Raw genomic sequence first — 112,626 nt, 5'->3', positions numbered from 1 at the left:
ATTTCACTCAGTGGGTCCGGGCCGTTAGGCTGGCTGCGACACCGATGAACCCCGTGCGGGAGAGCGTCCTGACACCCAGCCCAGGACCCCTGAAGGAGCAAGCCCTCCCCGCGAACCTCTCAAGGCAAAGGACCGTGCGGGTAGGTGCCCTCTGGAAAGCAGGTCCTCGAGGCCTCGCCGAAGGTGAAAGTCCGGTTAAAAACCGGGTGAAGCTCTCAGGCAACCATGACAGAGGGGGAGGATGCTCTCATCCGACCCCTGTCTGAGGTGCGAACATGTCCCGACCCACACCCCTGCGCGGTGTCCACGAGGCCCTCGGCGCGACGCTGACCGACTTCGCGGGCTGGCTCATGCCGCTGCGCTACGGCAGCGAGTCCGCCGAGCACAACGCGGTCCGCCAGGCGGCGGGCCTGTTCGACCTGTCCCACATGGGGGAGATCTTCGTGACCGGCCCGCAGGCCGCCGAGGCTCTCGACTACGCGCTCGTCGGCCACCTCTCCGCGCTGGAGCCGGGCCGCGCCCGCTACACGATGATCGTGAACGCCGAGGGCGGCGTGCTGGACGACCTGATCGTCTACCGCCTCGCGCCCGAGGAGTTCATGGTCGTCGCCAACGCCTCCAACTACCCCATGGTCGCCGCGCAGCTGACCGAGCGCGCCAAGGCGTTCGACGCGGTCGTGGACGACCGCTCGGACCGGTACGCGCTGATCGCCGTCCAGGGGCCGCGGTCGCAGGAGATCCTCGCCGCGCTCACCGACGCCGACCTCGACGGGCTCAAGTACTACGCGGGCCTGCCCGCCACCGTCGCCGGCCGCCGGGCGCTCATCGCCCGCACCGGCTACACCGGCGAGGACGGCTTCGAGCTGTTCATCGCGGGCGACGACGCCGAGCCGCTGTGGGCCGCGCTCACCGAGGCGGGCGAGCCGTACGGCCTGCGCCCCGCCGGGCTGTCGGCGCGCGACACGCTCCGCCTGGAGGCCGGCATGCCCCTGTACGGCAACGAGCTGTCGGCGGCCCTGACCCCGTTCGACGCCGGCCTGGGCCGTGTGGTGAGGTTTGACAAGCCGGGCGACTTCGTCGGCCGGGCCGCCCTGGAGCCGCTCAAGGACGTCCCGCCGTCCCGCCGCCTGGTGGGCCTGGTCGCGACCGGGCGCCGGGTGCCCCGGCACGGCTACCCGGTGGTGGCCGCGGGCGACGGCGCGGTCGTCGGCGAGGTCACCAGCGGGGCGCCGTCCCAGTCACTGGGTAAGCCCATCGCGATGGCGTATGTGGACACTGGCCTGACCGAAGGTCTGGCGGTGGACATCCGGGGTAGCCACGAGCCGGTCGAGGTCGTCGACCTGCCTTTCTATCGGAGGAAGAAATGACCAGCATTCCTGACGAGCTGCACTACACCAAGGAGCACGAGTGGGTGGCGGGCGTCGATGACGGCCTGACCCTCACCGTGGGCATCACGGCCTACGCGGCCGAGGCGCTCGGCGACGTGGTCTACGTGCAGCTTCCCGAGGTCGGCACGACGGTCGCCGCCGGCGACTCGGTCGGCGAGGTCGAGTCGACCAAGTCCGTGAGCGACGTCTACGCGCCCGTCGGCGGGGAGGTCATCGAGGTCAACGCGGCCGTCGTGGACGACCCGTCGCTGGTCAACGGCGACCCGTACGGTGAGGGCTGGCTGTTCCGCGTGCGCCTGGAGGGCGACGCCGACGACCTGCTCTCCGCCGAGGAGTACGCCGCACTCACCTCCGGCGAGTCCTGATATTTCCCCTCTTGTGCCGTGACCGTGCGGGCCGCCACCCGGCACGCACGGCCACGGCGACCTAAGGACCGGATCAATGGCGATCAGTGTCTTCGACCTCTTCAAGATCGGCATCGGCCCCTCCAGCTCGCACACCGGCGGGCCGATGGCCGCCGCCCACAAATTCGCCCGGGGCCTCGACCACGACGGGCTGCTGGACAAGACCGCCCGGGTCGAGGTGATCCTGTACGGCTCGCTCGGCCTCACCGGCAAGGGCCACGGCAGCGACAAGGCCGTCCTGCTCGGCCTGTCCGGCGAGAAGCCCGAGCTCGTCGACGTCGACAGCGTGGACGGACGGCTGGCCGCCATGAAGGACTCCGGGACCGTCCGCCTGTACGGCTCCCGCGAGATCCCCTTCGTCGTCGGCGACGACCTCGTCTTCGAGCGCAAGAAGTCCCTCCCCGGCCACCCGAACGGCATGCGCTTCACCGCCTTCGACGAATCCGGGGAGATCCTCAGCCAGAGGATCTACTACTCGGTCGGCGGCGGCTTCATCGTGGACGAGAACGCCACCGGCGCCGACCGGATCAAGGCCGACGACACCGCCCTGCCGTACCCCTTCACCACCGCCGCCGAGATGCTCGCCCACTGCCGCGAGACGGGCCTGTCGATCTCCGGGCTGATGCTGGAGAACGAGAAGGCCTTCGGCCGCGCCGAGGCCGAGATCCGCTCCGGGCTGCTGCACCTGTGGCAGGTCATGACCGAGTGCGTGAACCGCGGCATCACCAAGGAGGGCGTGCTGCCCGGCGGGCTGAAGGTGCGCAGGCGCGCCCACCAGCTCCACCGCCAGCTGCAGGCCGAGTCCCCGGAGAAGGACTCCCTGCAGATCGTGGACTGGATCTCGCTGTTCGCCATCGCCGTCAACGAGGAGAACGCCGCCGGCGGCCGGATCGTCACCGCGCCCACCAACGGCGCGGCGGGCATCATCCCGGCCGTGCTCACCTACTACGACCGGTTCGTCCGCAGCGCCGACGACGACGGCGTGGTCCGCTTCCTGCTGACCGCCGGGGCGGTCGGCGTGCTGTTCAAGGAGAACGCCTCCATCTCCGGCGCCGAGGTCGGCTGCCAGGGCGAGGTCGGCTCGGCCTGCTCGATGGCCGCCGCCGGGCTCACCGAGGTGCTGGGCGGCACCCCCGAGCAGGTGGAGAACGCCGCCGAGATCGGCATCGAGCACAACCTGGGGCTGACCTGCGACCCGATCGGCGGCCTGGTGCAGATCCCGTGCATCGAGCGCAACGCGGTGGCCTCGGTCAAGGCCGTCACCGCCGCCCGGATGGCGCTGCGCGGCGACGGCCGCCACTTCGTCTCGCTCGACAAGGCGATCAAGACGATGCGCGACACCGGCCGCGACATGCTGGACAAGTACAAGGAGACCAGCCGCGGCGGCCTGGCCGTCAACGTCATCGAGTGCTGACGCCCTCCCGGCGATTCCACATCACGCCCATATAAAGTCCGCGATCCGTGCAAGGACGTGCGTTCCTGCCGTTATCGTTTATGAGCTGTTCAGGAAGGCCGGGAGGTATCGGTGACGACGGGAGCTCACCCGGTGGGCCGCATCCTCCGCGCGCACTGGCTGTTCATCGCCGCGCTGCTGGCCGGCGGCGCGCTGCGGGCCCTGGCCGTGCTGGGATACCGCCCCGCCCTGTGGTTCTGGGCCGACTCCTTCGCCTACCTGAGCGCCGCCCTCGACGTCCGGCCCCTGGAGTCGCGCCCCTCGGGCTACTCGCTGTTCCTGTGGCTGCTGAGCCCGCTGCAGAGCGTCCAGGCCGTGGTGGTGGTCCAGCACCTGATGGGGCTGGCCGTCGCCGCCTGCGTCTATCTCCTGCTGCGACGCCTGGCCGGCCTGCCGGGATGGGGCGCGACGCTCGCGACCCTCCCCGTCCTGCTGGACGTCCACCAGGTCCAGCTCGAACACCTCGTCATGGCGGACCTGCTCTTCCAGTTCCTCGCCGTGCTGGCGGTGACGCTGCTGCTGTGGCGGCGGCGGCCCGCCGTCCGGCTCGCCCTGCTCGCCGGGCTCCTGCTGGCCGTGGCCACCGTCACCCGGACCATCGGGCTGCCGCTGATCGCCGTGGTGCTGGTCGGCCTGGTGATCCGCCGGGCCGGCTGGAAGGCGGTGGTCGCCACCGCGACGGCGAGCGCGATCGCCCTGGGCGGGTACGCCGTCTGGTTCAAGTCCGAGTTCGGCGCCTACGGGCTCACCCGGGGCAACGCCTTCCTCTGGGCCCGCACGATGACCTTCGCCGACTGCGCGCAGATCCTCCCCACCGGGCCGGAGGCCGCGCTCTGCCCCACCGAGCCGCTGAACCTGCGCCAGCCGCCGCCGGTCTACATCTGGGGCGGCGACTCCCCCTTCAACAAGATCAAAGGTGACTGGGCCGAGCGTGACGCGCTCGCCGGGGACTTCGCCACGCAGGCCGTCATGGCCCAGCCGCTCGACTTCCTCCGGACCGGTCTCACCGACGTGGCCCACATCTTCGACTGGACCCGCCGTGTCTACCCGACCGAGGGCGACCAGAGCGCCTACGTCTTCCCCGACGTCACCGGTTCCCTGCCGGACACCCCCGCCTCCCGCGGCCGCACCGCCGAAGAACTCGTCACCGCCTACCAGGGCGGGCCCGGCGACACCGTCACCGTCGACCCCTACGCGAGCTGGCTGCGCGCCTATCAGGAGAACGGCTTCCTCCGCGGCCCGTTCTTCGGCGTCATCCTCCTCATCGGGCTGATCGGCGTCCTGACCCGGCTGCGCGTCTCCGTCGAAGGCCCCTTCGGCGCCCGCCGCGCCCGTCCCGGGGAGGGCGCCCACCGCGAGCCGCCCTCCCGCGAGGAGCCGCGGGGACCGGGCGGCTGGGCCCTCGGCGGCGCGGCGCTGCTGCCGTGGGCGGCCGCCACCGTGCTCGTCGTGCTGCCGCCGTTCATCGCGGCCTTCGACCACCGCTACGTGGTCCCCGCCGTCCCCCTGGCGTGCCTGGCCGCCGGACTGGCCTTCGGCGTCCGCGAGCTCCGCGGCCCCGGCGAGTCCGCGGAGCCCATGGAGCCCGCGGAGCCCGTGGAGCCCGGCGATCCCCGGGAGGCGGGCCGGGAGACGGAGGAGCCGCGCGGACGGCGGCGGAACGACCCCTGGCCGCCGGAGGAATCCTGGGCCGCGCAGGAGAGCCCGTGGGCGCTCCCGGCCGCGCGGTCCTCAGCGGCGCCGGACGTGCAGGCGGACGAGCGCCCCCAGCGTCTCGTCCCCAAGCGCCCGGCGGACCTTGTGGACGGCGTCCTCGTTTACCCGCGCCACGAGCCCGCCGACGTCGGCCGCGGGCCCGCAGCTCACCGCGATCCGGACCCGGTCGCCTTCCACGGACCTGACCCGGATCCCGCTCAGCCCTTCGACTTCTTTGAGGGCGACCGCGAGCATCGCGGTCCCCGTCCCGCTGCGCCTGCCCCACCGTCCCCAGCCCAGGGAGCGCAGCAGCCACCAGACGGCCACCAGCGTCAGTACTACAAGTACTAGCGCGACCAGCCACCCCGCCCACGGGTCCTCCGCCAGCCGCGCGGGAAGCCCCGGGTCGAGGATCGGCTCCGCGCCCGGCCGGCCGGAGACCTGCTCCTGTCCCCGCAGGAAGCCGTAGAGCCCGGCCCCCGCCAGCACGGTCCCGGTGACGGCCAGGCCGATCCGGTTGCCCAGGTACGGCTTCATCAGCTCACCCGCCCGCGCAGCCGGACCACGACCTCGCCGCCGTACATCGCCCCCACGCCCGCCAGCCGGTCCCCGACCGCCGCGCCCACCTGCCGGAGCAGCTGCCCGGTCCGCTCCTCGTCGGTGATCACGACGACCTCGACCTGCCGCGTCCACAGGCGGACCCGGGCCCGGTCCACCCCGGCCACCGACTCGGCCGCGTCCCGCAGCGTACGGCGGAGCCCCGACCGGGTCAGGCCGATCACCATCAGCGGGTCGCTCGTCTCCAGCGGCACCAGCCGGGCCCGGCCGGGCGTCGCCGCGAGCACCACCAGCAGCACTCCCGCCGCCATCATGAGCAGGGTCACGGCGATCATCACCGGATCCGACCAGCTCAGCGCCCCGATTCCGGAGGCGAGCTTCTGGTACGGCACCAGCCCGAAGGGCGAGCCCGTCAGCAGCCCGACCGTCGTCCCCACCGATGCCGAGAGGGTGACGGAGACCGCCAGGGCCACCGTCACGCCCACCGGTCCCCGATCCGGCCGCAGCAGCCGTACCGACCTGCGACGGATCGCACGCGGGCGCTCTCCCACCGAAGGGCTCGCCGCGCCCGCCAGGCTTCCCTGGAGAGTAGTCATCACCCCGTCAGGTGTAACGACCCCGGTACCCAGGAGTGGGACGCGCCCCGGCCACTTGCCCGACTCCGCACGCCGTACGGCGGAAGAATTTACCGCCGGCCAGTAACATGAATACTACTCACGTTCGGTCGGGCGGGGTTATCCTGCCCCCATGGACGACCGCCAGCGCTACGACCGGGCCACCGCGCACCTGGAACCCCCCTTCGCCGTGCTCGACCTCGCGGCCCTGCGCGCGAACGCCGCCGACATGGCCCGGCGCGCCCACGGCAAGCCCATCCGGGTCGCCAGCAAATCGATCCGCTCCCGGCCGGTCCTGGCCCGCGTCCTCGACATGGACGGCTTCACCGGGATCATGGCCTTCACCCTGCCCGAAGCCCTCTGGCTCGTCTCCACCGGCCTGCGCGACGTCCTCGTGGCCTACCCCACCGCCGACCGCGCCGCCCTCGCCCAGCTGGCCGCCGACCCCCGCGCCGCCCGGGAGATCACGATAACGGTGGACCGTTCCGAGCACCTCGACTTCGTCGAGAGCGCCGTCTCCGGCGTCCGCGACCGCCACGAGATCCGGATCTGCCTCGACATCGACGCCGGATACGTCACCCTCGGCGGCAAATTCCGGGCAGGCGCCCTCCGCTCCCCCATCCGCGAGGCCGACCAGGCCGCCGACCTCGCCGCCGACACCGCCAAACGCCCCGGATTCCGCCTCGTCGGCCTCATGGCCTACGAAGCCCAGATCGCCGGAGTCGGCGACGCCCCGCCGGGCAAGCCCGCCCTCACCCGCGCCATCCGCTGGATGCAGACCCACTCCCGCCGCGAGCTCATCATGCGCAGGGGCCGCATCGTCCAGGCCGTCCGCCAGATCGCCGACCTGGAGTTCGTCAACGGCGGCGGCACCGGCAGCATCGGAAGCACCATCCGCGAGAAAGCCGTCACCGAGGTCGCCGCCGGATCCGGCTTCTTCCACCCCCGCCTCTTCGACTTCTACCGCGGCTTCACCGGCCACCCCGCCGCCCTGTTCGCCCTCCCCGTGGTCCGCCGCCCCGCCACCGGAGTCGTCACCGTCCTCGGCGGCGGCTACGTCGCCTCAGGCTCCCCCGGAACCGACCGCCTCCCCCAGCCCTACCTCCCCTGCGGCCTGCGCTATGCCCCGGACGAAGGCGCGGGCGAGGTCCAGACCCCCCTCATCGGCCAGGCCGCCGAGGACCTGCGCGTCGGCGACCGCGTCTGGTTCCGCCACGCCAAGGCGGGCGAGCTCTGCGAACGCTTCGCCACCCTGCACCTCATCGAGGGCGACAAGGTCGTCGAAGAAGTGCCGACCTACCGCGGCGAGGGCCGCACCTTCCTGTAGGAAGGCACGGCCCCGCGGAAAGCACGACGCCGCGGAAAGGCCTGACCCGGCGGGGGAACACGGCCCCGCGGGGAACACGGCCCCGCACGAAGCGCGGCGCCGTCACCCGCGGCGCCGCCGCCAGAGCATGACCGCCGCCCCCACCACCAGCACCGCGCCCACGCCGATCAGCACCGGCGCCAGGCTCGGCTGCTCGTCCGCCCACAGGTCGTCGGACTCGCCCTCCAGCTTGGCCGGGCGAGGGCTGACCCCCACCACGTCCCCGATCCTCTCCCCCAGGGAGAAGATGAACTCCTTCGCATTCGACTCCGCCCGGGCAACAGTCCGCCGCGCGACGTTCCTGGGACTCACCCTGTCCGCGATGGCGTCAACCGTCCGGGCCAACTCCGCGCGCGAGCGCTCGATCCGCCGCTCCAGCTCCGCGGGATCGGTGTCCGCCATGACTCTCCTCTCGCAACCCTTGACATTGATCAGTCTGTCAGGTCTGACCCCCCTGCGACACTCCGGACAGGCCGTTGACTTTACCTCTCACCGGTAAGTTGGCCACGAACCGTTCCACTAAGGAGAACCATGAAACTCGAGCCGGGCGACGCCGCCCCGGACTTCGCCCTCCCGGCCGCCGACGGCGCCACCGTGTCCCTGGACGCCTACCGGGGCCGGCGGGTCATCCTCTACTTCTACCCCGCCGCCATGACCCCCGGCTGCACCACGCAGGCCTGCGACTTCCGCGACAGCCTCGACTCGCTGGCCGCCGCGGGCGTCGCCGTCCTCGGCGTCTCCAAGGACACCCCCGCCAAGCTCGCGAAGTTCGCCGAGCACGACGCCCTCACCTTCCCGCTGCTGTCCGACCCCGAACTGGAGGTCCACAACGCCTACGGCGTCTACGGCGAGAAGACGATGTACGGGAAGACCACCCTCGGCGTCATCCGCTCCACCTTCGTCATCGACCCCGACGGAAAAATCGAGAAAGCCCTCTACAACGTGAAGGCCACCGGCCACGTCGCCCGGCTCCGCCGCGAGCTGGGAATCGACTAGATATCCCATTTTCGCCATTTATCGCATTTTGCCGATGCCCCAAGAATCGTCGGACCCCTTCCATGGACTTGGGGCATGGCAACAAAGTACAAATACACTCCCGAAATGCTGGCGGAGGCGGCGGCCGGCTCCACCAGCATCACCGGCGTCCTGCGCCGCCTCGGCATCACCGTCGCGGGCGGCAACCACGCGCACATCAGCCGCCAGCTGAAGCGCTTCGAGATCGACACCTCCCACTTCCGAAGGGTCTCACCCAACAAGGGCCGACCATCCCCGGGACGCCTCCGACCGGAACAGGTCCTGATCATGCGACCGGAAGGCAGCTCTCGGCCGAACCCTCGCCAGCTCAGACGGAGCCTGATCGCCGTCGGGATGCCCTACCGCTGCGCGGGCTGTAAGATCGAGGGTGCCTGGCGAGGTCAGCCATTGATTCTTCATGTTGATCACATCGATGGCAACTGGCTGGACAACAGAGAAGAAAACCTGCGCTTTCTCTGCCCTAACTGCCACTCGCAGACGGAGAACTTCGCAGGAAAGACAAGGGGCCGTAGTCCAGAGGCAGAGACACACGGTTTAGGTCCGTGCCAGCGTGGGTTCGACTCCCACCGGCCCTACAAAAGAACAGCAGCCTACTCTGTCAACCTGAAATCGGTGAACGTCGGCATAACCCTCTCACCCCAGGACGCCTTCTTCATCGAAGACTACATTTCATACAGCGGCTCACCGTCCCGCTCCGCGGTAATACGGGAGGCAATTCGACTTCTCAGAGATAGAGAGGTCGAGAAGGAATATGCTGTCGCGTTCACCGAAGCGGAGGAGGACGCCGGCGAGCCGTCCTGAAGGTGACGCGGCCGGTTGCCGGCCGGAGAGGCTCGGAGGTCCGCAGAGGCGCCGTCAGGTCAGCGGCCACGGGTGCGGGCGGGAGGGGACCGCCGGGGCGCGCGGGGCGTCTACTGCGCCGCGCAGCCCGGCGTCGTTGTGATCCGCTGTCACAAACATTCTCCCTTTACTCACCCAGAAGGGCGTTCCCCGTAGTGATGATGCCGTAGGGGGCGTAAGGGCGGCGTAAGCGGTCCGGGATGTGCGACCTGGGTCGTAGACGCGTTTCCCCCTTATGGGGGAAGGGCTCTGATCTGCGGATACGTATGGTGGGGGGTGTGTTCGGCAGATTTCGCGCCTGGGGTCGGCGCCATCCGGGGATCGTGAGCGCGCTGTGGCTGGCGCCGTTCGTGGGGCTCTGCCTGCTCTTCCTGGGGCTGTACGCGTCGATGCCGGGGTTCGCGGGCGGGGCTCCGTTCTGGTGGTACGCGGTGCTGGGCGTGGTGCTGGTGGTGCCGCTGTTCTGGCGTCGGCGGCGGCCCCGGGAGGTGTTCGCGGCGGTCTCGGGCATCAGCTTCGTGCAGTGGTGCCTGGGGGTGGAGCCGACTCCGTTCAACCTTGCGGTGCTGGTGGCGATGTACGCCGTGGCGTCGTTGTGTTCGGTGCGGTGGGCGGTCGCGGCGGGTCTGGCGGCGGAGCTGGGGCTGGCGCTGGCATTCGGGCGGATCACGGAGAATCCGGATTTCGAGACGTGGGCGAGCACGTCGGTGTTCGTGGTGGCGATCTGGATCGCGGGGATCTACGCCAATACCCGTCAGCGCTATCTGGAGGGTCTGGAGGAGCGGGCCGAGCGGGCGGAGCGGGAGCGTGATCAGCAGGCGCGGCTGGCTGCGGCCGAGGAGCGGGCGCGGATCGCGCGGGAGCTGCATGACGTGGTGGCGCACAACGTGAGCGTGATGATCGTTCAGGCGGATGGAGCGGCTTACGCGATCGACGGCGATCCGGAGCAGGCGCGGCAGGCGGTGCGGGCGATCTCGGCGACGGGGCGGCGGGCGCTGGCGGAGATGCGCCGGATGGTGGGGGTGCTGCGGGCCGACGGCGGCGAGACGGAGGACTATGCCCCGCAGCCGGGTCTGGCCGAGCTGGACGATCTGGTGGCGCGGGTTCGGCTGTCGGGGTTGCCGGTGGAGTTCCGGGTGACGGGTGATCCGGTGGAGCTCCCGGAGGGTGAGGAGCTGACGGTGTACCGGATCGTTCAGGAGGCGTTGACCAACACCATCAAGCACGGCGGTCCGGGGAGTGCGGCGTCGGTGGAGCTGGAGTACGGTCCGCGCGAGCTGGTGGTGCGGGTGCGCGACGACGGCCGGGGGGCGGCGGCGCGGCAGAGGCCCGGCGGGCACGGTCTGGTGGGGATGCGGGAGCGGGCGGCGGTCTTCGGCGGGACGGTGCAGGCGGGGCCCCGGCAGGGTGGCGGGTTCGGGGTGGTCGCGCGTCTGCCGGTGGGCGAACCGGGAGCGGATCGTGCGGCGTGATGGGATGGGGGGTGGCGGAGCGGGTGCGGATTCGGCGGGTATGGGCCTGCTGAATTCGGACCGGGTGAGTTCGAGCCAGGCGAGTTCGAGCCAGGCGAGTCTGGACCGGGTGGGTCCGGGTCCGGCGGGCGTGGGCTTCGCGGGTGCGGGTCCGGTCGCCGTGGATGCGGGCGCGGGTGTGATGACGGGCGGGAGTGTGGGCGGCCGGTGATCCGGGTGATGCTGGTCGATGATCAGGAGTTGTTGCGGACGGGGTTCCGCATGGTGCTCGGCGCGCAGCCGGACATCGAGGTCGTGGCGGAGGCCGCCGACGGCCGGGCCGCGGTGGAGGCGGCGGGCTCGGTCGATGTGGACGTCGTGCTGATGGACGTGCGCATGCCGGTCATGGACGGGGTGGAGGCGACGCGGTCGATCTGCGCTCGGGGCGAGCGGCCGAAGGTGCTGATCCTGACGACCTTCGATCTGGACGACTACGCCTTCGCCGCGCTGAAGGCGGGGGCGTCGGGGTTCCTGCTGAAGGACGTGCCTCCGGCGGATCTGGTCAGCGCCATCCGTTCGGTGCACAACGGGGACGCGGTGGTGGCGCCGAGCACGACCCGGCGGTTGCTGGAGCGTTTCTCGGTTCACCTGCCCGCGCAGGGCGGGATGGAGCCGCCGGCGTTGTCCGGGCTGACCGCACGGGAGCGGGAGGTGCTCGTGCTCGTGGCCCGGGGGCTGTCCAACATGGAGATCGCCACCCGGCTGGATCTGGCGGAGGCGACGGTGAAGACGCATCTGGGCCGTGTCCTGGCCAAGCTGGGGTTGCGGGACCGGACGCAGGCGGTCGTGTACGCCTACGAGTCGGGGCTGATCGTCCCGCATTCGCCGGGCTGAGGCCGTCCCGCCGGCCAGGAGGGCCGTTCCGGAGCGCCGGCCGGCGTGATCCGGCAACGGTCATCCCGTTCTGGCGACGGTCGCCTCGGCCTCGACAGCGGTCACTCCGATCCGGGAGCGATCATCCTGTCCGGGAGGGGTCAGGCGGTCGCGCGTCGCGCGTACACCTCGATCTCGATCTTCATCCTGGGGTCGGCGAGGCCGCACACCAGCATCGTGGCGGCCGGGCGCACCTCGCCGAAGCAGCGGCGCAGCGCCGGCCAGCAGGGCTCGAAGTCGGCCCGGTCGGGCAGGAGATACCGGACTCGCACGACGTCGGCGAAGGTGCACCCGGCTTCGGTCAGCGCGCTCCCGATGTTGCGCAGGCACTGCTCGGCCTGTTCCACCACGTCGTCGGAGATCGTCATGGTCGCGTAGTCGAAACCGGTCGTCCCCGACACGTGCACCCAGTCGCCGTCGACGACGGCCCGGGCATAGCCGATCTGCTCCTCGAAGGTCGAGCCGCTGAGGATCGCGCGTCGCTCTGTCATGCGCTGAACGGTAGGTGATCAGCTGTTATACGTCCAATACAGCAATGCTCATGGACTGATATCTCTAGAGGTATGGAGCGCCCCGAACTGCCACTCCCGCAACTGCACGCGTTCGTCGTGCTCGCCGAGGAACTCCACTTCGGCCACGCGGCCGAGCGCCTGGGCGTCGCCCAGCCGCCGCTGAGCCAGCAGATCCGCCGCCTGGAGAGCAAGGTCGGCCATGACCTGTTCCATCGGGGACCGGGGCGGGTCACGCTCACTCCCGCGGGCCGGGAGCTGCTGCCCGCCGCCCGGCGGGCGCTCACGGAGCTGGCCGGCGGCCTGGCGGCGGCGCGGGCCGCGGCCAGCGGGCGGACGGGCCGGATCCGGCTGGGCTTCGCCGCCTCGCTCGCCCTCACGGTCCTTCCGGCCCTGCTGCGCACTTACCGGGAGCGGTTCCCCGGCGTGCGCCTCGACATCCATGAGATGACCACCGCGCCTCAGATCGCCGCCCTGCACGAGAAGACCATCGATGCCGGCCTGTTGCGGGAGCCACCGGCCGACGAGCCCGAGCTGGGCTTCGCGACCGTGCTGACCGAGGGGTTCGTGGCCGTCCTGCCGTCCGCCCATCCTCTGGCGGCCCAGCGTTCCGTCCGCGTCGCGCAGTTGGCCGGCGCGCCCTTCGTACTCCCGCCGCGCGAGGCCGGGCCCCGGCTCCACGACCAGATCACCGCCCTGTGCCAGGCCGCGGGCTTCGTTCCCCTGGTGACGCAGCGCGCGGTGGAGTGGCAGACCGTCTGCGCCCTGGTGGAGGCCGGGCTGGGCGTCTCGCTGGCTCCCGCGAGCATCCGGCGCATCCGGCTCAAGGGCGTCGCCTTCCGCGGGATCGACGCCGGCGCCGCCCGTACGAGGGTCGCCGTCGCCTGGCGGGAGGACGACCGGAATCCTCTGGTGGCGCGGCTGGTGGAGATCATCGGCGGGGGTCCCGGAGCCGGCCCCTGAAACGACGGCCAGGGCCGCCTCCCAGAGCTGCGTCCCGGGGCCGTGCCCCGGGGGCATCGTCCGCCTACGTTCCGAGACCGCCTCCGGCTGCGTCCCGGGACGGGGCCTCGCGTCTTCCGGCGCCGTCGCCGTCCGGTTTCCCGGTCAGGCCATGTGGCCGGAGCTCCAGGCCCAGGCGGCGATGCCGACGCGGTTGGCCGCGCCGGTCTTGCGCTGGATGTTGGCGATGTGCGTCTTCACCGTGCCGGGGCTGATCACCAGTTCGGCGGCGATGTCGGCGTTCGTCCCGCCGCGCGCGACGAGGCGGGCGATCTCCAGTTCGCGGCCGGTGAGCGGTTCGGTGGGGGGCGGGCCGGATTCGGCGGGCATGCCCAGGCTGCGCAGGAGCCGGACGGTGATCTGGGGGCTGATCAGCGTGTCGCCGGCCATGGCGGCGCGGATGGCCTCGATGAGCAGGGTGGGGCCCGATCGTTTCAGCAGGAATCCGCAGGCTCCGTTGCGCAGCGCCGTGTGGACGTACTCGTCGAGGTCGAAGGTGGTCACCACGATGACCCGCGTCTCGGCCGCCAGGAGCCTGGTGACCTCCAGCCCGTCCAGGCGCGGCATGCGGATGTCGGCGAGCACGACGTCGGGACGGAGGTGGCGGGCCTGGTCGACCGCGCTCTGCCCGTCGGCGGCCTCGGCCACGACGGTCATGTCGGGCTGGGAGTCGAGGATGAGCCGGAAGCCGACGCGCACGTCCTCCTGGTCGTCGGCGAGGAGGATCCGGGTGGTCATGGCGTCGTCTCCACGGGCAGGGCGTCGGGTACGGTCACCGCGGGCGGGGCGGCGGTCGTGGCCGCGGGTACGGTCCCTGCACGCGGGGCGGCGGTCGTGGCCGTGGCCGCGGTCTCCCCGGGCAGGACGGCGGTCACGTGCCATCCGTCCCGGGTCGGGCCCGCCGTCAGGGAGCCGCCCAGGACCTCGACCCGCTCGGCCAGGCCGACCAGCCCGAACCCGCCCCGGCCCGATCCGCCGCCGCCGCCGCCGCCGAGAGATCTATCACCGACGGCGCCGCCCCTGCCGGATCCTCCAGCGAGGGAACCGCCGCTGGGGGAACCGCCCCGGCCGGATCCGCCGCTGAGGGAAGCGCCGTCATCCGGTCCGCCTCCGCCCGATCCGTCCTTGTCGGCCGATCCGTACTGTCCGCCGCCGTCGTCGGCGATCCGTACCCGTACGGCCCCGTCCTCCGCGGTGACCGCGACGGCCACGCGGGTCGCCGCCCGGGCGTGCCTGCGCACGTTGGTGAGCGCCTCGGTCACCACGCGGTAGACGGTGGCGGAGGCCTCGCGGGGCAGGTCCAGGCCGGGCACCATGGTGAGGTCGGCCGGTGGCGAGAATTCGCCGACCAGGTTCTCCAGGCTTTCGACGCCGGGCAGGCGGTGGTCGTCACGGTCGTCGTCATGGCGGCCCGGCCGATCGTGGAGCATCTCCACGGTCCTGTCCATGGAGGCCATCGCCCGCTGGCCGGCCTCCTCGATGCGGCGCAGCGCGTCGGCGACCGGGGGCGGCAGCGGGCCGGACACCATGCGGGCGGCCTGCGCCTGGACGAGGATGCCGCTGATGTCGTGGGCGACGTAGTCGTGCAGGTCTCGGGCGACCGCGAGGCGCTGTGCCCGTCTGGCCTCGGCCACCGCCCGGCGCCTGACGCCGTCGAGCGAGCGCAGGTAGAGACCGGTCCCGGCCGCGGCGATCGAGAGGAGGGACCACCCCGCGCACCCTCCGATCATCAGGGACGGCTCACCGGGCCACATGGCGCGCACGAGCATCAGGGGGACCGCCGCGCCGGGCAGTCCCGCCGAGACGACGGCCCGGCGGGCGGGTGCGCGCCGGGCCGCCAGCATGACGAGCACGAGCAGCGGGGGTGTCTCGGCCATCATCCAGAGGCCGGCGTCGGCCTGCCGGCCCAGCAGCGGGTAGGAGGCGGTGACCGCGATCGACGCGGTCCCCGCCGCCTCCGCCGCCCGCGTGACGGGCACTCGCGGTGCGAAGGCGGCGGCGAGCGCGGCCAGAGCGGCCAGCGCCGGCAGAGCCTCGATCACATCCATGATCCTGACTGTAGAGGGAGGGGTCGCGGGGCGGATCCGCCGAACGGCAGATCGGGGACGACGGCGGGCGCGCGGGATCCGCCGAACGGCAGATGGGCCGCGCACCCGTCCCCGGCCCACGCTGGACCCATGGACACGACACCCATGGACACGGCATCCGGGAACGCGACGCCCGGTGGTGCGGCACCCGGGGACACGAGGCCGGGGAACACGACACTCACGGATACGACGGCCGGGAGTCCTACGACGGCCGGGGGTGCGGCGATCACCCGGACGACGGCCCGCTGGCCCCGGTGGGCGGCCTACGCGGCGGGATTCTGGTCGTTCTTGTACGGCGGGCTCGGGCTCTGGTGGGCGCTGGGCGGGCGGGGGTTCCCCTTCGGTGAGGGCGACGTCCCCGACGCCCGGTACGAGTCGCTGCTCGGTTCCGCGACGGCGGCGGGGACCGCGCCCGTCATCGCGGCGCTGGGGGGCGCGGGCGCGGTGCTGGCGCTGGTTCTGGCGAGGGTACGGCTGCGCGGCCCGCTGCGGGTCGTGGCGCTGGCCCTGGCGTGGGCCGCCGCCTTCACCCTGGTCGTGCTCGTCCCCGACCAGCGGGGCCTGGTCGCGCTGGCCTATGCGCCGATCTTCCTCGTCGGGCTGCCCTGGGGCTGGCCCGATGCGGACTACTTCGCGACCGCGCTGCCGTGGCCGGTGCTGAATCTGCTGATCTGCACGGCCGGCGGGGTGCTGTGGGCGGCCGCGGCGCTGGCGTTCCAGCGGCGTACCGGTGACCGCTGCGAGAGCTGCGGCCGTTCGCATGACAGGGCTCCGTCCTGGACGGACCCGGCTTCGGCGGCGCGCTGGGGCGGCCGGGCGGCCTATGTCGCCTTCGTCATCCCGCTCTTCTACGCCGTGGTGCGGTGGGCGTGGGCGCTGGAGATCCCGCTGCTGTTCTCCGCGGAGGAGCTGCGCTGGCTGCACGAGTCGGGGCTGGTCTGGGCCGGGGCGGGGCTGGCGACGCTGGCCGCGCTCGGCGGTGTGCTCACGCTCGGGCTGGCGCAGCGCTGGGGCGAGGTCTGGCCGCGCTGGGTGATCGGGCTGGCCGGCCGGCCGGTGCCCCTCATGTTCCCGGTCGTCTTCGCCTCGGTGGTCACGGTCGCCCTGGCGTCGGCCGGCGCCACCGCCGCGCGCGTCACCGACTGGACGGACCCGGCCGACTGGCTGGCCAGCCCGATGGCGTACTGGCCGCTCTGGGCGATGGCTCTCGGCGCCGCCACCGTCGGCTACTACCTGCGCAGGCGGGACAGGTGCCGCCGGTGCGGGCTGCTCTGACCCGCGGCCGATCCGGTGCGCTTCGGCCGATCCACCCCACTGTCGTCGTGGGGCGGGTCGGCCAAAGGGATGAGGGGGAGCTACCTCGCTGGTCTCACGGTTCCCACGGGACCGGCCCTTCGGGTGAGGAGAAGTCCGTCCACGAGTCCGATGGATCGCGTTTTGCCTGGCAATAGCGTTTTCAGAGTCAGAAGAGCGGATCTGTTCTCGAGGAGAGATCGACGTGACCATCACCGGAGAGGTCGGCGCGTGGAACGCGCGGGGGAACTCGGCGCCCGCCGTGGTCGCCAGGGGGCTGACCAAGGTCTACGGCCAGGGGGACGCGGCCGTGCACGCCCTCCGGGGGGTGGACATCGCCTTCGCCACCGGGGCCTTCACCGCGATCATGGGTCCGTCGGGGTCCGGGAAGTCGACGCTGATGCACTGCCTGGCCGGGCTGGACACGGTCACCGGCGGGCAGGTGCACATCGGCGACGTGGAGTTGACCGGGCTCAACGACAAGCAGCTCACCCTGCTGCGCCGGGAGCGGATCGGCTTCATCTTCCAGGCGTTCAACCTGCTGCCGACGCTGACGGCCGAGCAGAACATCCGGCTCCCGCTGGAGATCTCCGGCCGTCAGGCCGACCAGGTGCTGTTCGACCGGGTCGTGGAGACGGTGGGGCTGCGCGACCGGCTGGCGCACAGGCCGACCGAGCTGTCGGGCGGTCAGCAGCAGCGGGTGGCGGTGGCGCGGGCGCTGATCAGCAAGCCGCAGGTCATCTTCGCCGACGAGCCGACCGGGAACCTGGACTCGCGCAGCGGCGCCGAGGTGCTGTCGTTCCTGCGGACGTCGGTGCGGGAGCTGGGCCAGACGATCGTGATGGTCACCCACGACCCGGTCGCGGCGGCGTACGCGGACCGGGTGGTCTTCCTCCGGGACGGCCTGCTGGTCGACGAGCTGGTGCAGCCGACCCCGCAGTCGGTGCTCGACACCCTGATGAAGCTGGAGGCCTGAGTTGCTGAAGACGACTCTCGCCGGGTTGCGGGCGCACAAGCTGCGCCTGCTGCTCACCTCCCTGGCCATCACGCTGGGGGTGGGCTTCATCGCGGGCACGTTCGTGCTCACCGACACCATCGAGGCGGGCTTCTCCCGGAAGTTCGCCGCCGCGGCGGACAAGATCGACGTCGCGGTGCTGCCCGGGAAGAAGGACGAGCCCATCGTCCCGAGGGACCTGCTGGAGAAGATCCGCGCGGTCGAGGGCGTGGCGGACGCCCAGGGCGTCGTGCGGGGGTCGGCGCCGCTGATCGGCAAGGACGGCAAGGCGGTGGGCGACTACCCGACCGCGGCCGTCTCGATCCCGCGGGGCAGGCTCAACCGGACCGAGATCACCAGCGGTACGGCGCCGGCGAAGCCGGCGGAGGCCGTACTGGACGCCAACACCGCCAAGACGCGCGGGTTCGCGATCGGTGACACCATCACGGTGCTGGACTCCGAGAACGCCAAGCACGAGTTCACCCTGGTCGGGCTGTTCGACGTCGGGATCGACCAGGAGCTGGCCTACTACGGGGCGGTCGGCTTCACCGTCGAGACGGCGACGGAGATGACCGGCGAGAAGGGCTTCCAGGAGATCGACGTGGCCGCCGCCGAGGGCGTGTCGGCCGAGACGCTGCGCGGCTCCGTCGCCGCGGCCGTGGGCTCCGCGGCGGAGGTCAAGACCGGCAAGAGCCACGCCGCGGACCTCGCCAAGGCCAACGGCGCGGACACCAAGATCCTGACGCTGGGCCTGCTGCTGTTCGGCTTCGTCGCGATGTTCGTCGCGGCGCTGGTCATCTACAACACGTTCAACATCCTCGTCGCCCAGCGGACCCGGGAGATGGCGCTGCTGCGCTGCATCGGGGCCACCCGCAAGCAGGTGTTCGGCTCCGTCGTGCTGGAGTCCGCGGTGGTCGGGCTGCTCTCCTCGGTGCTCGGCCTGCTGACCGGACTGGGGCTGGGGGCCGGCGCGCTGGCGCTGCTCGGCCGGACCGGGCTGGAGGTCCCCACCGACGGTGTGGCGCTGGCGCCGCGCACGATCGCCGTCGGCATGGTGCTGGGCGTCGTGGTCACCGTGGTGGCGGCGCTGCTGCCGGCCCGGGCGGCCACCAGGGTCGCGCCGATCGCCGCGCTGCGCTCGCAGGTGGAGGAGCACACCTTCCGGACCGGGGTGCTGCGGATGGTGTTCGCCGGCCTGTTCCTGGCGGCCGGGGCGGGCGTGACGGCCTTCGCGGTGGCCACGGGCCCCGGCGAGGCCTCGCTCTTCATGTCCATGGCCGGCGGCGCCGTCACCTTCCTGGGGGTGCTGATCCTCGGACCGGTGATGGTCAAGCCGCTCAGCGCGGTCGCCGGGTGGGTGCCGCGCAGGCTCTTCGGGGTGCCCGGCAAGCTGGCGGTGGACAACTCCCGCCGCAACCCCAAGCGGTCGGCGACCACGACCGTGGCGCTCACCGTCGGCGTGACGCTGATGACGCTGATCTCGGTGCTCACCTCGACGATGCGCACCACCTACGGCGCCAAGCTCGACGAGCAGTTCCCGGTCGACTACATGGTCCAGGTGCAGGGCGACGAGGGCAGTTTCCCGCGTGCCCTGGCCGAGGACCTGCGGACCCGGCCCGAGCTGGCCTCGGTGGTGGCGCTGCGCCGCACCGACGCGAAGGCCGGCGCCCAGGGGGCCGAGTTCGAGGTCGGCACGTTCACCCCCGCCGCGGGGTTCAGCCCGGAGGCCACGACCGGCTCCTTCGGCGATCTGAAGGCCGGCACGGTGGCCGTCGGCGACGAGGCCGCCAAGGCTCTGGGCGTCAAGGTCGGGGACGCGCTCCCGCTGACGACCACGGAGGGCGGCGAGGTACGGCTCACCGTGGTGGCCCTCTTCCCCCAGGCCAACGCGCTGATCCCCGAGGTGACCGTCCCGCACGGAGATTTCGACCGCTACTTCGGCGCGCTCGACGACGGCGCGATCTTCGCCAACGTCAAGGACGGCGTGGCCGAGGAGAACGCGCGCAAGGCGGTGGAGGCGGCGGCGCAGCCGTACCCGACGGCGATGGTCATCAGCTCCACCGAGCTGCGGGGCGAGTTCGACGAGGCGCTCGACATGATGCTGATGATCATCACGGGCCTGCTCGGCCTGGCGGTCCTCATCTCGCTGCTGGGCATCGCCAACACGCTCTCGCTCTCGGTCCACGAGCGCACCCGCGAGTCGGCCCTGCTGCGGGCGCTGGGGCTGACCCGGCCGCAGCTGCGCCGGATGTTGTCGGTCGAGGCCCTGGTGCTGGGCGTCATCGGCGCCCTGGTCGGGGTGGTGCTCGGCACGGTGTTCGGCTGGGCGGCGACGAACACGATGACCACCGGCGTGATCTTCCAGCTCCCGGTCGTGCAGGTGGTGGCGTTCGTGGCGCTGTCCGGCCTGGCCGGGGTGGTGGCCGCGGTGCTGCCCGCGCGCAGGGCGGCCCGCGCCTCCATCGTCGACTCGCTGGCCACCGGCTGATCCGCACGGGACCGCGACCGGCGGCCGGGGCGCCCCTATCGGGGGCGGCGCCCCGGCCACTGGTCGGCGACGGTCTCGGGGTTGAGGAGGGGGCGGACCGCGACCTCTCCGCTGGCCTTGTCGATCACGATGCACGCGGAGCCGACGGTGTCGGGCAGCGCGGCGGGGTCGTCGGGCTCGAAGTCCCTGGACCAGGCGACGTAGCCCTCCTTGAAGGCGTAGATTCCGACCTCCAGGGCGGAGTCGAGGGGGCGGACGCCGTTGAAGTATTCCTCCGCCACGGCCCTCGCCTGCTCGAGTTTCACAGCCGGCCCCCCTCCCGATCGATGATCACGGCGAAGATCCCGGTCACGGATTCGTACGGCGGCTCGACCGCCATGTGGCCCCGCTGGGCGTCGATCCAGATCACCTCGCCGCCGGAGTTGACGGCGTTCCAGGCGTGACTGCCGCCGCTGGGCCAGCGGGTGACGAGGAGCGCGGCGGAGCCGTGCCCGCCGGCCAGGAGACGCTGGGCGACGAGGGTGTAGGCGTGGCGGCCCTGGCCGATGTGCTGCAGGCGGTGCCCCAGCCAGCGTTCGGCCCGCGCCGGGCCGCCGGTCTCGCCGGTGAGCAGCGGTTTCCCGATCCGGTCGTATTCGGGGTAGCGGGGCGCGGCCGCGGTCGGCGCGCCGTACCAGGTGGCGAGGGTGGCCAGCGCGCAGTCCACGGCGTTGGTCGCGCGGAACGGGTCGTCCGCCACGCCGGACCCGTTGACCAGCCTGATCCACATGCCCCGCGGGTCGGGGAAGCGCCGCGGCGCTCCCCGGTCGTCGACCGGCACGGCTCGCTCGATGTCCGCCTGCGCCTGCGGCTCCGGTCGTGCCAGGCCGCCGGGCATGCCGTACGGCCGGCACCGGTCGAGACCCGGAGGCCGCCACGGCCCCCGCTCGGGTTCCCGGGGCGCGGCCACGACCACCGAGGCCGGAACTTCCAGCTCGAAGTCGCGCCAGCGTTTCCCGTCCGAGGTCACGACCGGGTTGTAGCCCCCCGCAGGCCGAAACCATCGCGTCACACGAATCCCCCCTTGCCCATCCGTGCCGCACCTCGATGGTAGGGCGCTCACCTGCGCGGCGCCGGGAGTTGACCAGATCGGGAAGCTGCTGTCCTCCGGGGGAGGGCGGGGCCGGCCGGGGGCGGCCGGCGTCAGTCGCCGTCTTCGCCGAGATGGCGCAGGACGATCTCGGCGATATCGCCGAGAACCTCGATCTGTTCTCCGCTCAGCAGGTCGATCAGGTGGCGGCGGACGGATTCGACGTGGCCGGGGGCGGCCTCCTCGATGGCGCGCATGCCGTCGTCGGTGAGGACGATGACCGAGCCGCGGGCGTCGGTGGCGCATTCCTCCCGGGTGACGAGGCCGCGTTCCTCCATCCGGCTGATGTGGCGGGACAGGCGGCTCTTGGACCACAACATGCGGTCGGCGAGGGCCTGCAGGCGCCAGCGGCGGTCGGCGCTGGAGCTGAGCGCGGACAGGACGTCGTAGTCGGGGTCCGACAGGCCCGAGTCGCGGCTGAGGTCACGGGCGATCCGGGCGTCCAGGAGCAGGCGCATGCGGCGGTAGCCGAGCCAGGCCCGGAATTCGCGTTCGTCCAGCCATCGCGGGTCGGTCATGGGGACAGCCTAGCTGTTTGTTGACATGTAACCAATCTGGCGGCACACTCTGTTTACACGTCAACGTTTACACGTAAACAACTTTTGGAGGCGCGCCATGCCGCTGCTCAAGGTCATCGTCGCCAGCACCCGGCCCGGCCGGATCGGGCGGAACATCGGCGACTGGTTCACCGGCCACGCCGCCGGGCACGGCGGCTTCGACGTGGAGCTCGCCGACCTGGCCGAGATCGGGCTGCCGTTCCTGGACGAGCCCGAGCACCCGTCCAAGCGCGAGTACGTCCATCAGCACACCAAGGACTGGAGCGCCGCGATCGACCCCGCGGACGCGTTCGTGTTCGTCATGCCGGAGTACAACTACGGGTTCAACGCGCCGCTGAAGAACGCCATCGACTTCCTCTACCACGAGTGGCGCTACAAGCCGGTCGGGTTCGTCAGCTACGGCGGCATGTCCGGCGGCCTGCGCGCCGTCCAGATGATCAAGCAGGTGGTGACCACCCTGCGCATGGTCCCGGCGGGCGAGGCGGTGACCGTCTTCACCCGCCAGAGCGTGGATCCCGACGGCCGGCTGGTCCCCGACGCCGGCCTGACCGCCGCCGCGACCGGGATGCTGGACGAGCTCGGACGGCTCGCCGAGGCGATGTCCGCGATGCGGGCCCGCGCCTGACCGGCCCGGCGATTCGGTGGTTCAGGCGGTCAGGCGGTTCAGGCGGTTCGGCGGTTCAGGCGACGGTGACCTCGACGGTGTGCCAGCCGGTGGCGCCGTCGGGAGCGACCGCGGTGACCTCGGAGGTCTGGGTGTAGCCGGTGGCGTCGGTGGCCCGCACCTGGATGGTGTGCGTGCCCGGGACGGCGTCCCAGTCGTCGAGCACCCACTGGCGCCAGGTGTCGGCCGTGGGGGCCTCCGCGAGTCTGGCCTGCCGCCACTCCCCCCGGTCGACCCGGACCTCGACCGCGTCCACCCCCTTGTGCTGCGCCCAGGCCACACCGGCGATCACCGTACGGCCCGGCCGGAGGCTCGCCCCGGACTTCGGCAGGTCGATGCGCGACTGCGTCTTGATCGGCCCCTTGGCCGCCCACCCCCTGGGCGTCCAGTAGGCCTGGTCCCGGTCGAACCGGGTGACCTTGATCTCCGTCACCCACTTGGTCGCCGAGACGTATCCGTACAGGCCGGGCACGACCTGCCGGGCGGGGAAGCCGTGGTCGACGGGGAGCGCCTCGCCGTTCATCGCGATCGCCAGGAGGGAGTCCCGGCCGTCCATCACGACGTCCAGCGGAGTGCCGCAGGTCCAGCCGTCGGCGGAGACGCTCAGAAGCATGTCGGCGTCCTTGCGGACGCCCGCCTCGCGCAGGACGTCGGACAGGCGGGCGCCGAGCCAGCGGGCGTTGCCGACGTACGGCCCGCCGACCTCGTTGGACACGCAGCACAGGGTGACGTCGGCCTCCACCAGCGGCCGCTTGACCAGGTCGGCGAAGGTCAGCTCGATCGGCCGGTCCACCATGCCGTGGATCCTCAGGGTCCAGTCGCCGGGGTCGACCTGGGGGACGATGAGGGCGGTGTCCACCCGGTAGAAGTCCCGGTTGGGGGTGAAGAACGGCGACAGCCCCTTGATCTTGAGGTCGCTCCCGGCGGGAACCGGCCCGGCCGGGGCCGCGGGCGTCGGCAGCGCCAGCCCGACGCGCGCCGCGTCCACCTCCGCGCCTCCGGACAGCAGCCGCCCCGCCGCACCGGCGACCCCGGCCACGGCCACCCCGCCGAGCAGGCCGGTCAGCAGCCCGCGCCGGTCGAAGGAGCGGAGGTCCTCCCCGGCCCGCATGACCGACGGCCTCAGCACGTGATCCGGCTCTTCCGCTCCGGCGGCGGGCCGGCGCTCCGGTGCTCCGCCGGTGGGCGGGCGGGGGGAATCCGAGCCGGAGGCGAGGGCGCGGCGGGTGAGCCGGGAAAGTGCCACCATGCCGGCGGCGACGCCCGCGAGAACCGGGAGGGTGTCGGCCAGTCCGGCTCCGGGACGGGTCAGCGCGGCCGCGACGCCGATCGCACCGAGGACCGCCAGGCCCGCATGGCCGTACCGGAGATCGCGGGAGGCCAGGATCCCGATCCCGGCGGCGAGGGCGGCGAGGACCACGGAGACGCCCGAGAGCAGGACGATCTTGTCGGCCTCGCCGAAGGTCCGGATGGCCCACTCCTTCAACCAGGAAGGGGACAGATCGACGGCGCTGTCGCCGACCACGAGGACGGGAAAGGCCGAGGCCTTCACCAGACCGGCGACCAGCCATGACACCCCGAGCGCCACCGCCCCCGCGACCAGCCCGACCAGCGCCGCGGCCCACGCGGGCACGCGCCTGTAGCTCTCCATGCCCCAGACGCTACGCCCACCGGGGCGCCGAGGTTCTTACGCGCCGATTACGCCGGCCGGACCCGCTGATCGAACGCGCCGGCCGGCCCCGGGCGCGTTTGTCGGAGCGGACTGATATTGATCATCCGGTCAAGATCCAAGAGATGCGTCATCCGAGATGACATGAGAGGAATCCCGTGAAGTTACTGACTGGGGCAGGACGCCGGATCGGTGCGGCGGTGGCCGCCGCCGTCCTGGCCTCCGGCGCCTTCGCCCCGGGAGCGCAGGCCGCTCCGAAACCGGTCGTCTTCGGTACGGCCGCCGCCTCGCCGAAGACCCACACCGGCGCCTGCCCGACGACAGTGACGCTGTCCACCACGGTGAAGGTCAAGGCGCCGGTGGCGCTGAAGTACGTCTGGACCTTCAGCGACGGGGACAGGACCCGCGTCAAGACCTACCGGGTCGGCGGCAGGGGCCTCAAGACCGTCCGGCTGTCCACGTCGGTCGAGGTGACCGGCGACGCCCGCGGCTGGGGCGCGGTCCGCCTGACCAGCCCGGTGAAGAAGACGTCCGGGAAGGCCGCGTTCGCCGTCACCTGCACCGGCGACGAGGGGATCACGGGCGACACGTGGGACAGCGTGACCACCTCCGCCACGGGCGCCGGCGTCCCGGAGGACCCGGCCGCGCCGCCTCCCACCGGCCAGGACGACAACGATCCGGCGCGGAACCCGGTGCGGAAGGTCGCCATCGCCTTCGAACGGACCACCGCCGTGAAGTGCCCGGTGACCTTCAAGGTCCACGGCTACTTCGAGGGGCTCCCCGCCGGCGCGCAGACCGTCCGGTACCGCCTCGTCGGCGCCCAGGAGTGGAAGACCGTCAACGTTCCGGCCGACCACGGGGACGTCTTCTCCACCGTGCTGGAGACGATCGACTGGGACTGGGAGACGGGCAAGACCTCGGTCCGGGTCGAGATCGACCAGCCGAACCGGCTCACGTCCAACGTCATCTACTACTTCCAGTGCGGCCCGCCGCGCACCGGGACGTCGATCGGCGTCGTCGCCGAGGACATCGTGCGGACCGACATGGGCGGCCCGCTGGCCGAACTGATCGCCGACGCCTATCTGGAAGCGGTCCGGACCGTCTCCGGCGCGCAGGTCGCCCTCGTCAGCAGGAAGTCGATCAGCATGCCCGGCGCGGAGCTGAAGGCGGGCGGGGTCACTTTCTCGCAGGTGTGGGGTGTCCAGTCCAGCGGGGTCGCCGTCGACGTCCGCTCGATGACCGGCGCGCAGCTCAAGCAGCTGCTGGGGCACGCGAATCCGCAGATCGGGGCGTTGACCCCCTCGGCCTCGCTCCGCTACACGGTGACCGGCGGGGTGGTCACCGAGATCACATTGAACGGCGCTCCGGTGTCCGACACCCAGGTGATCAAAGTCGCGGCCACCTACATCCTGATGGGCGGCTGGGAGGGCTTCCCCCAGTGGACGGGGACCACCAGGGTGGCCACCAGCGGACCGGACAACACGGGAGCGCTGGCGGCGTACATCGCCAACCACTCGCCGGTCCCCGCGCCGAAGGGCGATCGCGTCACCATCCGCTGAGCCGTCACCGTCCGATGAGCCCCAGCCGCGCGAACCCGTCGATCGGGCATGACGCCAGGGTGCCTGGTCGGTGAGGCGGTGGCCGGGCGGAACGTGTTCCGCCCGGCCGGGTCAGCCGAGCGCCTCGGCCAGGATCGGGACGAGCGCGCGGAAGGCGCGCCCCCGGTGGCTGACGGCGTCTTTCTCGGCGGGCGTCATCTCGGCGGTCGTCCGGGTCTCGCCCTCCGGGACGAAGATCGGGTCGTAGCCGAAGCCGCCGGTGCCGCGCGGGGCGTCGATGATCACGCCGCGGAGCGCGCCCTCGGCCACCCGCTCCTCCCCCGAGGGCAGGGCCAGCGCCGCCGCGCACGCGAAGTGCGCCCCGCGATGCCCCTCGGGCACGTCGGAGACCTGGGCGAGCAGCAGGTCCAGGTTGGCCTTGTCGTCGCCGTGGGTGCCGGACCAGCGGGCCGAGAAGATGCCCGGCATGCCGTTCAGCGCGTCGACGCACAGCCCGGAGTCGTCGGCGATCGCGGGCAGGCCCGACTCGCGGGCGACCGCGTGCGCCTTCAGCAGGGCGTTCTCGGCGAAGGTCAGACCGGTCTCGGGAACGTCGCCGATCTGCGGGAACTCCTCCAGGCCCACGATCTCCACCGGCACCGCGGCGTCGGCCAGGATGCGGCGGAGCTCGGTGATCTTCCCGCTGTTCCTCGTCGCCAGGACGACCCGGGCGCGCGCCGCACCGCTCCGCTCGCTCACGCGCCCTCCCCCTCCGGCCACGTCCGCGCCGCCGTCGTGCCCACGGCTCGCTCGCTCACGTCAGCGCCTCCTTCTGCAGGCGGGTCAGCTCGGCGCAGCCGGCGATGCCGAGGTCGAGCAGCTGGTCGAGCGCGCCCCGGTTGAACGGCTTGCCCTCGGCGGTGCCCTGGACCTCGACGAACTCGCCGGAGCCGGTCATCACGACGTTCATGTCCGTCTCGGCGGCGACGTCCTCGGTGTAGCAGAGGTCGAGCAGCGGGGTGGAGCCGACCACCCCGACCGACACGGCCGCGACCGAGCCGATCAGGGGGTCGCCCTTGCACATCTTCCGCTCGCGCATCCAGCGGACCGCGTCGACCAGCGCGACGTACGCGCCGGTGATGGCGGCGGTGCGGGTGCCGCCGTCGGCCTGGAGCACGTCGCAGTCGATCAGGACGGAGTTCTCGCCCATGAGCTTGTAGTCGACGCAGGCCCGCAGGGAGCGGCCGATCAGGCGGGAGATCTCGTGCGTCCGGCCGCCGATCTTGCCGCGCACCGACTCGCGGTCGTTACGGGTGTTGGTGGCCCGCGGCAACATGGCGTACTCGGCGGTCACCCAGCCCTGGCCGCTGCCCTTGCGCCAGCGCGGCACGTTGTCCTGCACCGAGGCGGCGCACAGCACCTTGGTGCCGCCGAACTCGATGAGCACCGAACCCTCGGCGTGGGCGAGCCAGCCCCGGGTGATGGTCACCGGGCGGAGTTGATCGGGAGTACGTCCGTCTGCACGAGCCATGGGAATCACCCTAGGTCATACACCGCCCCGCTCCGCGCCAGCTCGACGCGCCCGTCGAAACCGCCCCGGGAGGCCTCTTCGAGGATCCGGTCCTTGTCGTACCAGGGGACGAGATGGGTCAGCACCAGGGTGTCCGCGACCGCCTTGGCGGCGTGCTCGGCGGCCTGCCGGCCGTTCAGGTGCAGGTTGGGCGGGAGGTCCGGATCGTCGAGATAGGAGGCCTCGCACAACATCACGTCGGCTCCGGCCGCCAGCCTGACCAGTTCGGCGGACTCCCCGGTGTCACCGGAGTAGGCCACCGAGCGGTCGCCGTGGGAGATCCGGAACCCGTACGTCTCGACGGGGTGGTTCACCCGGCCGGCGGTCACCGCGAAGGGGCCGATCTCGAAGACGCCGGGCGTGAGCCGTACGAAGTCGAAGGCCGTCTCCAGGCCCGGCTCCTCGGGCATGCCGTAGGCGGCGGCCAGGCGGCGGGAGGCGTCGGCGGGCGCGTAGACCGGGATCTTCCCGAACGGGCCGTCCGGGGAGTAGGTGCGCACCACGTGGTAGGGGCACAGGTCGAGGCAGTGGTCGGCGTGCAGGTGGGACAGGCAGATGGCGTCCACGTCGTAGAGGCCGATGTGCCGCTGGAGCGTGCCCAGGGATCCGCTGCCGAAGTCCATCAGCATGCGGAAGCCCTCGGCCTCCAGCAGGTAGCAGGATGAGGGACTGTCCGGACCGGGGAAGCTTCCCGAGCACCCGATGATCGTTAATTTCACGGCGGCCTCCTGTTCGGTGCGACGCTGCGCGTCGCTATCGGGCGCTGGTGCCCCCGCGCCCTGTTGTACGTATGGCGCTACGCCTCGGCTCGCCCCCTCGCGGCCGAGGCGGGATCACGGGCGCTGCCCGTTGCCCGCGGCGCCTCCCACCGCCACGGGTCCCGCCGGCTCCGCGAGCTCCGCGAGCTCCGCGAGCTCGACCGCCTGGATCTCCGGACCGAGGAACCTCCGGCCCAGCTGGGCGAAGAGGCTGGTCTCCCCGGTGGCGCGGAACCTGTGCCGGGGCGTGCCGGGGGTGGCGGCCAGGCCTCGGTCGTGCAGGATCCGGAAGACGTCCTTGGCGGTCTCGTCCGCGCTGGACACCAGAGTGACGCCGTCTCCGGCCACGTAGGAGATCGCTCCGGCGAGCAGCGGATAGTGGGTGCAGCCCAGGATGAGCGTGTCGCAGCCGTCGCCCAGGATGGGCTCCAGATAGTCGCGGATGACGTCGATGAGCTCGTCGCTCATCGTCTCGCCGCGCTCGACGAACTCCACCAGCCGGGGTGCGGCCACCCCGGTCAGGCAGACGTCGGGCGCGGCGGCGAAGGCGTCCTGGTAGGCCATCGACTCGATGGTGGCCCTGGTCCCGATCACCCCGACCCGGCCGTTGCGGGTGGCCCGCACGGCCCGGCGGGTCGCCGGCTGGATCACCTCCACGACCGGCACGTCGTAGCGTTCCCGAGCGTCGCGGAGCACCGCCGAGCTCGCGCTGTTGCACGCGATCACCAGCATCTTGACGTCGTGCTCGACGAGGTGATCCATCACCTCCAAGGCGTAGGACCGCACCTGCGCGATGGACTTGGGCCCGTACGGCTGCCGCGCGGTGTCGGCCACGTAGAAGATCGATTCGCTGGGATGCTGATCGATGATCGCCCTGGCCACCGTGAGGCCGCCCACACCACTGTCAAAGATTCCGATACTCGCTTGCGACACGGTTCCCAAGGGTAGGCGACCTGGGAAGAACGCTCACGGTAAGAATCCTCACAACTCCTGTTGCGCCGATCACATGCCATGGCGTCACTGTGGTGACGGGGTCCGGACTGCGGTGACGGGGTCCGGACTGCGGTGACGGCCCCCGGCGGGCGGGGGCCGCGGAACTCAGCCCCGGCCGACGCGGGCGAGCTGGCGGGACTGGGCGACGAGCCGGCCGGCGGAGTCCCAGACCTCGACCTCCTCGTCGAACCAGCCGTCGCTGATCATCCGGCCGCTGCCCAGGAGGGTGAGCCAGCCGGGGGCGGGCAGCGCGCGCAGGTGCCAGGTGAGGTCCACGGTCGGGGCCCAGCCGCGGGCTCCGGCGGAGAAGACCACCGGCGGCAGCGCGTCCACCGCCAGGGCCAGGATGTAGGGGTCGGGATCCTGCGGCTCGGCCATCCGGAAGTAGGCGCGGCCCTCGGGACGGCCGCTGGGGTCGCCGGCCAGCCAGCCGATGGTGGGCGGGTCGAACGCCATGTCGATCTGGGCGTTGAACGTCATGTTCGACTCGGGCTTGGGGTCGGGCAGCTTGACGCAGTCCTCGATGGGCGGCATGGCGGCCGACGGCCCGTCCGTCCACTCGGGGGCCACGTCGGCGAGGGTGGCGGTGGTGACGAGGGTCTCGATGAAGGGCTTGTCGCCCTGGATGAGGGTGGCGCGGGTCATCGTCGCGGTGCGACCGGTCTTGATCTGCTCCAGCCGCACCCGGCCCGGTCCCGGCTGGGGCGCGCGCAGGAACTGCGCGCTGGTGGTCACCGGGTGCTCGTGCGGGGAGGCGTCCACGACGGCGCGCAGGATCACGGCCATCAGGTACCCGCCGTTGAGCGGTCCGCCGATCGAGTAGCCGGGGTCAAGGCACACGTCGTAGGTGGTCTCGTCCACCCGGATCGCCTGCGTCGCCTCGTCGAACTTCGTCATCTGCTCCCCACTAGCTCAAGCCGCCCGGCGGCCGGGAGGACTGCGGCGCCGTACGGCCTCCGCGCCCTCCTGCCTGGCCCCGGATCCGGGCATGTCTCCGGAACACCGTACCGAATCTTATTCTAGTAGTTAGACTTTACCCCTCATTACCCTTCCGAGGTGGTATGCGCCACATATCCTCATGAGGGCTAGAAGCAGGGGCGATTCCCCATTAGACGTCCCAAGCGCACAGTTAGTTCGTTGCAAGTCGTTCGCTAGAAACATGCACTAGCTTCTCCTTATCCGCGAAGTCCACATTGTGAGTGAGCATGTCTGCCAACAATCCCCCCGACCAGTTCCCCCCGCCGGGCCCGCAGCCCGACCGGACGATCGCTTACCGTCGGAACGAGGGTGCGCAGCAGCACGACCAGCCGCACACCCAGGCCTACCCCCAGCCGGGGGCCTATCCGTCCCAGGGTGGCGGCTACCCGCAGGGTCAGCCGGGCTACCCCCAGCAGGGCGGACACCAGCAGGCGCAGCAGCCGTACGGCCAGCAGCAGGGCTATGGCCAGCAGGCCCAGCAGCCCTACGGCCAGCAGCAGGCGTACGGCCAGCAGGCGTATGGTCAGCAGTACGGCCAGCAGCAGAACTACGGCCAGCAGGCCCAGCAGCCCTACGGCCAGCAGCAGGCGTACGGCCAGCAGGCCTACAACCAGCAGCCCGGATGGCAGCAGCAGGGCCCCGACTTCCTGGGTTCGGCGCAGCCCGCCGCGCCCCGCCGCAAGGGCGGCAAGGGCTGGGTCATCGCCGTGGTCTCGGCCCTCGTGGTGGCTCTGCTGGGCGGCGGCGGATACTACGCGGTCAACCTGCTGAGCGGTGGCGGCACCCAGCCTGACCAGGTGCTCCCCGGCACCGCCTTCGGCTACGCCCGGATCGACCTCGACCCGGCCGCGAACCAGAAGCTGGCGCTGTACGAGATCGCCAAGAAGTTCACCGTCACCAAGGACTCCTTCACCGGCGACGACCCCCGCAAGTCCTTCTTCGACATGGTCAAGAAGGACAGCCAGGACCTCAGCAAGGTGGACTACGCCGCCGACATCGAGCCGTGGCTCGGCTCCCGCGTCGGCGCGGCCTTCCTCCCGCCGGCCAAGGGCGGCGAGCAGCCCGGCGTCGTCGTGGCCGTCCAGGTCACCGACCAGGAGAAGGCCAAGGCCGGGATCGCCAAGCTGATGGGCGAGGAGAAGTACGGCATCGCGTTCCGCGAGGACTACGCGCTGATCACCCCGACCCAGGCCGAGGCCGACCAGGCCGTCACCGCCGCGCCGCTGTCGGAGAACGCCAACTTCACCGCCGACCAGAGCGACCTCGGCGAGCCCGGCGTCCTGTCCCTCTGGATGGACGCGGGCAAGGTCGCGGAGCTCGTCCCCGACCTGGCCAGCCAGGACCCGGCGACCCTCGCCAAGATCAAGAACGTCCGCGTGGCCGCGGCGCTCCGCTTCGACGGCAACTACGTCGAGATCGCCGGCGTCACCCGTGGCGCGCAGGACCTCGGCATGGGCGACGCCGAGCCCTCCCAGATCGGCAACCTCCCGGCCTCCACCGCCGCGGCGGTCTCCGTCTCCGGACTCGGCGAGGCGATCAGCAAGCAGTGGGCCGAGCTGACGAAGATGGCCGGTCAGGGCGGCGACCAGACCTTCCAGCAGTTCGTCGACCAGGCCCAGCAGAAGTACGGCCTGGCGCTCCCCGCCGACCTGCAGACCCTGCTCGGCACCAACCTCACCCTGGCCCTGGACTCCAACGGCCTCGACGGCAACGCGCCCAAGTTCGGCGCGCGGATCGCCACCGACCCGGCCAAGGCCCAGGAGGTCGTCGGCAAGATCGAGAAGTTCCTCGCCGACAGCGGGACCAGCGTCCCGCAGATCGCCAAGGTGCCCGGTGACGGCGTCCTCGTCCTGGCCAGCGACCAGGGCTACGCCGCCGAGCTCGCCAAGGACGGCAGCCTGGCCGACAACGAGACCTTCCAGCTCGCGATCCCGAACGCCGGCGACGCCAGCTTCGCGGCCTTCGTCGACCTCGACAAGATCGAGAAGTTCTACCTGGAAGGCCTCCAGGGCGACGAGAAGGCCAACCTCCAGGTCCTGCGCGCCGTCGGCATCAGCGGCTCCCAGGACGGCGGCAACGCGGACTTCTCCCTGCGGGTGCTGTTCAACTGACCGACGGGTCCCGGGTCCCGGCTGACCGGCAGGACCCGGAACGACAGAAAGAGGGCGGGCGCCCCGGTGGGGCGCCCGCCCTCTTTCTGTTCGTGCGGGTGTTCTCCGTTCGCACGAGGTTCGCGCGGGTGTTCTCCGTTCGCACGAGGTTCGCGCGGGCGCTCCGTTCACACGGATGGCGCACGGACCGAGTGCACCCGCGGATCCGTTCGCGCGGGTCGCGCCGGATCCGGCGGAGAGGCCGGAGGGGCACGGGCCGGCGCCGGGCCCTCAGGCCCAGAGCTGGCCTTCCAACCGCTCCTCGGCCTCGTCCAGGGTGCCCTCGTAGGCGCCGGTCGACAGGTACTTCCACCCGCCGTCCGCCACCACGAACACGATGTCGGCCCGCTCTCCGGCCTTGACCGCCTTGGCCGCCATGCCGAGAGCGGCGTGCAGCGCGGCCCCGGTGGAGACGCCGGCGAAGATGCCCTCGGCGGCCAGCAGCTCTCTCGTCCTGCGCAGGGCGTCCCCGGAGGAGACGGAGAAGCGCGTGGTCAGCACCTCGGGGTCGTAGAGCTCGGGGATGAACCCCTCGTCCACGTTGCGCAGGCCGTACACCAGCTCGCCGTAGCGCGGCTCGGCCGCGACGATCTTGACGTCGGGGAGCTGCTCGCGCAGGAACCGGCCGACGCCCATCAGGGTGCCGGTGGTGCCGAGGCCGGCCACGAAGTGGGTGACCGTCGGCAGGTCCGCCAGGATCTCCGGGCCGGTCGTCTCGTAGTGCGAGCGCCAGTTGGCCGGGTTGCCGTACTGGTAGAGCATCACCCAGGACGGGTTCTCGGCGGCGAGGCCCTTGGCGACCCGGACGGCCTCGTTGGAACCGCCCGCCGCCGGGGAGGAGATGATCTCGGCTCCCCACATGCGCAGCAGCTGACGGCGCTCCTCGGAGGTGTTCTCCGGCATCACGCAGATCAGCTTGTAACCCTTGAGCTTGGCGGACATCGCCAGCGAGATGCCGGTGTTGCCGCTGGTGGGCTCCAGGATCGTGCAGCCGGGCCGGAGCAGCCCGTCCTTCTCGGCCTGCTCGATCATCCACAGCGCGGGCCGGTCCTTGATCGACCCGGTCGGGTTGCGGTCCTCGAGCTTGGCCCAGACCCGCACGTCCTCCGACGGCGAGAGGCGGGGCAGGCCGACCAGGGGGGTGCGGCCGACCGAGTCGATCAGCGATTCGAAACGCATGGGGAAATGGTCTCCGCGCCCTGTCAGCGGGAGCCGCCGGCCACGGCGGGCAGGACGGTGACGGTGTCGCCGTCGGACAGCGGGGTCTCCAGACCGCCGAGGAAGCGGACGTCCTCGTCGTTCAGGTAGACGTTCACGAAGCGGCGCAGCGCGCCCTGGTCGACCAGCCGGGCCTGCAGGCCCGGGTGGCGGGACTCCAGGTCGCCGATCAGCTCCTGCAGCGTGGCGCCCTGGGCGTCCACGGCCTTCGCGCCGTCGGTGTAGGGGCGCAGGATGGTCGGAATGCGAACCTCGATGGCCATCGCGAGTCAGTCTCCTTGTGTCGTCGGGGGATCGCCCACCGGATCAGAACACCGGGGGCGTGGGGAGGATTCCAGGACCGTCGGTCAGCGACAGTCGTAGACGACGGAGAAGGGAGTGTGCCCGAACAGGAAGTTCTGCACGGGTGCGAGACCGGCCCGCCGGACCCGCGATCCGGGACGCGCGCACGCGACGTCCTCGAAGGTCGGATCGGAGGTCTGCATGGTGGTCAGTTTACCCAACGGGATTCTTGCCTCTCACGGCCGTATCACGTGCCGGACATCACACCGGATCCGTGCCGGACGTCACACCGGCTTGCGCATCGGACGTCACACCGGGGCCCACGCCGGACGTCACACCTGGGTGATCTTGACCTCTTCCTCGGTCACCACCCCGTCGAGGATGCGGTAGGACCGCAGCTCCACGCTCTCCCCCAGCTCCTCGCGCGTGGAGACCAGCACGTAGTGGGCGTTCGGCTCGGAGGCGTAGCTGATGTCGGTGCGCGAGGGATACGCCTCGGTGGAGGTGTGGGAGTGGTAGATGACCACCGGCTCCTCGTCCCGGTCGTCCATCTCGCGCCAGACCCGGAGCTGCTCCTTGGAGTCGAACCGGTAGAAGGTGGGCGACCGCTCGGCGTTCTCCATCGGGACGAACCGGACCGGGGTGTCCGAACCCTCGGGACCCGCGATCACCCCGCACGCCTCGTCCGGGTGGTCGGCCCGGGCATGCGCGATGATCTTGTCAACCAGTTCCTGCGAGATCGTGAGCATGCCTGGAAGCTACCAAAGCGCCTACCAGAGGGCGCGGACCAGGGTGTCCTGGAGATAGGTCAGCCAGTCGTAGGTGACGAACGCCGGATAGCGGGGGTCGTCCTCCGGCATCCCGGCGAGCTCATCGTGGATCTCCTCGGTCACCTCCAGCCGGGTGCCGAGCGCGAGCCGCACGTCGTTCAGGGCCCGCATCCACGCCTGGGCCTGCTCCCGGGTGAGCTCCACCGTGCCGGGCGCGGCGCTGTCGAGCATGGTCCGCGCGTCGGCCCGCTTGCCCTCGCGCAGGGTCGTCTCGGTGTAGCGGCGGAACTCCGCCGACAGCTCGTGGTCCTCGTACGCCGAGGGGAACAGCCGGGCCAGCACCGGGTCGGTGGGCTGCTCGGACGGACCGATGCCGAGGGCGCGCTCCAGCGGGTCGTCGCTGCCCGGGCCCGGTTCGACCAGCTCGAGGATCTGCGAGAGCAGCGACCGCAGGATCGAGACCTCCGCGGCGTCGAAGCGGGCGATCACCCCGCCCTCGCGCCCCGGCTTGAACCCGCTGCTCATCGGCCCCCCACCGGCCCTCGCACGCCGCCCACCGTGTTCCTTCCGCCGTCGCTCCCGCCGCCGGTTCTCCCGGCCGCCGCCGCCGTCTCCCCCGCGGGGTTCACGACTGCTTCTGCACGGTGGCCCACAGGCCGTAGGAGTGCATGATCTGAACGTCGCGCTCCATCTCCTCGCGCGTGCCGCTGGACACCACGGCCCTGCCCTTGTGGTGCACGTCGAGCATCAGCTTCTCGGCCTTCTCCCGGGAGTAGCCGAAGACGGCCTGGAAGACATAGGTGACGTAGGACATGAGGTTGACCGGGTCGTTCCAGACAATGGTCAGCCACGGCAGATCGGGCCGGACGTCCATCGACGGACGCTCGACCTCCATCGGAGCAGTGCTACCCACATCCACCAGTCTGCCCTACGCCGGGCTTAGTCTTCGACTCGTGATGATGACCATGAGCACGGCGTTGCTGACGGATCACTATGAGCTGACGATGGTGCAGGCCGCGCTACGGAGCGGGGCCGCCTCGCGGCGGACGGTGTTCGAGGTGTTCGCCCGGCGGCTTCCCGGCGCCCGGCGGTACGGGGTGGTGGCCGGGACCGGCCGGGTGCTGGACGCCCTGGAGCGCTTCCGGTTCGGCGACGAGGAGATCGCCTTCCTCCGGGACAACCGGGTGGTTGACGAGCCCACCCTGGACTTCCTGGCCTCCTACCGTTTCTCCGGCCGGGTGCGCGGCTATCCCGAGGGCGAGTGCTACTTTCCCGGCTCCCCCATCATGACCGTGGAGGGCACGTTCGCCGAGGCCGTGCTCCTGGAGACGCTGATCCTGTCGATCTTCAACCACGACTGCGCGATCGCCACCGCCGCCTCCAGGATGGTCCACGCCGCCGGTGGGCGGCCGCTCATCGAGATGGGCACCCGGCGCACCCACGAGATGTCTGCGCCGGCCGCCGCCCGCGCCGCCTACCTGGCCGGATTCGCCGCCACCTCGAACCTGATGGCCGGCCGCGCGTACGGCCTGCCCACCGCGGGCACCGCGGCCCACGCGTTCACGCTGCTGCACGACTCGGAGGAGCAGGCGTTCGAGGCCCAGCTCGCCGCGCTGGGCACGGGCACCACGCTCCTGGTGGACACCTACGACGTGGAGCAGGCCGTGCGGACCGCGGTGGAGCTCGCCGGGCCGGAACTGGGCGCGGTCCGGCTCGACTCCGGCGACCTGGGCGAGGCCGCCCACGAGGTGCGCAAGCAGCTCGACGCGCTGGGCGCGCACCGTACCCGCATCCTGGTCACCAGCGACCTCGACGAGCACGCCATCGCGGCGCTGGCCGCCGCCCCCGTGGACGGCTACGGCGTCGGGACCTCCCTGGTCACCGGCTCGGGCTCGCCCACGGCCGCCCTCGTCTACAAGCTCGTCGCCCGCGAGGACGCCTCCGGCGTCATGCGCGCGGTGGCCAAGAAGTCGGTGGGCAAGCCGAGCCGGGGCGGGCGCAAGGACGCCTTCCGCGAGCTCGACGGGACCGGTACGGCGGCCGCCGAGCTGGTCCTCACCTCCGGCGCCGCGCCGGCCGGGGCCCGCCCCCTCCAGGTCGAACTGGTCCGCGACGGCGAGGTCGTGGGGCGGGAGAGCCTCGCCGACGCCCGGGCCCGGCACCGCCGCGCCTTCGCCGAGCTCCCGGCCGTCGCCCACCAGCTCTCCCGGGGCGACGTGGCCCTGCCGACCGTGTTTGACTAGCCTCGTGGTTCCTCAGGGCGGCCCCTGACCGTTCCCGGCACGGGAACCACGGCGGGGAAGGGATTCCCCGCCGGGTGAACCAGGCAGGCCCCGATAGGAGAGCGATGGCAACCGCGCTGATCATCGTCGATGTCCAGAACGACTTCTGCGAGGGCGGCAGCCTCGCGGTGAACGGAGGCGCGGAGGTCGCCGCCGCCGTCTCCCGTCACGTCTCCTCGCACGCGTACGACCACGTCGTGGCCACCCGCGACTACCACGTCGACCCCGGCGACCACTTCGCCGCCGAACCCGACTTCGTGCTCTCCTGGCCCGCGCACTGCGTGGCCGGCACCCCCGGCGCCGACTTCCACCCCGCCTTCGACACCGGCCGCGTCGAAGAGGTGTTCAGCAAGGGCGCCCACTCGGCCGCCTACAGCGGTTTCGAGGGCTTCTCCCCCGACGGCACCGGCCTGGGCGTCTGGCTCGCCGATCGCGGGGTGCACGCGGTGGACGTCGTCGGCATCGCCACCGACCACTGCGTGCGCGCCACCGCCCTCGACGCGGTCGAGAACGGCCTGGCCGTCCGCGTGCCGCTGGAGCTGACGGCCGGCGTCGCCCGCGAGACCACCGAGGCGGCCCTCGCCGAGCTCGACTCCGCGGGGGTCATCCTGACGGGCGCCCCGATCGTCCGCTAGACCCTGTCCGCAGCTCACCCCGATCGTCCGCTAGACCCTGTCCGCAGCTCACCCCGATCGTCCGCTGGATCCTGCCTGCGGATCTCCGCCGCGGAGCGTCGACCGGGTGGCCGCGGCGGACGGGAAGGGTCGCCGGCAGGCCCCTGACCGGGTATCCGATCGGCCACCCGCCGTCAATCAAGCGGCAAACACGGGCACCGCGCACCGCGACCGGAGTATGACGGAGAGTTGACATCCTCATACTCGCGGTGGTGACTTCATGCTCCTGCTCGGCGTCCTGTGGCTGGTCCTGACTCCTGCGTGCCTGTGGTTCCTCGTCCGCGGGCGCGGCCTGCCCCGGGCGGGCGCGCTGCTCACGCTGGCGGGACTGGAGGCGGCCACGATCTGGTTCGACGCGGGAGCCGGGCCCCGGACACCGCTCGCCCAGCCCGCGGCGAGCTCCGCCGGCCCCGCGAGCTCCGCGAGCTCCGCGAGCTCCGTCACGCAGCCCTCCGGGGCGGCCGCCCCCTGCTCCGGCCGGCTACCCGTTCCCGAGCGGGCGAAGCTGGTCGCGCACGAGGACGGGATCCGGGCCGTGGCGCTCTCGTGGACGGCCGCGCCGGACGAGTGCGCGACCGCCACCGTCGTCCTCCGGCACCGGAACCAGCGGATCAAAGTGTGGCTGTCGGAGGGGCCGGGCGGTCACCGATCTCCCGACGCCTTCAGGGTTCCGGTGACCGTGTCGGACGGGGTGGCGTCCGCGCGGGTGCGCCTGGCCCCGCCCCTGCCCGGCGGGACCGGGCTCACCACCGTCGACGGCCGCACCGGCCGCCCCATCGCCCTGCGCTGACCCCTCCCGGCCCGGTCATCGCGAGCGCTGGGTGGCCCAGGCCCGGATCTTGTCGATCCGTTCCTGAACCTGCTCCGCGGTCGCCTGCGCGATGGCGGGGCCGCCGCAGGCGCGGCGGAGCTCGGCGTGGATGACGCCGTGCGGCTGGCCGGTGCGGTGGTTCCACGCGCCGACCAGGCCGTTGAGCTCCCGGCGGAGGCCGGCGATCTGCTCGTGCGGGGCGAGCTGGGACTCCTTGGGCTCGGACGCCTTGCGCTTGGCCTTGAGCTGCTCGGACTGACGCTTGCTCAGCAGGGTGCGGACCTGGTCGGGCTCCAGCAGGCCGGGCAGGCCGAGGAAGTCCTCCTCCTCCGGCGAGCCGGGCTCGGCCGCGGCGCCGAACTCGCCGCCGTCGAACAGCACCCGGTCGAAGGTGGCGACCGCCTCCAGGGTCTCGAACGGCAGCTCGTCGCCGACGACGTCCGGGTTGTCCTTCTTCCGGTTGGCGTCCTCGACGAGGAAGTCGTCGAGCCCCTCCTCGGGCAGCTTGCGGTCGAGCACGTGGTCGCGCTCGGCCTCCATCTCCCCGGCCAGGCCCATCAGGTTGGGCACCGACGGCAGGAACACCGAGGCGAACTCGCCGCGCTTGCGGGCCCGGACGAAGCGGCCGACGGCCTGGGCGAAGAACAGCGGCGTCGAGGTGCTCGTGGCGTAGACCCCGACGGCCAGGCGGGGGATGTCGACACCTTCGGAGACCATTCGGACCGCGACCAGCCAGCGGTCCTGCGAGGCCGAGAACTGCTTGATCTTCTTGGACGCCTCGGGGTCGTCGGAGAGCACGACCGTGGCGCCCTCGCCCGTGATCGCCCGCAGGTGCCGGGCGTAGGCGCGGGCCGTCTCGTGGTCGGTGGAGATCACCAGGCCGCCCGCGTCGGGCACGCCCTTGCGCACCTCGGACAGGCGCCGGTCGGCCGCGTGCAGCACCTGGCGGATCCAGTCGCCCTTGGGGTCGAGCGCCGCCTTCCACGCCTGGCCGAGCTGGTCCTTGGTGAGCGGGGTGCCGAGCGTCGCGGCGATCTCGTCTCCGGCGCGCGTCCGCCAGCGCATCTCGCCGGCGTAGGCCAGGAAGATGACCGGGCGGACGACGCCGTCGGCCAGCGCCGGGCCGTACCCGTAGGAGTAGTCGGAGACGCTGCGCCGCACGCCCTCGCCGTCCTCGGCGTAGGTCACGAACGGGATGGGGTTGACGTCGGACCGGAACGGCGTGCCGGTCAGCGCCAGGCGCCGGGCGGCGGGCTCGAAGGCCTCCCGCACGCCGTCGCCCCAGGCCTTCGCGTCGCCCGCGTGGTGGATCTCGTCGAAGATGATGAGCGTCTTGCGCGCCTCGGTGCGGGCGCGGTGCAGCGCCGGGTGCATCGAGACCTGGGCGTAGGTGACCGCCACGCCGATGTAGTCGCGCGAGGTCGCGCCCTGGCTGTTCTTGAACTCGGGGTCGATCGGGATGCCGACCCGGCCTGCGGCGTCCGCCCACTGCCGCTTGAGGTGCTCGGTGGGGGTCACGACGGTCACCGCCCGGATGACGCCCCGGGACAGCAGGTCGCTCGCGATCCGCAGCGCGAAGGTCGTCTTGCCCGCGCCCGGCGTGGCGACCGCGAGGAAGTCGCGTGGCTCGCGCCTGCAGTAGAGGTCGAAGGCCTCCTGCTGCCACGCGCGCAGCTTCGGCGCGGTGCCCCATGCGGCCCGGTCGGGGTATGAGGGTGACAGGTGGGACGCGGCGGAAGTGCTCACCCGTCCCTCCCCGCCCGCCGGCCCGTCGAGGCGTTCACGGCACCGCTGTGTCTGATGGCTCGCTCGCTTCGCTCACTCACAATTGCTCCAGCGTAATCGCCAGCACCGACAAGACGTGCCGATCATGCGAGATCCCCGTCAAGGTCGCCTCCCTGCGACAGCCGCTTCCCGTCCCGTACGGTGGCCGCCGCACGGGACCGGCCGGCCGCCCTCCGCCCTTCCGCGCCGCCGTCACTCCCGGCGGATTCCCGCGATCACCTGGTCGATCGCCGCGTGCACCCGCGGGTCGTCCGACTCGGCCACCGCGACCACGACGACCGGGGCGCCGCCCGGTCCGGTGAGAAGCACCACACGCAGGTAGGCCGGGCGGTTCACCAGGTCGCGGTACTCCGCCCGGAGGGTGCGGCTGTGCCCCGTCCACCCGCCCGCGGAGACCGACCGGTCGTCCTGGACCTTCACCTCGTCGCCGTGGAGCAGCAGCCTGGCGTACAGGTCGGCGAGCCCGGCCGTGGCCTCGCGCGGGTCGGCGGCCGGTTCTCCGGGCCCGACCATCACCGTCACCGTCCGGCCGTCTCCGGCCGCCGAGGTGAACCCGGTGACCGGCGGCACCGCGCCCTGCCGCCATCCGGCGGGCAGCGGGTAGCCGACGCCCGCGGCCCGGTCGCTCACCCGGGCGGCCGGGGAGGCCGGGGACAACGCCCGCGCCACCAGGAAGACCACGCCCGCGACGGTCCCCGCGCACACCGCCAGGGCGAGCAGGCCGAGCAGGAAACGGCGCAGGCCGCGGGGGATCCGGTGCCGGGAGGGCGCGGCGGGCGTGCCGTACCAGCGGGCCGAGGGGGGCAGGTCCTCCTCGGCGGGCGACGCGGGCGGTCTCGCCCGTCCGGGACCCCACCCGGACGACGCGGGCCGCCCCGCCCGTCCGGGACCCCACCCGGGCGCCGCGGACGGCCGTGCCCGGCGCGGGGGTTCGTCCACGGAGCCTCCTCCCGGCGGTCACGGCCTTCCCGTCCTACCATGACTCCGCGAGGGCGATCCGGCCATAGGCGATCATCGGTATGGGCGGGTGACCGGCCCGTGCGGGCGCGGACGGCGGCGATCCGGCCCCGGCCCCGGTCCCGGCCCCGGCCTCAGACTCGCGCGCGGCCCCGGACTTGGACCCGGCCTCAGACTCGGCCTCAGGCTCAAACTCGGCCTCAGGCTCAAACTCGGGCCCGGGCTCAGACTCGGGCCCGGTCAGGACACGTCGCGCATGCGGCCGGCGACGACCATCCCGAGCACCCCGACGGCCGCCGTCATGGCGACGATCGCGGTGTAGCCGGTGGCGATGTCGTCGTGGCCGATCAGGTTGACCAGCACGCCGCCGAAGCCGATGGTCAGCGAGCTGCCCAGGGTGTCGATGACCTGGAGCGCCGCGGAGTTCGCGCCCTGCTCGGCGTCGGGCGACTGGCGCATCGTGGTGATGCTCACGCTGGGCATGCCGACGCCCATGCCGAGCCCGGCCACCAGCCAGGCGGGAGCCATGATCCACCCGGTCATCCCGGGGATGAACGCGAGCAGGGTCAGCAGGATGCCCGCGGTGACCGCGGCGGCGCCGAACCGTACCAGCCTGGGGCGGTCCCAGTCGTGACGCGCCTGCATGTAGGAGCCGCTGCTCCAGCCCAGGGCGCCGACGGTGAGCGCGACCCCCGCCTTGGTGAGGTCGAAGCCGAACTCCTCCTGGAGCACCAGCGGGATGAAGGCGTTGACCCCGAAGAAGGCCCCGCCCAGGACGCCGCGCATCATGACCGTGGTGGGCAGGCCCCGGCCGAAGCGGAGCGCCCCCGGCGGCAGCAGCCGGGGCAGCCCGACGGCCAGAGCGGCCAGCCCCGTCGCGGTCATGATCCCGCCGAGCACCGGGCGGGTGTGCAGCAGGTCCGCCCCGTAGAGCAACACCGCGGCGCCGACCGCCGTCCCCAGCGCCGCCAGGGTCATCGGCAGCGGCCTGGACCGGGGCCCGGTGCCCGGGACCGGCGCCTCTCCCTCACCGCCGCGCAGCGCGGGCAGCAGCATCACCAGGGCGGGGATCACCAGCGGGACGATCCCGTAGAAGACCCAGCGCCAGCCGACCGTCTCGGCGATCAACCCGCCGACGCCGGGCCCGATCAGGGCGGGCAGCACCCAGGCGGCCGAGAGCGCGGCGAAGATCCGGGGCCTGGTCTCGGGGGCGTAGACCCGCGCGATCATGACGTAGATCGCGACGATGGCGAACCCGCCGCCCAGTCCCTGGACCGCCCGGGAGGCGATGAACACCTCCTTGGACCAGGCCGCGCCCGCCAGGGCCAGGCCCACCGTGAACAGGGCGACGCCGAGCAGGAACGGCACCGCGTGCCCCCGCCGGTCGGACCAGAGCCCGGCGGCCACGTTGGCGAACAACCCGGCGATCAGGAACGCCGAGAAGCTCATGCCGTACAGGTTGAGCGCCTCGAGATCCGCGGAGGCCGCGGGCATGACCGCACCGATGGACATGCCCTCGAAGGCGATCAGGGTGATGACGAGCAGGATGCCGAGTGAGGCCGTGCGGTAGCGCGGGCCGAAGATCCGAGGGGGTTCGTATGGAGCGTCAAGTGTCTTCGGTGCTGTCACCTGTCAAGAGTAATGTCCTGGTCCGTCTGCCGGTACACGGCCCAGGCCTCCCGCATGCGCAGCGCCTGTCCCTCGGTGAACTCCGACATGCAGGCGTCGGCGGAGTAGTCCATGAAGTTGTGGATCGGGTCCGGGCCGCTCCCCGGGCAGGTGTCCTTGCCCTCCGGGCAACCCTCGGTGGGGTGCGCCTCGGGCGGGGTGTCGGCGATCGCGTCCCCGGGCCCCTGGCAGCCGTTCTCGAAGGTGTGCAGCAGGCCGAGCCAGTGGCCGATCTCGTGGACCCCGGTGTAGCCGCGGTCGAAGTCGCGCAGTGATCCGCCGGGCAGGCTGCGCCAGTCGACGACCACGCCGTCCAGGACGGGCGCGCCGGCGTACTGGTGCGGATAGGTGGAGTAGCCCAGCACCAGCCGGCCGAGCTGGGCGACGTAGAGGTTGAGCGTCTCGGGACCGCCCCGGCGCATCTGCTTGATCGCCTGCTCGTGGGAGAGCGGGTCCCGGAACCAGGCGGGGTTGTCCGTCCTGGTCAGGCCGGCGAGCCGGAACCTGATGCCGGTGTCGGCCCCGCCGAGCCGGCCGCCGTAGGCGGCGTCGAGCACGGTCATCTGCTCGCGCACGGCGCTGTCGGAGGCGCCCCGGGGGCCGTCGGTTATGACGTGGATCCAGGTGGGGACGGTGACCGGCTCCCGATCGGTCCGGCGCAGCGCCGACCTGCGAGCGTCCAGATCGGCGATCAGCCCGGCGACCTGCTCCGGCCCGGGCGCGCGGGGCTCGGGCCCCCGGCCCGGTCCCCTGCCCGCGGTCCGCGCGGCGTCCGGGCACTCATCGGAGCCGGACCCGGCGGAGCGCGCGGGAGCGGCGCCCGGGGCCGGGACGAGCCACGGGGCGGAGACCGCGCCCGGGACCGCGGCGGACGCCGGGGCGGAGAGCGCACCGGGAGCCGCGGCGGATGACGGGGCGGAGAGCGCCCCCGGGGCCGGAGCCGGCGGCGAGGCGGGGGCGGCGTCCGCGACGTGCGGCGCGCCCGCCGACAACAGGCATGACGAGACGACGGCGATCGCGCGCGCGAACATGATTCCCCCGATGAATCACCCGGTCAGGCCGGATGTCGCCCTTCAGCGACATCCCGACCGTAACCTCATCGGGGGCGATCAACCGGGAGCAACACTCACTCCTTCTTGTCGTCGTCTCCGCCCTTCGGCAGCCCTTCGTAGATCTCCTTGCACTCGGGGCAGACCGGGAACTTCTGTGGGTCCCGGTTCGGCACCCAGACCTTGCCGCAGAGCGCGCGCACCGGCGTCCCGGTGAGCGCGCTCTCCATGATCTTGTTCTTCTCGACGTAGTGGGCGAACCGCTCGTGGTCGCCGTCGCCGTGCGACAGGTTCGGCCGGACGTCGCTCTCAGGAAGAATCTTCGTGCTCACCCGTCGATTTTATGCGGCCGGGGTCTCGCGGTCTTCTCCGGTGTCTCCCGGCGGCATCTGTGCGCGCGGGCGCGACCGTCCCCACATGCGGGTACGGCTCCCGCCAGGAGATGGCGGGAGCCGTACCGGAAAGAGCCGGGACCGGGCCGGGAGGGCGTGGCCTCTCCCGGCGGACGGGCCGGGATCAGCCCATGTGGATCGGGGCGCCCTCGGTCTTGCGGCCGGCCTTGACGACCAGCGCGAGCAGAGCGGCGAGCACCGCGACGCCGGTGCTGAACTGGAAGGCGAGGTGCATGCCGTCCAGGAAGGAGGAGTTCACCGCACCGGCGATCGCCTGGACCACCGGCTCGGGGGTGCCGGGGGCGGCGCCGGACTGGGCGAAGTTCGCCCCCTCCTCGACGAGCGCCATCTGCTCGGGCGGGAGCTGCGGCAGCTTGGCGGCGCTCCAGTAGCCGGGGAGCACCTCGCTCACCTTGGCGGCGACCACCGCGCCGAGCACCGCGGTGCCCAGCGAGCCGCCGACCTGCATCGCCGACTGCTGCATGCCGCCCGCGACCCCGCTGAGCTCCTCGGGGGCGTTGCCCACGATGATCTCGGTGGCGCCGACCATGACGGGCGAGAGGCCGAAGGCGAGCAGCACGAACGGGATCGCGCTGGCCGTGTAGCCGTCCTCCACGCCCAGGCGGGACAGGAGGAACATCGCGGTGGCGGTGATCAGCATGCCCACCGCGATGGGGATCTTCGGACCGAACTTGCTGATCGCCGCGCCCGCCAGCGGCGAGGCGACGATCATGCCCGCGCTCATCGGGAGCATGCGGATGCCCGCGTCCAGCGGCGACAGGTCGTGCACGCCCTGGAAGTAGAACGTGAGGAAGAACATGGCGCCGAACATCGAGAACGCCATCAGGACCATCAGCAGCGTGCCGACGGCGACCGACAGGTTCTTGAACAGGCTGAGCGGGACCAGCGGCTCGGCCGCCTTGCCCTGCCACCAGACGAACGCCGCACCGACCACCACGGCGCCCGCGAGGAAGGCGATGGTCTTGGTGTCGCCCCAGCCGTACTCGGGGGCCTTGATGATCGCCCAGATGAGGCAGAACATCGCGCCCGACAGGAGCACGACGCCGAGCCAGTCGACCTTGGACAGGGACTCGGCCCTGCTCTCCTTGACGACGAGCGCGCCCACGATCATCGCGACGATGCCGACCGGGACGTTGATGAAGAACACCGACTGCCAGTTGACGTGCTCCACCAGCAGGCCGCCGACGATGGGGCCGGCCGCGCTGGACAGGCCGATCGTGGCGCCCCAGATGCCGATCGCCATGTTGAGCTTCTCGGCCGGGAACGCGGCGCGGAGCAGGGCGAGCGCGGCGGGCTGCAGCAGCGCGCCGAACAGGCCCTGGAGCACGCGGAAGGCGATCAGCATGCCGATGGAGTCGCTCAGGCCGATGGCGAGCGAGGTGAGCGCGAAGCCGGCGATGCCGATCATGAAGATCCGCTTGTGCCCGAACAGGTCGCCGAGCTTGCCGGCGGTGATCAGGAACACCGCGAGGGCCAGCAGGTAGCCGCTGGTCACCCACTGCAGATCCTCGAGGGAGGCCTTGAGCTCGGCGCCGATCACGGGGTTGGCGATGGCGACGACGGTGCCGTCGAGCATCACCATCATCACGCCCAGCGAGACCGCCAGCAGAGTGAGCCAAGGATGACCCTGCCTGGACGATTTGCCCGGTTCAGATGGCGGCGGTGCCACCACCGTCTTGGCATTTGCCATGGAAGGGTTCCCCCTGTTCACGTAGGTAGGTCCCAATTTGGGACATCAGCTCGGGTAATTTATGTCAGGAGCTGACAGATGACAAATCCTTTTATGAGGCAGTCTCTGACTTGTGGCAGACTGTGAAGTCCATGTTGCGAGGAGGTGACAGCCATGAGTCAGCCCGGCCTACGTGAGCGCAAGAAGCAGAGAACACGGCTGGCACTCATCGACGCCGCCCTGGAGCTGTTCGCCGCCCAGGGCTACGAGGCCACGACGGTCGACCAGATCGCGGCCGCCGTGGACGTCTCGCCGCGCACGTTCTTCCGCTACTTCGCGACCAAGGAGGACGTCGCGCTCTCCCTTCCCGTCGACGGACAGGAGGTCATGCTGAGGGAACTCGCCGGCCGTCCCGCCGGGGAACCGCCCTTCACCGCGCTCAGCCACGCCATGCGCGCGGTCGTCACCGAGCTGCAGCGCGGAGACCTGACCGAGACCGCCCGGTTCCTCAAGGCCCGCGAGCTGATCGAGAACACTCCGGCCCTCTTCGCCGGAAGCGTCCGCCGGATGATGGAGAACGAGCAGCGGCTCATCGCCGAGATCGCCCGCCGCGAGGGCTCCTCACCCGACGATCTCCTCCCCCACTTCGTGGTCTCCCTGTTCACCACCGTGGCGCGCGTCGGCTTCGAGTCCTGCCACCCCCGGAGCATCGAGGACCTGCCCGCCTTCGGCGAGCGCCTGGAGCAGATCCTCTCCCTGGCCGAGCGCTCCCTGCGCCCCGGCTGGGACCGCGGCCCTGTCGACGGCGACGCCGACGCGCCGCGGGTCCACGGCGACGCCGACGCGCCGCGGCCCGGGGACTGACGACCGGCGCCTTCCCGCGTCGCGCTCCGTCGCGGGCCGGGGGAGGGTCAGTTCATCGAGGGGTCGTCGGGGCAGGTCGCCACGTAGGCGAGTTCTCCGCGCTGGCGGCGGAGGACCGCGCGCCACAGGGTCTCGGGGGTGTCGTGGAAGGTGTCTCCGGGCTCGGAGTCCACCACGTACCACGCGCCCTCGCCGATCTCGGCCTCCAGCTGTCCGGAGGTCCATCCCGCGTATCCGGCGAAGATCCTCATCTGGGCGATCTCACCGGCGAGGATCTCCGGCGGGGCGTCGAGGTCGACGGTGCCGAGGCGGGACACCGAGGCGTTGCCGGTGTGCAGCCGCCGCCAGCCCAGCGGCTCCTGGCCGCTCGGGACCGCGGCCAGCGCCAGGGCGCTGTCGGTCTGCACCGGACCGCCCTGGAACAGCACGGACGGGCTGGTGACCAGCCCCTCCCAGGTGGGCAGCACGTCGGTGACCGAGATCTCACTCGGCCGGTTGAGCACCACGCCGAGGGTGCCCCCGGCCTCGTCGTGCTCCAGGATCAGGACCACGCAGCGCCGGAAGTTCGGGTCATCGAGCTTCGGGGTCGCCACGAGGAGCCCGCCCACATAGATCGCCTCCGCCATCCCTCCATGATGATGGGTGGAGTCCGTCGCGCGCCGCCCCGCCCCCGCAATTCACCGGCGGGAGCGGGTGCGGAGCCGGGCGGTCACACCTCGGTCATGCCGGTGCGCGCACGGCCGCCGGCCGACTCGCGCACGGCCGCCGCGACGGCGCCCGCCACGTCCGGGTGGAACACGCTGGGGATGATGTAGTTCGGGCCGAGCTCCTCGGCGGTGACCACGGCGGCCAGCGCCCGGGCCGCCGCCAGCAGCATCTCCTCGTTGACCACGCTGGCCTGGGCGTCGAGCAGCCCCCGGAAGACACCGGGGAAGGCCAGCACGTTGTTGATCTGGTTGGGGTAGTCCGAGCGCCCGGTGGCGACCACGGCCGCGTGCTCGCGGGCGTCGTCGGGCGAGACCTCCGGCTCCGGATTGGCCAGCGCGAAGACCACGGCGTTCTCGGCCATCGTGGCGATGTCGTCGCCGTTGAGGATGCCGGGGGCGGACACTCCGACGAACACGTCGGCGCCCTTGACCGCGCCGCGCAGGTCGCCGGAGTATCCCTCGCCGTTGGTGTGCTCGGCGATCCACCGCAGCGAGTCGTCCAGGTCGTCGCGCCCGAGGTGGACGGCTCCCCGGTAGTCGCAGACGATCACGTTGCGCGCGCCGGCCGCGAGCAGCAGGCGCAGCACCGCCGTACCGGCCGCGCCGGCTCCGGCCAGGGCGATGCGGACGCCGGACAGGTCCTTGCCGACCACGCGCAGCGCGTTGGTCAGCGCGGCCAGGACGCAGATCGCGGTGCCGTGCTGGTCGTCGTGGAAGACCGGGATGTCCAGCAGCGCCCGCAGCCTCCGCTCCACCTCGAAGCAGCGCGGCGCGGAGATGTCCTCCAGGTTGATGCCGCCGAAGCCGGGCGCGATGAGCTGGACCGTCCGGACGATCTCGTCGACGTCCTGGGTGTCCAGGCAGATCGGCCAGGCGTCGATGTCGGCGAACCGCTTGAACAGCGCGGCCTTGCCCTCCATGACGGGGAGCGCGGCGGCCGGGCCGATGTTGCCCAGGCCGAGCACGGCCGAGCCGTCGGTGACCACGGCGACGCTGTTGCGCTTGATCGTCAGACGGCGGGCGTCCTCGGGGTTGCGGGCGATCGCCATGGAGACCCGGGCGACGCCGGGCGTGTAGGCCATGGAGAGCTCGTCACGGTTGCGCAGCGGCACCTTCGACTTCATCTCGATCTTGCCGCCGAGATGCATGAGGAAGGTCCGGTCGGAAACCTTGTGGATGACCACGCCCTCGACGTCGTCGAGATTGTCGACGATGGCCTGGGCGTGGTCGGTGTCACGCGCGGCGCACGTGACGTCGATGCGCAGGGTCTCGTGCCCCGCGGTGGTCACGTCGAGCGCGGTGACCACGCCCCCGGCGGACTCAACGGCGTGAGTGAGCTGGCTGACGGCCTTGCCACCGGCCGGCACCTCCAGCCGCACGGTGATGGAGTACGACACACTCGGCACAGTGGCCACAGTCAATCTGCTCCTTTGCGACTGACCTGGTTCAGGATCCCTCCATCGTGCCACTCCCGGGCAGGTGTCCGCGCCGCCGCCCGCCGACCGCGGGCCGGGAGCGCGCCGGAAACGCTCAGTCGAGCGCCTGCGACGCGGTCGCGATCAGCTCGACGCAGGCGTCCACCGGGATGACCGTGCTGTCCACGACCAGGTGGTAGAGGTGGGGTGAGGCGGGGTCGGCGCGGTAGAAGTGGCGGACGTAGGCGGTGCGCGCCCGGTCGTTGTCCTCCACCAGCTTGCGGGCCTGGCGCTCGCTCAGGCCGGTCAGCGCCGCCGTCCGCAGGATCCGCCGCCGGGGCGGGGCGTCCAGCCGCACGTGCAGCGCGCCGGGGTGGTCCGCCAGGACCAGCGCCCCGGCCCGCCCGAGGATGACCCCGCCCTGCTCGTGCGCGACCTGCTTGATCACGTTCTCGGTGTGGACGGCGAAGTCCTCGGGCGAGGGCGGCAGGGCCCCGGGCAGGTAGACGTCCACCCCGCCGAAGGTGGCCGTGGGCAGCCGCGAGGCCCCCGACAACAACCAGCCCAGCCCGTGCTCGGAACGGTCGTCGTGGGAGAGGGCCTCCTCCAGCGTGCAGCCCAGCTCCGCGGCCACCGCGCCGGGAATGGCCCGGTCCACGAACGGCACGCCGAGGCGCTCGGCCACCGCGGGGCCGATGACGCTGCCGGCGGTGCCGTACGTCGCGGAGATGGTGACGACCCTCACACCGTGTTCATGCCCGGCGAAACATCCCTGTATGACAGTTTTCAGCCGTTAATTAGAACAGGGCGGACGCCAGGCTCCTGCGGGCCTTGACGACCGACGGGTCGTCCGCCGGAAGCGTGTCGAACAGGCCGAGCAGGTGCACCCGGGCCCGGTCGCGGCCGTCGCCCGCGGTCCTGCGCACCACCCCGACGAGGCGGTCGAAGGCGGCGTCCACCTCTCCGGAGAGCATCTCGAAGTCGGCGGCCAGGAGCTGGGCCTCGACGTCGGCGGGATCGCCCAGGCGGCGCTCCAGCTCGGCGGGGTCGACGCTCTGGGTCCGGCGGATCAGGCCGAGCCCGGCCAGGCCCAGCTTGGCGTCCTCGTTGTTCGGGGAGCGGGCCAGCAGCCGTTCGTACGCCGCGGTCGCGCCGTCGAGGTCACCGGCGTCGATGGCGCGCTCCGCGTCGAGGATGTCGGGGTCCACCGGCGCCTCCTCGGGGCGGGCGCCGATCCCCTCCTCCTCCCCGGGCGGCGGGAGGTACTGGGCCAGGGCCTCCATGAGCTGGACGAGCCAGTCGCGCAGCTGCTCCTCGGTGGCGATGCCGGGGACGACCGCGACCGGCTGCCCCTGGAAGATGGCGTAAAGGGCGGGCACGTTCTGCACCCGCAGGGCCTGGGCGATCTGCCTGCTGACCTCGACGTCCACCCGGGCCAGCGTCCACCGGCCGGCGTTCTCCGCGGCCAGTTTCTCCAGCAGCAGGCTGTACTGCCTGGCCTGTTCGGCGCGGGTGACGGTGAGCTCCAGCAGCACCAGGCTGTTCATGGAGCGTTCGACGACCTCGGTCGCGAAGTTTGCGTCGTCGACATCGACGACCTGCGCCGGAGCGCCGCCGGTTTCCTGCGCGACGGCCTCCCGCCTCGCCTGCGCCTCCAGCGCCTGCTTGCGCGCGCCGAGGTCCACGGCACCGTACAGCGATCCGGGTCGAGTAAAGTCCGCTGGGCTCATGACTCCAATCCTGCCGCATCACGGGCCCGTCACGGACCGCGAGACCTAGAAGCGGGCGGGTTCGGTGTAGACGCCCCAGACGTCGCGGAGGGCGTCGCAGATCTCCCCCAGGGTGGCCTCGGCGCGGACCGCGTCGAGCATGGTGGGGATCATGTTGCCCTCGCCCCTGGCCACCTGGACCATCGCGGCCAGGGCGGCGTCCACGGCCGCCTGGTCGCGGGTCCTGCGGCGTTCGGCCAGGACGCGGTTCTGCTCGCGCTCGACCTCGTGGCTCACCCGCAGGATCTCCAGGGGTTCCTCGGCGGAGGCCGTGTGGCAGTTCACCCCGACGATCCTCTTCTCGCCCTTCTCCAGTTTGCGCTGGTAGTCGAAGGCCGCCTCGGCGATCTCGGACATGAACCAGCCGTCCTCGATGCCGCGCAGGATGCCGGAGGTCATCGAGCCGTCGGAGCCCATGTCCCGGATCTTCGCGAAGATCTCCTCGGCCTCCGCCTCGATGCGGTCGGTGAGCGCCTCGACGTACCAGGAGCCGCCGAGCGGGTCGGCGACGTTGACGACCTCGGTCTCCTCCATGATCACCTGCTGGGTGCGGAGCGCGATCTCGGCGGCCTTCTCGCTGGGCAGCGCGAGCACCTCGTCCAGCGCGTTGGTGTGCAGCGAGTTGGTCCCGCCCAGCACGGCCGCGAGCGCCTCGATCGCGGTGCGGACCACGTTGTTGTACGGCTGCTGCGCGGTCAGCGAGACCCCGGCCGTCTGGGTGTGGAAGCGCAGCCACTGCGCCTTGTCCGTCGTGGCCCCGTAGACGTCGCGCATCCACCGGGCCCAGATCCGCCGGGCCGCCCGGAACTTGGCGATCTCCTCGAAGAAGTCGATGTGCGCGTCGAAGAAGAACGACAGCCCGGGGGCGAAGACGTCGACGTCGAGGCCGCGGGACAGGCCCAGCTCCACGTAGCCGAACCCGTCGGCCAGGGTGAAGGCCAGCTCCTGCGCGGCCGTGGAGCCCGCCTCGCGGATGTGGTAGCCGGACACGCTCAGCGGCTTGTAGGCCGGGATCTCGGCGGCGCAGAACTCCATCAGGTCGCCGATCAGCCGCAGATGCGGCTCGGGGGCGAACAGCCACTCCTTCTGCGCGATGTACTCCTTGAAGATGTCCGTCTGGAGCGTCCCGTTGAGCCGGCCGACGGAGACTCCCTGCCGCTCGGCGGCCACGACGTACATGCAGAAGATCGGGACGGCCGGGCCGCTGATCGTCATGGAGGTCGTGATGTCGCCCAGCGGGATGCCGTCGAACAGCAGGTCCATGTCCAGCGCGGAGTCGATCGCCACCCCGCAGTGCCCGACCTCGCCGAGCGAGCGCGGATCGTCGGAGTCGCGCCCCATCAGCGTCGGCATGTCGAAGGCCACGCTCAGCCCGCCGCCGCCCGCGCCCAGGATCATCTTGTAGCGCTCGTTGGTCTGCCGCGCGTTGCCGAAGCCCGCGAACTGCCGGATGGTCCAGGCCTTGCCCCGGTAGCCGGTGGCGTGCAGGCCCCGGGTGAAGGGGTATTCACCGGGCCAGCCGATGCGCTCGAACCGGGGGTCGTCCCCGGCGGGCCCGTAGGCCGGCTCCACTTCGAGGCCGGAGAGCGTCCGGAACTCCGACTCCCGCTTGGCGGCCTTGTCGAAGCGCGCCTGCCAGCGCGCCCGTCCCGCCTCGATCTCCTCGGCGTTCATCGCCCACCCCTTCGTCCGGCTTGTGGCCTCCGAAAAATACTAGGACGTCCTAGTATTTCTTGGCCAGCGTCAGCCGGGAGGAGTTCTCCGCCCGCGAGCGCGGCGGTGATTCGCCCGGAGGGTCAGCCCTGCCCGCCGGGGGCCTGATCCGCGAAGTCGCCGGCGGCCACCCGGAGGGTCCGCAACAGCTCGAACAGCTGCTTCAGCTCCGCCTCGCCGTACATGGTCATGGCGAAGTCCGCGCCCATCAGCGCCCCCGTCGCCTGCTCCACGACCTCCCGGCCCCGGTCGGTGATCTCCGCCAGCACCCCACGGCCGTCGCGGGGGTTGCGCATCCGGCGGACCAGCCCGGCCCGCTCCAGACGGTCCACCGTGTTCGTGACGCTCGTCGGGTGCACCATCAGCCGCTCGCCGATCCTCGACAACGGCAACGCCCCCGTCTTGCTGAAAGTCAGCAAAACCAGCGCCTCGTACCGAGCAAAGGTCAAGTCATACGGTTTGAGTAGCGTGTCCAGTTGCGCCAACAGGATCTGATGCGCTCTCATGATCGAGGTGACTGCGGCCATGGCCGAGGACGGCCCGAAGCGGGCGCGCCACGTCTCCGCGGCGCGCTCGATGGGGTCGAACGGCAAGTTCAGCTGACCGGTAGCCACAGGGCTACGGTAGCGCGGCCCCGTCCCGGTTCATCCGTATACGTACAGCAATCAGAACGATGGCTTCACCAAGAACCCGGACATCAAACGTCACACTCAGTTATGGTTCCCACATCGAATGGTGAGGCCGTGACCAAGTGGTCACGTGCGCTCAGTCCGGTCCGCGGGGGGAAGCGGGCCGGACCGGATGCCCTGGGGACCGGCTCCGCACATTCACGGCACGGGGGGTGCTTGATGAACGATATTCCAAAGGCGTCTGAACGGCCTGTCGATTCCGGCTCGCAGATCGGCTCCGGCTCGGCCCGTGGCCCGGCCGGCACGGCGTGGGCCCGGCCCGCGCTGAACGGTGCGTGAGCACAGGGGCGTTTCACGCGAAGAACTCCAGCAGAGCGCGTTGGTGGCGGTCGCCGTCCTTCTCGTGCTCGGCCTGGTCGCGGCGTGGAGCGTCCTCATCCCGGGCGTCAGCGCGTGGGAGAACATCATCGTCGCCCTCATCGGCTCACTCCGGCTCACCGGACCGGTCGCCGCGGCGTTCGCCGCCTGGGTGGCGGTCCGCAGGCGGCGCGGGACCGGCGGCCGGGCCCTGACGCCCTGGCAGGCGGTGCGCGCGCCGCTGGCGATCCTGGTGGTGGTCATGGGCTCCTTCACCGCCACCGTGCTGGTCCTGGCGGTCAAGACCATGCTCACCGAGCAGGCGGGCCGCCTGCTCCCCAGCGGCCTGGTCATGAGTGTGGCCGGGCTGGCGCTGTACGTCACCATCGGCTGGGTGACCGGCTGGCTGCTCCCCTGGACGATCACTCCGGTGTTCGCCGGGATCGGCTGCTACGCGCTGTTCGCCTGGCTCTCCGAGGGATCGAGCTGGGCCGACCGGCTCGTGCCCGGCACGCGGCAGCCGTACGACCTCTTCCAGGGGCTGAGCTCGGCCGCCTTCGCCGACCAGACCCTCTGGCTGCTGGGCATCAGCGCCGCGCTGCTGCTGGGCTGGGCGGCGGTGGTGACCCGCCAGGCACTCGTGCTGGCCGCCGCGCTGCTGGCGGTGCTGGCCGCCGGGGCCGGGCTGTCCCGGCTGCTGACCGAACCGCAGTCCGTCTCGGCCGAGCGGGTGGTCTACAGCTGCCAGGAGTGGCCGATCATGGTCTGCGTGCATCCGGGGATGCGCACCGGGCTGGACGAGCTCGGCTCGACGTTCATCAAGATCGCCTCAAGGCTGGCGGGCACGCCGGGCGAGTTCTCCCGGGTGGAGCAGCGCCCCCGGCGCGACGGCGCCCCTCTCACCCCCGGAACGGTCCCCGTGCACGTGGACGACCTGGCCGCCGGGTTCGCGGACCGGGCCGCCGACGAGTTCGTGGACGGCCTGGCCGCCAAGTGCGACAGGACGCCCTCGGCGGGCTACCGCGACGTCGTGACCGCCTGGCTGCGCGGCGAGCCGCTGCCCGGCGGGCCGCTCCCCGAGCACCGGTACGCCGCCGCGTGGTTCTCCGGCCTGACCGAGACCCAGCGGCGCGACTGGCTCCGCCTCCACTACGCCGACTTCGTCGGATGCCGTCTGCAGAACGTCCACTTCGGCGGCCACCCGGCCAGAGCCGGGGCGGCGGAGACCGGGCGATGGCCGGAACGGGTGGGGCAGCGCGCCGCCACAGACAAGATCGGCATAGGCTCTACGTGAGAAACCCGCCGTCCGGGGAAGGGGACCGCCGTGAAGGCTCGTGTGGAAGCACCACCCGCCGCCCCCTCGGCGCCCCGCAGGCGCCGCTGGCGCCTGCTGGCCGGGCTCCTCGTCGCCGCGGTCCTCCTCCTCGTCGGCGGCCGGCTCGCCTGGTCGTGGATGAACCCGTTCGGTGAGACCACGGTCGACCGCAGCCAGCCCGTCCTGCTGCAGTCCATCCACAACCTCAGCCGGTTCGAGGCGGCCACCGGGAACTTCCAGGTCATCGTCGACCTGGAGAAGGACGCCGACTTCCTGCCCGACGCGGTCAAGGGCACCCGGACCCTCTTCGTGGGGGCGGGCGGCGTCGACGCCTACGTCGACTTCAGCGGCCTCGCCAAGGACGCGCTGACCGTCTCACCCGACCGGACCGAGGTGACGGTACGGCTCCCGCGCGCCCAGCTGGAGAAGCCCAACCTCGACAACCGGCGTTCCTACGTCTACGCCCAGGAGCGCGGGCTCTTCGACCGGGTCTCCGACTTCCTGTCGTCCTCCCCGAGCAACCAGCAGGAGCTCTACGTCCTGGCCGAGAAGAAGATCGCCGAGGCGGCCCTCGCGAGCGACCTGCGCAACCGCGCCGACCAGAACACCAAGATGATGCTGCAGGGCATGCTGACCGGTCTCGGCTTCGAGAAGGTCACCGTGAAGTTCGCCGACGAGACCTGAGCGAGCGCCCGGCCGAGGCGGATCCTCGGTCCAGGGCAGTTCCTCAGTCCGGGGCGGATCCTCAGTCCAGGGCGGCCAGCAGTTCGTCGGCCGCCGAGTAGGGGTCGAGACCGGCCTCCACGACGCGCCCGGCGAGCGCGTCGAGCCTCCGGTCCCCGTGGAGGTCGGCGAACCGGGACCGCAGCGCGGTCAGGGCGATGGCCTCGATCTCCTCACGCGCCCTGGCGTGGCGGCGGCGCTCCAGCTCGCCCGAGGCCTCCAGGTACGCCAGGTGCTTGTCCAGGGCCTCGACCACCTCTTCGCCGCCCTCTCCCCGGTAGGCCACCGTCGGCACGATCGGCGGCTTCCAGTCCCGCTCGACCAGCGCGATCATGTTGCGGAGCTCGCGGATCGCCGCCTGGGCGCCGTCGCGGTCGGCCTTGTTCACCACGAACACGTCGGCGATCTCCAGGATGCCCGCCTTGGCGGCCTGGACGCCGTCGCCCATGCCGGGGGCGAGCAGCACGATGGTGCTGTCGGCCAGGGAGGCGATCTCCACCTCGGCCTGGCCGACCCCCACGGTCTCGACGAGGACGACCTCGCAGCCCGCGGCCTCCAGCACGCGCAGCGCCTGCGGCGTCGCCCAGGACAGTCCGCCCAGGTGACCCCGGCTGGCCATCGACCGGATGAACACCTCGGGGTCGGTGGCGTGGTCCTGCATCCGCACCCGGTCACCGAGCAGCGCCCCGCCGGTGAACGGCGAGGACGGGTCCACCGCGAGCACGCCGACCCGCAGGCCCCGCTTGCGGAACGCCCGGACCAGCATCCCGGTGGAGGTCGACTTGCCCACCCCGGGCGAGCCGGTCAGCCCGATGATCCGGGCGCGGTTCGGCCGGTCGGCGCAGAGCCTCGCGGTGATCTCCCGCAGCAGCGGCGAGCCGTTCTCCACCAGGGAGATCAGGCGGGCCACGGCGCGGGGCCGCCCCTCGCGCGCTCCCGCGATCAGGACGTCCAGATCCACGCCCAGGTCCATGCCGCCTCCGTACCCTCGATCAGATCACACACCGGATCGCCGACATCATGAGACCCGCCCGCGGCCGGAGATCCACCGGCGTCCGCGGGCGGGTCCGGACGTCAGGCCGAGGGGACGCGGATGATCAGGGCGTCGCCCTGGCCGCCGCCGCCGCACAGCCCGGCCGCGCCGAGCCCGCCGCCGCGGCGCTTGAGCTCGTAGGCCAGGGCGAGCACGATGCGGGCGCCGGAGGCGCCGATCGGGTGGCCGACGGCGATGCCGCCGCCGTTGACGTTGACCTTGTCGAGCGAGACGCCGAGGTCCTTGGCGGACTGCAGCACGACCTGGGCGAACGCCTCGTTGATCTCCAGCAGGTCGAGGTCGTCGACCAGGAGCCCCTGCTTGCCCAGGGCGTGCTTGACGGCGTTGGCCGGCTGGGACTGCAGCGAGTTGTCGGGACCGGCCACGTTGCCGTGGGCGCCGATCTCGGCCAGCCACTCCAGGCCCAGCTCCTCGGCCTTGGTCTTGGACATCACGACCACGGCGCAGGCGCCGTCGGAGATCTGCGAGGCGGAGCCGGCGGTGATCGTGCCGTCCTTGCTGAAGGCGGGGCGCAGCCTGCCCAGGGCCTCGACGGTGGTGTCGGCCCGCACTCCCTCGTCGGCGGTGACGACCACCGGGTCGCCCTTCCGCTGCGGGATCGGGACCGGGACGATCTCGTCGAGGACGCCGTTCTTGATCGCCTCCGCGGCGAGCCGGTGGGAACGGGCGGAGAACTCGTCCTGCTCCTCGCGGCTCCAGCCGAGGCGGGCGTTGTGCCGCTCGGTGGACTCGCCCATGGACACCTGGTCGTAGGCGTCGGTGAGGCCGTCGTGGGCCATCGAGTCGACGATGTCCGCGCCGCCGTACTTCACTCCCCTGCGCAGGCCGGGCAGCAGGTGCGGGGCGTTGGACATCGACTCCATGCCGCCCGCCACGACGATGTCGAACTCGCCCGCCCGGATGAGCTGGTCGGCGAGGGCGATCGCGTCCAGCCCGGACAGGCAGACCTTGTTGATCGTCAGCGACGGCACGGTCATCGGGATCCCGGCCTTCACCGCGGCCTGGCGGGAGGGGATCTGGCCCGCTCCGGCCTGGAGGACCTGCCCCATGATCACGTATTGCACGGCCTCGGGGGCGACGCCGGCGCGCTCCAGCGCGGCCTTGATGGCGATGCCGCCGAGCTCTGCGGCCGTCAGGCTCGACAACGAGCCGAGGAGACGGCCGATGGGGGTACGAGCTCCGGCGACGATGACGGAACCAGACATAGAGGGGCCTCCCTGGCAGGAAGTGGGGCGACTTTGCCACCATACCCATGAGTACAGGAACGACTGCCATGGAGGTTGGCCCTATGTTCATGCGTATCGACCATGTGGGAATCGCCTGCCACGACCTGGAAGAGAAGATCGCGTTCTTCGAGCGGACCTTCGACCTGACGGTGGTGGCGCGCGAGGTCAACGAGGAGCAGGGCGTCAAGGAGGCCATGCTCCACATCGCCGACGGCGAGGGGGGCGGGTCCTACATCCAGCTCCTGGAGCCGCTGGGCCCCGACACGCCCGTCGGGAAGTTCCTGGCCAAGCGCGGCGAGGGAGTGCACCATGTTGCCTTCGGAGTCCCCGACGTCGCGCGGGCTCTGGAGGAGATCGGCGGAAAGGGGATCCGCCTCCTCGACGAGAAGCCGCGTCACGGATCGATGGGCTCCTCCATAGCTTTTCTGCATCCCAAGGACGTGGGCGGGATGCTGACCGAGCTCGTCCAGGCTCCTGACCAGGGACAGTAGCTCCGCCGAACACAAGGGAGACTCATACGTAACAAGTCGCGCAGATAGCCAGAGGGGGCCGCCAACGAGGCAACAGCGGAGTACGCTGGCCTATCAACCGGACGTGGGTCCACCAGGGATCCTGCCTCGGATGTCTCCAGCCCCCGTCCAGCCCGTGTAGCCGTCTCGCCAACCCAGGATCGAGCCTCCATGCAGTCCGACATCGACGCCCAGCTCAACAACTTCTTTGAGGACGCCCCCGCCCGGGAATTCGACGTGGTGCTCCGTGGCTATGACCGGCACCAGGTTCACGACTACCTGAAGCAGCTCGACACCGAACTGCGTCAGGCCCGGGAGCAGGTCACCGGCCTGCAGCGGGATCTGAGCGACTCCCAGCGCCAGCTCCAGGAGCAGGAGAGGCCGACCTACTCCGGCCTCGGCGCCCGCATCGAGCAGCTGCTCCGTCTCGCCGAGGAGCAGGCCACCGAGCTCGTTCAGGCCGCCCGGTCCGAGGCGAACGAGATCAAGGCGGCCGCCAAGGTGGAGGCCGCCGACATGCGCGCCGCGGCCGAGAACGAGGCGGCGGAGAAGCGCGCCCTCGCCACCCGCGAGGCCGACGACATGCGCGGGACCGCCGAGCGCGAGGCCGAGGAGATCCGCTCGACCGCCCGCCGCGAGTCCGAGGAGCTCACCTCCACCACCGAGCGCGAGGTCGCCAAGCTCCGCGCCACCGCCGACCACGAGGTCGCCGAGAAGCGCGCGGACGCCGAGCGCGAGATCGCCAAGCTCCGCACCACCACCGAGCGCGAGGTCGCCCAGCTCCGCGCCTCGACCAAGCGCGAGCGCGACGAGATCCTCACCACGGCCAAGCGTCAGGCCGACGAGATGCGGGCGCAGGCCCAGCGCATCCTGGAGGAGTCCGAGGCCAAGCGGGCCCAGGACGAGGCCGAGTTCGAGATCCAGCTCGCCGCCCGCCGCGAGGAGGCCGAGCGCCAGGAGGCCGAGCGCCACGCCACCGCGCAGGCCGCCACCCAGAAGCTGGTCGCCGAGGCCGAGCAGCGCGCGGCCACCGCCGAGCAGCGGGCCACCAAGGCCACCCAGCAGGCCGAGCAGACCCGCCGCGAGGCCGACACGCACGCCAAGCAGCTGCTGACCAACGCCCGCAAGAACGCCGACCAGATCGTCTCCGAGGCCAAGAGCAGCGCCGAGTCGATCGTCTCCGAGGCCAAGGCCGAGGCCGAGCGGAGCCGCACGGTCGCCCAGCGCCAGGTCGACGAGCTCACCCGCCAGCGCGACAGCATCACCAGCCACCTGGCCCAGCTGCGCCAGCTGCTCGGCGGCGCGCCGCTCCCCGCGGCCGACCCCGAGCCCGCCGTCACCGCGGCCCCGGCCAAGCCGGCCATCGCCGCCGCCAACGGCAACGACAAGCCCGTCCCGGCCGCCGCGAAGGCGGAGAAGGCCGACGACGACGCGGAGTGGTGGCAGGAGTAACGCGCCCAGGCTCCACGACGTTGACGACGGCTACAGGAGAGCCCGGTGACCTTCACGGTCGCCGGGCTCTCCTTTTTTCGTCTCCGGGCTCGCCCCCGTCCGGCGGGACGCCGCGCGCAGGCGATCGGTGAGCGGGTGACGGGCCGGACCGCGGCGCGGTCGGGTTAGATGGAGGCGACGACATCGAGAGCGCTGAGCGCCACAGCGTCAGAAGGGGCTCGAGTGATCATCTGGTTGAGCAGCGCCTTCGGGGCAGGCAGCCGTGTCACCGCAGGGGGCCTTTCGCCGGACGGCCGGGACGGCGCATGACACGGGGTGTCCCCGCGGCCGTGAGCGTGTCGCAGGCATGGTGATCCGCAAACGCGCCCCACGCTCCGCGCAGCGCATCGACGTGACCCGCCTCCCCGACGACGTCGTGGCACTCATCGACGCCCTCGAACCCGGCGAGACCCTGGTCCTCACGCGGGACGGCGCGTCGATCGCGACGATCTCCAGCACCGTCGACGTGGTCCGAGGCGCCGTCGTCGATCGCGACGCCTCAGATGAGGCCGACGACCGAGAACCGGTCGACGACGAGAGCGTGACGGTCGTGGCCACCGCGATGAAGCTGTCGACCGCGGCCCGGGTCGCGCTGTCGAACCAGCTCGGGGCGGACTACGTGGTGCTCGACATGCACGCCGCTCCCGCGACGACCGATGTGCTGCTGATCCCTCCGGGCAGCCCGCAGCTGATCTCAGCGCTCCGATCGATGTTCCCGAAAGCCCGCGTCATCGTCACCGAAATCGAGGACCGCGAACTCGGGGTTCAGTACCACGGCCCGGTCCGGCGGCTGCTCGACGCCGGCGCCGAGGCGTACCTGCCCCCGGCCGACCTCCCGCTCCTGGCCAGGCAGCTCGACTACACGCTGAATCACGGGCGTGAGATCGCCGGCGGCGCCGCGGCACGACTGCAGATCGCACCGGCCGCGGAGCCGGCGGACCCAGACGGCGAGTGACCCCGCGCCGCTTCGCCGGACCGTCGGGCGGCATACAGCGGGCGGGGGCGGCGGCGTACAGCGGGCGGCGTACAGCGGGCGAGAGCTCATCCGGTGAACGGCCCGCCGGTTTATCGTGGCCGGCCCGGAGCATCCGCCCCGGGGCGGGACGCGTCACGAGACCCGTCCGGAATGCCGCTCAAGACTCCCGAAAGAGCCGGACACGGCACTCGGAGGCGTCCGGGTCGGTGAAGGCGAGCAGCCGGCCGGCTTCGGCCTCGACGGCGTCGCGGTCCGAGATCGACAGCGGGAAGAACGGCCGCACGGTCAGTACGGCGGTCTCGCCGGTGCGGGACCGCGTCCACGTCGCGGCGACCGTACCGTCGACGAGGACGACGGCGGCGACGGCGTCGCCGACGCAGACCCGGCGGCGGATCTGGTCGGTCATCATCCGCGTCCGGTCCGCGTGGGCGAGGAGCGTCGCGTCGAAGTCCGGCAGGTACTGCACCGTCCAGCCGAGGGCGGTCGGGTCCGCGCCCGGCCGCTGCCCGGCCAGCAGCCGGCCCAGCTGGGGCCGGGTCAGCACCCGGCCGCCGAGCAGTTCCCTCGCCTCGGCGACGAGCGCATCGAGGTCGACACCGGCGGTGCGGCGGCCGAAGACGTTGCGCTGCACCCGGCGCAGCAGCGGTTCCAGCGCCGGGCGGACCAGCCGGAAGTCCGGTACGGACAGCAGATGCTGCGTGGCCCGCATCATCGTCGACCGGACCAGCGAACGATCCTCGATCGCGGCCGTCAGGTCCTTGATGGCGAACCTCTCCAGTCTGCTCCAGAGCGCGAGGTACGGCAGGTTGGGATCTTGGGCGTTCAGCCCGAGCACCCGTTCGACGGCCGCGACGACCGGCAGGTCCGTGCGGCGCAGCAGCATCTGCCGTTCCAGCAGCGCGCGGTTGAGCGCCCGCGGGGTCAGCAGGTCGGTGCCCGGCCGTCGCGCCGGCCCGCGGGCGCCCATCTCAGCGGACCTTCCGGAAGAACTCGCGGACGTCGCCGACCAGCAGGCCGGGCTCCTCCATCGCGAGGAAGTGGCCGCCCCTGCCGAGTTCGGTCCAGCGCACGACGTTGTGGTCGCGCTCGGCCCAGCGGCGGATGGTCACGTCATGGGCGGAGACCAGCACGCCGGTCGGCACCGTCCCGCGCTGTGCCCCGGCCCAGCCGCCCGCGTCCCCGCCCGCGGCCTCGCCTCCGTTCCAGTCCGCGCCGCCTCCGCCTGCGGTCTCGCCTTCGCTCCAGTCCGCGCCGCCCCCATCTCCGGCTCCGCTCCAGTCCGCGCCGTCCCCCTCGCCGGCCCCGTTCCAGGCGTTCGCGGAGACCTCCTCGTAGTAGATCTGCGCCGCCGATCCGGCCGTGCCGGTCAGCCAGTACAGCGAGACGTCGGTCAGGATCCGGTCGCGGTCGATGCTGTCCTCGGGGAGCCCCTCCTCCGGGACGGTGAGCTCCTTGAACTTCTCCACGATCCAGGCGAGCTGGCCGACGGGCGAGTCGTGCAGCCCGTACGTCACCGTCTGCGGCCGCTTGGAGTTGCACTGCAGGTAGCCGTCGTTGAAGTCCTGCATCGCCTGCCAGCGCCGCCGCTCGACCTCGGACAGGCCGTCCATCTCGCCCTCCTCCCCGATCGGGAAGGTGAGCAGGGCGTTGACGTGAACGCCGACGACGTGTTCCGGGTCCTGCCCGCCCATCCGGGGAGCGACCCACGCGCCGGTGTCGTAGCCCTGGACGCCGTACCGCTCGTATCCGAGCAGGGACATCAGCCGCGCGAGCACTCCGGCCATCGCGGCCGCGCTCATGCCCGGTCCGGCCAGCGGCGTGGAGAACCCGAACCCCGGCAGCGACGGGATCACCAGGTGGAAGGCGTCGGCCGGGTCGCCGCCGTGCGTGCGGGGGTCCGAGAGCGGGCCGATGACGTCGAGGAAGTCCACGATCCCGCCCGGCCAGCCGTGCAGCAGCATCAGGGGCATGGCGCCGGGCTCGGGCGAGCGCACGTGCAGGAAGTGGACGTTCTGCCCGTCGATGGTGGTCATGTACTGCGGGTGCTCGTTGAGCGCCGCCTCGTGCGCCCGCCAGTCGTAACCGGTGCGCCAGTACTCGGCGAGCTCCTTCAGGTAACCCACCGGCACTCCCCGGCTCCATCCGACGCCCGGCAGCTCGTCCGGCCAGCGGGTGCCGGCCAGGCGTGCGCCCAGGTCGTCGAGCTGCGCCTGCGGGATGTCGATGCGGAAGGGACGGATGTCCTGCTGCGGGTTCGTCATGGCCACGACGTTATGAGCCGCTTAGGACGAGTCCGGTCCTAAGGGTCTGACAATCTTGGGACATGCTGGAGACCTCCGCGCGGCTGCTCAAACTGCTGTCGCTGCTGCAGACCCGCCGCGACTGGTCCGGCGCCGAACTCGCCGGCCGGCTGGGCGTCACCGCGCGCACGGTCCGCAGAGACGTGGAACGGCTGCGCGAACTGGGTTACCCGGTTCATGCCACCCAGGGCGCCGCCGGTTACCGGCTGGGCGCCGGCACGTCGCTGCCGCCGCTGCTGCTCGACGACGAGGAGGCGGTCGCCGTGGCGGTCGGTCTCCGTACGGCGGCGGGCGGCTCGGTCGCCGGGATCGAGGAGACCTCGCTGCGGGCGCTGGCCAAACTCGAGCAGGTGCTGCCCTCCCGGCTGCGCCACCGGGTGAACACGCTGAACACGGTGACCGTCCGGGTCGGCGGCACCGGGCCCGCGGTGAGCCCGGACGCGCTGATGGTGATCGCCGAGGCCTGCCGCCGGCGCGAACGGCTGCGCTTCGACTACACGAGCCCTCGCGGCGGCGACACGGTCCGGTCCGTCGAACCGCACAGCCTGGTCAGCTTCGAACGGCACTGGTATCTCGTCGCCTGGGACGTCGACCGCGGCGACTGGCGCACCTTCCGGGTGGACCGGCTGACCCCCCGCCCGCCCACCGGTCCCCGGTTCGCGCCCAGGCAGCCGCCCGACGGCGATGTCGCCGCCTACCTGGCGCACCAGCTGTCGTCACGGACCTGGCCGTTCCAGGCGACCGTCACCCTGCACGAGTCCGCCGGGGACGTGGCCGAGCGGGTCTGGCCGGGCATGGGCGTGATCGAGGCCGTCGACGACCGCAGCTGCCTGCTGCACGTCGGCGCCGACACCCCGTCGGACCTGGTCTGGATGATCACTTCGGTGGACGCCGACTTCACCCTCGTCAGCGGCCCGCCCGCCCTCACCGACGCCCTCCGCGCCCAGGCCGACCGCTGCCTGCGCGCCGTACGGACGACATAGCCGTACGGTCCTCGACGAGCCGGCAGCCCGGTCTCGTGGATCCGATCACCGCACGGCTACGCCAGGACCCATTCGTTCACCAGGGACACGACCGCCGCCTTCTTGGACTCGACGTCTTCCAGGCCGGTGAACGATACGACGCCCCTGTCGGATGCCTGCCACGTCATCAAACCCGTGGGGTCGTGAAAGATGAACCCGGCGCTGTCGTCACGGACCTTGGCTCCGCGGTGGAAGACAAGCTGCAGCCGGTCGCCCGGCCGGAGCAGGAAGGTCACCCTGTCCGTCCCGCCGTAGCAGAAGCTGGGGGCATTCCACTTCACCCGCTCGGTGATCTCCGGGTTCGATGCCAGAATCGCCGTCCTCAGCTGTTCGACCCCCTCCTTCAGCGGGTGCTGGAGGGTCGCCATGAAGCGATCGACCTCACCGGGATCGTTCGGCATCTGCTTTCTCCCTTCATCCGATCGGATCATCGCAACGCGCACCGACAAAACGTCATCCGGTTCGCTCCGCCATCGGAGAACCCGCCCGCACGGCGCGGCCATGACCCCTCGGATCAGAGGCCATGACCCCTCGGATCAGAGGAGGCGGTCCTTGAGGAAGCCGGTCACGGCCCGGTTGAAGGCCTCGGGCTGCTCGATCGCGCTCAGGTGACCGGCTTTCTCGATCACGGTCAGGCGGCCGTCGGGGACCGCGTCCGTCATCGCCTCGGCGTCGGACAGCGGCGACAGCTCGTCCTCCTCACCGACGATCACGAGGGCGGGCACCTTCAGCGCCCGCAGGGTGTCGAAGGAGTCGGGGCGGGCGGCCATGGCCCGCTGGGCCCAGGCGACGGCGCCCGGCGGGGCCGACTGCACCAGGCCGCGGACGCGGCCGAACACCATCGCCCGGCGCTGCTTGGTGGTGGACCCCACCAGGGCCGGGAGCACCTCTTCGATCAGGACCGCCGTGCCCCGGTCGAGGACGGCGGCGGCGATGCGCTCGCGGTTGGCCCGCGCGGGCTCGGGGTCGGCGGTCGCCTTCGTGTCGGCGAGGATCACGCCCAGGATCCGGTCGGGATGGCGGCGGCACAGGGCCATCGTCACGTAGCCGCCCATGGACTGGCCGCCGATCACGGCCCGGTCCAGGCCTTCCTCGTCGAGGAGGCGGACGACGTCGTCGGCCATCACGTCGAGTGACGGGTCGTCGTCGCCGAGCATCGAGCCGCCGAATCCGCGCAGGTCCGGAGTGATCACCTTGCAGGTGGCCGCCAGGCCTTCGCGCTGGGCCAGCCACATGGTGGACGACATCGGGAACGCGTGGAGAAGGATGACCGGAAGTCCCTCGCCCGCCGATCGTGTGTACAGGCGCACGCCGTCCACCGTAATCGCGGACTCCCGATCTGACACCCCTTGACTGGCGATCAGTTATGAGGTCGTGGTCACTCCGCCGTCGACGAAGAGCACCTGACCGGTCACGTAGGCGGAGGCCTCACTGGCGAGGAAGATCGCGGGGTGGGCCATCTCCTCGGGGGTGCCCCAGCGGCGCATGGGGACGGTCTGGACGGTGGCCTGGCTCGAGGCCGGGTCCTCCCAGAGGTTCCGGTTGAGGTCGGTGGCGGTCCAGCCGGGGCACAGCGCGTTGACCCGCACGCCGTTGCCGGCCCATTCCAGGGCGAGGCTCTTGGTGAGCGCGACGAGCCCGGCCTTGGCCGCGGCGTACGCGGCCAGGAACGGGGCGCCCTTGGCGGCCACCGAGGCCACATTGATCACCGAGCCGGAGCCGCGCTCCAGCAGGTGCGGGGCGACGGCGTGGCAGACGGTCATGGCGGAGTCGAGGTTGAGTTTCATCAGCTTGTCCCAGCCGGACAGCCGCAGGTCCTTGAACGGCACCATGAAGTTGGAGCCGCCGGCGTTGTTGACCACCACGTCGACGTGGCCGAGGGACTCGACGGCCTGCTCTACGGCCCGCGCGGCGGCGTCCCGGTCGGTGAGGTCGGCCGGGACCACCACGGCCTTGCGCCCGTGGGCCTCGACCTCCCCGGCGCTCCCGGCCAGCGACTCGGCCGACCGGGAGACGAGGGCGACGTCGGCGCCGGCCTGCGCGAACGCGACCGCGATCGCCCGCCCGATGCCGCGTGACGCCCCGGTGACGAGCGCCTTCTTCCCGGAAAGATCGAACGCCTGCACGACCGCCTCCTCCTCGTTCACGGGACCGCACCGCGCGGCCCCGGACCGAACAAGATTCTACGAGTCGGCGACCTCCGTCGGCAGGGGGTGCGCGGCCGGGTTCACCCGGCGGACGATCTCATCCAGCACGATGCGCACGTACGGCTCGCCGACCCACAGGTGCTTGGCGCCCTCCACCCCGACGACCTCGGCCTGCGGCACCCGGGCGAAACGGGCGCGGGCCTCCTCCGGCCGGAGGTAGTCGTCGAACTCGGGGACCAGCGCGGTCAGCGGGCGGCCGAACGCGGCCCAGGCGTCGAGATCGGCGTCGCCGGCCCGGTGCAGCGGCGGGGAGAGCAGGATCGCCGCCCGCACGAGCGGGTCGTGGCCCCACTTGAGCGCCAGCTCGGTGCCGAAGGACCAGCCGACCAGCCAGACGGAGGGCAGGTCGTGGAACTCGGCGTATTCGAGGGCCGCGGCGACGTCGAACCGCTCGCCCTCTCCGCCGTCGAAGGCCCCCTCGGAGGTGCCGCGCTCGGAGGAGGTGCCGCGCGTGTTGAACCGCAGGACCGCGAGGTCGGCCAGGGCCGGCAGCCGGTTGGCGGCCTTCTTGTAGACGTGGCTGTCCATCATGCCCCCGTGCGTGGGCAGCGGGTGCAGGCAGACCAGCGTGGCGACCGGGGGCCGCTCCGGGGGGAGGGCCAGCTCGCCCACGAGCGTCAGCCCGTCGGCCGTGTGCAGCTCGATCGGCTCGCGCCTGGCGGGCAGGACCGTAGAGGCCCGGATCTCCATCTCATCCCTTTCGTGACCGGCCCGTTCCACGGCCGGTGATCGATGTCTCCGTAACCGGCGGCCATGTCTCCGTGGCCGATGTCTCCGTAACCGGCGGCCATGTCTCCGTGGCCGGCGTCTCCGTGGCCGGGGTCAGTATCGGCTCCGGCCCGGGCCGCGCCGGACGCGGTTCCGCCAGCACGCGGTGTGCCAGTGCCGGCGCTCGTTCTCCCCGCCCGCCCAGGCGGGCCAGCTCACCAGGTGCGGCAGGCCCGGCCTGATCTCCTGGTCGCAGCCCGGGCACCGGTAGACCTTGTCGGATCCCGCGCCGCTGACGCGGCGCACGTGCCAGTCGCCGTCGGGCCACTCCTCGACCTGGTCGACGCCGGGAACGGAACCCCCGACGGGCCGGACGGCACCCCGGCCGCCGCCCCGGTCGAAGGGGTCCATCCGGCGCGCCTTGCGCGGGCTCACGGCGTCAGATCGCGGATGCTCCGCACCCCGGCCGTGACGAGCTGGTCGAGCAGCGGCGCGGGGGCGAAGGACGGCTCGCGGTACTCGGCGTAGAGGGCGCGCAGGCCGTCGCGGACGGTCTCCAGGCCCAGCCGGTCGAGTGTCTCGAAGGGCCCGGCCGGGTAGCCGCAGCCGAGCTTCATGGCCGTGTCGATGTCCTCGATGGAGGCGTAGCCGGATTCGTACATCCGCACGGCGTCGTTGAGGTACGGGTACAGGAGGGCGTCGACCACGAACTCGGCCCGGTCCTTGCAGGGCACCGGGGTCCGGCCGAGGATGCGCAGCAGGCCGTGCGCGACCCGGGCGGTGTCCGGGGAGGTGAGCACGGTGGAGGCGACCTCGGCGACCTGGTCGCCGACCAGGTGCAGGCCGACCAGGCGGTCCGGGTGCGGGAGCCGTACGGCCCGCTCGACCACGGGGGTGTGGGAGAGCGCCAGGACCAGCTCGGCGCCCTCCGGGTCGACGATCTTGAATCCGGCGCCGGAGAGCCGGGCGGAGAACTCCTCCGCCCCTTCGCCGAGGACCGCGACCGAGGCGGCCGACGGCTTCTCGTGGGGCGAGGGGCTCTGGGGCTCCTCGGCGCAGTGGAAGCCCTCGCCCGACTTCCGGCCGAGCCGCCCGGCGGTGACCAGCTCGCGGAGGATCGGCGCCGGGGCGTGGCGGCGGTCGCGGGTCTCCCGGAACAGGACCTCGCAGATCTCGTAGGAGGTGTCCAGGCCGATCAGGTCGAGCAGGGCGAAGGGACCCATCGGGAAGCCCGCGCCCAGCTTCATCGCGGCGTCGATGTCGTCCCGGCCGGCCAGACCGTTCTCCAGCAGGGCGGCCGCGTGGTTGAGGTAGGCCAGCAGGAGCCGGTTGACCACGAACCCGGCGCGGTCGCCGACGGTCACCGGGGTCTTGCCGAGGCGGCGCGCGAGGTCGGCCACCTCGCCGGCGAGGCCGTCGTCGGTGGTCACGGTCCGGACCACCTCGACCAGCTTCATGACCGGCGCGGGGTTGAAGAAGTGCATGCCGATGACCCGGCCGGGCCGGGTGGTGGTGGCCGCGATCGCGGTGACCGAGAGCGAGGAGGTGTTGGTGGCCAGCACCGCGGACGGCTTGCAGACCCGGTCGAGGTCGGTGAACAGGGCCCGCTTGTAGTCCATGACCTCGGGGATGGCCTCGATGACCAGGTCGGCGTCCGCGAGGTCCTCCAGGGAGGTGGTGAAGGACACCCGGCCGAGGATCTCCGCCCGCTCCGCCTCGGTCAGCTTGCCCCGCGCCAGGGCCCGGCCGGTGGAGCCCTCCAGGTGGCCGCGGCCGCGCTCCAGCGCCGCGGGGTCGGCCTCGACCCCGATCACCGTGAGTCCCGCGCGGGCGAACACCTCGGCGATCCCCGCGCCCATCGTGCCCAGGCCGACCACGCCGACCGTCTCAAAGGTGCCCGCCATCGACTCTCCCCATCGCACCGAGAACGCGCTGCCGCCGGAGCTGCCCGCCCCGGCACCCCACCAGTCTCCCAGAGATGACCTGCCCGCCCCACAGGCCGGGTGCCCCATCCGGTCCTTCTCTTTCAATCTCAGGAAACTACTTGAATGGGAGTTGAGTATCGCTTAACGTTTGAGTAGATGAGCGAGGAGGGACAGTGGGAGAGAACCTCACACCGGAAGACGCCCTGCGGCACATCGGCGACGTCGAGCGGCGCACGCGCAGGCCCGCGCGGACGACGGGGCTGATCCTCCTGGTCATGGGCTTCGCCAACATCCCCTACTGGCTGGTGATGGCACTGGGCCCCGACTGGTCCAAGTACGCGGCGATGGTTTCGTGGTTCATCATGACGATCTTCATCGTCGTCCTCGGGCACCGCTGGTCCCAGCAGGCGCAGGACCGCGAGGTGAACCGGGTCAACAGGCCCACCGGGCCGGTGACGATCATCACCCTCGTCATGACCGGCCTGATGGTGGTGGGAACGTTCCTCCTGCCGGAGCATCCGGGCGCCGGCTGGATCGCGCTGGTCGTCGCCCTGACGGTCTGCACAAGCCTGCCTATGTTCTACGGGGCCTGGCGGATCCTCCGGGCGCACAGTGAGCAAGAGCGCATCTGAGCGGGGAGGGGACATGGGAGAGAACCTCACACCTGAAAACGCCCTGCGGCGCATCGACGAGATCGACCGGCGGGCGAGGCGACCGGCCCGGGCAGTGGGGGTGACGTTCATCGTCGCCGGGTTCGGCACCATCGTCTACTGGCTGGTCATGTCACTCGGCCCCGGCTGGGCCAAGATCGTGGCCGCCGCGTCATGGCTCGCCCTCACGACCTTCTTCGTCACCCAGGTCCACCGGATGGGCACCCAGGACCGGGAGGTCGCCTGGGCCAACAAGCCCACCGGGCCGGTGACGGTCGTCTACGGCGTCCTGATCGTGATCACGCTCGTGTTCGGGATATTCCTCCTCCCCGACGAGCCCGGCGGCGGCTGGATCGCGGCGCTGGTCGTGCTGGCGGTCTGCACGAGCCTGCCGATGTTCTACGCGGCCTGGCGGGTCATGCGAGCGGAGCGGTGAGCGGGAACGGCTCGCACCCGCGCCACCGGCTGGACGACCTCATCCACGCGCCGGTCCGGCTGTCGATCATGGCTGCCCTGGCCGCCGCGGACAAGGCCGAGTTCCGCTTCCTGCGGGACACGATCGAGGTGAGCGACTCCCTGCTCTCCAAGCACATCATCACGCTGGAGGAGGCGGGATACGTCGAGGTGGAGAAGGTGTTCGTGGGCAAGCGCCCGCGCACCTGGCTCTCCCTCACCGACGCAGGACGGCACGCCTTCCAGGATTATGTCTCCGTGTTGAAACGACTGACCGAGGGATCCCCCCAATGATCGAAATAGATGATCTCCACAAACGGTACGGCGACAAAATCGCCTTGGACGGAGTCTCGTTCTCCGTCAAGCCAGGTGAGATGTTCGGCTTCGTCGGCGCGAACGGCGCGGGCAAGACGACCACGATGCGCATCCTGATGGGTGTCCTCTCCGCAGACTCCGGGCAGGTGCGCCGGGACGGCCGGGCGCTGGCCTTCGAGGACCGGCGCAGGTTCGGCTACATGCCGGAGGAGCGCGGGCTCTACCAGAAGATGAAGGTCGCCGAGCAGGTGCGCTACTTCGGGCAGCTCAACGGCCTGTCCCCGAAGGAGGCGGCCAAGGCGACCGAGGACCTGCTGGAGCGGCTCGCGCTCACCGGGCGCGCCGGCGACGAGGTGGGCGCGCTCTCCCTGGGCAACCAGCAGCGCGTGCAGCTCGCCGTCGCGCTGGTGCACGATCCCGAGGTCCTCGTGCTGGACGAACCGTTCTCGGGACTGGACCCGATCGCCGTGGACGCGCTCGCCGAGGTGCTCGTCGAACGCCGCGCGGCGGGTGTGCCGGTGCTCTTCTCCAGCCACCAGCTGGACCTCGTGGAGCGGCTGTGCGACTCGGTCGGCATCATCTCGGCCGGCCGCATGGTGGCCAGCGACACGGTGGAGGCGCTCCGGGCGCGGGAGGGACGCCGTCTGCTGAAGGTGGTGGTCCGGGGTGCGACGCCCGACTGGACGACCGGCTTGAGCGGAAATATCACGAAAAACGGTGACGAGGTGCTCTTCGCTGACGCGAACGGCAGCGACCAGGAGATCCTGCGGGCCGCCACAGCGGCGGGAACGGTGGAGCACTTCGGCTGGGAGCGGCCCACGCTCACCGAGATCTTCCGGGAGGCAGTGGCATGAACGGGCTGTGGCTGGTCGCGCGGCGGGAGATCACCACGCGCGGCCGTACGAAGGGGTTCGTCGTCGGCCTGGTGCTGAGCGCGGTCCTGGTCGGCGCCCTCGCCGTCCTCCCCCGGCTCTTCTCCGGCCCCGACTCCTTCACCGTGGGCGTCGTCGACTCCCCGGCGCTGCAGTCCGCGCTCGCCGGGGCCGGACAGCAGGGCGAGGACGGCACCGAGGTCACCGTCAAGCCGTTCGCCGACGAGGCCGCGGCGCGCAAGGCCGTCCTCGACGGCGACGCGGACGCCGCCGTGGTGGGCGACCGCAGGACGCTGGCCGACGGGGAGGTGGACCGGGAGCTCGGCGCGCTGCTGGAGAGCGCGCACCAGGCGGCGCAGACGCAGAAGCAGCTCTCCGAGGCGGGCCTGGACCCCGCCAAGGTCTCCGCGGCGATGCGGGTCGCCCCGCTGGAGCAGGTCTCCGTCGGCGCCGACACCCGCTACGAGGATGTGCGGACGGGCATCGCGTTCCTCCTGGTCATGGTGCTGTTCTTCCTTCTCCTGCAGCCGTCGATGTACGTCGCCATGGGCGTGGTCGAGGAGAAGGGCAGCCGCATCGTCGAGATCCTCCTCACCTCGATCCGCCCCTGGCAGCTGCTCGGCGGCAAGATCCTGGGGCTGGGCATCCTGGCTCTGGCCAATCTCGTCGTGATCATCGTGGCCGGTCTGGGCGCCGCCGTCGCGACCGGCTTCTCCGCCGACCTGCCGCCCGGCATGGCCGGCATCGTGCTCAGCGCGCTGTTCTGGTTCCTGCTCGGCTACGCCTTCTTCGCCACCATGGCCGCCGCGCTCAGCTCGCTGGTCTCCCGGCAGGAGGAGGTCAGCAGCGTCATCAGCCCGCTGACGCTGCTGATCATGGCCACCTACTTCGTGTCCTACTTCGCGGCCGTCGAGCCCGGCAGCGGGGTGGCCCGCATCCTCTCGCTCATCCCGCCGTTCTCCACGATGGTCATGCCGGTCCGCACGGCCGGCGGCGGGGTGCCCTTCTGGGAGATCGGCGTGGCGGCGGCCCTGATGGCCGTGGCGACGGCGGCGATGCTCGCCCTGGGCGCCCGCGTCTACGAGCGCGCGGTCCTGCGCACCGGCGCGCGGGTCAAGCTCTCGGAGGTCGTGCGCTGACGACCGCGCACCGGGTGCGGTCACGGCCCGCCAGGTGGGGCCGTACCCGGTGTCCGGCGAGACGACCGGCCGTCCGCTTCGGCGGGCGGCCGGTCCCGCCGGGCCGGTAGGGTGATGCCCCATGCGGCTGGTCATCGCGCGTTGCAGCGTGGATTACGTGGGAAAGCTCACCGCCCATCTCCCGATGGCGCCCCGGCTGATCTTGATCAAGGCGGACAGCAGCGTGTCGATCCATGCCGACGACCGCGCCTTCAAGCCGCTGAACTGGATGAACCCGCCGTGCAAGCTCCGCGAGGACGAAGGCGTCTGGACGGTGACCCACGGCAAGACCGGTGAGAAGCTCGTCCTCACCATGGAGGAGATCCTCCACGACTCCAGCCACGAGCTCGGCGTGGACCCCGGCCTGATCAAGGACGGTGTCGAGGCGCACCTGCAGGAGCTGCTGGCCGAGCACATCACCACGCTGGGCGCGGGTTACACGCTGATCCGGCGGGAGTACATGACGGCGATCGGGCCGGTGGACATCCTCTGCCGCGACCACGGCGGCGCCACCGTGGCGGTCGAGATCAAGCGCCGCGGCGAGATCGACGGCGTCGAGCAGCTCACCCGCTATCTGGAGCTGCTCAACCGCGACCCCCTGCTGGCCCCGGTGCGGGGCGTGTTCGCCGCCCAGGAGATCAAGCCTCAGGCCCGCGTGCTCGCCACCGACCGGGGCATCGACTGCGTGACCCTCGACTACGACGCGCTGCGCGGCATCGAGCCGGAGAACCCCACGCTGTTCTGACGCCGCACGGCCTGCGATCCTCCGCGGCCTGCGATCCTCCGCGGCCTCTGACGCCGTACGGCATCCGATCCCGCGCGGCCGCCGATCCCGTACGGCCCGCCCGCGCTCCGGCCGGGTCCCGTGTCCTCCGTCCGGAGGACAGCCGGTTCCACCGGCCGTCGGTACCGCGTGATCGGCGTTCTCGCGACGATCGAAGCATGACGACAGCGGTGAAAGTGCGCGGGCTGACCAAGCGCTACGGCGACGTGCAGGCCGTCGGGGGGATCGACCTCGACATCGGCGCGGGCGAGGTCTTCGCGATCCTCGGCCCGAACGGGGCCGGGAAGTCCACCACGGTGGAGATCCTGGAGGGGTACCGGCGGCGGGACTCCGGCGAGGTGAGCGTCCTGGGGACCGACCCGGGCAGGCCCACGCGCGAGTGGCGCTCCCGGGTCGGGATCGTGCTCCAGACCGCCGGCGACGTGGGCACGATGACGGTGCGGGAGACGGTCCGGCACTTCGCGGGCTACTACCCCCTCCCCCGGGATCCGGACGAGGTGATCGAGCGGGTCGGCCTGACGGAGAAGACGGGCAAGCGGGTCAGCGAGCTCTCCGGCGGCCAGCGCCGCCGGGTGGACGTGGCGCTGGGCGTGATCGGCGGCCCCGAGCTGCTCTTCCTGGACGAGCCGACCACCGGCTTCGACCCCGAGGCCCGCCGCCGGTTCTGGGAGCTGATCCAGGGGCTGGCCCACCAGGGCACCACGATCGTGCTGACCACCCACTACCTCGACGAGGCCGAGGCCCTCGCCGACCGGGTGGCGGTGATCGCCCGGGGCCGGATCGTGGCCGAGGGGGAGCCCTCGACCCTGGGCGGGCGGGCCACCGCCAAGGCCACGGTCCGCTGGGCGGGCGGGTCGGTGGAGACCGGCACCCCGACGCGGACCGTCATGGAGCTGACCCGCCGCTTCGACGGCGAGGTCCCCGAGCTGACCGTGACCCGCCCGTCCCTGGAGGACGTCTACCTCAACCTGATCGAGAGCTGACCGAGGACCGGTATCCATGACCCAGATCACGACCACCCCGCCCGTCTCCGTTCCCGCGGCCTCCCCGGCGATGCCCTCCACGCTCAAGCTGGGACTCTCGCGGGCGGCCGCCGAGACCCGCATGTTCTTCCGGCAGCGAGACGCGGTGATCTTCACCTTCTCCTTCCCGATCATCCTGCTGGCGATCTTCGGGTCGATCTTCTCGGACGGCCTGGAGGGCACCGGCCTGACCGTCTCCCAGCTGTACGTGGCCGGGCTGATCGGCTCGGCGACCATGACGGGCTTCCAGAACCTCGGCATCGGCATCGCGATGGACCGGGACGACGGCACGCTCAGGCGGCTGGCCGGCACCCCGCTGCCGCCCGTCGCCTACTTCACGGGCAAGGCGCTCAACACCCTGTTCATCTCCTCCGTCCAGGTCGCGATCCTGCTGGCCATCGGGGTGGCGCTGTTCGACCTGGACCTGCCCTCGGCCGTCTCCGACTGGCTGACCTTCGCCTGGGTGTTCGTGCTCGGCGTGCTCGGATCGTCCCTGCTCGGCATCGCGGTCAGCAGCCTTCCGCGCTCGGGGAAGAGCGCCAGCGCGGTCATCGCGATGCCGTTCGTGGTGCTGCAGTTCATCTCGGGGGTGTTCATCCCGGTCAGGGAGCTGCCCGAGTGGCTGACCCAGATCGCGGCGATCTTCCCCCTGAAGTGGATGTGCCAGGGGTTCCGCGCCGTCTTCCTGGGAGAGGGCGGTGTCACACTTGAGCCGGCGAACTCGTACGAACTCGGCCGTGTCGCGCTGGTCCTGGGCGCGTGGGTCATCGGAGGACTGGTGCTGTGCCTGACGACCTTCCGCTGGAAGAGCCGGAGCGACGGCTAGCGACCGGTCCGGACGGGCCGCCCGCCCCGCGCGGGCGCGCCCCGCGGTCCGCCGTCCCGCTGCTGCGGCCGGGTCGGCCGGCCGACCCGGCCGGCCCGAACGTCTGGGAGTCGTCCCTGTTCGGCTGGGAGCTGCTGCTCGCCGCCTCGACGCTCCTGCCCGCCGTGTTCATCACGCTGGAAGACTGGAGCGGCTGGGCGGAGCCGCTCGCCGCCGGCCTCATGGCCGCGATCTTCCCGGTCTACCTGCTCATCGGCCGCTCGGCGATCATGAACGACGACCGGCGGCGCGGGATCGTCTACATCGTCCTGATCGCCGTGCTGTTCACTCCGGCCGCGCTGCTGGCCCCGTCGGGGACGTTCGCGCTGTTCGGGCTCTGCCCGCAGTGCTTCATGGTCCTGCGGGCCAGGCCGGCCGTCGGGGTGGTCGTCCTGCTCAACCTCGGCCCGGCCCTGCGTTTCCTGCTGTCCACCGACGGCTGGGAGGGGACGTTCAACTTCCTGACCGTCACCACGATCACGATCTTCTTCGCCGCCGTCTTCGGCGTCTGGATGGAGCGGATCATGGAACAGAGCGAGGAGCGGGCCGCGCTCATCGCGGAGCTGGAGGCCCAGCGGGCCGAGGTGGCCAGGCTCTCGGCCGAGCGGGGGGCGCTCGCCGAGCGGGAGCGCCTGGCCGGGGAGATCCACGACACCCTGGCGCAGGGGTTCACCAGCATCATCATGCTGATCCAGGCCGCCGAGGCACGGCCGGACCCGGCCCGTCACCTGGCGCTGGCCGTGCAGACCGCGCGGGAGAACCTGGCCGAGGCCCGCGCGCTGGTGGCGGCGCTCAGCCCCGCCCCGCTGGACGGCTCCAGCTTCGACGAGGCGCTCCGCAGGCTCGTCGCCAGGCTGGGCGAGGAGACGGGGATCTCGGCGGCCGTCTCCGTCCGGGGGACGTCGCGGCCGCTGCCGCCGCCCGTCGAGGTGGTGCTCATCCGCGCCGTCCAGGAGGCCCTGGCCAACGTGCGCAAGCACGCGGCGGCGAGCCTGGTCGAGGTCGCGGCCGCCTACGACGCCGACGCGGTGACCCTGGAGATCCGCGACGACGGGCGCGGCCTCGACCGCCGGGCCTCCGGCGGGAGCGGGGAGGGGTACGGCCTGCGGGGCATGCGCGCCCGCGTCGAGCAGGTGGGCGGGTCCCTCACCCTGACCGGCGCGCCCGGCGGGGGGGTCGTCCTGGAGATCACCGTCCCCACCGGTTCCGCCGGGTCCCGGCCGGACGCCGCCCCCGCGACCGCCGCCCCGGACGCGTCCACGGGAGCGGCTCCGGCGACCGGGCCGCACCCGCCCGGCGGGGACGCCGCCTCCGCGCCCGCCGTCACCGCCGACCAGGGAGCATGACCGTTGCTGCGTCTATTGATCGTCGATGACCACCCGGTGGTGCGCGAGGGACTGCGCGGGATGCTGGAGTCCGATCCGCGGGTCGTCGTGGCCGGGGAGGCCGCCTCGGGGGACGAGGCGGTCGTGCGGGCGCGCGAGTTCACGCCGGATGTGATCCTGATGGACCTGCGCATGCCGGGCGGCGACGGGGTGAGCGCGATCTCGCGCATCCTGGCGGACCGACCGGAGAGCCGGGTGATCGTGCTGACCACCTACGAGACGGACCAGGACATCGTGCGCGCGGTCGAGGCCGGGGCCGCCGGATACCTGCTCAAGGACACCTCCCGGGCGGACCTGCTGGCCGCGATCGTCTCGGCCGCGCGGGGCGAGACGGTGCTGTCGCCGTCGGTGGCGACCCGGCTGGTCGCCCGGATGCGGGCGCCCGCGGCCGAGTCGTTGTCCCGGCGCGAGAAGGAGGTGCTCTCCCTGGTCGCCCGGGGGCTGACCAACGCCGAGATCGGCAAGGAGCTGTTCATCAGCGAGACCACGGTCAAGACCCATCTGCTGCGCGTCTTCGGCAAGCTCGGCGTCTCCGACCGCACCGCGGCGGTCACCACCGCCATGGACCGGGGTCTCCTGCTGTTGTAAGTGATGGTTTACCTCGCGGCGGGCGCGGTCTATCGTGGGCGCACCGTGCCCGTTCGGAGCCCGCCCGTCCGGCTCGTCTCCGGGCACCCGTGACGCGACAGCAGGAGGGCCCGCGATGTCCACGGCGACCGAGCAGCGAACTTTCGACTCACTCAACCCGGTGACCGGCGCCGTCGTCGGCACCCACCCGGTCCACGACGCGGCGGCCGTGCGCGCCGCGGTGGCCGCGGCCGGGCCCGCCGCGGAGTGGTGGGCCGGGCTGGGCTGGGACGAGCGCAGGCGACGTCTCCTCGACTACAAGGCGGTCATCACCCGGGACATCGCCAGGATCGTCACGATGATCCACGAGGAGACGGGCAAGCCGAAGGCCGACGCCACCCTCGAGGTGATCCTGACCATCACCCACCTCGACTGGGCCGCCCGCAACGCGCGCAAGGTCCTCGGTCCCCGGCGGGTCTCCCCCGGGATGGTCGGCCTCAACATCGCCGCCACGCTGGAGTACCTGCCGCTGGGCGTCGTCGGGGTGATCGGCCCGTGGAACTACCCGATGTTCACCCCGATGGGCTCGATCGCCTACGCGCTGGCCGCGGGGAACGCGGTGGTCTTCAAGCCGAGCGAGCTGACGCCGGGCGTGGGCGCGCTGCTGGCCGAGCTGTTCGCCGAGTCCGTGCCCGAGCACCCGGTGTTCCGCACGGTGACCGGCCTGGGCGAGACGGGCGCGGCGCTGGCGGCGGACCCCGGGGTGAAGAAGATCGCGTTCACCGGGTCGACGGCCACCGCCAAGCGGGTGATGGCGGCCTGCGCGGAGAACCTGACCCCGATGGTCGCCGAGTGCGGCGGCAAGGACGCCCTGATCGTGGACGTCGACGCGGACCTCCCGGCGGCGGCGGACGCCGCGCTGTGGGGCGCGATGTCCAACGCCGGTCAGACCTGCGTCGGCGTGGAGCGGGTCTACGTGGTGGACGCGGTCTACGACGACTTCATGCGCGAGCTGACCGGGCGGGCGGAGAAGGTGCGGGCGGGTGAGGACTACGGCCCGATCACCATGCCCCAGCAGATCGACGTCATCCGGCGGCACATCGACGCGGCAGTGGCGAACGGCAAGGCCGTCCTCGGCGGGCCGGAGTCGGTCCGCCCGCCGTACGTCGACCCGGTGATCGTGGAGGACGTCCCCGAAGATTCCCCCGCCATCCGCGAGGAGACGTTCGGCCCGACCGTGACGGTCAAGCGGGTCGCCGACGCGGAGGAGGCGCTGGAGCGGGCGAACGCCAGCGCCTACGGCCTGGCCGGCACCGTCTTCTCCGGGGACCGGCGGCGGGCCATGGACCTGGCCCGGCGCATGCGCACCGGGATGACGGCGATCAACTCGGTCATCTCCTTCGCCTCCATCCCCGCGCTGCCCTTCGGCGGCCTGGGCGACTCCGGCTTCGGCCGGATCCACGGCGCGGACGGCCTGCGGGAGTTCGCCCGGCCCAAGGGCGTGTCCCGGCAGCGCTTCGCGCTCCCCGGAATGAACCTCACTTCCTTCACTCGCGGGCAAGCCGAACTTGACCGTCTGGTCAAGCTTGTGAGCTTCTTGCACGGCCGACGCAGGCGATAACCTCTTTACTCTTCCACAAAAAGGATCTTGCGCCCATAATGGGGGGTTCCAGGTAGCAGGATCATGGAGTGGAAGTGATAGAGAGATTGTTTGTCAACTCCTTCCCCTCGGCGAGGAGTTGACATGAGCGGCCGTTCTTACCGGGGAATGTCAGCGGAGGAGCGTTTGCAGGAGCGCCGCGAGCGGCTCGTCTCCGCGGCGTACGCCCTCTACGCGGACCTGGGGTTCCCGGACACCACGATCGAGAAGTTGTGCGCCGCCGCCCGCATCTCCAACCGCGCGTTCTACGAGTGTTTCACCGGGCGCGAGGAGCTGATGCGGGTGGTGTACGACAAGTGCGTGCGCGACAACCTCGCCGTGGTCTCCAAGGCCGTCGAGCAGGCCCCGAACACCCTGCTCGGCCGGATCGAGGCAGGTGTCGCCGCGTACATCCAGTTCGTCACCGAGGAGCCACGCCGGGCCCGGATCCTCCATCTGGAGGTACGGCGGGCCGGCGACTGCCTGATCTCCTCCCGGCAGGCGGCCGTGGCGGGCTTCACCCAGATCATCGAGACCAACCTGATCGAGGCTCCCGACACCGACGGGGCCGACCCGCACCTGCTCGTGCTCGGCATGATCGGCGCCCTGCAGGAGCTGCTCATCGAGTGGGTGCTGGCCGACGACCCGCCCTCGGTCGATCAGGTGGTCAAGGCCGCCGTGCACATCTATCGGCGGTCGCTGGGGAGCTGACCGGCCCGGCGGGTCACAGCCAGCCCTTCTCCTGGGCGGCCCGGATGGCCGTGATCCGGTTGCTGGCCCCCAGCTTGGTGATCGCACTGGACAGGTAGTTCCGGACGGTGCCCTCGGTGAGGTGGAGCGATTTGGCGATCTCTCCCACCGACGCGCCCCGGGCCGCCTGGGCCAGCGCGTCCCGTTCCCGGTCGGTCAGCGGGCTCTCCCCCGCCATCATCGCCGAGGCCGCCATCTCCGGGTCGAGGTAGCGCCCGCCCGCGTGGACCCTGCGGATCGCGGTCGCCAGCTCGTCCGAGGAGGCGTCCTTGGGGACGAAGCCGCGCACCCCGGCCGCCAGCGCCCGCCGCAGGTATCCGGGCCGCCCGAAGCTGGTCAGCATCAGCACCGCGTGCCCGGGCAGCGCCTCCGCCACGCTCAGGCCGTCCATGCCCGGCATCTCGATGTCCAGCACGATCACGTCGGGCCCGTGCTCCCGTACGGCCTGCGCCACCAGGTCGCCCCGGGCGACCTGGGCCACGACCTCGATGTCCGGCTCCAGCCCGAGCAGCGTGGCGATCGCCCCGCGGATCAGGTGCTCGTCGTCGGCCAGCAGGACCCGGATCATCGAATCTCCTCCAGCGGGACCGTCGCCCGCAACCTGAACTCCCCGGAGCGGTCCGCCCCGGCGGTCACCGAACCGCCCGAGGCGGCCACCCGCTCCGCCATCCCGGCCAGGCCCGTGCCGCCCCGGCCGTCCATTTCCCTCGTCCCGTCGTTGACCATCTCCAGCACCGCCGCACCGTCCTGGAAGGCGATGGAGATGCGGCAGCGCGTCGCCGCGCTGTGCCGCAGCACGTTGGTGGTGCCCTCGCGGACCACCCAGGCCAGCAGCGTGGCCAGCTCCTCGGGGACCTCCTCCTGCGGGGTCTGGAGCGTGCAGCGGATCCCGGCCGCCTCCAGCACCGCCGTCATGCTGCGCAGCTCGGCGTCGAGGTCGACCGTCCGGTAGCCGCGCACCGCCGTGCGGATCTCCTTCAGCGCCTCCCTGGCCAGTCCGCGGACCTCCTCCATCTCGGCGGCGGCCCGCTCCGCGTCGGCCCGGGCGAGCTTGACGGCCACCTCGCTCTTGAGCGCGATCGCGGAGAGGCTGTGCCCGACGAGGTCGTGCATGTCGCGGGCGAAGCGCAGCCGCTCCTCGGTCACCGCCAGCCGGGCCTTGGCCTCCTTGCCGGCCTCCGCCGCCCGGACCACCTCCCAGAACCAGAGCTGGAACCGGTTCGCCCACGGGAGCACCAGGGATATCCCGACGTAGCCGCCGACCGCCGTGCCGAAGCCCTCCTGGTCCGTGTAGAGCGCCAGGGCCTCCGGGGAGTCCGGGGCGCCCGGCCAGAGCAGGTACAGCCCCGCCGCGGTCACGCCGAGGGTGGCGACGAAGGTGCCGGACCGGCTCAGCAGCAGCGCCGCACTCGTCGTCCAGGCCAGGGCGATCATCCCCCAGGACCAGATGTGCCCGTCCTGGGTCCCCAGCACGACCAGCGCGATCACGCCCGAGACGGCGGTCTCCCGGTTCGCGGTGGTGCCGTCCATCGCGGCCCTGACCATGCGCAGCTGGAGCACGCTGAACGGGATCAGCACCGCGATCCCCAGGGCCATCAGGGGGATCGGATCCGTCTCGGTGGCCCGGGAGAACCAGCCGAGGGAGCCGACCCACGGCAGGAAGACGCCGATGCTCAGCATCCAGAAGGTCAGCCGGCGCAACCGCTCCACCTGGGAGCGGTTCTTGCGGCGCAGCGGCAGCCGGGGAACGGCGGGGGGGACGAGGCGCCGGATGCGCCCCGTCCCCTTTTTGTCAGTGTTTGTCGACATCGGCGATCACGTTAGCCGTGCCGGGGCTCCCACCGGAACAGCCACCGGGCCAGCACCGCTCCGATGACCACCCAGGCGAGCAGGATCCCGATCGAGGGCAGCGCGGCCACCCACTGCTCGATCATGTTCAGCTGCTCGCCGCCGTCGGTGAAGTGGTCCGCGCCGAGGAAGCCGGTGCGCATCATCTCCACGATCGGGGTGACCGGGAGCAGGCCCGAGATCACGGCCAGCGGGCCGGGCAGCACCTCGGCGGGGAAGGCGATCGGCGCGGCGACCATCATGACGAGCAGCACCGGGAGCACCGTGATCTGCGCCATCTCGGCGTTCGGCGTCAGGCCGGAGAAGGCCGCCGCGAGCAGGCCGAACACCGCGACCCCCAGGGCGGCGGCGATCACGATCATCGGCACGTTGGCGGGCAGGACGCCCTCGGCGCGGTGGACCCAGACGCCCAGCAGCAGCACCTGGAAGAGGAAGAGCGCCAGGGCGCTGAGCCCGCTGCCCGCCATGACCGCCATCGCCGACGGCTGGCCCCCGCGCAGCCGCTTGAGCACCAGTTCCTCGCGGCGGGCGGTGAAGGCGTTGACCAGGTTGATGAAGACCGCGAAGGCCAGCATCAGCCCGGGCACGCCGGTCAGCACGAACAGCTCGCCGTCGATCCCGGCGATGTCCCCGGTCGGGAACGAGGTGTAGACGGCGGCCAGCAGCAGCGGCATCAGCAGCACGTTGAACAGCACGGTCGTGTTCCGGCCGACCAGGGTCAGGTCGATCCGCGCCAGCCGCACGGCGTGCAGAACGTCGGTCCTCATCACTCCACCACTCCTCGTCCGCCGCGCGGTCTGCTCGTCCTCGCGGATCGCTCCGCTCACTGTCACGGTTCCGTCGTGCCTCACAGCCCGGCCTCCCCCACGATCCGCATGAAGACGTCCTCCAACGTCCCGCGGCGCACGGCCAGGCGCTCCAGGGCCTCGCCGCGCGTGTCGGCCCAGGCCATCAGCGGCCGGAGGGCGGCGTGCGCGCGGGTCGCGGTGTCGGCGCCGGTCAGCGTGTAGCCGACCTCGGTGCCGCCGCCGGAGTAGGTCAGCACCGGGGCGACGCCGTCCAGCGCGGGCAGGTCCCCGAACGTCCAGGAGGTGCCGGGCAGCCGGAAGGTGATCATGTCTCCGGAGGTGGCCACCACCTCGTCGACCGTGCCGTGGGTGTGGATCAGGCCCTCGTGCATGATGGCCAGCCGGTCGGCCAGGCGCTCGGCCTCCTCCAGGTAGTGCGTGGTCAGCAGCACGGTGGTGCCGGCCTCCCGCAGGTTCTCCACGACCTTCCAGGTGGTACGGCGCGCCTCGGGGTCCATCCCGGTGGTCGGCTCGTCCAGGAAGAGCACCTCGGGCGAGCCCAGAACCGCCAGCGCGAGGTCGAGCCGGCGCTTCTGGCCGCCGGAGAGCTGCTTGACCTTGACGCGGGCCTTCTTCTCCAGGCCCACCAGCTCCAGCGCGCCCATGGTCGCGCGGTCCACCCGGCGGATCCGGGTGCCCATGAGGGTGAACCCGCCGGGCAGCTCGGTGCTGCCGGACAGGGTCACCGGGCGGCCGGCGTCCTCGCTCATGCCCTTCCACAGGTCCACGGTCTCGGCCACGGTGAGGTCGCCGAGGAAGCCGCCCTCCTGCAGCATGATCCCCACGCGGGGGCGCAGCTCGCGGTGCTGCCGGATCGGGTCGAGGCCGAGCACCCGGACGGTGCCGTCGGTGGCGGGCGCGTAGCCCTCCAGGACCTCCATCGTGGTGGTCTTCCCGGCCCCGTTCGTGCCGAGCAGGGCGAAGACCTCCCCCCGGGGGACGGCGAAGGAGATGCCGCGCACGGCCTCGAAGTCACCGTACTTCTGCCGGAGCCCGCCAACCTCGATCACGTTCTCGAGGCCGGCGGTCCCGGCGCCGGTCGCGTCCGCAAGCTGTCGTGTTCTCATGGGATAAATCATGATCCACGGGCTTCTCCGCAGGTAGTCACGGATATCACCGGAGAAATGTGGATCTCACGGACGTTCCGGATGACATTTGTCATCCCGGTGCCGTCCCGGGGCCCGCGGAGGCCCCGGGACGGGACTCACGGGCGGGGCGGCAGGGCCGGGCGGCGCCGGGAGGGACGGGTGGCGGGGTCGGGCGGGGTCGCCGCGGGGCGCTCCGCCAGGGCGGCCAGCGCCAGCCGTACCGCCTCCTCGATCTGCGGGTCGCGCCCGGCGGCCCAGTCGTCGGGGGTGATGTCCACCTCGACGTCCGGGTCCACCCCGTAGTTCTCCACGCCCCAGCCGGGCCCCTCGAACCAGAACGAGTACCTGGGCACGGTGATGGCCGATCCGTCCACCAGACGGTGGTCGTCCTCGATTCCGATGACGCCGCCCCAGGTCCGGGTCCCGATCACCGGGCCGAGCTTGTGGATCTTGAAGGCGGCGGTGACGATGTCGCCGTCGGACCCGGCGTTGTGGTCGGTGACCGCGACGAGCGGGCCGCGCGGGGCGTCCTCGGGGTAGGTGATGGGCGACAGGCCCCGCGGCAGGTCCCAGCCGATGACCCGGCGGATCAGCTTCTCGATGACCAGCTCGGAGGTGTGGCCGCCCCGGTTGTCCCGGACGTCCACGACGAGCCCCTCGAAGGTCATCTCCCGGCGCAGGTCGCGGTGGAACTGCGCCCAGCCCTCGGCGACCATGTCGGGGATGTGCAGGTAGCCCAGGCGGCCGTCGCTCAGCTCGCGGACGAGCGCCCGGCGGCCGGAGACCCAGTCCTGGTAGCGCAGCCGCCGGTCGTCGCGGAGCGGCGTGACGACCACCCGCCGCCCGCCGCCCAGGGTCAGCTCGACCGGCTTGTCCGCGGCGCCCACCAGCAGCCGCGCGGGACCCTCCGGCGGCACCGGGCGGCCGTCGACCGCCAGCACCGTCTCACCGGGCCGCACGGCCACGCCGGGCGCGGCCAGCGGGGAGCGGGCGCGCACGTCCGACGACTCGCCGGGCAGCACCCGGTCCACCTGCCAGCGGCCCTCCTCGTTCCTGGACAGGTCCGCGCCGAGCAGGCCGACCCCGTCGGAGGCCGGGCTGCCCCAGGGCGCGGCCATGACGTAGGCGTGCGAGCTGCCGAGCTCCCCGACCGTCTCCCAGAGCAGGTCGGCGAAGTCGTCGTTGGTGGAGACCCGGTCCACCAGCGGCCGGTACTGCTCCAGCACGGCGTCCCACTCGACGTCCGCCATGTCCTCCACCCAGAAGTCGGCCCGCACCCGGCGGCCCATCTGGGCGAAGGCGTGCCGCCGGTAGACGACGGGCTCGACGGTGACCCGGATCCGCGACAGGTCCACGGTCACGTCGTCGTCGCCGTTCTTGCCGGTGGCGGAGCGGACGGTGAGCGCGCCCTTGTCGCAGACGACCAGCCGGGTCCCGTCGCCGCTCACCCGGTACCAGTCGAGCTTGTCGACCAGTTCCTCACAGGTGCGCTTGGCCAGGTCGTAGCGGTCCAGCGCGGGCCTGGGCGCCTCCCCCGCCAGGTCGCCCCGGTCCTCGCCGAGCTCCCCGGCCAGCGGCTCGCGCAACCAGACGAACCCGCCCTTGACCGCGCGCAGCGTCGAGTAGCGGCCCTCCGGCACCGGCACCTGCACGATGCGGGAGGCAAGTCCCTCCACGTCCACGGTGATCGCGGCCTCGGCCTTCTTCGCGCCGTCGCCGCTCTCGCCGTCGTCACGCTTGCCGCCGGCCTGATCGCCCGCCGGGCGTCCGTCGACGCTGGGCGCGAAGGGCGAGGGGGTGGCGGCCGCCAGCGGGACCAGGTAGGGGCGGTAGCCGTACGGGAACGACATGTCGAAGGAGTGGGCGTCGTAGACCGGGTCGAACCCGCGCCGCGACAGGAACGCCAGGTGGTCCCCGGCGAAGGCGGGCGAGACGTCCACGAAGCGGCCGTCGGTCACGTCGTGGGTCACCCGGTCCGCCACCCGGGCCAGCCGGATCCGGCGCAGCGGCGTCGCCTCCGGGTGCGACCAGGCCAGCCAGGCGGAGTCCGGGGACCAGGCCATGCCGTCGATCTGGCCGTTGGCGCGGGCCAGCTCGACCACCTCGCCGGAGGCCACGTCCACCAGGAGCAGCCGGCCGTCCCTGGCCGCCACCGCGATCGTGCCCGCGTCGGGCGCGACGGCGAGGTCGCCGACCTCGCCCAGCCTGCCCTCGGCGATCCTGCGAGTCTCCCCTCCTCCGGCCGGGCCGATCTCCAGACTCTGCGTCAGGCCGTCGTCGGCGACCCACACGACCTGGCTCTCCCCCAGCAGGCGGGGCTTGCCCGCGGCGAGGCGGGAGCTGAGCTGCCGGGCCGGGCCGTCCCGGTGGGTGACCCAGTGCACCGTGCCCTGGACCTCCACCACACTGGCCCGCCCGGTCGCGTCCACGGCCAGGTCCCGCAGCTTCCTGGCGGCGTTGACCGGGTACGGCTGCCGCCCCCGCGCCGGGGAGCCGAGCCGCACGTCCAGCCTGCGCGTCTCGGCGTCCAGGCCGTCGAGCAGGTAGAGGTCGCCGGCGTGCTGGTAGACGACGCGGGCGCCGTCGGTGGCGGCGTGCCGGGCGTAGAAGGCGTCGTGGTCGGTGTGCCTGCGCAGGCCGGTTCCGTCCAGGGCGGTGGAGTAGAGGTTCCCCACGCCCTCGTGGTCGGAGAGGAAGACCAGGCGGTCACCGACGATCATCGGGCTGCCGAAGTGGCCGTCCAGATCGGCCAGGACCCGGACGAAGTCGCCCTGCCCCCGCCTGACCCACAGGCGGCCCGCCGTACCGCCCCGGTAGCGCTTCCACGTTCCCGGGTCGCGGTGGAGCGACGCGGTCAGCAGCGCTGTCACGTCCCCGGCGACCGCCAGATCGGTCACCGGCCCGTACGGCAGCCGCTCGGCCGAGCCGCCGTCCAGCGCGTACGCGGCCGTCCTGGAGCCGAACGGCTGGCCGGTCGCGCTGATCGCGAGGACCCGCCCGTCCGGGGCCCACCCGCGGTTGCGGGTCCGGGGATCGCCCCAGTAGGTCAGCCGCTCGACCGGGCCGCCGTCCAGGTCGGCCAGGAACACCTCGGGGGCGCCGTCGCGCACGCTCGTCCAGGCGACCCGCGTCGCGTCCGGGGAGAGGCGGGGGTGGCTCGCCGGGGCCCGGTCGGAGGACAGGCGTCCGGCCCGCCCTCCCTCCGCGGGGGCCGTCCATACATCGTCGTCGGCAACGAAGGTCAGCGTTTCGCCGGATATATGGGGAAATCGCAGGTAAGAACCAGAAGCCATTGATGAAGCATATTGTCCATCGAAGGGTTGATCAGGAGGATTTTTCGGCCCGCTACGCTGGCCCCATGACGCGAGCTGACAGAGACAACCCGGTGGTGCTGTCCAAGATCTACACCAGGACCGGCGACGACGGCACCACGGCGCTCGGCGACATGAGCCGCACCCGCAAGACCGACCCGCGTCTGGCCGCCTACGCGGACGTGGAGGAGGCCAACGCCGCCCTCGGCCTGGCCCTGGCGTTCGGCACCCTGGAGGAGGACGTCGCCGCCGTCCTCGTCCGGATCCAGAACGAGCTGTTCGACGTCGGCGCCGACCTGTGCACCCCGGTCACGGAGAACCCCGAGTTCCCGCCGCTGCGCGTCGAGCCGTCCTACGTCGAGTGGCTGGAGGCCCGCTGTGACGAGTTCAACGAGCGCCTGAAGCCGCTGCGCAGCTTCATCCTCCCCGGAGGCGCCCCGGTCGTCGCCCAGCTCCACGTGGCCAGGACGGTCGTGCGCCGCGCCGAGCGGACCGTCTGGGCGGCGCTGGAGGCCCACGACGACGTCAACCCGCTGACCGCGAAGTACCTCAACCGGCTGAGCGACCTGATGTTCATCCTCTGCCGGATCGCGGCGGCCGGCGACGAGATCCTCTGGAAGCCCGGCGGCACCCGCTGACCTGATCCCGTACGGCAGGCGTCTCCCGGCCACCGCCCTCCACAGGCGATCGAGAAGCGATCTGAGCCGGCGCAGGGGCGTTCTCACCCTCACTTGACCCTCACGTGGCGTCAGGCCGCATAGTCGGTGCCGTGGAGGATCACTGGACCGTGGGACACGTGGCCGGGCTGGCCGGCGTGAGCGTCCGCACGCTGCATCACTATGACGCGATCGGGCTCGTCCGGCCCTCGGCGCGGACCGCGGCCGGGTACCGGGCCTATTCGGCGGGCGACGTGGAGCGGCTGCGGGAGGTCCTGGCCTACCGGCGGTTGGGCTTCGGGCTGCGAGAGGTCGCGGAACTGGTCGGCGACCCGTCCGCCGACGCGGTCGCGCACCTGCGCCGGCTGCGCCGCCTGCTGCTGGAGCGACGTGATCGCGCCGACGCCATGGTGGCGGCCATCGACAGGGAACTCGAGGCGCGGGCGAAGGGCCTGAAGGTGACGCCGCAGGAGCAGCTGGAGATGCTCGGCGCCCGGCTGTACGACGCGATCGGCAGCGCTTACCCCGCGACACGGCGTACCGATCCGCGGATCGCCGCGCAGATCTGGGACGCGCTCGGGGACGCGCGGACGGTGCTGAACGTCGGCGCCGGCACCGGCTCCTACGAGCCCGCCGATCGCGACGTGACCGCGGTGGAGCCGTCGGCGGTCATGCGGGGGCAGCGGCCCGTCGGCGCGGCGCCGTGCGTGGCCGCCGCCGCGGAGAGCCTGCCGTTCGAGGACCACTCCTTCGACGTCGCGATGGCCGTCTCCACCGTTCACCACTGGAAGGATCCGATAGGGGGGCTGCGTGAGATGCGGCGCGTGGCCCGCCGCGTGGTGGTGCTCACGTTCGACACCGACGAGCCCGGATGGCAGGACCGGTTCTGGCTCACCCGTGACTACCTGCCCGAGTTCGCCGCCGTCCTCGCGGGATTTCCCTCGCTCACCGGGATGGCCGACGCGATCGGAGCCCGCGCTGAGCCGGTGCCCGTTCCGTGGGACTGCGCCGACGGCCTGTTCGAGGCGTACTGGCGCCGGCCGACGGCGTATCTGGAGGATCACGTGCGCCGGGCGATGTCGGTGTGGACGAGGGTCGGGCCGGAGGCCGAACAGCGGGCGGTGCGGAGCCTCGGCCGCGACCTCGACTCCGGCCGGTGGGCCGAGCGCAACAGCGACCTCGCCGACCTCGACGCGGCAGATCTCGGCCTCCGCCTGCTCACAACCTGAACCGCCGTTGCCTCAGGCTGGACAGCCCGCCGGTCATGTGCGGCGGGAGAGTCCCTCGCCTACGGCCCGCACCCGGTACGGCGAAGGCAGGACGAGCGCGGCGCGGGCGGGTTCACCAGCCGGCGTAAGACCGTGCCAGGACCCCGCGCGCCCGGGCAGGCCGGAGGCCTGGAACCACTGGAGAGCACCCCGACGGCCGGCTGGTGAACCCGCCCGCACAGCGCGACCGTGTCCCAGCAGAAGCCCCCACCCCGGACCCGCCCAGCCCGAGTCGCGCACCGTACGGCGGCGCCGAGCACGCCCGTGCCACCTCTCGCCGTACCGGCGCCAGAAGGGATAGGCCCATGGCAGCAGCGGGTAGGTGATGGCGACGCCGTACAAGGATGGCGAGAAGATTCTCTGGACGGCCCGGCGGTGCCTGTCGACCCCGTACGCCTGGCGGGGCGTCAACTCTCCGGGGAGGGGTCAGACGACGTCGAGGTGGGCGCTGGGCGGGGCGGACTCCAGCCAGGCGACGAAACCGGTCAGCGCGCGGTAGCCCGCGGCCAGCTCGAATCGGAACGTTCCGCTCTCGCACTCCAGGGCCGTCACGCCCTCCAGGAAGCCGAAGAACTCGCCGGTCCCGATCCGGCGACGTCCGGAAACGACGAGGCCGCGCCTCACGATGACGTGGCGCGGCCTCGGCAGCAGACCTATGAGCGGGATCCAGTTGAGGCGCTCTCCGGCGTAGCGGGCCACGCCCAGCCGCCAGCCCCGCTTCCCGGGCGTCGGGCGCAGACAGCACAGCACCGAGCCCCGGGAACGGGTGAGCACCAGGATGCGCAGGGCCAGCAGGACGACGGGCAGCACCGCCACGATGAGTACGTCACGTGCCGTCATGTCCGCCGCCCCCAAAAACCGTACCGCTCAGGAGCAGAACCTATCCGACTTCCTCGCCCGCCGCGCGCAGCCGTGCCCTGGCGCGCTTGGCGTCGGTGTTCTCCTGACCGACCTCGACGGAGGCCTGCGCCCGGTCGAGCGCGTTCTTCGCCCGGGCGACGTCCACCTCGGAGCCGAGCTCGGCCACCTCGGCCAGGATCGACACCTCGTTGTCCGCCACCGAGAGGAACCCGCCGTGCACCGCGGCGACGAGGTCGGGCTCGCCCCCGCCGCGCTTCACCGTCAGCACGCCGCCCTCGACGAGGACGCCGAGCACGGGAGCGTGCTGGGGCATGATGCCGATCTCGCCGTCGATCGTCTTGGCGATCACCATGTCCGCCTCGCCGGACCAGAGCTCCCGCTCCGGTGAGACGACGCCTACTCGCAGCTTCGCCACTTTCGGATCCGTTCCTTTCGAACCGGGTGCCGGTACGGCTTGAGGCCGTACCGGCACCGAAGGCGACTAGCGGGAGAGTTCCTTGGCCTTGGCGATGGCCTGCTCGATGCCACCGACCATGAAGAACGCCTGCTCGGGCAGGTGGTCGTACTCGCCGGCGCACAGGCCCTTGAAGGACGCGATGGTCTCGTCCAGCGGCACGAACTCACCCGGCTGGCCGGTGAACGCCTCGGCGGCGTACATCGGGTGCGACAGGAAGCGCTCGATGCGGCGGGCCCGGTTGACGGTGACCTTGTCCTCTTCGGAGAGCTCGTCGATGCCGAGGATCGCGATGATGTCCTGCAGTTCCTTGTACTTCTGCAGGATCCGCTTGGTCTCCTGGGCGACGCGGTAGTGCTCCTCGCCGACGACCTGCGGGTCGAGGATCCGCGAGCTGGAGTCGAGCGGGTCCACCGCGGGGTAGATGCCCTTCTCCGAGATCGGCCGGGACAGAACGGTCTGCGCGTCGAGGTGCGCGAACGCGTTGTGCGGGGCCGGGTCGGTGATGTCGTCCGCGGGGACGTAGATCGCCTGCATGGAGGTGATCGAGTGACCGCGGGTCGAGGTGATGCGCTCCTGGAGGACGCCCATCTCGTCGGCCAGGGTCGGCTGGTAACCCACCGCGGACGGCATGCGGCCGAGCAGGGTGGACACCTCGGAGCCGGCCTGGGTGAACCGGAAGATGTTGTCGATGAACAGAAGCACGTCCTGCTTCTGCACGTCACGGAAGTACTCCGCCATGGTCAGGGCGGAGAGCGCGACGCGCAGACGGGTGCCCGGCGGCTCGTCCATCTGGCCGAAGACGAGCGCGGTGTCCTTGAGGACGCCCGCCTCCTCCATCTCCAGCCAGAGGTCGTTGCCCTCACGGGTGCGCTCGCCGACGCCCGCGAAGCACGAGGTTCCGGAGAACTTCAGCGCGACGCGGCGGATCATCTCCTGGATCAGAACGGTCTTGCCGACACCGGCGCCGCCGAACAGACCGATCTTGCCACCCTTCACGTACGGGGTGAGCAGGTCGATGACCTTGATGCCGGTGGGCAGCATCTCGGTGCGCGACTCGAGGGTGTCGAAGGCCGGGGACGGGCGGTGGATGCCCCACTTCTCGGTGACCTTCAGGGAGGCGGTCGGCACGTCCAGGGACTCGCCGAGCGCGTTCCACACGTGGCCCTTGACGACGTCGCCGACCGGCACCGAGATCGGCGCGCCGGAGTCGGACACCGCCGCACCGCGGGTCAGGCCGTCGGTGGGCTGCATCGAGATGGCCCGGACCAGGTTGTCGCCCAGGTGCTGGGCGACCTCCATGGTCAGGGTCTTGGTCTCGCCGCCGACCGTGACGTCCACGTTCAGGGCGTTGAAGATGTCGGGCATCGCCTCGACGGGGAACTCCACGTCGACGACGGGACCGGTGACCCGGGCGACACGGCCCACGCCGGTCTCAACAGTCTCTGCAGTCATTTCACTCTTTCCCCGCTGCGGCGTCAGCCAGCGCGTTGGCGCCACCGACGATCTCGCTGATTTCCTGGGTGATCTCGGCCTGTCGAGCCTGGTTCATCTGCTGGGTGAACACGCGGATGAGCTCGTTGGCGTTGTCGGTCGCCGACTTCATGGCCCGGCGACGCGCGGCGTGCTCCGAGGCGGCCGACTGGAGCAGCGTGCTGAAGATGCGCGACTCCACGTACCGCGGCAGCAGCGAGTCGAGCACGTCGCCCGCGGTGGGCTCGAACTCGAAGTACGGCAGCGGCGTCTCCGGCTTCTCCCGGGTCTCCTCGACCTCGAGCGGCAGGATCCGCTTGACCACGACGTTCTGCGTGAGCATCGAGACGAACTCGGTCGAGACGACGTGGATCTCGTCGATCTCCTCGGCCGAGAACGCCTTGATGAGCGTGTCGGCGATCTCCTTGGCGTTGGCGTAGGAGGGGCTGTCGGAGAACCCGCCCCACTGGCCGCCCATCTCCCGTCCCCGGAAGCTGTGCCAGGTGATGCCCTTGCGCCCCACCACGAAGGGCACGGGCTCGATGCCCCTGCTCCGCAGCAGGTTGCCGAGGGCCTCGGCCTCACGCAGGACGTTGGCGTTGAAGCCGCCGCAGAACCCGCGGTCGCTGGTGACGATGAGCACACCCGCCCTGCGGGTGTTCTCCCTCGCCACGGTCAGCGGGTGGTCGACGCTGGAGGTGTTGCTGACCACGCCCGTGACGGCGCGAGTGATCTCGCGCTCGTACGGCACCGCGGCCTGCATCCGCTGCTGGGCCTTCACGATGCGCGACGAAGCGATGAGCTCCTGGGCGCGCGTGATCTTCGCCGTGGACTTGACCGACTTGATCCGCCGCCGCAGCAGTCTTAGCTGGGCACCCATCGGCTACTTCTTCTCGTCCGTGCGGATCTGCTTGGTGATCTTCTCCTGGCCGACCCGGTCGGCGCCGAGGGCCGCGACCGGCTCGTCGTTGACCAGCAGCTCACCCGCGGAGGTCTCGAAGCCCTTCTTGAACTGGGTGATCGCGTCCTTCAGGGTCGTGATCGCGTCGTCCGAGAGCTCCTTGGTCTCGCGGATGCCGTCGAAGACGCCCTTGTGGTCACGGCCCAGGTAGTCCAGGAACTCCGCCTCGAAGCGGCGGATGTCCTCGACCGGGACCTCGTCGAGCTCACCGGTGGTGCCGGCCCAGATCGAGACGACCTCCTTCTCCACCGGGAAGGGGCTGTACTGCGGCTGCTTGAGCAACTCGACCAGGCGCTGACCGCGCTCCAGCTGCGCCTTGGAGGCCGCGTCCAGGTCGGAGGCGAAGGCCGCGAAGGCCTCCAGGTCGCGGTACTGGGACAGGGCGAGACGGAGCGTGCCCGCGACCTTCTTCATCGCCTTGGTCTGCGCCGAGCCGCCGACTCGGGAGACCGAGATGCCGACGTTGATGGCCGGGCGGACACCGGCGTTGAACAGGTCGGTCTCGAGGAAGACCTGTCCGTCGGTGATGGAGATGACGTTGGTCGGGATGAACGCCGAGACGTCGTTGCCCTTGGTCTCGATGACCGGAAGGCCCGTCATCGAACCGGCGCCCATGTCGTCGGAGAGCTTGGCGCAACGCTCCAGCAGACGCGAGTGCAGGTAGAAGACGTCGCCGGGGTAGGCCTCGCGGCCCGGCGGGCGACGCAGCAGCAGGGAGACGGCGCGGTAGGCGTCGGCCTGCTTGGTCAGGTCGTCGAAGACGATGAGGACGTGCTTGCCCTGGTACATCCAGTGCTGGCCGATGGCCGAGCCGGTGTAGGGGGCGAGGTACTTGAAGCCGGCCGGGTCGGAGGCCGGAGCGGCGACGATGGTGGTGTACTCCATCGCGCCCGCCGCCTCCAGGCGGCCCTTCACCTGCGCGATCGTCGAGCCCTTCTGGCCGACCGCGACGTAGACGCAGCGGACCTGCTTCGACGGGTCGCCGGAGAGCCAGTTCTCCCGCTGGTTGAGGATGGTGTCCACGGCGATGGCGGTCTTGCCGGTGCCGCGGTCACCGATGATCAGCTGACGCTGACCCCGGCCGATCGCGGTCATGGCGTCGATCGCCTTGATGCCGGTGGCCAGCGGCTCCTTCACCGGCTGGCGCTGGACCACGGAGGGGGCCTGGAGCTCGAGGGCGCGCATGCCCTCGGCCTCGATGGCGCCCTTGCCGTCCAGCGGGTTGCCCAGCGGGTCGACCACGCGGCCGAGGAAGTTGTCGCCGACCGGCACGGAGAGGACCTCACCCGTGCGGCGGACCGACTGGCCCTCCTCGATCTTGCTGAAGTCGCCCAGGATAACGACACCGATCTCCCGGACGTCCAGGTTCAGTGCCAGACCACGCGTGCCGTCCTCGAACTCGAGCAGCTCGTTCGCCATCGCCGAGGGAAGGCCGGAGACATGGGCGATGCCGTCGCCGCAGTCGACGACGGTCCCGATCTCCTCGCGCGCGGCGCCTTCCGGCTCGTACGCCTGGACGAAGCGCTCAAGCGCGTCCCGGATCTCGTCCGGCCGGATCGTAAGCTCCGCCATCTCTCTTCTGTCTCCCTATTCGCCTAGCCGGCCAACCGGCGGCGGACTTCTTCGATTCGTCCCGCGACGGTGCTGTCGATGAGGTCGTCCCCGATGCGGACCGAGAACCCACCGATCACCCGCGGATCCACCTCGACGTTCAGGTGAACGTCGCGGCCGTACGAGGTGCGCAGCCACGCGGCCAGGCGCTGCTTCTGCTCCTCGGAGAAAGCGACGGCGCTGCGCACCACCGCGACGAGACGCTGCCGCTGGGCGGCGACCAGACTGCCGAACTGCTCCAGCCCACCGTCAAGGCTACGTCCTCGCGGGTGCACCACGAGCTGCGTGACCAGACGGAGCGTGGACGGGGCCGCCTTGCCGCCGAGCAGGGTGGTGAGCAGCTCCCGCTTGGCCTGCGCGGGCGCCGCCGGGTCGGCCAGCGTCCGGTGCAGGTCCAGGTTCCCGGCGACGATGCGCCCGAACCGGAACAGCTCGTCCTCGACGTCGTCGAGCTTGCCCTGCGCCTCGGCCTCGGCCGAGGCGGCGACCACGCCGAGGCGCTCCAGCGCGTCGGCCAGGTCGCCGGAGCGCGCCCACTTGACGGAGACGGCCGAGATGGCCGTCTCCAGGGCGGCGGTGCTGACCTTGCCCTCCAGGAGGATCCGGAGGGTCTGGGCCTTCTGCTCCGCCGGACGGGCGGCGTCGGACAGGCTCCTGCGGAGCCCGTGCTCACGGTCGAACAGGTCGGCGACCGCGAAAAGCTCGTCGGCCAGCGTGCCGAGGTCCGCGCTCCCCGCGACAGCGTTGAAACGCTCTTCGACCTCGGCCAGCGAAGCCCTGCTCAGACCTCTCATCGGTCGCTCACCGCTCCTCGTTCGCTGCGCGGCCCGCTCGTACCTCGCGAGCCACTCCGCTCACTGCGTCGGGTTCGCTCCAGCATCAGCGGACCGCCGCGCTGCTCGACTCGAGCTCCTCAAGGAACCGGTCGACGGTGCGGCGCTGACGCGCCTCGTCCTCGAGGGACTCACCGACGATGCGGCCTGCCAGGTCGGTCGACAGCCGGCCGATCTCGGCGCGGAGCTGGGCGAACGCCTGCTGACGGTCCGCCTCGATCTGGGCGTGCGCGGCCTCGATGAGACGGCGGGCCTCGGCCTGCGCCTCCTCGCGGAGCTCCGCCTTGATCTGGGCGCCCTGCTCGCGGGCCTCCTCACGCAGGCGCGAAGCCTCGTGACGAGCCTCGGCGAGCTGCTCCTTGTACTGGGCGAGCATCGCCTGGGCCTCTGCCTGGGCGTCCTGCGCCTTCTGGATGCCGCCCTCGATGGCGGCGGTGCGCTCTTCCAGAGTCTTCTGGATGCGCGGCACCAGCAGCTTGCCGACGAAGAACAGGACGAGCAGGAACGCGAAGCCACCGATGGCCATCTCGGCCGGATGCGGAAGCAGCGGGTTGCTCTCCGCTGCCGCTACCGCTGTCAGAATCATGGTGATGCCTTCCCGTCAGGGGCCGATCGTCTGTCTCAGGCCCGGAAGGCGAACGCGAGCGCGACACCGATCAGCGCGAGCGCCTCGGCGAAGACGAAGCCCAGGATCATGTTCTGGCGGATGAGGTTGTAGGCCTCGGGCTGGCGGGCGATGGCCTGCACGCCCTGACCGAAGATGATGCCGATGCCGACGCCGGGGCCGATGGCGGCCAGACCGTAGCCGATGGAACCGAGGTTGCCGGTGACCTCAGCGAGCACAGCGCTCATGCTTTCGTTTCCTTTTCTATCGACCGGTGGAGGGTGTCCACCGGAACCATCTGTCGTTTCGGGGCGGGAAGTCTCAGTGCGCGTGCTGGGCGTCGTTGATGAACATGGCGGTCAGCAGCGCGAACACGTAGGCCTGCAGGGCCTGGATGAACAGCTCGAAGGCGGTCAGGATGATCGTCATGATGACGCCGATCACACCGACCGGCGCGCCGAGCGGGGTGAGCTGGACGAACAGGAAGTGCCAGCCGACCTCGGAGAAGAGCGCGATGATCAGGTGCCCGGCCATCATCGTGGCGAAGAGCCGGACCGCGTGCGTGATGTGACGCAGGAAGAAGGTGGAGACGAGCTCGATCGGGGCGACGAGAACGTAGATCCACTTGGGAAGACCGGGCGGGAACATGACGTTCTTGAAGAAGCCGATCGGACCCTGGTGCTTGATGCCGAGGTACATCACCAGCAGCCACACACCGATCGCGAGGACGGCCGGGTAGCCGATCCGCGACATCACGGGGAACTGGATGAAGATGACGGAGCCGAACAGGTTCATGATCCACACGAAGAGGAACATGCTGAACAGCAGCGGCATCCAGCGGTCGCTGTCCTTGCCGAGGAACGGCCGGGCGACCTGCTCGCGGACGAACACGTAGGCGAGCTCGCCGATGTTCTGCATTCCCCGGGGAACCAGCTGCGGGCGGGAGAAGGCGCTGAAGGCGAACACGATGACCAGCAGCGCGGCGATCAGCGCGAACAGGGCCGGCTTGTTGAACCAAGCCTGACCCTCGACGAGTGCCGGCCAGTCGAACAGGCCGAGCCCCGGGGCTTGGAACTCCTCGGCAGCGAGAAGTGGCAGCGCGGCGCTCACTCGGCTTTCCCTTCGTCGTGGTGGGTCAGGACGTCTTCCACTGCCGTGCCGCCGGGCGGCCGTACATCGGGAAGAGCAAGTAGATGGGTGATGCGATCGACGGGAGGCCAGGGGCCGTGAGCCCAGCCTGGCACTCTCTCATGCGTATCGCGTAGGCGACGATAGCAGTCGCGGCCACGGCTAGTCATACCGGGCCAGCGTGACGGACCGGAGTCACCCGTCCGGGCGGTGACCAGGGGGCTCACCGTGCCCGTGCCCGCGGCGTGTCGGGCTCTCGAGAGGGGGAGGCGACCTGCGACGGAGGTCATCGCTTCTCCTCGTGGTGGCCCGGGACCTTGAACCCGGGCTCCACGTAGAGCATGCGCAGGCGCATGAACCCGCGGGCCTCGCCGATCGTCCAGGCGATGGTGCACGTGATGGCGGTCAGGGCGAAGGCCCTGGGGTGCCAGATGTCGACGTTCGCCAGGGACTCCAGGATCACGATGAGCGCGATGATCTTCGCGAAGAAGGTGCCCATCGCGGCGGCCATCATGACGGTGGGCGAGATGCGGGAGGCGTAGGCGACGGCGGCCACGCCGAGGGCGAAGAAGACCGTCACCGTGACCATGCCGAGGACGGCGCCCAGCGCGCCCCTTCCCCCTTCGAGGAAGACCGCGGCGACGACGGCGACCAACCCGGCCAGCACCGTCGGGATCGCGGCGGCCCTCAGGAGTCGGAGGTCGTTGGCCTGCATCGGCACTCCAGGTGACTGTTATCAAGCGAGCGATTGCTACCCAGCAGGCCTCGTACTGTTCAACGCCTGCTAGTGAAAGCTATCACAAGCTCTTGGAAGAGCGCCTTTACCTGCCGTTTCAAGTAAACGATCAAGAGGTTTCCGGAACGTGTTCAGCGCGGCGTCTCAGTGGGCGGAAAGCTCGTCCGGGGAGTGCTGAACGACAGGTCGGGGAGGACGGACAGCACCGCCGTGTCGTCGCCCGCCGCGGACGTCCCCGGGTGCGGCGGCCCCGGCGAGAACGGCGGAACGACCGGCGGGAGCGGGGACTCCATGGGGAGCGGGCGGGAAACCTGCGCGGCCGGGCCCTGCGGCGACGGCTGCGGGAAGACCGGGCGGGCGCCCTCCGGGGACGGCTGCGGGAAGACCGGGCGGGCGCCCTCCGGGGACGGGGCGCCGGCGGAGAACGGAGTCCCGGCGGGGAAGGAGGCTTCAGCGGGGAAAGGGCCGGCGTCCTGCCCCCGCTCGGATTCCTCCGCCTGACGCGCGTGACGTCCGGCGGCGTGCGCGCCCCCGCCGTTGCGACGCGAACGCAGGCGCGGCAGCGCCATGGCCACCAGCACGCCGACGGCCAGCAGCACGGTCAGCAGGAACAGGGCCAGCGGGACGCCCTCGTAGGACATCGCCACGACCGCGAAGGCGAACAGGAACGTCCAGGCGTACATGATCAGGACGCTGCGGCGGTGCGAGTGACCGATGTCCAGCAGGCGGTGGTGCAGGTGGCCGCGGTCGGGGGCGAACGGCGACAGGCCGTTGGAGGTGCGCCGGATCACCGCCATGATCAGGTCGAGCAGCGGCAGGACCAGGATCGCGACCGGGAGCAGCAGCGGCAGGATGACGGGGAAGGTGTTGATGCTGTTCGAGTCGAGCGGCGTGATCGTGATCATCGTGGAGGCGAGGACCAGGCCGATGAGCATCGCCCCGGTGTCGCCCATGAAGATCTTCGCCGGGTGGAAGTTGTGCGGCAGGAAGCCCAGGCACATGCCGATGAGGACCGCGGCGATCGTCGCCGTGGCGTTGATGCTGGTGTTGCCGAAGTCCGTGGACAGGAAGATGGCGTAGGTCCAGGTGGCCATGGCGGCGATGCCGACGATCCCGGCGGCCAGGCCGTCCAGCCCGTCGACGAAGTTGACCGCATTGATCATGACGACCACGATCAGGATCGTGATCAGCGCCCTCAGCATGGAGTCGAGGCTCTGGACGCCGCCCATGTCACTGGGCAGCGGGATCCACGGCAGGGTGACGTCGAAGGCCGCCAGCACGCCCGCCGCGCCGATCTGGCCGGCGAGCTTGATCAGGGCGTCCATGCCCCACCAGTCGTCCAGGAAGCCGGTCAGCGTGATCAGGCCGCCCGCCAGGATCAGCGCGGTGACGACCTTCCCCCCCGCCAGCTCCTTGGCCGCGAGCCCGCCGTCGCCCCCCACGTACGGCAGGTTCGCCGCCACCAGCAGGCCCGCCACCAGCCCGCCGTACATGGCCAGGCCGCCCAGGCGCGGGGTCGGCGTGGTGTGCACGTCCCGGTCGCGGACCTCGGGCATCGCGCCGATGCGGATGGCGAAGACGCGCACCAGCGGAACCAGCAGATAGGTCGCCGCCGCCGCCACGAGAGCCGTCAGTAGGTATTCGCGCACGGACCTAGTTTCGCGGATAGCGCGGCCAGCTGTGACCGGAAAACTGCACAGAGCACCTCATAATTCGCTGGGATATACGGGATGGATGCGCGTCAGCTCCATCACCCGCTGCCTGATCTCCCCCGCCGCGCCGGGCTCCCGCACGACCCGCGCGATCATCGTGGCGATCTCCTTCATCTCCTCCTGCCCCATGCCCTGGGTGGTCACGCTGGGGGTTCCCACCCTGATCCCGGAGGTCACCGTGGGCGGCTCCGGATCGTAGGGGATGGCGTTGCGGTTCAGCGTGATCCCGGCGGCGGCGCACCGCTGCTCGGCCACCGCGCCGGAGGTCCCGACGTCCCGCAGGTCGATCAGGACGAGATGACTGTCCGTGCCGCCGGAGACCGGCCGCAGGCCCTCGGTGGCCAGCGCGTCGGCCAGCGTCCGGGCGTTGTCCGCGACCCGGTGCGCGTAGCCGGCGAACTCCGGCCGGAGCGCCTCCCCGAAGGCCACCGCCTTGGCCGCCACCGCGTTCATGAGCGGGCCGCCCTGGACGAACGGGAACACCGCCCGATCGATCTTCGTCGCCAGTTCCGCCGTGCACATGATCCCGCCGCCCCGCGGGCCGCGCAGCGCCTTGTGCGTGGTGAAGGTCACCACGTCGGCGTACGGCACCGCGGACGGCAGCGCCCCTCCGGCCATCAGCCCGATGGTGTGCGCGACGTCGGCGAGCAGCCAGGCGCCCACTTCGTCGGCGATCCCCCGGAAGGCCGCGAAGTCGATCTCCCTCGGGTAGGCGGTGGCGCCGCAGACGATCATCTTGGGCCGGTGGCGCAGCGCCAGCTCCCTGACCTCGTCGTAGTCGATCAGCTCGGTGTCCCGGCGCACGCCGTACGCCACGACGTTGAACCAGCGGCCGGAGAAGTTGACCTTCGATCCGTGGGTGAGGTGCCCGCCGTGCGACAGCGCCATGGCGAGCACGGTGTCGCCCGGCTGGAGCAGCGCCGCGTAGGCGGCCAGGTTGGCCATGGCCCCCGAGTACGGCTGCACGTTGACGTGGTCGGCGCCGAACAGCTCGCGGGCCCGGTCGATCGCGAGCCGCTCGGCCCGGTCGACGACTTCGCATCCGCCGTAGTAACGCCGGCCGGGGTAGCCCTCGGCGTACTTGTTGGTGAGGGTCGAGCCGAGCGCGGCCAGCACCGCGGGCGAGGCGAAGTTCTCGCTCGCGATGAGCTGGAGCCCGTCGCGCAGCCGGTCGAGTTCGTCGAGGAGAACCTCGGCGGCCTCCGGATCCCGCCGGAGCAGAAGGCCGAAGTCGGGCCCGTAGTACGGCACGGGGCTCTCAGGGCTCCCAGGGCTCATCGCCTTACTCCGTTCGGCGGTCGGGCGGACGACTCCTCTCCACTGTAAGCCCGCGGGCCCTCGTCATCCCATGTCAGGGCGGGTCGTCCGGTCGCGTCGTCAGGAGAACGCGTGCGGCGCCCCGGCGTTGACCGGCACCCAGCGGGGCGTGTCGGCCGCCTGGTCGCTGATCGAGGTGAGGATCGCCTGCCGGTACTGGCCGAGCCGGGCCCGCCACTCCACCAGGTCCCGCACGTAGCGCTCCCCCACCGGGGCGTCCCAGACATCGCGGCTCTTGGCCATCTGGTAGGCCTTGTCCAGGGAGGTGGTCAGCGTCTCCATCAGGGGCAGCACCTGCCCCCACAGGGTGACCAGCCGCTGGTACTCTGGGTTGAACTCCCAGGTCACGGCGGCGCCCGGACCGAGCAGCGCGGAACCTGCGGAGTCCGGCGCGGGCGGGGTCTCCCCCGGCTGGAGCGGCTGCGGGGCGGGCGGGTCTGCGTACATCCGATGGCTCCTCACACCGACTCTGCGCTTGACGACCCGCCCGGAGGCGGGATGGGCCGGAGCGGGTCTCCCGGCTCCACATCGCCCGCCGGGCCGTCCGGCCTGATGTCCATGGGCGCCCAGGGGCCTTCGCCCCAGGTCTCCCCGTCGGGCACCCGCACGTCCGGCATGTCGAGCGGCTCGATCTCACGCACGTTGTCGACGAGGACCCTGAGCGCCTCCGGATCCGGCGGCCTCGCCGCCACCGAGACCACCTCGCTGCCGTCGTCCGCCCACGGCGCCGTGGACCCTCCCCGATCACCACCGCTCCCGGACCCGCCGGAGTCGCCCGTGCCGGGGTCTCCCGCCGTCGCCTGCGCGTCCGGCATGTCGAGCGGCTCGATCTCACGCACGTTGTCGACGAGAACCTTGAGCGCCTCCGGATCCGGCGGCCTCGCCGCCACCGAGACCACCTCGCTGCCGTCGTCCGCCCACGGCGCCGTGGACCCTCCCCGATCACCACCGCTCCCGGACCCCTCGGTGACTTCTCCTCGCGTCGCCTCGCCGCCGGTGCCCGGCGGCTGGATCGTCTGGCCCTCGGCGGGTTCGGCGGTGTCGAGGACGGGACCGTCGGGCTTGACCCCCGGGAGCGGCTCGCCCGGCTCGACCTGGCCGGGCCGCGTGTCCGCGGAGTCGGAGGCGCCCTCCACGGACGGCATGTCCATGGGCGGGACGTCCTGGATGTTCCGCAGCAGCGTCTCGACCTCTTCCGCGGTCGGCGGGTCGAGCGGGATCTGCAGCACCTTGACGCCGTCCACGACGACGACCTGGGGCTTGGGATCGCCGCTCTGGTCGACGTCGTCGGAGTGATCCTTCCCGGGCGTGTCCACGACTCCGTCGCCCCGGGATCCGTCCGGCGCGGCGCCGGAGTCCTTGCCCGGGCCGGGCGTGGAGTCGCCGGAGTCTCTCGGCTGCGGAGCCGGTGGCTCGTCGTGCGTCGGATCCGGCGGCGGCTCCTTGGGCTCGGGCTTCGGATCCGGCGTGGAGTCCTTGGGCTCGGGCTTCGGATCCGGCGTGGAGTCCTTGGGCTCGGGCTTCGGGGAGTCGTCCGCCGACTGGTCCGTGACCCTCGGTTCGCCGGACGTCCCCTTCTGGTCGTGCTTCTTCTCCAGGAGGGTGACGCGCCCGGAGACGTCCTTCACCATGGTGTCGCACGCCTCGGCGACCTGGACCGGGCGGTGGGCGGACTGGGAGGAGAGGCCGGCTCCGCTCATGAGCCGGGTGACGCGGCCCTCGACCGTCCGCATCTGCTCAGCGGCCTGCTTCACCTCGGCCAGGAGCTCGCGGACCAGCTCGGGGTCCATCCCGTCGAACTTTCCCATGAGCGTCTCCCGGGGGTGGCGGCCCATTTCACGCTACCGGGGAGACGGCCTCTCGTCACGGTGATAATCAGCCGGTATGGATCATCGGTCCGGGCGCTCACCGGTCGGACCGGCGCACGGCGAGCGCGTGCGCCGGTGTCCGGGCGGCGGGTCAGTCGCCGGAGGCCGGGTCGGCGTCCGTCGCCACGTAGCCGACCACGCCGCGCAGTTTCTCCACCGGGATGGCCCCCCGGCGCAGCAGCCGGGGCACGGCCGTGGTCAGGTCGATGATCGTGGACGGGACGTCGTCGGAGCAGGGTCCCCCGTCGAGGTAGACCGAGACCGAGTCGCCGAGCTGCTTCTCCGCGTCGGCGGCCGTGGTCGCGGGAGGCTCCCCGGAGCGGTTGGCGCTGGAGACGGCCATCGGCCCGGTCTCCTTGAGCAGGTCGAGCGCCACGGCGTGCAGCGGCATGCGCAGCGCGACGGTGCCCTTGGTGTCGCCCAGGTCCCAGGAGAGCGAGCGGTTCGCCCGGCAGATCAGGGTGAGCGGGCCGGGCCAGAAGGCGTCGATGAGGTCCTGGCCGTACGGCCCCAGGTTCTCCACCAGGGCGTTGGCCGCCCGCACGGTGCCGACCAGGACGGGCACCGGCATGTCCCGGCCGCGCCCCTTGGCCTCCAGGAGGCGGACGACGGCCGACTGGGTGAAGGCGTCACCGCCGATGCCGTAGACGGTGTCGGTCGGGAGGACCACCAGCTCGCCCTGGCGCACGGCCGAGGCGGCGTCGGTCAGCCCCGCGGCCCTCTGCTCCGCGTCGGCGCAGTCATATCGTCGGCTCACGGAACATCATCATATTCCGTCCGCCGTTCCCGATCGCTATTCCTGGCCGAAACGGGCGGTGACGAACCGGTCTCTGCGGGTGAGGTCCTGGCGGCTGCGCACGTCGCGCCAGCCGTTCTCCTCGGAGAAGATCAGGTAGACCGGGGTGCCCTGCTGGTCGGCGTGCTCCACGGCGACGAAGCCGCCGGGCCGCAGCAGCCGCCTGGCGGTCCGCTCCACCGCCCTGACCTCGTCGAGGCCGTCCTCACCCGAGCCGTACAGGGCGCGGTACGGGTCGTAGTCGCGCACCTCGGGGTCGCGCGGGATCGCGCCCGGCGGGATGTAGGGCGGGTTGGAGATGACCAGGTCCACCTGGCCGTCGAGCTCGGGCAGGGCGTCGGCGAGGTCCTCGGGGTGCAGGTGCACCCGGCCCTGGCCGTGCTCCAGGATGTTGCGCTTGGCCCACCGGTAGGCGTCCGGATCGACCTCGACGGCGTGCACCGTGGCCAGGGCGACCTCCTGGGCGATGGACAGCGCGATCGCGCCGGAGCCGGTGCCGAGGTCCACGACCACGGGGGCGGCGACGTCCATCTCCCGCAGCCGCTCGATGGCCCATCCCGCCACCACCTCGGTCTCCGGGCGCGGGACGAACACGCCGGGGCCGACCTCCAGCGACAGGTAGCGGAAGTAGGCCCGCCCGGTGATGTGCTGGAGCGGCTCGCGGGCCTCGCGCCGGGCGATGCCCTCCCAGAACAGCGCGTCGAAGTCCGCGTCGGTCACGGTGTGCAGCTCGCTGCGCCGCACGCCGTGCACGTAGGCGGCGATCTCCTCGGCGTCGGTGCGCGGCGACGGCACACCGGCCTCGGCGAGCCGGGCGGTGGCGAGGGCGATCTCGTCCAGCAGAAGGGTCATGGGCGCGTTCTGTGCGTGGGCCTTAGGAGTGGGCCGCGAGCTTCTCCGCCATCTCGGCGTCGAGCAGGGACTGGATGACGGCCGACAGGTCGCCGTCCAGCACCTGGTCGAGGTTGTAGGCCTTGAAACCGGTGCGGTGGTCGGAGATGCGGTTCTCGGGGAAGTTGTAGGTGCGGATGCGCTCGGAGCGGTCGACCGTGCGGATCTGGGACTTGCGCTCGGCCATCGCCGCGGCGTTGGCCTCCTCCTCGGCGAGGGCCTGCAGGCGCGCCCGCAGGATGCGCATGGCCGACTCCTTGTTCTGCAGCTGGCTCTTCTCGTTCTGGCAGGAGACGACCACCCCGGTCGGCAGGTGCGTGATGCGCACGGCCGAGTCGGTGGTGTTGACGCTCTGGCCGCCGGGGCCGCTGGACCGGTAGACGTCGATGCGCAGGTCGTTCGGGTCGATCTGGACGTCGACCTCCTCCGCCTCAGGGTAGACCAGCACGCCCGCCGCGCTGGTGTGGATGCGGCCCTGCGACTCGGTGACCGGCACGCGCTGCACGCGGTGCACGCCGCCTTCGAACTTGAGCCTCGACCAGACGCCGTCGTCGCCCCTGGCCTTCAGCGCGACCGTGACGTCTTTGTAGCCGCCCAGGTCGGAGTGGGTCATGTCGATGATCTCGGTCTTCCAGCCGATCCGCTCGGCGTAGCGGAGGTACATCCGCAGGAGGTCGCCGGCGAACAGAGCCGACTCCTCGCCGCCCTCGCCCGCCTTGATCTCCATGATGATGTCCTTGTCATCGTTGGGATCACGCGGGATGAGCAGGTGGCGGAGCCTGTCCTCCAGCTCGGGGACGCGGGCCTCCAGTTCCTTGGCCTCCTCGGCGAACGCCTCGTCCTCCGGGGCCAGCTCCCGGGCGGTGGCCAGGTCGTTCTGGACGCCTTCGAGCTCCCGGTAGGTGGTGATGATCGGGGTCAGCTCGGCGTAGCGGCGGCCGAATGTGCGCGCCTGCGTCGGGTTGGCGTGCACGGCGGGATCGGCGAGCTTGAGTTCCAGCTCGGCGTACTCACTGAGCAGCTCGTCGAGGTTCACCGCACGTCCTTCTTCCTTGGAGAGCCCTTTTACACCTGCCCCATCACCACGAACGCCGACCCGGGCGGGTCCCCCGCGGACGAGGGACGCGCCGAGCCGGCGTCGGGACGAGGGCTACTTGCCCGCGGGCTTCTTGCCGAAGCGCTTCTCGAAGCGCGCCACGCGGCCACCGGTGTCCAGGATCTTCTGCTTGCCCGTGTAGAACGGGTGGCAGGCGGAGCACACGTCGGCGTGGATCGAGCCACCCTTGGCGGTGCTGCGGGTGGTGAAGGAGTTACCGCAGGTGCAGGTCACCTGAGTGGTGGCGTACTCCGGGTGAATGTCGGGCTTCATGGCTTTCGTCCTCTCCAGTGCGCGGTCGCCGGGTCGCCACTTGTGTCTCGCCGAGAGCGGCTTGCGCGCTGAAGCACACCAGGTGCGCGCGGGCGGGAACCGGAACCGCTGCGGTTCGGTAACCAGTGTGCCAGATGCTGCAACCACTCCGGCCCGTGAGGCATTCCCCGGCACCTGATCGGTTCCGATGGACGCATCACTTCCGCCCCGTTAGGCTCCTATGCCCGAACTGTAACTTTTCTCAATCTTTACGTAAGTAAGGGGATTAATGACGGGGAAGGGAATGCGGTTGCTCCTGGCGACCGCCACGGGGGCTGCCGTCCTCGCAGGAGGCACGGTCACCATCCTCACGCCGGCCGCGTCCGCAGCCGCGGCCTGCACGCTCAACGACGCCGACGTCACGGCACTGACCGTGGACGACGCCTACATCCCGATCAAGGATGACGCCACGGTCACCTTCGAGGCGACCATCAAGGACCCGTACAAGCTGGTCAACGGCACCGGGGACGACGCCGGCAAGAAGTTCCTCGAGAAGAACGTCACCCTCCTCGAAGCGGACTTCCAGAGGACCGGCGAGACCGGTTGGACCGCCGCCACGGTCGGGCAGGTCCCGGCGCCCCCCACCGGCGCCCAGACTTCCGCTCCGGCGAGCGTCAAGATCAAGGGCAGCTTCAAAATCAAGAAGGGCGACAAGGACGGCAAGTGGCTCGTCCGCCTGACGGTCAAGCGGGGCGGCTCCGGCAATGACAGCTGCAGAGAAGTCACGGTCGACCCGCAGGTCAAGTTCGTCTACGCCGGGGTGACCGACCCTGTCGTCCTCAGATCGGGCGGGGACACCAAGGTCAAGATCCGCGCCAGCATCGTCGGCGCCTCCTCGGTCAAGGGCAGGCTCTACAGCGACGACGAGAGCGACTCGGTCGACCTGGCCCTGACCAAGGGCGACGGCGGCTCCTGGACGGCCGAGACCTCCTTCGACACCTCCTACGCCACCGGAACCTGGACGCTGGAGCTGCAGGCCTCACGCGGCGGCCAGACCCTGAAGATCGAGGAAGCCGACACCTTCACCGTCCGGAGGGGCGCCGGCAAGAAGGTGAAGTCCAAGGTCTCCTTCGACGTCTCCGCCAACAAGGTCAGGCGGGGCAAGTCCGTCCGCCTGTTCGGCAAGGCCTACCGCGGCTACTCCCCCTACGCCGGGAAGACCGTCGGGCTGTACTACAAGAAGAGGGGCGGCGGCTGGACGTTCGCCTACTACGTCAAGGCGAGCGGCACCGGCAGGTTCAGCAAGACGATCAAGCCGAGGTTCGACGCCCACTGGCGGGCCGTCGTCGGCGGGACCGGCAAGACCTACGGTTCCAAGTCCGGCCACGAGTACGTCGACGTCCGCTAGCGGGCGGCGCAGACGAACGAAACGCCCGGTGGCCGAGGCCACCGGGCGTTTCCCGTTTCCCGTGCGGGACGGCTTTCCCGCGGGGGACGACGGATCAGTCGCGGTCGGAGTTGACCGTCGTCTTCTGCACCTGGAGCAGGAACTCCGCGTTGGACTTGGTCTCCTTCATCTTCTCCAGGAGGAGCTCGAGAGCCTGCTGCATGTCCAGGGCGTGCAGCACGCGCCGCAGCTTCCAGACGATCTGCAGCTCGTCCTTCGACATGAGGATCTCCTCCTTGCGGGTGCCGGACGCGTCGACGTCCACCGCGGGGAAGATCCGCTTGTCGGCGAGGGAGCGGTTGAGCTTGAGCTCGGCGTTGCCGGTGCCCTTGAACTCCTCGAAGATGACCTCGTCCATCTTGGAGCCGGTCTCCACCAGCGCCGTGGCGAGGATCGTCAGCGAGCCGCCGTTCTCGATGTTGCGGGCGGCGCCGAAGAAGCGCTTGGGCGGGTAGAGCGCCGTGGAGTCGACACCGCCCGACAGGATCCGGCCGGAGGCCGGGGCGGCCAGGTTGTAGGCGCGGCCCAGACGGGTGATCGAGTCGAGCAGCACGACGACGTCGTGGCCCAGCTCCACCAGGCGCTTGGCCCGCTCGATGGCGAGCTCGGCGACCGTGGTGTGGTCCTCGGCGGGACGGTCGAAGGTCGAGTGGATGACCTCGCCCTTCACCGACCGCTGCATGTCGGTGACCTCTTCCGGACGCTCGTCGACGAGGACGACCATCAGGTGGCACTCGGGGTTGTTGCGGGTGATCGCGTTGGCGATCGCCTGGAGCACCATCGTCTTGCCCGCCTTGGGCGGGGAGACGATGAGGCCGCGCTGGCCCTTGCCGATCGGGGCGACCAGGTCGATGATCCGGGTCGTCAGGATGTTCGGCTCGGTCTCCAGGCGCAGGCGCTCCTGCGGGTAGAGCGGCGTGAGCTTGTTGAAGTCGGGCCGCTGGCGGGCCTGCTCCGGGTCCATGCCGTTGACCGTGTCGAGGCGGACGAGCGCGTTGAACTTCTCGCGGCGCTCGCCTTCGCGCGGCTGGCGGACGGCGCCGGTGACGACGTCGCCCTTGCGCAGGCCGTGCCGGCGGATCTGGGCCAGCGACACGTAGACGTCGTTGGCGCCGGGCAGGTAGCCGCTGGTCCGGACGAACGCGTAGTTGTCCAGGATGTCCAGGATGCCGGCGATCGGGATCAGGACGTCGTCCTCGCCGACCACGGGCTCGTTGCTGTCGAAGCGGTCACGGCCGCGGCGGTTGCGCTCCCGGAACCGGCCGCGGCGGCCGCGGCGGTCGTCGTCCTCCCCGCCGGCTCCGTGCTGGTCGGCGCGGCTCTGCGCGCCACCGCGGTTCTGGTCGCCGCGCTCGGCGCGGTCGCCGCGCTCGGCACGGTCGCCGCGCTCGGGACGCTCACCGCGCTCGGCACGGTCGCCGCGCTCGGGACGCTCACCGCGCTCGGCGCGGCCCTGGCCCGCGTCGGCGGCGCGCTGGTCGGTGCGGGCCTCGCCGCGCTCACCGCGCTCGCGGCGCTCACCGCGGCCGCGGCGCTCACGGCGGCTCTCACCCCGCTCGGAACGGCCCTCGGCCTGACCGGCCTCGGCCGGCTGCTCCACCACGGGAGCGGCGGCGGCCACCGGCTCAGGCGTGACGGCCTGCTCGGGCGCGGGCTCGGCGGGGGCGGTGGGGGCCGCGGCCCGGGAACGTTCCCGGCGGCTGCGGGCGGGGCGCTCGGGGGCCGGTTCGGCGGCGGCCGGAGCCTCCTGGACCGCGGCGGGCGCCGGGGCGCTCTCCGCGGAGACGCCCTGCTTCTCCTGGATGGCCGCGATCAGCTGGCTCTTGCGCATCCGCCCGGTCCCGCTGATGCCAAGGCTGCTCGCCATGGCCTGCAGCTCGGGCAGCACCATGGCGGACAGACCAGTGCCGGAGCGACGACGCTTCACGGCGCGGGTGGGGGTGTCGCCGGCCGCCGGCTGGGTGCCGTTGGCGTCGGAGAGGAGTTCGGTGGTGTCGCTCACTAATGGGTCCTTCCCAGGGGTCGGGCGTGGCCACGATCGGCCAATCGTCCCGGTGGTGCGATCGACCCGGTGGGACAGACCGGGCCGGGTTGCACGTCACGATCCTCGACGGCCCGTGGGAGCCGCCGCCGCTGTCGGAAGGGCGCATCCACGCCGTCACCATCGAGGCTCATCGACGGTGGGGCTTGGAGGACACCCCCCGGATCGCTACCGGCAACCAGATGTCGAGATGGTTCGAACGCGCATGTCCCCTGAAACGCCGTCTCTGACAGCCCCAACCGAATGTGGGCCATTCGGAGGCGACGGATTCGGGGAAACCACTGTGGCGCTCACGCCTCACGGAGCGAGACGTGGTACGACGATGTGTGGCTGACAAGCACGCACCCGAAACGGGGGCACCTGGTGCGGCTATCAGCCTAACATCACCAGCGCACACAGCTATTCCCTGAAGGTCGTAAGAGGCATCAGCGTGTCTCGGGAGAAACGACGCACGCACCGTGGGTTTCGACATCCAGTGGCTGGATGTGCCAGTCAGTACCCACTTCCGGTGCGATCAAATCCTGCGTATCCGCTGCCGGAAACGCAAGAACCGTGGGACCCGCCCCGGAGACGACCGCCGGAACGCCCGCTCCGCGCAGGCGCTTGACCAGCTCGGCCGTCTGCGGCATGGCGGGGGCGCGGTAGTCCTGGTGCAACCGGTCCTGCGTCGCGGCCAGCAGCAGTTCCCGCTCCGGCCGGCCGGTCAGCGCCGCGATCAGCAGCGCCGCCCGCCCGGCGTTCGCCGAGGCGTCCGCGTGCGGAACCCGCTCGGGGAGCAGTCCCCTGGCGACCTCCGTGGACAGGCGGTGCCGGGGGACGAGCGCCACCGGCCTGACGTCCGCGTGGGGAACCAGCTTCACCATACGCGGGACGCCGGGCTGTTCCATCCACGCGATCGTCAGCCCTCCGGCCAGGCAGGGCGCGACGTTGTCGGGGTGCCCCTCGATCTCGGTGGCGAGGGCGAAGGCGTCGTCGTCGGTGAAGCCCGCGGGCTCCGCCGGATTCCCCTCGTAGCTGAACGCTGAGCCGTCCGGGCGGAGTCGTGGCTGCGCGGCGTACGGCGCCGCCGCCAGCGCGCGGGCCGCGACGATCCCGGCGCAGATCGCGGCCGAGGACGAACCGAGACCGCGCGAGTGCGGGATGCGGTTGCGGCAGCGCAGCCGGATCCCCCGGGGCTGCGGCAGGCCCATCCGGTCGAAGGTCTTGCGCATCGTCGCGACGATGAGATGGCCCTCCCCGAGATCGAGCTCGCCCGCGCCCTCACCCTCCACGAGAACCTCCGCGGCCGTCGCGTCCGAGGACGGTTCGAAGAGGGTCGCCTCGACCTCGTCGTAGAAGGCGAGGGCCAGGCCGAGCGTGTCGAACCCGGGGCCGAGGTTGGCCGAGGTCGCCGGGACCCGGACGACCACCGTGCTGTCGGTCATTTGTCTCCTTGTCACCCGCCGTACGGCGGCGCCGGGAACACCGCGCCCGGCAGGGGAGAACGCCGCCGTTCCGGGAAGGGAGACGGCGGCGCGCCCGCCGGGCGGGACGACGCGCCGGACGGATCAGACGAGGTCGAGGGCGGTGGCGGCGGCGTGGGCGTCGATCGAGATCGTCAGGGGGGTGGGGGCGCCGGAGATGGCCCAGTCGGGGTCCTTGAGGCCGTTGCCCGTCACCGTGCAGACGATGCGCTGGCCGGGGTCGACCAGGCCCTGCTCGTGAGCCTGGAGGAGACCGGCCACGCTGGCCGCCGAGGCCAGCTCGACGAACACGCCCTCCTCCTGCGCCAGCAGCTTGTAGGCGGCGGCGATCTGCCGGTCGGTCACCGACTGGATGACGCCGCCGGACTCGTCGCGCGCGGCCTCGGCCAGCTGCCAGGAGGCCGGGTTGCCGATGCGGATCGCGGTGGCGATCGTGTGGGGGTGGGTCACCGGGGCGCCGTTGACGATCGGCGCGGCGCCGCTCGCCTGGAAGCCGAACATCCTGGGCGTCCTGGTGGCGACGCCGTCCCCGGCGTACTCGGTGTAGCCCATCCAGTAGGCCGAGATGTTGCCGGCGTTCCCGACCGGGATGCAGTGGATGTCGGGCGCGTCGCCGAGGGCGTCCACGATCTCGAAGGCGGCGGTCTTCTGGCCCTGCAGCCGGAACGGGTTGACCGAGTTGACCAGCGCGATCGGGTAGTTCTCCGAGAGCTCCCTGGTCATCTCCAGGCAGTCGTCGAAGGAGCCCTCGACCTGGAGCAGCTTCGCGCCGTGGACGAGCGCCTGGGCCAGCTTGCCCATCGCGATCTTCCCTCGGGGCACGAGCACGGCGCAGGTCAGGCCCGCGCGGACCGCGTAGGCGGCGGCCGAGGCGCTGGTGTTGCCGGTGGAGGCGCAGATGACGGCCTTGGCGCCCTCCTCGACGGCCTTGCTGATGGCCATCGTCATGCCGCGGTCCTTGAAACTGCCCGTCGGGTTCAGCCCCTCGACCTTCAGGTAGACCTCGCAGCCGGTCAGCGCCGAGACGCGGTGCGCCGGAACGAGCGGCGTGCCGCCCTCCAGCAGCGTGACGACGGGCGTCGCCGTGGTCACCGGAAGCCGGTCACGATACTCCTCGATGAGGCCACGCCACGCCCTGGTCATGATTGCTCCTCCCGCGCGAGGCTCCGCCGTGCGCGTTCTACCTGCGATGTTGGGCAAAGAGTCTACGGGCAACGACCTCTCCGGCGGGATGCGGCGTCCACCAGATGGACACCTCGCGCGTCTTACACACGGGAAACACGACGTCGGCCGGGGCCGGAACGCGATGCCGGCCGTGGCGGGAAGGCGACGCCGGCCGCACAGCTAACGTTCAGCAACTGCGAATATGGTCAAGGGCTTGACGAGTGACGACGCGAATGAGGGGCGCGACATTATGACGGGCGGAGCAGCGAGCGATCTGCCCCCGATCCGGCACAACGACTACTCGCCACTGCGCCCCCCGGCACTCGGCGAGTGGGCCCCCTCCCTCTCCGTGAGCGTGGTCATCCCGGCCCACGGCGGACAGCACCGGCTCGACCTGACCCTCGCCGCCCTGGCCGCGCAGACGTACCCGGATCACCTCATGGAGGTGATCGTGGTGGACGACGGCAGCGACCCGCCGCTACGCCTGCCGGAGATCGCCCCGCGGGGCACCCGGATCGTCACCACGGATCCCGGCGGATGGGGCATCGCGCACGCGGTCAACACCGGGGCGGCCCTGGCCGGCGGCGACATCCTGCAGCGTCTGGACGCCGACATGATCACCTCGCGCGAGCACATCGAGGCGCTGGCCCGCTGGCACCACCTGGCCGGCTGCCTGGTGACCATCGGGGCCAAGAGGTTCGTCGAGGAGCCCGCGCTGACGTCCGTCCAGGTGTACGAGGCCGTGCACGCGGGCTCGCTGGAGTCCGTCGTCAACCTGTCCTCGGCGCTGGCCAGTTCCACCGAGCAGACCATCGCCCGCACCAACGGGCTGCGCACCAGCCGCAATCCCTACCACGTGTGCACCGGGCCCACGGTGGCGATGCGGCGGGAGACGTTCCACGCCGTGGGCGGGGTCGATCCGCACGTGCTGCGGGGCGAGGACACCGAGTTCGCCTACCGGCTGGCCCAGCACGGCGTGGTCTTCATCCCCGACATGGCGGCCAGGGCGGCCCACCTCGGCCTCCCCGCGCAGCGCCGGGACCGGCAGCGCGCCCTGCGGGTGGTCGCCCCGTACCTGGCCCACCGGGTGCCGCTCCGCAGGGACCTGCGCAAGGAGCGGGGACGCCGCTGGCTGGTGCCGTACGTCGAGGTGGTCCTGCACGTGGGCGACGCCACCCAGGAGCAGGTGCGCCGGGCGGTGAACGCGGCGCTGGAGGGGACGGTGACCGACGTGCGGGTCACGCTGGTCGCGCCGTGGTCGGCGCTGCCCTCGGGGCGCCGCCCGGTGCTCCGCGACCCCGCGTTCGAGATGCGCGTCATGCGCGAGCACTTCGCCCACGACGAGCGGATACGGCTGGCGGACGAGGTCGCGCCGAGTCCGGCGCCGATCCCGTTCCGCTACACGGGCCCGGTCTCGGTCCCGCTGGAGCGCGAGTCGCTGGAGCGGATGATCGCCACGCTCCAGGAGGGCAGGTGCGGGCTCTTGACCGTCGGCCTCCCCGGCGAGGGCACGGCCACGCTGGCGCGCACCGAGGCGCTGGGCCGGGCCCTCCTGCTCGGCGCGGACGACGCCGCCGCCTCGATCGGGGCCACTCACGGCGTACGGCACGGCGACCCCCGGGAGTTCTGGCCGTCCTGGCGCGCGGCGCGGCCGGCCCCCCGGCCCGGTCCGCCGGAGAGCGCCCCGCGCCCGGACGTCTCGGCGGCGGAGACCGGCGAGCCCTCGGGGACGGAGGCGGGCAGGGCCTCGGGGACGGAGGCGGGCAGGGCCTCGGGGACGGAGGCGGGCAGGGCCTCGGGGACGGAGGCGGGCAG

109 protein-coding genes, 1 tRNA gene, 2 pseudogenes and 2 riboswitches are annotated in these 112,626 nt (G+C 71.6%); of the genes and pseudogenes, 44 read left to right on the top strand and 68 right to left on the bottom strand.

Translation table 11 applies throughout. The features are described 5' to 3' along the window. The first annotated feature begins 46 nt into the window (after positions 1–46). A riboswitch (glycine riboswitch) is annotated at positions 47–145 on the top strand. After that, positions 146–242: riboswitch (glycine riboswitch) on the top strand. A 33-nt stretch (positions 243–275) separates the two neighbouring features. From gcvT to Plo01_RS06460, 4 genes are all read left to right on the top strand, one after another. Next, complete coding sequence (gcvT, locus tag Plo01_RS06475) at positions 276–1,367, top strand: glycine cleavage system aminomethyltransferase GcvT (protein WP_203889582.1); 1,092 nt, start codon at positions 276–278, stop codon at positions 1,365–1,367. Beyond that, entirely contained in the window at positions 1,364–1,753 is a 390-nt protein-coding gene (gene gcvH, locus Plo01_RS06470; RefSeq protein WP_203889581.1) for a glycine cleavage system protein GcvH, read from the top strand. The genes gcvT and gcvH overlap by 4 nt, the downstream gene beginning before the upstream one ends. 76 nt (positions 1,754–1,829) lie before the next feature. Then, positions 1,830–3,206 carry an L-serine ammonia-lyase gene (locus tag Plo01_RS06465; protein ID WP_203889580.1) on the top strand — a complete coding sequence of 459 codons (1,377 nt, stop codon included), beginning with the start codon at positions 1,830–1,832 and terminating at the stop codon, positions 3,204–3,206. 111 nt (positions 3,207–3,317) lie between these two features. Then, complete coding sequence (locus Plo01_RS06460; protein ID WP_203889579.1) at positions 3,318–5,291, top strand: hypothetical protein; 1,974 nt, start codon at positions 3,318–3,320, stop codon at positions 5,289–5,291. Positions 5,292–5,476: 185 nt separating this feature from the next. On the opposite strand, the gene Plo01_RS06455 is transcribed toward Plo01_RS06460, so the two are convergent. Further along, the gene (locus Plo01_RS06455) at positions 5,477–6,094 is read right to left on the bottom strand and encodes a DUF6286 domain-containing protein (RefSeq protein ID WP_203889578.1); all 618 of its coding nucleotides are present in this window, start codon (positions 6,092–6,094) and stop codon (positions 5,477–5,479) included. A gap of 151 nt (positions 6,095–6,245) precedes the next feature. Between Plo01_RS06455 and Plo01_RS06450 the strand changes: the two genes are divergently transcribed. Beyond that, entirely contained in the window at positions 6,246–7,439 is a 1,194-nt protein-coding gene (locus Plo01_RS06450; RefSeq protein ID WP_203889577.1) for an amino acid deaminase/aldolase, read from the top strand. 102 nt (positions 7,440–7,541) lie between these two features. Here the strand turns inward: Plo01_RS06450 and Plo01_RS06445 are convergent, their stop codons facing one another. Next, positions 7,542–7,880, bottom strand: a complete 339-nt coding sequence (locus Plo01_RS06445; protein WP_203889576.1) for a DUF3618 domain-containing protein — start codon at positions 7,878–7,880, stop codon at positions 7,542–7,544. Positions 7,881–8,009: 129 nt separating this feature from the next. Between Plo01_RS06445 and bcp the strand changes: the two genes are divergently transcribed. The 6 genes and pseudogenes from bcp to Plo01_RS06415 all read left to right on the top strand — a co-directional run bounded on the left by bcp (position 8,010) and on the right by Plo01_RS06415 (position 11,698). After that, positions 8,010–8,474: a thioredoxin-dependent thiol peroxidase gene (bcp, locus tag Plo01_RS06440; protein ID WP_203889575.1), complete on the top strand. Its 465-nt coding sequence runs from the start codon at positions 8,010–8,012 to the stop codon at positions 8,472–8,474. Positions 8,475–8,549: 75 nt separating this feature from the next. Continuing rightward, positions 8,550–8,987 (top strand): annotated as a pseudogene (locus tag Plo01_RS41285) (HNH endonuclease); the annotation flags it as partial. A gap of 28 nt (positions 8,988–9,015) precedes the next feature. Further along, a tRNA-Leu gene (locus tag Plo01_RS06430) sits at positions 9,016–9,088 on the top strand. Positions 9,089–9,125: 37 nt separating this feature from the next. Further along, complete coding sequence (locus Plo01_RS06425) at positions 9,126–9,314, top strand: ribbon-helix-helix domain-containing protein (RefSeq protein ID WP_203889574.1); 189 nt, start codon at positions 9,126–9,128, stop codon at positions 9,312–9,314. Positions 9,315–9,631: 317 nt separating this feature from the next. Beyond that, entirely contained in the window at positions 9,632–10,825 is a 1,194-nt protein-coding gene (locus Plo01_RS06420) for a sensor histidine kinase (RefSeq protein ID WP_239315933.1), read from the top strand. Positions 10,826–11,044: 219 nt separating this feature from the next. Next, positions 11,045–11,698, top strand: coding sequence for a response regulator (locus Plo01_RS06415; protein WP_203889572.1), 654 nt, complete (start codon positions 11,045–11,047; stop codon positions 11,696–11,698). A gap of 140 nt (positions 11,699–11,838) precedes the next feature. On the opposite strand, the gene Plo01_RS06410 is transcribed toward Plo01_RS06415, so the two are convergent. Next, on the bottom strand, positions 11,839–12,228 hold the full coding sequence (locus Plo01_RS06410) for a RidA family protein (protein ID WP_203889571.1): 390 nt from the start codon (positions 12,226–12,228) through the stop codon (positions 11,839–11,841). 72 nt (positions 12,229–12,300) lie between these two features. Between Plo01_RS06410 and Plo01_RS06405 the strand changes: the two genes are divergently transcribed. Then, entirely contained in the window at positions 12,301–13,209 is a 909-nt protein-coding gene (locus Plo01_RS06405) for a LysR family transcriptional regulator (protein ID WP_203889570.1), read from the top strand. Between the two features lie 144 nt (positions 13,210–13,353). Here the strand turns inward: Plo01_RS06405 and Plo01_RS06400 are convergent, their stop codons facing one another. After that, on the bottom strand, positions 13,354–13,986 hold the full coding sequence (locus tag Plo01_RS06400; protein WP_203889569.1) for a response regulator: 633 nt from the start codon (positions 13,984–13,986) through the stop codon (positions 13,354–13,356). Then, positions 13,983–15,296, bottom strand: coding sequence for a histidine kinase (locus Plo01_RS06395; protein WP_203889568.1), 1,314 nt, complete (start codon positions 15,294–15,296; stop codon positions 13,983–13,985). The genes Plo01_RS06400 and Plo01_RS06395 overlap by 4 nt, the downstream gene beginning before the upstream one ends. Before the next feature lie 129 nt (positions 15,297–15,425). Between Plo01_RS06395 and Plo01_RS06390 the strand changes: the two genes are divergently transcribed. The 3 genes from Plo01_RS06390 (at position 15,426) to Plo01_RS06380 (ending at position 20,110) form a co-directional block, all read left to right on the top strand. After that, complete coding sequence (locus tag Plo01_RS06390) at positions 15,426–16,610, top strand: hypothetical protein (RefSeq protein WP_203889567.1); 1,185 nt, start codon at positions 15,426–15,428, stop codon at positions 16,608–16,610. 223 nt (positions 16,611–16,833) lie between these two features. After that, complete coding sequence (locus Plo01_RS06385) at positions 16,834–17,604, top strand: ABC transporter ATP-binding protein (RefSeq protein ID WP_203889566.1); 771 nt, start codon at positions 16,834–16,836, stop codon at positions 17,602–17,604. 1 nt (position 17,605) lies between these two features. After that, on the top strand, positions 17,606–20,110 hold the full coding sequence (locus Plo01_RS06380; protein WP_203889565.1) for an ABC transporter permease: 2,505 nt from the start codon (positions 17,606–17,608) through the stop codon (positions 20,108–20,110). A gap of 35 nt (positions 20,111–20,145) precedes the next feature. On the opposite strand, the gene Plo01_RS06375 is transcribed toward Plo01_RS06380, so the two are convergent. From Plo01_RS06375 to Plo01_RS06365, 3 genes are all read right to left on the bottom strand, one after another. Beyond that, complete coding sequence (locus tag Plo01_RS06375) at positions 20,146–20,415, bottom strand: SUKH-4 family immunity protein (protein ID WP_203889564.1); 270 nt, start codon at positions 20,413–20,415, stop codon at positions 20,146–20,148. Then, complete coding sequence (locus Plo01_RS06370) at positions 20,412–21,119, bottom strand: toxin glutamine deamidase domain-containing protein (protein ID WP_239315931.1); 708 nt, start codon at positions 21,117–21,119, stop codon at positions 20,412–20,414. The genes Plo01_RS06375 and Plo01_RS06370 overlap by 4 nt, the downstream gene beginning before the upstream one ends. 173 nt (positions 21,120–21,292) lie before the next feature. Further along, positions 21,293–21,757 (bottom strand): MarR family winged helix-turn-helix transcriptional regulator, encoded by a 465-nt coding sequence (locus Plo01_RS06365; protein ID WP_203889562.1) that lies wholly within the window; start codon positions 21,755–21,757, stop codon positions 21,293–21,295. A gap of 97 nt (positions 21,758–21,854) precedes the next feature. Here Plo01_RS06365 and Plo01_RS06360 point away from each other — a divergent pair, with 97 nt between their 5' ends. After that, entirely contained in the window at positions 21,855–22,421 is a 567-nt protein-coding gene (locus Plo01_RS06360) for an NADPH-dependent FMN reductase (protein ID WP_203889561.1), read from the top strand. A gap of 55 nt (positions 22,422–22,476) precedes the next feature. Here the strand turns inward: Plo01_RS06360 and Plo01_RS06355 are convergent, their stop codons facing one another. Then, on the bottom strand, positions 22,477–24,111 hold the full coding sequence (locus tag Plo01_RS06355; protein WP_203889560.1) for a molybdopterin-dependent oxidoreductase: 1,635 nt from the start codon (positions 24,109–24,111) through the stop codon (positions 22,477–22,479). 176 nt (positions 24,112–24,287) lie between these two features. Between Plo01_RS06355 and Plo01_RS06350 the strand changes: the two genes are divergently transcribed. After that, on the top strand, positions 24,288–25,688 hold the full coding sequence (locus tag Plo01_RS06350; RefSeq protein WP_203889559.1) for a 5'-nucleotidase C-terminal domain-containing protein: 1,401 nt from the start codon (positions 24,288–24,290) through the stop codon (positions 25,686–25,688). Positions 25,689–25,799: 111 nt separating this feature from the next. On the opposite strand, the gene rdgB is transcribed toward Plo01_RS06350, so the two are convergent. The 5 genes from rdgB to Plo01_RS06325 all read right to left on the bottom strand — a co-directional run bounded on the left by rdgB (position 25,800) and on the right by Plo01_RS06325 (position 29,885). After that, positions 25,800–26,426, bottom strand: a complete 627-nt coding sequence (gene rdgB / locus Plo01_RS06345) for an RdgB/HAM1 family non-canonical purine NTP pyrophosphatase (protein ID WP_203889558.1) — start codon at positions 26,424–26,426, stop codon at positions 25,800–25,802. A 55-nt stretch (positions 26,427–26,481) separates the two neighbouring features. Continuing rightward, positions 26,482–27,198, bottom strand: coding sequence for a ribonuclease PH (rph, locus tag Plo01_RS06340; protein WP_203889557.1), 717 nt, complete (start codon positions 27,196–27,198; stop codon positions 26,482–26,484). Between the two features lie 5 nt (positions 27,199–27,203). Further along, a complete protein-coding gene (locus tag Plo01_RS06335; protein WP_203889556.1) occupies positions 27,204–27,956 on the bottom strand; it encodes an MBL fold metallo-hydrolase in 753 nt (250 codons plus the stop codon). Positions 27,957–28,070: 114 nt separating this feature from the next. Then, entirely contained in the window at positions 28,071–28,928 is an 858-nt protein-coding gene (murI, locus tag Plo01_RS06330) for a glutamate racemase (protein WP_239315929.1), read from the bottom strand. Between the two features lie 165 nt (positions 28,929–29,093). Further along, the gene (locus Plo01_RS06325) at positions 29,094–29,885 is read right to left on the bottom strand and encodes a thioesterase family protein (RefSeq protein ID WP_203889555.1); all 792 of its coding nucleotides are present in this window, start codon (positions 29,883–29,885) and stop codon (positions 29,094–29,096) included. Between the two features lie 308 nt (positions 29,886–30,193). Between Plo01_RS06325 and Plo01_RS06320 the strand changes: the two genes are divergently transcribed. Next, positions 30,194–32,077 (top strand): DUF3352 domain-containing protein, encoded by a 1,884-nt coding sequence (locus Plo01_RS06320; RefSeq protein ID WP_203889554.1) that lies wholly within the window; start codon positions 30,194–30,196, stop codon positions 32,075–32,077. A 270-nt stretch (positions 32,078–32,347) separates the two neighbouring features. Here the strand turns inward: Plo01_RS06320 and Plo01_RS06315 are convergent, their stop codons facing one another. The 6 genes from Plo01_RS06315 to clpS form a co-directional block, all read right to left on the bottom strand. Then, positions 32,348–33,295, bottom strand: coding sequence for a PLP-dependent cysteine synthase family protein (locus Plo01_RS06315; protein WP_203889553.1), 948 nt, complete (start codon positions 33,293–33,295; stop codon positions 32,348–32,350). A gap of 23 nt (positions 33,296–33,318) precedes the next feature. Next, entirely contained in the window at positions 33,319–33,597 is a 279-nt protein-coding gene (locus Plo01_RS06310; RefSeq protein WP_203889552.1) for a MoaD/ThiS family protein, read from the bottom strand. 84 nt (positions 33,598–33,681) lie between these two features. Further along, complete coding sequence (locus Plo01_RS06305) at positions 33,682–33,819, bottom strand: hypothetical protein (RefSeq protein WP_203889551.1); 138 nt, start codon at positions 33,817–33,819, stop codon at positions 33,682–33,684. Positions 33,820–33,948: 129 nt separating this feature from the next. Further along, the gene (locus Plo01_RS06300) at positions 33,949–34,365 is read right to left on the bottom strand and encodes a M67 family metallopeptidase (RefSeq protein ID WP_203889550.1); all 417 of its coding nucleotides are present in this window, start codon (positions 34,363–34,365) and stop codon (positions 33,949–33,951) included. A 21-nt stretch (positions 34,366–34,386) separates the two neighbouring features. Continuing rightward, entirely contained in the window at positions 34,387–34,911 is a 525-nt protein-coding gene (locus Plo01_RS06295) for a DUF2017 domain-containing protein (RefSeq protein WP_203889549.1), read from the bottom strand. Positions 34,912–35,011: 100 nt separating this feature from the next. Continuing rightward, the gene (gene clpS, locus Plo01_RS06290) at positions 35,012–35,281 is read right to left on the bottom strand and encodes an ATP-dependent Clp protease adapter ClpS (RefSeq protein WP_373871669.1); all 270 of its coding nucleotides are present in this window, start codon (positions 35,279–35,281) and stop codon (positions 35,012–35,014) included. Between the two features lie 64 nt (positions 35,282–35,345). Here clpS and Plo01_RS06285 point away from each other — a divergent pair, with 64 nt between their 5' ends. From Plo01_RS06285 to Plo01_RS06275, 3 genes are all read left to right on the top strand, one after another. Further along, complete coding sequence (locus Plo01_RS06285; RefSeq protein WP_203889658.1) at positions 35,346–36,629, top strand: nicotinate phosphoribosyltransferase; 1,284 nt, start codon at positions 35,346–35,348, stop codon at positions 36,627–36,629. A gap of 104 nt (positions 36,630–36,733) precedes the next feature. Next, positions 36,734–37,303, top strand: coding sequence for an isochorismatase family protein (locus Plo01_RS06280; RefSeq protein ID WP_203889547.1), 570 nt, complete (start codon positions 36,734–36,736; stop codon positions 37,301–37,303). A gap of 259 nt (positions 37,304–37,562) precedes the next feature. Further along, positions 37,563–38,132 (top strand): hypothetical protein, encoded by a 570-nt coding sequence (locus Plo01_RS06275; protein WP_203889546.1) that lies wholly within the window; start codon positions 37,563–37,565, stop codon positions 38,130–38,132. 15 nt (positions 38,133–38,147) lie between these two features. Here the strand turns inward: Plo01_RS06275 and Plo01_RS06270 are convergent, their stop codons facing one another. From Plo01_RS06270 to Plo01_RS06245, 6 genes and pseudogenes are all read right to left on the bottom strand, one after another. After that, complete coding sequence (locus Plo01_RS06270) at positions 38,148–39,899, bottom strand: DEAD/DEAH box helicase (protein ID WP_203889545.1); 1,752 nt, start codon at positions 39,897–39,899, stop codon at positions 38,148–38,150. 231 nt (positions 39,900–40,130) lie between these two features. Further along, on the bottom strand, positions 40,131–40,877 hold the full coding sequence (locus Plo01_RS06265) for a hypothetical protein (protein ID WP_203889544.1): 747 nt from the start codon (positions 40,875–40,877) through the stop codon (positions 40,131–40,133). Between the two features lie 258 nt (positions 40,878–41,135). Beyond that, a complete protein-coding gene (locus Plo01_RS06260; RefSeq protein WP_203889543.1) occupies positions 41,136–42,524 on the bottom strand; it encodes an MFS transporter in 1,389 nt (462 codons plus the stop codon). Then, positions 42,521–43,594, bottom strand: a complete 1,074-nt coding sequence (locus Plo01_RS06255; RefSeq protein ID WP_203889542.1) for a zinc metalloprotease — start codon at positions 43,592–43,594, stop codon at positions 42,521–42,523. Before Plo01_RS06255 ends, Plo01_RS06260 begins: the two co-directional genes overlap by 4 nt. A 95-nt stretch (positions 43,595–43,689) precedes the next feature. After that, the gene (locus tag Plo01_RS06250) at positions 43,690–43,944 is read right to left on the bottom strand and encodes a DUF3039 domain-containing protein (protein WP_203889541.1); all 255 of its coding nucleotides are present in this window, start codon (positions 43,942–43,944) and stop codon (positions 43,690–43,692) included. Positions 43,945–44,103: 159 nt separating this feature from the next. Continuing rightward, positions 44,104–45,715: pseudogene (locus Plo01_RS06245) on the bottom strand (DHA2 family efflux MFS transporter permease subunit); the annotation flags it as partial. Positions 45,716–45,868: 153 nt separating this feature from the next. Here Plo01_RS06245 and Plo01_RS06240 point away from each other — a divergent pair. Next, the gene (locus Plo01_RS06240) at positions 45,869–46,558 is read left to right on the top strand and encodes a TetR family transcriptional regulator (RefSeq protein ID WP_203889539.1); all 690 of its coding nucleotides are present in this window, start codon (positions 45,869–45,871) and stop codon (positions 46,556–46,558) included. 47 nt (positions 46,559–46,605) lie between these two features. On the opposite strand, the gene Plo01_RS06235 is transcribed toward Plo01_RS06240, so the two are convergent. The 6 genes from Plo01_RS06235 to Plo01_RS06210 form a co-directional block, all read right to left on the bottom strand. Then, complete coding sequence (locus Plo01_RS06235) at positions 46,606–47,184, bottom strand: YqgE/AlgH family protein (RefSeq protein WP_203889538.1); 579 nt, start codon at positions 47,182–47,184, stop codon at positions 46,606–46,608. 83 nt (positions 47,185–47,267) lie between these two features. Beyond that, positions 47,268–48,680 (bottom strand): NAD-dependent malic enzyme, encoded by a 1,413-nt coding sequence (locus Plo01_RS06230; protein WP_203889657.1) that lies wholly within the window; start codon positions 48,678–48,680, stop codon positions 47,268–47,270. Positions 48,681–48,795: 115 nt separating this feature from the next. Then, complete coding sequence (locus Plo01_RS06225) at positions 48,796–49,425, bottom strand: cytidylate kinase-like family protein (RefSeq protein WP_203889537.1); 630 nt, start codon at positions 49,423–49,425, stop codon at positions 48,796–48,798. Between the two features lie 52 nt (positions 49,426–49,477). Further along, positions 49,478–50,410 (bottom strand): tetratricopeptide repeat protein, encoded by a 933-nt coding sequence (locus Plo01_RS06220; RefSeq protein ID WP_203889536.1) that lies wholly within the window; start codon positions 50,408–50,410, stop codon positions 49,478–49,480. Between the two features lie 45 nt (positions 50,411–50,455). After that, on the bottom strand, positions 50,456–52,123 hold the full coding sequence (icmA, locus tag Plo01_RS06215; RefSeq protein ID WP_203889535.1) for a coenzyme B12-dependent isobutyryl-CoA mutase large subunit: 1,668 nt from the start codon (positions 52,121–52,123) through the stop codon (positions 50,456–50,458). 122 nt (positions 52,124–52,245) lie between these two features. Then, positions 52,246–52,761, bottom strand: a complete 516-nt coding sequence (locus Plo01_RS06210; protein WP_203889656.1) for a MarR family winged helix-turn-helix transcriptional regulator — start codon at positions 52,759–52,761, stop codon at positions 52,246–52,248. A gap of 412 nt (positions 52,762–53,173) precedes the next feature. Here Plo01_RS06210 and Plo01_RS06205 point away from each other — a divergent pair, with 412 nt between their 5' ends. Next, complete coding sequence (locus Plo01_RS06205; RefSeq protein WP_203889534.1) at positions 53,174–54,442, top strand: hypothetical protein; 1,269 nt, start codon at positions 53,174–53,176, stop codon at positions 54,440–54,442. 42 nt (positions 54,443–54,484) lie between these two features. After that, positions 54,485–55,147 (top strand): DUF4230 domain-containing protein, encoded by a 663-nt coding sequence (locus Plo01_RS06200; protein ID WP_239315927.1) that lies wholly within the window; start codon positions 54,485–54,487, stop codon positions 55,145–55,147. A 61-nt stretch (positions 55,148–55,208) separates the two neighbouring features. Here Plo01_RS06200 and meaB read toward each other — a convergent pair whose 3' ends face one another. Next, positions 55,209–56,159: a methylmalonyl Co-A mutase-associated GTPase MeaB gene (gene meaB / locus Plo01_RS06195; protein ID WP_203889532.1), complete on the bottom strand. Its 951-nt coding sequence runs from the start codon at positions 56,157–56,159 to the stop codon at positions 55,209–55,211. Between the two features lie 101 nt (positions 56,160–56,260). Then, positions 56,261–57,445, bottom strand: coding sequence for an acetyl-CoA C-acetyltransferase (locus Plo01_RS06190; protein WP_203889531.1), 1,185 nt, complete (start codon positions 57,443–57,445; stop codon positions 56,261–56,263). 83 nt (positions 57,446–57,528) lie between these two features. Here Plo01_RS06190 and mce point away from each other — a divergent pair, with 83 nt between their 5' ends. The 3 genes from mce to Plo01_RS06175 all read left to right on the top strand — a co-directional run bounded on the left by mce (position 57,529) and on the right by Plo01_RS06175 (position 60,421). Beyond that, the gene (mce, locus tag Plo01_RS06185; RefSeq protein WP_203889530.1) at positions 57,529–57,957 is read left to right on the top strand and encodes a methylmalonyl-CoA epimerase; all 429 of its coding nucleotides are present in this window, start codon (positions 57,529–57,531) and stop codon (positions 57,955–57,957) included. A 189-nt stretch (positions 57,958–58,146) separates the two neighbouring features. Next, positions 58,147–59,427, top strand: coding sequence for a DivIVA domain-containing protein (locus tag Plo01_RS06180; protein WP_203889529.1), 1,281 nt, complete (start codon positions 58,147–58,149; stop codon positions 59,425–59,427). 346 nt (positions 59,428–59,773) lie between these two features. After that, a complete protein-coding gene (locus tag Plo01_RS06175; RefSeq protein WP_239315925.1) occupies positions 59,774–60,421 on the top strand; it encodes a hypothetical protein in 648 nt (215 codons plus the stop codon). Between the two features lie 178 nt (positions 60,422–60,599). Here Plo01_RS06175 and Plo01_RS06170 read toward each other — a convergent pair whose 3' ends face one another. Continuing rightward, entirely contained in the window at positions 60,600–61,409 is an 810-nt protein-coding gene (locus tag Plo01_RS06170) for a DNA glycosylase AlkZ-like family protein (protein ID WP_203889528.1), read from the bottom strand. A gap of 1 nt (position 61,410) precedes the next feature. After that, the gene (locus tag Plo01_RS06165) at positions 61,411–62,703 is read right to left on the bottom strand and encodes an epoxide hydrolase family protein (RefSeq protein ID WP_203889527.1); all 1,293 of its coding nucleotides are present in this window, start codon (positions 62,701–62,703) and stop codon (positions 61,411–61,413) included. 62 nt (positions 62,704–62,765) lie between these two features. Here Plo01_RS06165 and Plo01_RS06160 point away from each other — a divergent pair, with 62 nt between their 5' ends. Continuing rightward, positions 62,766–63,725, top strand: a complete 960-nt coding sequence (locus tag Plo01_RS06160; RefSeq protein WP_203889526.1) for a helix-turn-helix transcriptional regulator — start codon at positions 62,766–62,768, stop codon at positions 63,723–63,725. 56 nt (positions 63,726–63,781) lie between these two features. Here Plo01_RS06160 and Plo01_RS06155 read toward each other — a convergent pair whose 3' ends face one another. The 6 genes from Plo01_RS06155 to Plo01_RS06130 form a co-directional block, all read right to left on the bottom strand. Further along, on the bottom strand, positions 63,782–64,165 hold the full coding sequence (locus Plo01_RS06155) for a DUF1801 domain-containing protein (protein WP_203889525.1): 384 nt from the start codon (positions 64,163–64,165) through the stop codon (positions 63,782–63,784). 135 nt (positions 64,166–64,300) lie between these two features. After that, a complete protein-coding gene (locus Plo01_RS06150) occupies positions 64,301–65,074 on the bottom strand; it encodes an alpha/beta fold hydrolase (RefSeq protein WP_203889524.1) in 774 nt (257 codons plus the stop codon). A 54-nt stretch (positions 65,075–65,128) separates the two neighbouring features. Further along, positions 65,129–65,911, bottom strand: coding sequence for an SDR family NAD(P)-dependent oxidoreductase (locus tag Plo01_RS06145; RefSeq protein WP_239315923.1), 783 nt, complete (start codon positions 65,909–65,911; stop codon positions 65,129–65,131). A gap of 36 nt (positions 65,912–65,947) precedes the next feature. After that, positions 65,948–66,661 (bottom strand): alpha/beta hydrolase, encoded by a 714-nt coding sequence (locus Plo01_RS06140; protein WP_203889523.1) that lies wholly within the window; start codon positions 66,659–66,661, stop codon positions 65,948–65,950. Positions 66,662–66,793: 132 nt separating this feature from the next. Continuing rightward, positions 66,794–67,114, bottom strand: a complete 321-nt coding sequence (locus tag Plo01_RS06135; protein WP_203889522.1) for an Rv1322 family protein — start codon at positions 67,112–67,114, stop codon at positions 66,794–66,796. Further along, positions 67,111–68,583: a 3-hydroxyacyl-CoA dehydrogenase family protein gene (locus tag Plo01_RS06130; RefSeq protein ID WP_203889521.1), complete on the bottom strand. Its 1,473-nt coding sequence runs from the start codon at positions 68,581–68,583 to the stop codon at positions 67,111–67,113. The genes Plo01_RS06135 and Plo01_RS06130 overlap by 4 nt, the downstream gene beginning before the upstream one ends. Before the next feature lie 194 nt (positions 68,584–68,777). Here Plo01_RS06130 and Plo01_RS06125 point away from each other — a divergent pair, with 194 nt between their 5' ends. From Plo01_RS06125 to Plo01_RS06075, 12 genes are all read left to right on the top strand, one after another. Beyond that, positions 68,778–69,236 (top strand): hypothetical protein, encoded by a 459-nt coding sequence (locus tag Plo01_RS06125; protein WP_203889520.1) that lies wholly within the window; start codon positions 68,778–68,780, stop codon positions 69,234–69,236. A 13-nt stretch (positions 69,237–69,249) separates the two neighbouring features. Further along, positions 69,250–69,690, top strand: coding sequence for a hypothetical protein (locus Plo01_RS40045; protein WP_239315920.1), 441 nt, complete (start codon positions 69,250–69,252; stop codon positions 69,688–69,690). Further along, positions 69,687–70,001, top strand: a complete 315-nt coding sequence (locus tag Plo01_RS40040; protein WP_275415366.1) for a winged helix-turn-helix domain-containing protein — start codon at positions 69,687–69,689, stop codon at positions 69,999–70,001. Before Plo01_RS40045 ends, Plo01_RS40040 begins: the two co-directional genes overlap by 4 nt. Further along, complete coding sequence (locus tag Plo01_RS06115; protein WP_203889518.1) at positions 69,998–70,876, top strand: ABC transporter ATP-binding protein; 879 nt, start codon at positions 69,998–70,000, stop codon at positions 70,874–70,876. The genes Plo01_RS40040 and Plo01_RS06115 overlap by 4 nt, the downstream gene beginning before the upstream one ends. After that, positions 70,873–72,033 (top strand): ABC transporter permease, encoded by a 1,161-nt coding sequence (locus Plo01_RS06110; RefSeq protein WP_203889517.1) that lies wholly within the window; start codon positions 70,873–70,875, stop codon positions 72,031–72,033. Before Plo01_RS06115 ends, Plo01_RS06110 begins: the two co-directional genes overlap by 4 nt. 121 nt (positions 72,034–72,154) lie before the next feature. Further along, positions 72,155–72,817: an endonuclease NucS gene (gene nucS, locus Plo01_RS06105; RefSeq protein ID WP_203889516.1), complete on the top strand. Its 663-nt coding sequence runs from the start codon at positions 72,155–72,157 to the stop codon at positions 72,815–72,817. Between the two features lie 197 nt (positions 72,818–73,014). Next, the gene (locus tag Plo01_RS06100) at positions 73,015–73,839 is read left to right on the top strand and encodes an ABC transporter ATP-binding protein (protein WP_203889515.1); all 825 of its coding nucleotides are present in this window, start codon (positions 73,015–73,017) and stop codon (positions 73,837–73,839) included. A 16-nt stretch (positions 73,840–73,855) separates the two neighbouring features. Next, on the top strand, positions 73,856–74,704 hold the full coding sequence (locus Plo01_RS06095; RefSeq protein WP_203889514.1) for an ABC transporter permease: 849 nt from the start codon (positions 73,856–73,858) through the stop codon (positions 74,702–74,704). Further along, positions 74,662–76,089: a sensor histidine kinase gene (locus Plo01_RS06090; RefSeq protein ID WP_203889513.1), complete on the top strand. Its 1,428-nt coding sequence runs from the start codon at positions 74,662–74,664 to the stop codon at positions 76,087–76,089. The genes Plo01_RS06095 and Plo01_RS06090 overlap by 43 nt, the downstream gene beginning before the upstream one ends. A gap of 3 nt (positions 76,090–76,092) precedes the next feature. After that, positions 76,093–76,716 (top strand): response regulator, encoded by a 624-nt coding sequence (locus Plo01_RS06085; RefSeq protein WP_203889512.1) that lies wholly within the window; start codon positions 76,093–76,095, stop codon positions 76,714–76,716. A gap of 115 nt (positions 76,717–76,831) precedes the next feature. Further along, on the top strand, positions 76,832–78,316 hold the full coding sequence (locus Plo01_RS06080; protein WP_203889511.1) for an aldehyde dehydrogenase family protein: 1,485 nt from the start codon (positions 76,832–76,834) through the stop codon (positions 78,314–78,316). A 123-nt stretch (positions 78,317–78,439) separates the two neighbouring features. Continuing rightward, on the top strand, positions 78,440–79,045 hold the full coding sequence (locus Plo01_RS06075) for a TetR/AcrR family transcriptional regulator (RefSeq protein WP_203889510.1): 606 nt from the start codon (positions 78,440–78,442) through the stop codon (positions 79,043–79,045). A gap of 13 nt (positions 79,046–79,058) precedes the next feature. On the opposite strand, the gene Plo01_RS06070 is transcribed toward Plo01_RS06075, so the two are convergent. From Plo01_RS06070 to Plo01_RS06050, 5 genes are all read right to left on the bottom strand, one after another. Further along, entirely contained in the window at positions 79,059–79,652 is a 594-nt protein-coding gene (locus Plo01_RS06070) for a response regulator transcription factor (protein WP_203889509.1), read from the bottom strand. After that, positions 79,649–80,893 carry a sensor histidine kinase gene (locus Plo01_RS06065; RefSeq protein WP_203889508.1) on the bottom strand — a complete coding sequence of 415 codons (1,245 nt, stop codon included), beginning with the start codon at positions 80,891–80,893 and terminating at the stop codon, positions 79,649–79,651. Before Plo01_RS06065 ends, Plo01_RS06070 begins: the two co-directional genes overlap by 4 nt. A gap of 11 nt (positions 80,894–80,904) precedes the next feature. Next, a complete protein-coding gene (locus tag Plo01_RS06060; protein WP_203889507.1) occupies positions 80,905–81,699 on the bottom strand; it encodes an ABC transporter permease in 795 nt (264 codons plus the stop codon). Between the two features lie 80 nt (positions 81,700–81,779). After that, positions 81,780–82,847: an ABC transporter ATP-binding protein gene (locus tag Plo01_RS06055; protein ID WP_203889506.1), complete on the bottom strand. Its 1,068-nt coding sequence runs from the start codon at positions 82,845–82,847 to the stop codon at positions 81,780–81,782. 137 nt (positions 82,848–82,984) lie between these two features. After that, the gene (locus Plo01_RS06050; RefSeq protein WP_203889505.1) at positions 82,985–86,161 is read right to left on the bottom strand and encodes a S41 family peptidase; all 3,177 of its coding nucleotides are present in this window, start codon (positions 86,159–86,161) and stop codon (positions 82,985–82,987) included. Positions 86,162–86,226: 65 nt separating this feature from the next. On the opposite strand from Plo01_RS06050, the gene Plo01_RS06045 reads away from it, so the two are divergent. Together Plo01_RS06045 and Plo01_RS06040 are read left to right on the top strand one after the other, a co-directional pair. After that, positions 86,227–86,817 (top strand): cob(I)yrinic acid a,c-diamide adenosyltransferase, encoded by a 591-nt coding sequence (locus Plo01_RS06045; RefSeq protein WP_203889504.1) that lies wholly within the window; start codon positions 86,227–86,229, stop codon positions 86,815–86,817. Positions 86,818–86,948: 131 nt separating this feature from the next. After that, positions 86,949–88,064: a MerR family transcriptional regulator gene (locus tag Plo01_RS06040; protein WP_203889503.1), complete on the top strand. Its 1,116-nt coding sequence runs from the start codon at positions 86,949–86,951 to the stop codon at positions 88,062–88,064. Between the two features lie 465 nt (positions 88,065–88,529). On the opposite strand, the gene Plo01_RS06035 is transcribed toward Plo01_RS06040, so the two are convergent. The 18 genes from Plo01_RS06035 to rpmE all read right to left on the bottom strand — a co-directional run bounded on the left by Plo01_RS06035 (position 88,530) and on the right by rpmE (position 104,717). Continuing rightward, the gene (locus Plo01_RS06035) at positions 88,530–88,943 is read right to left on the bottom strand and encodes a DUF2550 domain-containing protein (RefSeq protein ID WP_203889502.1); all 414 of its coding nucleotides are present in this window, start codon (positions 88,941–88,943) and stop codon (positions 88,530–88,532) included. Between the two features lie 40 nt (positions 88,944–88,983). Next, on the bottom strand, positions 88,984–89,379 hold the full coding sequence (locus tag Plo01_RS06030) for a F0F1 ATP synthase subunit epsilon (protein WP_203889501.1): 396 nt from the start codon (positions 89,377–89,379) through the stop codon (positions 88,984–88,986). A gap of 66 nt (positions 89,380–89,445) precedes the next feature. Beyond that, positions 89,446–90,873 (bottom strand): F0F1 ATP synthase subunit beta, encoded by a 1,428-nt coding sequence (gene atpD, locus Plo01_RS06025; RefSeq protein WP_203889500.1) that lies wholly within the window; start codon positions 90,871–90,873, stop codon positions 89,446–89,448. A gap of 1 nt (position 90,874) precedes the next feature. Then, complete coding sequence (locus tag Plo01_RS06020; RefSeq protein ID WP_203889499.1) at positions 90,875–91,771, bottom strand: F0F1 ATP synthase subunit gamma; 897 nt, start codon at positions 91,769–91,771, stop codon at positions 90,875–90,877. A 3-nt stretch (positions 91,772–91,774) separates the two neighbouring features. Further along, the gene (gene atpA, locus Plo01_RS06015) at positions 91,775–93,424 is read right to left on the bottom strand and encodes a F0F1 ATP synthase subunit alpha (protein WP_203889498.1); all 1,650 of its coding nucleotides are present in this window, start codon (positions 93,422–93,424) and stop codon (positions 91,775–91,777) included. A 23-nt stretch (positions 93,425–93,447) separates the two neighbouring features. Continuing rightward, complete coding sequence (locus Plo01_RS06010; protein ID WP_203889497.1) at positions 93,448–94,257, bottom strand: F0F1 ATP synthase subunit delta; 810 nt, start codon at positions 94,255–94,257, stop codon at positions 93,448–93,450. Between the two features lie 85 nt (positions 94,258–94,342). Next, on the bottom strand, positions 94,343–94,882 hold the full coding sequence (locus Plo01_RS06005) for a F0F1 ATP synthase subunit B (protein WP_203889496.1): 540 nt from the start codon (positions 94,880–94,882) through the stop codon (positions 94,343–94,345). A gap of 35 nt (positions 94,883–94,917) precedes the next feature. Next, positions 94,918–95,148 (bottom strand): ATP synthase F0 subunit C, encoded by a 231-nt coding sequence (gene atpE / locus Plo01_RS06000; protein ID WP_203889495.1) that lies wholly within the window; start codon positions 95,146–95,148, stop codon positions 94,918–94,920. A 73-nt stretch (positions 95,149–95,221) separates the two neighbouring features. After that, complete coding sequence (gene atpB, locus Plo01_RS05995; protein WP_203889494.1) at positions 95,222–96,010, bottom strand: F0F1 ATP synthase subunit A; 789 nt, start codon at positions 96,008–96,010, stop codon at positions 95,222–95,224. Positions 96,011–96,314: 304 nt separating this feature from the next. Continuing rightward, complete coding sequence (locus Plo01_RS05990) at positions 96,315–96,743, bottom strand: Cg1360 family ATP-synthase-associated protein (RefSeq protein ID WP_203889493.1); 429 nt, start codon at positions 96,741–96,743, stop codon at positions 96,315–96,317. A 152-nt stretch (positions 96,744–96,895) separates the two neighbouring features. After that, positions 96,896–98,413 (bottom strand): MraY family glycosyltransferase, encoded by a 1,518-nt coding sequence (locus Plo01_RS40865; RefSeq protein WP_275415365.1) that lies wholly within the window; start codon positions 98,411–98,413, stop codon positions 96,896–96,898. A gap of 57 nt (positions 98,414–98,470) precedes the next feature. Next, on the bottom strand, positions 98,471–99,754 hold the full coding sequence (glyA, locus tag Plo01_RS05980) for a serine hydroxymethyltransferase (RefSeq protein ID WP_203889492.1): 1,284 nt from the start codon (positions 99,752–99,754) through the stop codon (positions 98,471–98,473). Positions 99,755–99,853: 99 nt separating this feature from the next. Further along, positions 99,854–100,240 (bottom strand): hypothetical protein, encoded by a 387-nt coding sequence (locus Plo01_RS05975; protein ID WP_203889491.1) that lies wholly within the window; start codon positions 100,238–100,240, stop codon positions 99,854–99,856. A gap of 11 nt (positions 100,241–100,251) precedes the next feature. Continuing rightward, positions 100,252–101,601 carry a hypothetical protein gene (locus tag Plo01_RS05970; protein WP_203889490.1) on the bottom strand — a complete coding sequence of 450 codons (1,350 nt, stop codon included), beginning with the start codon at positions 101,599–101,601 and terminating at the stop codon, positions 100,252–100,254. Between the two features lie 151 nt (positions 101,602–101,752). Then, positions 101,753–102,418 (bottom strand): L-threonylcarbamoyladenylate synthase, encoded by a 666-nt coding sequence (locus tag Plo01_RS05965; RefSeq protein WP_203889489.1) that lies wholly within the window; start codon positions 102,416–102,418, stop codon positions 101,753–101,755. A 36-nt stretch (positions 102,419–102,454) separates the two neighbouring features. After that, complete coding sequence (gene prmC, locus Plo01_RS05960) at positions 102,455–103,309, bottom strand: peptide chain release factor N(5)-glutamine methyltransferase (protein ID WP_203889488.1); 855 nt, start codon at positions 103,307–103,309, stop codon at positions 102,455–102,457. A gap of 22 nt (positions 103,310–103,331) precedes the next feature. Further along, complete coding sequence (gene prfA, locus Plo01_RS05955) at positions 103,332–104,384, bottom strand: peptide chain release factor 1 (protein WP_203889487.1); 1,053 nt, start codon at positions 104,382–104,384, stop codon at positions 103,332–103,334. Positions 104,385–104,498: 114 nt separating this feature from the next. Continuing rightward, complete coding sequence (rpmE, locus tag Plo01_RS05950) at positions 104,499–104,717, bottom strand: 50S ribosomal protein L31 (RefSeq protein ID WP_203889486.1); 219 nt, start codon at positions 104,715–104,717, stop codon at positions 104,499–104,501. 268 nt (positions 104,718–104,985) lie between these two features. Between rpmE and Plo01_RS05945 the strand changes: the two genes are divergently transcribed. Then, entirely contained in the window at positions 104,986–106,104 is a 1,119-nt protein-coding gene (locus tag Plo01_RS05945; RefSeq protein ID WP_203889485.1) for a hypothetical protein, read from the top strand. A 94-nt stretch (positions 106,105–106,198) separates the two neighbouring features. Here Plo01_RS05945 and rho read toward each other — a convergent pair whose 3' ends face one another. The 3 genes from rho to thrC form a co-directional block, all read right to left on the bottom strand. After that, entirely contained in the window at positions 106,199–108,145 is a 1,947-nt protein-coding gene (gene rho / locus Plo01_RS05940) for a transcription termination factor Rho (RefSeq protein ID WP_203889484.1), read from the bottom strand. Positions 108,146–108,609: 464 nt separating this feature from the next. Further along, positions 108,610–109,608 carry a homoserine kinase gene (locus Plo01_RS05935; protein ID WP_203889483.1) on the bottom strand — a complete coding sequence of 333 codons (999 nt, stop codon included), beginning with the start codon at positions 109,606–109,608 and terminating at the stop codon, positions 108,610–108,612. A gap of 123 nt (positions 109,609–109,731) precedes the next feature. Next, positions 109,732–110,790, bottom strand: a complete 1,059-nt coding sequence (gene thrC / locus Plo01_RS05930; protein ID WP_203889482.1) for a threonine synthase — start codon at positions 110,788–110,790, stop codon at positions 109,732–109,734. A gap of 271 nt (positions 110,791–111,061) precedes the next feature. Between thrC and Plo01_RS05925 the strand changes: the two genes are divergently transcribed. Further along, a partial coding sequence (locus Plo01_RS05925; protein ID WP_203889481.1) for a glycosyltransferase family 2 protein occupies positions 111,062–112,626 on the top strand: 1,565 nt, incomplete at its 3' end.

Source organism: Planobispora longispora (assembly GCF_016863135.1).
In the GTDB taxonomy this organism is placed as follows: domain Bacteria; phylum Actinomycetota; class Actinomycetes; order Streptosporangiales; family Streptosporangiaceae; genus Planobispora; species Planobispora longispora.
This window is presented reverse-complemented; position numbering and strand designations above follow the sequence as displayed.

Excerpts from the sequence above, each read along its gene's own strand:
- Plo01_RS06465 (WP_203889580.1), top strand. The coding sequence starts at position 1,830 with ATGGCGATCAGTGTCTTCGACCTCTTCAAGATCGGCATCGGCCCCTCC.
- Plo01_RS06035 (WP_203889502.1), bottom strand. The coding sequence starts at position 88,943 with ATGACGGCACGTGACGTACTCATCGTGGCGGTGCTGCCCGTCGTCCTG.
- Plo01_RS06115 (WP_203889518.1), top strand. The coding sequence starts at position 69,998 with ATGATCGAAATAGATGATCTCCACAAACGGTACGGCGACAAAATCGCC.
- Plo01_RS06400 (WP_203889569.1), bottom strand. The coding sequence starts at position 13,986 with ATGACCACCCGGATCCTCCTCGCCGACGACCAGGAGGACGTGCGCGTC.
- Plo01_RS06005 (WP_203889496.1), bottom strand. The coding sequence starts at position 94,882 with ATGATTCTGACAGCGGTAGCGGCAGCGGAGAGCAACCCGCTGCTTCCG.
- atpD (WP_203889500.1), bottom strand. The coding sequence starts at position 90,873 with ATGACTGCAGAGACTGTTGAGACCGGCGTGGGCCGTGTCGCCCGGGTC.
- Plo01_RS05975 (WP_203889491.1), bottom strand. The coding sequence starts at position 100,240 with ATGTACGCAGACCCGCCCGCCCCGCAGCCGCTCCAGCCGGGGGAGACC.
- bcp (WP_203889575.1), top strand. The coding sequence starts at position 8,010 with ATGAAACTCGAGCCGGGCGACGCCGCCCCGGACTTCGCCCTCCCGGCC.
- Plo01_RS06390 (WP_203889567.1), top strand. The coding sequence starts at position 15,426 with ATGGACACGACACCCATGGACACGGCATCCGGGAACGCGACGCCCGGT.
- rpmE (WP_203889486.1), bottom strand. The coding sequence starts at position 104,717 with ATGAAGCCCGACATTCACCCGGAGTACGCCACCACTCAGGTGACCTGC.
- Plo01_RS06450 (WP_203889577.1), top strand. The coding sequence starts at position 6,246 with ATGGACGACCGCCAGCGCTACGACCGGGCCACCGCGCACCTGGAACCC.
- Plo01_RS06170 (WP_203889528.1), bottom strand. The coding sequence starts at position 61,409 with ATGGGCGCCCGCGGGCCGGCGCGACGGCCGGGCACCGACCTGCTGACC.
- Plo01_RS06315 (WP_203889553.1), bottom strand. The coding sequence starts at position 33,295 with ATGCGTTTCGAATCGCTGATCGACTCGGTCGGCCGCACCCCCCTGGTC.
- thrC (WP_203889482.1), bottom strand. The coding sequence starts at position 110,790 with ATGACCAGGGCGTGGCGTGGCCTCATCGAGGAGTATCGTGACCGGCTT.
- Plo01_RS06275 (WP_203889546.1), top strand. The coding sequence starts at position 37,563 with ATGCTCCTGCTCGGCGTCCTGTGGCTGGTCCTGACTCCTGCGTGCCTG.
- Plo01_RS06050 (WP_203889505.1), bottom strand. The coding sequence starts at position 86,161 with ATGGCTTCTGGTTCTTACCTGCGATTTCCCCATATATCCGGCGAAACG.
- Plo01_RS06255 (WP_203889542.1), bottom strand. The coding sequence starts at position 43,594 with ATGTTCGCGCGCGCGATCGCCGTCGTCTCGTCATGCCTGTTGTCGGCG.
- Plo01_RS06235 (WP_203889538.1), bottom strand. The coding sequence starts at position 47,184 with ATGGCGGAGGCGATCTATGTGGGCGGGCTCCTCGTGGCGACCCCGAAG.
- Plo01_RS06300 (WP_203889550.1), bottom strand. The coding sequence starts at position 34,365 with ATGCTCACGATCTCGCAGGAACTGGTTGACAAGATCATCGCGCATGCC.
- Plo01_RS06355 (WP_203889560.1), bottom strand. The coding sequence starts at position 24,111 with ATGGAGAGCTACAGGCGCGTGCCCGCGTGGGCCGCGGCGCTGGTCGGG.
- Plo01_RS06455 (WP_203889578.1), bottom strand. The coding sequence starts at position 6,094 with ATGACTACTCTCCAGGGAAGCCTGGCGGGCGCGGCGAGCCCTTCGGTG.
- Plo01_RS06190 (WP_203889531.1), bottom strand. The coding sequence starts at position 57,445 with ATGTCTGGTTCCGTCATCGTCGCCGGAGCTCGTACCCCCATCGGCCGT.
- Plo01_RS05935 (WP_203889483.1), bottom strand. The coding sequence starts at position 109,608 with ATGACCGACAGCACGGTGGTCGTCCGGGTCCCGGCGACCTCGGCCAAC.
- prmC (WP_203889488.1), bottom strand. The coding sequence starts at position 103,309 with ATGACCCTTCTGCTGGACGAGATCGCCCTCGCCACCGCCCGGCTCGCC.
- Plo01_RS06285 (WP_203889658.1), top strand. The coding sequence starts at position 35,346 with ATGACCATGAGCACGGCGTTGCTGACGGATCACTATGAGCTGACGATG.
- Plo01_RS06280 (WP_203889547.1), top strand. The coding sequence starts at position 36,734 with ATGGCAACCGCGCTGATCATCGTCGATGTCCAGAACGACTTCTGCGAG.
- Plo01_RS40045 (WP_239315920.1), top strand. The coding sequence starts at position 69,250 with ATGGGAGAGAACCTCACACCTGAAAACGCCCTGCGGCGCATCGACGAG.
- Plo01_RS06095 (WP_203889514.1), top strand. The coding sequence starts at position 73,856 with ATGACCCAGATCACGACCACCCCGCCCGTCTCCGTTCCCGCGGCCTCC.
- clpS (WP_373871669.1), bottom strand. The coding sequence starts at position 35,281 with ATGGAGGTCGAGCGTCCGTCGATGGACGTCCGGCCCGATCTGCCGTGG.
- Plo01_RS06220 (WP_203889536.1), bottom strand. The coding sequence starts at position 50,410 with ATGAGCCCAGCGGACTTTACTCGACCCGGATCGCTGTACGGTGCCGTG.
- Plo01_RS06445 (WP_203889576.1), bottom strand. The coding sequence starts at position 7,880 with ATGGCGGACACCGATCCCGCGGAGCTGGAGCGGCGGATCGAGCGCTCG.
- Plo01_RS06160 (WP_203889526.1), top strand. The coding sequence starts at position 62,766 with ATGCTGGAGACCTCCGCGCGGCTGCTCAAACTGCTGTCGCTGCTGCAG.
- Plo01_RS06320 (WP_203889554.1), top strand. The coding sequence starts at position 30,194 with ATGTCTGCCAACAATCCCCCCGACCAGTTCCCCCCGCCGGGCCCGCAG.
- Plo01_RS06070 (WP_203889509.1), bottom strand. The coding sequence starts at position 79,652 with ATGATCCGGGTCCTGCTGGCCGACGACGAGCACCTGATCCGCGGGGCG.
- gcvT (WP_203889582.1), top strand. The coding sequence starts at position 276 with ATGTCCCGACCCACACCCCTGCGCGGTGTCCACGAGGCCCTCGGCGCG.
- glyA (WP_203889492.1), bottom strand. The coding sequence starts at position 99,754 with ATGAGCCCTGGGAGCCCTGAGAGCCCCGTGCCGTACTACGGGCCCGAC.
- Plo01_RS06010 (WP_203889497.1), bottom strand. The coding sequence starts at position 94,257 with ATGAGAGGTCTGAGCAGGGCTTCGCTGGCCGAGGTCGAAGAGCGTTTC.
- Plo01_RS06130 (WP_203889521.1), bottom strand. The coding sequence starts at position 68,583 with ATGGCGGGCACCTTTGAGACGGTCGGCGTGGTCGGCCTGGGCACGATG.
- Plo01_RS06365 (WP_203889562.1), bottom strand. The coding sequence starts at position 21,757 with ATGACCGACCCGCGATGGCTGGACGAACGCGAATTCCGGGCCTGGCTC.
- Plo01_RS06415 (WP_203889572.1), top strand. The coding sequence starts at position 11,045 with ATGCTGGTCGATGATCAGGAGTTGTTGCGGACGGGGTTCCGCATGGTG.
- Plo01_RS06155 (WP_203889525.1), bottom strand. The coding sequence starts at position 64,165 with ATGCCGAACGATCCCGGTGAGGTCGATCGCTTCATGGCGACCCTCCAG.
- nucS (WP_203889516.1), top strand. The coding sequence starts at position 72,155 with ATGCGGCTGGTCATCGCGCGTTGCAGCGTGGATTACGTGGGAAAGCTC.
- Plo01_RS06080 (WP_203889511.1), top strand. The coding sequence starts at position 76,832 with ATGTCCACGGCGACCGAGCAGCGAACTTTCGACTCACTCAACCCGGTG.
- Plo01_RS06020 (WP_203889499.1), bottom strand. The coding sequence starts at position 91,771 with ATGGGTGCCCAGCTAAGACTGCTGCGGCGGCGGATCAAGTCGGTCAAG.
- Plo01_RS06240 (WP_203889539.1), top strand. The coding sequence starts at position 45,869 with ATGAGTCAGCCCGGCCTACGTGAGCGCAAGAAGCAGAGAACACGGCTG.
- Plo01_RS06410 (WP_203889571.1), bottom strand. The coding sequence starts at position 12,228 with ATGACAGAGCGACGCGCGATCCTCAGCGGCTCGACCTTCGAGGAGCAG.
- Plo01_RS06180 (WP_203889529.1), top strand. The coding sequence starts at position 58,147 with ATGCAGTCCGACATCGACGCCCAGCTCAACAACTTCTTTGAGGACGCC.
- Plo01_RS05945 (WP_203889485.1), top strand. The coding sequence starts at position 104,986 with ATGACGGGGAAGGGAATGCGGTTGCTCCTGGCGACCGCCACGGGGGCT.
- Plo01_RS06100 (WP_203889515.1), top strand. The coding sequence starts at position 73,015 with ATGACGACAGCGGTGAAAGTGCGCGGGCTGACCAAGCGCTACGGCGAC.
- Plo01_RS06055 (WP_203889506.1), bottom strand. The coding sequence starts at position 82,847 with ATGAGAACACGACAGCTTGCGGACGCGACCGGCGCCGGGACCGCCGGC.
- Plo01_RS06295 (WP_203889549.1), bottom strand. The coding sequence starts at position 34,911 with ATGAGCAGCGGGTTCAAGCCGGGGCGCGAGGGCGGGGTGATCGCCCGC.
- Plo01_RS06325 (WP_203889555.1), bottom strand. The coding sequence starts at position 29,885 with ATGACGAAGTTCGACGAGGCGACGCAGGCGATCCGGGTGGACGAGACC.
- Plo01_RS05970 (WP_203889490.1), bottom strand. The coding sequence starts at position 101,601 with ATGGGAAAGTTCGACGGGATGGACCCCGAGCTGGTCCGCGAGCTCCTG.
- Plo01_RS06360 (WP_203889561.1), top strand. The coding sequence starts at position 21,855 with ATGCCGCTGCTCAAGGTCATCGTCGCCAGCACCCGGCCCGGCCGGATC.
- Plo01_RS06075 (WP_203889510.1), top strand. The coding sequence starts at position 78,440 with ATGAGCGGCCGTTCTTACCGGGGAATGTCAGCGGAGGAGCGTTTGCAG.
- Plo01_RS06310 (WP_203889552.1), bottom strand. The coding sequence starts at position 33,597 with ATGGCCATCGAGGTTCGCATTCCGACCATCCTGCGCCCCTACACCGAC.
- Plo01_RS06405 (WP_203889570.1), top strand. The coding sequence starts at position 12,301 with ATGGAGCGCCCCGAACTGCCACTCCCGCAACTGCACGCGTTCGTCGTG.
- Plo01_RS06175 (WP_239315925.1), top strand. The coding sequence starts at position 59,774 with ATGGTGATCCGCAAACGCGCCCCACGCTCCGCGCAGCGCATCGACGTG.
- gcvH (WP_203889581.1), top strand. The coding sequence starts at position 1,364 with ATGACCAGCATTCCTGACGAGCTGCACTACACCAAGGAGCACGAGTGG.
- Plo01_RS06395 (WP_203889568.1), bottom strand. The coding sequence starts at position 15,296 with ATGGATGTGATCGAGGCTCTGCCGGCGCTGGCCGCTCTGGCCGCGCTC.
- atpA (WP_203889498.1), bottom strand. The coding sequence starts at position 93,424 with ATGGCGGAGCTTACGATCCGGCCGGACGAGATCCGGGACGCGCTTGAG.
- icmA (WP_203889535.1), bottom strand. The coding sequence starts at position 52,123 with ATGAACGCCGAGGAGATCGAGGCGGGACGGGCGCGCTGGCAGGCGCGC.
- Plo01_RS06305 (WP_203889551.1), bottom strand. The coding sequence starts at position 33,819 with ATGCAGACCTCCGATCCGACCTTCGAGGACGTCGCGTGCGCGCGTCCC.
- atpE (WP_203889495.1), bottom strand. The coding sequence starts at position 95,148 with ATGAGCGCTGTGCTCGCTGAGGTCACCGGCAACCTCGGTTCCATCGGC.
- Plo01_RS05990 (WP_203889493.1), bottom strand. The coding sequence starts at position 96,743 with ATGCAGGCCAACGACCTCCGACTCCTGAGGGCCGCCGCGATCCCGACG.
- Plo01_RS06045 (WP_203889504.1), top strand. The coding sequence starts at position 86,227 with ATGACGCGAGCTGACAGAGACAACCCGGTGGTGCTGTCCAAGATCTAC.
- mce (WP_203889530.1), top strand. The coding sequence starts at position 57,529 with ATGTTCATGCGTATCGACCATGTGGGAATCGCCTGCCACGACCTGGAA.
- Plo01_RS06065 (WP_203889508.1), bottom strand. The coding sequence starts at position 80,893 with ATGTCGACAAACACTGACAAAAAGGGGACGGGGCGCATCCGGCGCCTC.
- Plo01_RS06060 (WP_203889507.1), bottom strand. The coding sequence starts at position 81,699 with ATGAGGACCGACGTTCTGCACGCCGTGCGGCTGGCGCGGATCGACCTG.
- Plo01_RS06110 (WP_203889517.1), top strand. The coding sequence starts at position 70,873 with ATGAACGGGCTGTGGCTGGTCGCGCGGCGGGAGATCACCACGCGCGGC.
- rph (WP_203889557.1), bottom strand. The coding sequence starts at position 27,198 with ATGGCTCGTGCAGACGGACGTACTCCCGATCAACTCCGCCCGGTGACC.
- Plo01_RS06165 (WP_203889527.1), bottom strand. The coding sequence starts at position 62,703 with ATGACGAACCCGCAGCAGGACATCCGTCCCTTCCGCATCGACATCCCG.
- Plo01_RS06140 (WP_203889523.1), bottom strand. The coding sequence starts at position 66,661 with ATGGAGATCCGGGCCTCTACGGTCCTGCCCGCCAGGCGCGAGCCGATC.
- meaB (WP_203889532.1), bottom strand. The coding sequence starts at position 56,159 with ATGGACCTGGGCGTGGATCTGGACGTCCTGATCGCGGGAGCGCGCGAG.